This window comes from Saccharopolyspora endophytica, assembly GCF_018070075.1.
GTDB classification, from domain to species: domain Bacteria; phylum Actinomycetota; class Actinomycetes; order Mycobacteriales; family Pseudonocardiaceae; genus Saccharopolyspora; species Saccharopolyspora endophytica.
The window spans coordinates 57,418-170,421 of sequence record NZ_JAGPXE010000014.1 but is presented as its reverse complement, the minus strand read 5'-3'; the positions used below and the strand labels follow the sequence as shown (position 1 = coordinate 170,421).

Annotated in this window: 104 protein-coding genes, 1 pseudogene and 2 riboswitches (2 of these 107 cut by a window edge); of the genes and pseudogenes, 62 read left to right on the top strand and 43 right to left on the bottom strand. The window is 70.6% G+C overall.

Annotation, left to right across the window (positions count from 1 at the left end; genetic code table 11):
• Together KBO27_RS27540 and KBO27_RS27535 are read right to left on the bottom strand one after the other, a co-directional pair.
• Nucleotides 1–447, bottom strand: partial view of a MerR family transcriptional regulator gene (locus KBO27_RS27540; protein ID WP_210972754.1) — the 5' portion only. Its footprint begins 393 nt before the window's first position; the window shows 447 of its 840 coding nt (coding positions 1–447); its start codon is at nucleotides 445–447; its stop codon lies off the left edge, out of view.
• A 39-nt stretch (nucleotides 448–486) separates the two neighbouring features.
• Complete coding sequence (locus tag KBO27_RS27535; RefSeq protein WP_132627050.1) at nucleotides 487–927, bottom strand: Rrf2 family transcriptional regulator; 441 nt, start codon at nucleotides 925–927, stop codon at nucleotides 487–489.
• Nucleotides 928–1,086: 159 nt separating this feature from the next.
• Between KBO27_RS27535 and KBO27_RS27530 the strand changes: the two genes are divergently transcribed.
• Nucleotides 1,087–2,205 carry an NADH:flavin oxidoreductase gene (locus KBO27_RS27530; protein ID WP_307870652.1) on the top strand — a complete coding sequence of 373 codons (1,119 nt, stop codon included), beginning with the start codon at nucleotides 1,087–1,089 and terminating at the stop codon, nucleotides 2,203–2,205.
• Between the two features lie 55 nt (nucleotides 2,206–2,260).
• Here the strand turns inward: KBO27_RS27530 and KBO27_RS27525 are convergent, their stop codons facing one another.
• Nucleotides 2,261–3,454: a lytic transglycosylase domain-containing protein gene (locus KBO27_RS27525; RefSeq protein WP_372448887.1), complete on the bottom strand. Its 1,194-nt coding sequence runs from the start codon at nucleotides 3,452–3,454 to the stop codon at nucleotides 2,261–2,263.
• Between the two features lie 172 nt (nucleotides 3,455–3,626).
• Between KBO27_RS27525 and KBO27_RS27520 the strand changes: the two genes are divergently transcribed.
• On the top strand, nucleotides 3,627–4,400 hold the full coding sequence (locus KBO27_RS27520) for an enoyl-CoA hydratase-related protein (RefSeq protein WP_210972752.1): 774 nt from the start codon (nucleotides 3,627–3,629) through the stop codon (nucleotides 4,398–4,400).
• A 30-nt stretch (nucleotides 4,401–4,430) separates the two neighbouring features.
• Here the strand turns inward: KBO27_RS27520 and KBO27_RS27515 are convergent, their stop codons facing one another.
• The 5 genes from KBO27_RS27515 to KBO27_RS27495 all read right to left on the bottom strand — a co-directional run bounded on the left by KBO27_RS27515 (nucleotide 4,431) and on the right by KBO27_RS27495 (nucleotide 13,368).
• The gene (locus KBO27_RS27515; protein ID WP_210972751.1) at nucleotides 4,431–5,918 is read right to left on the bottom strand and encodes an amidase; all 1,488 of its coding nucleotides are present in this window, start codon (nucleotides 5,916–5,918) and stop codon (nucleotides 4,431–4,433) included.
• A 128-nt stretch (nucleotides 5,919–6,046) separates the two neighbouring features.
• Nucleotides 6,047–8,827, bottom strand: coding sequence for an ATP-binding protein (locus KBO27_RS27510; protein ID WP_246538200.1), 2,781 nt, complete (start codon nucleotides 8,825–8,827; stop codon nucleotides 6,047–6,049).
• Between the two features lie 94 nt (nucleotides 8,828–8,921).
• Nucleotides 8,922–10,727 carry an NAD(P)/FAD-dependent oxidoreductase gene (locus tag KBO27_RS27505; protein WP_210972749.1) on the bottom strand — a complete coding sequence of 602 codons (1,806 nt, stop codon included), beginning with the start codon at nucleotides 10,725–10,727 and terminating at the stop codon, nucleotides 8,922–8,924.
• Nucleotides 10,728–10,842: 115 nt separating this feature from the next.
• Nucleotides 10,843–12,117, bottom strand: a complete 1,275-nt coding sequence (locus KBO27_RS27500; protein ID WP_307870651.1) for a helix-turn-helix domain-containing protein — start codon at nucleotides 12,115–12,117, stop codon at nucleotides 10,843–10,845.
• Nucleotides 12,118–12,162: 45 nt separating this feature from the next.
• A complete protein-coding gene (locus KBO27_RS27495) occupies nucleotides 12,163–13,368 on the bottom strand; it encodes an FAD-dependent oxidoreductase (RefSeq protein WP_210972748.1) in 1,206 nt (401 codons plus the stop codon).
• A 345-nt stretch (nucleotides 13,369–13,713) separates the two neighbouring features.
• On the opposite strand from KBO27_RS27495, the gene KBO27_RS27490 reads away from it, so the two are divergent.
• The 3 genes from KBO27_RS27490 (at nucleotide 13,714) to KBO27_RS27480 (ending at nucleotide 15,836) form a co-directional block, all read left to right on the top strand.
• On the top strand, nucleotides 13,714–14,187 hold the full coding sequence (locus KBO27_RS27490) for a nucleoside deaminase (protein WP_210972747.1): 474 nt from the start codon (nucleotides 13,714–13,716) through the stop codon (nucleotides 14,185–14,187).
• Nucleotides 14,188–14,299: 112 nt separating this feature from the next.
• Nucleotides 14,300–15,094 (top strand): ion transporter, encoded by a 795-nt coding sequence (locus KBO27_RS27485; RefSeq protein WP_210972746.1) that lies wholly within the window; start codon nucleotides 14,300–14,302, stop codon nucleotides 15,092–15,094.
• 52 nt (nucleotides 15,095–15,146) lie between these two features.
• Nucleotides 15,147–15,836, top strand: a complete 690-nt coding sequence (locus tag KBO27_RS27480; protein WP_307870650.1) for an HAD family hydrolase — start codon at nucleotides 15,147–15,149, stop codon at nucleotides 15,834–15,836.
• A 64-nt stretch (nucleotides 15,837–15,900) separates the two neighbouring features.
• On the opposite strand, the gene KBO27_RS27475 is transcribed toward KBO27_RS27480, so the two are convergent.
• From KBO27_RS27475 to KBO27_RS27465, 3 genes are all read right to left on the bottom strand, one after another.
• Nucleotides 15,901–16,311 carry a thioesterase, FlK family gene (locus KBO27_RS27475; protein WP_210972744.1) on the bottom strand — a complete coding sequence of 137 codons (411 nt, stop codon included), beginning with the start codon at nucleotides 16,309–16,311 and terminating at the stop codon, nucleotides 15,901–15,903.
• On the bottom strand, nucleotides 16,308–16,544 hold the full coding sequence (locus tag KBO27_RS27470; protein ID WP_210972743.1) for a hypothetical protein: 237 nt from the start codon (nucleotides 16,542–16,544) through the stop codon (nucleotides 16,308–16,310). Before KBO27_RS27470 ends, KBO27_RS27475 begins: the two co-directional genes overlap by 4 nt.
• 206 nt (nucleotides 16,545–16,750) lie before the next feature.
• Nucleotides 16,751–17,599, bottom strand: coding sequence for an alpha/beta fold hydrolase (locus tag KBO27_RS27465; protein ID WP_210972742.1), 849 nt, complete (start codon nucleotides 17,597–17,599; stop codon nucleotides 16,751–16,753).
• 126 nt (nucleotides 17,600–17,725) lie between these two features.
• Here KBO27_RS27465 and KBO27_RS27460 point away from each other — a divergent pair, with 126 nt between their 5' ends.
• Complete coding sequence (locus KBO27_RS27460) at nucleotides 17,726–18,634, top strand: helix-turn-helix domain-containing protein (RefSeq protein ID WP_210972741.1); 909 nt, start codon at nucleotides 17,726–17,728, stop codon at nucleotides 18,632–18,634.
• A 17-nt stretch (nucleotides 18,635–18,651) separates the two neighbouring features.
• Here the strand turns inward: KBO27_RS27460 and lexA are convergent, their stop codons facing one another.
• Nucleotides 18,652–19,311, bottom strand: a complete 660-nt coding sequence (gene lexA / locus KBO27_RS27455) for a transcriptional repressor LexA (RefSeq protein ID WP_210972740.1) — start codon at nucleotides 19,309–19,311, stop codon at nucleotides 18,652–18,654.
• Nucleotides 19,312–19,430: 119 nt separating this feature from the next.
• Here lexA and KBO27_RS27450 point away from each other — a divergent pair, with 119 nt between their 5' ends.
• On the top strand, nucleotides 19,431–20,165 hold the full coding sequence (locus KBO27_RS27450) for a glucose 1-dehydrogenase (RefSeq protein ID WP_210972739.1): 735 nt from the start codon (nucleotides 19,431–19,433) through the stop codon (nucleotides 20,163–20,165).
• Between the two features lie 192 nt (nucleotides 20,166–20,357).
• On the opposite strand, the gene KBO27_RS27445 is transcribed toward KBO27_RS27450, so the two are convergent.
• On the bottom strand, nucleotides 20,358–21,461 hold the full coding sequence (locus tag KBO27_RS27445; protein WP_210972738.1) for an ROK family transcriptional regulator: 1,104 nt from the start codon (nucleotides 21,459–21,461) through the stop codon (nucleotides 20,358–20,360).
• Nucleotides 21,462–21,560: 99 nt separating this feature from the next.
• On the opposite strand from KBO27_RS27445, the gene KBO27_RS27440 reads away from it, so the two are divergent.
• Nucleotides 21,561–22,850, top strand: a complete 1,290-nt coding sequence (locus KBO27_RS27440) for a DUF1479 domain-containing protein (RefSeq protein ID WP_210972737.1) — start codon at nucleotides 21,561–21,563, stop codon at nucleotides 22,848–22,850.
• Here the strand turns inward: KBO27_RS27440 and KBO27_RS27435 are convergent, their stop codons facing one another.
• Nucleotides 22,851–23,789 (bottom strand): hypothetical protein, encoded by a 939-nt coding sequence (locus tag KBO27_RS27435; RefSeq protein WP_210972736.1) that lies wholly within the window; start codon nucleotides 23,787–23,789, stop codon nucleotides 22,851–22,853.
• A gap of 252 nt (nucleotides 23,790–24,041) precedes the next feature.
• Here KBO27_RS27435 and kdgD point away from each other — a divergent pair, with 252 nt between their 5' ends.
• The 5 genes from kdgD to KBO27_RS27410 all read left to right on the top strand — a co-directional run bounded on the left by kdgD (nucleotide 24,042) and on the right by KBO27_RS27410 (nucleotide 29,579).
• Nucleotides 24,042–24,968, top strand: a complete 927-nt coding sequence (gene kdgD / locus KBO27_RS27430; RefSeq protein ID WP_210972798.1) for a 5-dehydro-4-deoxyglucarate dehydratase — start codon at nucleotides 24,042–24,044, stop codon at nucleotides 24,966–24,968.
• Nucleotides 24,965–26,545: an aldehyde dehydrogenase (NADP(+)) gene (locus KBO27_RS27425; protein WP_210972735.1), complete on the top strand. Its 1,581-nt coding sequence runs from the start codon at nucleotides 24,965–24,967 to the stop codon at nucleotides 26,543–26,545. The genes kdgD and KBO27_RS27425 overlap by 4 nt, the downstream gene beginning before the upstream one ends.
• A 17-nt stretch (nucleotides 26,546–26,562) precedes the next feature.
• Nucleotides 26,563–27,417, top strand: coding sequence for an enolase C-terminal domain-like protein (locus KBO27_RS34435; protein ID WP_281420884.1), 855 nt, complete (start codon nucleotides 26,563–26,565; stop codon nucleotides 27,415–27,417).
• Nucleotides 27,369–27,887 (top strand): enolase C-terminal domain-like protein, encoded by a 519-nt coding sequence (locus tag KBO27_RS34430; protein WP_281420883.1) that lies wholly within the window; start codon nucleotides 27,369–27,371, stop codon nucleotides 27,885–27,887. The genes KBO27_RS34435 and KBO27_RS34430 overlap by 49 nt, the downstream gene beginning before the upstream one ends.
• 243 nt (nucleotides 27,888–28,130) lie before the next feature.
• Nucleotides 28,131–29,579 carry a GntP family permease gene (locus tag KBO27_RS27410; protein ID WP_246538140.1) on the top strand — a complete coding sequence of 483 codons (1,449 nt, stop codon included), beginning with the start codon at nucleotides 28,131–28,133 and terminating at the stop codon, nucleotides 29,577–29,579.
• A gap of 143 nt (nucleotides 29,580–29,722) precedes the next feature.
• On the opposite strand, the gene mftD is transcribed toward KBO27_RS27410, so the two are convergent.
• Nucleotides 29,723–30,895: a pre-mycofactocin synthase MftD gene (mftD, locus tag KBO27_RS27405; RefSeq protein ID WP_210972734.1), complete on the bottom strand. Its 1,173-nt coding sequence runs from the start codon at nucleotides 30,893–30,895 to the stop codon at nucleotides 29,723–29,725.
• A gap of 307 nt (nucleotides 30,896–31,202) precedes the next feature.
• Here mftD and mdo point away from each other — a divergent pair, with 307 nt between their 5' ends.
• The 4 genes from mdo to mftM all read left to right on the top strand — a co-directional run bounded on the left by mdo (nucleotide 31,203) and on the right by mftM (nucleotide 36,196).
• The gene (mdo, locus tag KBO27_RS27400) at nucleotides 31,203–32,495 is read left to right on the top strand and encodes an NDMA-dependent methanol dehydrogenase (RefSeq protein WP_210972733.1); all 1,293 of its coding nucleotides are present in this window, start codon (nucleotides 31,203–31,205) and stop codon (nucleotides 32,493–32,495) included.
• Between the two features lie 95 nt (nucleotides 32,496–32,590).
• On the top strand, nucleotides 32,591–33,766 hold the full coding sequence (locus tag KBO27_RS27395; RefSeq protein WP_307870649.1) for an AAA family ATPase: 1,176 nt from the start codon (nucleotides 32,591–32,593) through the stop codon (nucleotides 33,764–33,766).
• Nucleotides 33,767–33,776: 10 nt separating this feature from the next.
• Nucleotides 33,777–35,294, top strand: coding sequence for a VWA domain-containing protein (locus KBO27_RS27390; protein ID WP_210972732.1), 1,518 nt, complete (start codon nucleotides 33,777–33,779; stop codon nucleotides 35,292–35,294).
• On the top strand, nucleotides 35,291–36,196 hold the full coding sequence (mftM, locus tag KBO27_RS27385; RefSeq protein WP_307870648.1) for a mycofactocin oligosaccharide methyltransferase MftM: 906 nt from the start codon (nucleotides 35,291–35,293) through the stop codon (nucleotides 36,194–36,196). The genes KBO27_RS27390 and mftM overlap by 4 nt, the downstream gene beginning before the upstream one ends.
• A gap of 141 nt (nucleotides 36,197–36,337) precedes the next feature.
• Here mftM and KBO27_RS27380 read toward each other — a convergent pair whose 3' ends face one another.
• The 5 genes from KBO27_RS27380 to adh all read right to left on the bottom strand — a co-directional run bounded on the left by KBO27_RS27380 (nucleotide 36,338) and on the right by adh (nucleotide 41,737).
• Complete coding sequence (locus KBO27_RS27380) at nucleotides 36,338–37,006, bottom strand: MadR family response regulator transcription factor (protein ID WP_210972731.1); 669 nt, start codon at nucleotides 37,004–37,006, stop codon at nucleotides 36,338–36,340.
• Nucleotides 37,003–38,373: a MadS family sensor histidine kinase gene (locus KBO27_RS27375; RefSeq protein ID WP_307870647.1), complete on the bottom strand. Its 1,371-nt coding sequence runs from the start codon at nucleotides 38,371–38,373 to the stop codon at nucleotides 37,003–37,005. The genes KBO27_RS27380 and KBO27_RS27375 overlap by 4 nt, the downstream gene beginning before the upstream one ends.
• The gene (locus KBO27_RS27370; protein ID WP_210972730.1) at nucleotides 38,370–39,608 is read right to left on the bottom strand and encodes an iron-containing alcohol dehydrogenase; all 1,239 of its coding nucleotides are present in this window, start codon (nucleotides 39,606–39,608) and stop codon (nucleotides 38,370–38,372) included. Before KBO27_RS27370 ends, KBO27_RS27375 begins: the two co-directional genes overlap by 4 nt.
• 231 nt (nucleotides 39,609–39,839) lie before the next feature.
• The gene (locus tag KBO27_RS27365) at nucleotides 39,840–40,214 is read right to left on the bottom strand and encodes a DUF779 domain-containing protein (protein ID WP_210972729.1); all 375 of its coding nucleotides are present in this window, start codon (nucleotides 40,212–40,214) and stop codon (nucleotides 39,840–39,842) included.
• On the bottom strand, nucleotides 40,214–41,737 hold the full coding sequence (gene adh / locus KBO27_RS27360; protein ID WP_210972728.1) for an aldehyde dehydrogenase: 1,524 nt from the start codon (nucleotides 41,735–41,737) through the stop codon (nucleotides 40,214–40,216). Before adh ends, KBO27_RS27365 begins: the two co-directional genes overlap by 1 nt.
• A gap of 200 nt (nucleotides 41,738–41,937) precedes the next feature.
• On the opposite strand from adh, the gene KBO27_RS27355 reads away from it, so the two are divergent.
• A complete protein-coding gene (locus KBO27_RS27355) occupies nucleotides 41,938–43,437 on the top strand; it encodes a helix-turn-helix domain-containing protein (protein ID WP_372448886.1) in 1,500 nt (499 codons plus the stop codon).
• Here KBO27_RS27355 and KBO27_RS27350 read toward each other — a convergent pair whose 3' ends face one another.
• Nucleotides 43,438–43,971, bottom strand: coding sequence for a TetR/AcrR family transcriptional regulator (locus KBO27_RS27350; protein WP_307870646.1), 534 nt, complete (start codon nucleotides 43,969–43,971; stop codon nucleotides 43,438–43,440). It abuts the gene before it with no gap.
• A 134-nt stretch (nucleotides 43,972–44,105) separates the two neighbouring features.
• Here KBO27_RS27350 and KBO27_RS27345 point away from each other — a divergent pair, with 134 nt between their 5' ends.
• Nucleotides 44,106–45,677 (top strand): GMC oxidoreductase, encoded by a 1,572-nt coding sequence (locus KBO27_RS27345; RefSeq protein WP_210972727.1) that lies wholly within the window; start codon nucleotides 44,106–44,108, stop codon nucleotides 45,675–45,677.
• A gap of 41 nt (nucleotides 45,678–45,718) precedes the next feature.
• On the opposite strand, the gene KBO27_RS27340 is transcribed toward KBO27_RS27345, so the two are convergent.
• Together KBO27_RS27340 and KBO27_RS27335 are read right to left on the bottom strand one after the other, a co-directional pair.
• Nucleotides 45,719–46,756 (bottom strand): NADH:ubiquinone reductase (Na(+)-transporting) subunit F, encoded by a 1,038-nt coding sequence (locus tag KBO27_RS27340; RefSeq protein WP_246538139.1) that lies wholly within the window; start codon nucleotides 46,754–46,756, stop codon nucleotides 45,719–45,721.
• Entirely contained in the window at nucleotides 46,756–47,976 is a 1,221-nt protein-coding gene (locus tag KBO27_RS27335) for a cytochrome P450 (protein WP_210972726.1), read from the bottom strand. The genes KBO27_RS27340 and KBO27_RS27335 overlap by 1 nt, the downstream gene beginning before the upstream one ends.
• Before the next feature lie 246 nt (nucleotides 47,977–48,222).
• Between KBO27_RS27335 and KBO27_RS27330 the strand changes: the two genes are divergently transcribed.
• The 9 genes from KBO27_RS27330 to KBO27_RS27290 all read left to right on the top strand — a co-directional run bounded on the left by KBO27_RS27330 (nucleotide 48,223) and on the right by KBO27_RS27290 (nucleotide 55,577).
• Nucleotides 48,223–49,176 (top strand): AraC family transcriptional regulator, encoded by a 954-nt coding sequence (locus KBO27_RS27330; protein WP_307870645.1) that lies wholly within the window; start codon nucleotides 48,223–48,225, stop codon nucleotides 49,174–49,176.
• Between the two features lie 215 nt (nucleotides 49,177–49,391).
• Nucleotides 49,392–50,015 (top strand): GntR family transcriptional regulator, encoded by a 624-nt coding sequence (locus KBO27_RS27325; RefSeq protein WP_246538138.1) that lies wholly within the window; start codon nucleotides 49,392–49,394, stop codon nucleotides 50,013–50,015.
• Between the two features lie 115 nt (nucleotides 50,016–50,130).
• Complete coding sequence (locus KBO27_RS27320) at nucleotides 50,131–51,471, top strand: MFS transporter (RefSeq protein WP_210972725.1); 1,341 nt, start codon at nucleotides 50,131–50,133, stop codon at nucleotides 51,469–51,471.
• Complete coding sequence (locus KBO27_RS27315; protein ID WP_210972724.1) at nucleotides 51,464–52,291, top strand: transketolase; 828 nt, start codon at nucleotides 51,464–51,466, stop codon at nucleotides 52,289–52,291. The genes KBO27_RS27320 and KBO27_RS27315 overlap by 8 nt, the downstream gene beginning before the upstream one ends.
• Nucleotides 52,288–53,277, top strand: a complete 990-nt coding sequence (locus KBO27_RS27310; protein ID WP_210972723.1) for a transketolase family protein — start codon at nucleotides 52,288–52,290, stop codon at nucleotides 53,275–53,277. Before KBO27_RS27315 ends, KBO27_RS27310 begins: the two co-directional genes overlap by 4 nt.
• Before the next feature lie 17 nt (nucleotides 53,278–53,294).
• Entirely contained in the window at nucleotides 53,295–54,053 is a 759-nt protein-coding gene (locus tag KBO27_RS27305; RefSeq protein WP_210972722.1) for an SDR family NAD(P)-dependent oxidoreductase, read from the top strand.
• A gap of 56 nt (nucleotides 54,054–54,109) precedes the next feature.
• Entirely contained in the window at nucleotides 54,110–54,487 is a 378-nt protein-coding gene (locus KBO27_RS27300; protein WP_210972721.1) for a hypothetical protein, read from the top strand.
• Between the two features lie 149 nt (nucleotides 54,488–54,636).
• The gene (locus KBO27_RS27295) at nucleotides 54,637–55,071 is read left to right on the top strand and encodes a VOC family protein (protein ID WP_210972720.1); all 435 of its coding nucleotides are present in this window, start codon (nucleotides 54,637–54,639) and stop codon (nucleotides 55,069–55,071) included.
• Nucleotides 55,068–55,577, top strand: coding sequence for an AAA family ATPase (locus KBO27_RS27290; protein ID WP_210972719.1), 510 nt, complete (start codon nucleotides 55,068–55,070; stop codon nucleotides 55,575–55,577). The genes KBO27_RS27295 and KBO27_RS27290 overlap by 4 nt, the downstream gene beginning before the upstream one ends.
• A 19-nt stretch (nucleotides 55,578–55,596) precedes the next feature.
• On the opposite strand, the gene KBO27_RS27285 is transcribed toward KBO27_RS27290, so the two are convergent.
• Nucleotides 55,597–56,487, bottom strand: a complete 891-nt coding sequence (locus tag KBO27_RS27285) for a sigma-70 family RNA polymerase sigma factor (RefSeq protein ID WP_210972718.1) — start codon at nucleotides 56,485–56,487, stop codon at nucleotides 55,597–55,599.
• A gap of 78 nt (nucleotides 56,488–56,565) precedes the next feature.
• On the opposite strand from KBO27_RS27285, the gene KBO27_RS27280 reads away from it, so the two are divergent.
• The 4 genes from KBO27_RS27280 (at nucleotide 56,566) to KBO27_RS27265 (ending at nucleotide 62,400) form a co-directional block, all read left to right on the top strand.
• Nucleotides 56,566–56,952 carry a VOC family protein gene (locus tag KBO27_RS27280; RefSeq protein WP_210972717.1) on the top strand — a complete coding sequence of 129 codons (387 nt, stop codon included), beginning with the start codon at nucleotides 56,566–56,568 and terminating at the stop codon, nucleotides 56,950–56,952.
• A 149-nt stretch (nucleotides 56,953–57,101) separates the two neighbouring features.
• Nucleotides 57,102–58,517, top strand: a complete 1,416-nt coding sequence (rox, locus tag KBO27_RS27275) for a rifampin monooxygenase (protein ID WP_210972716.1) — start codon at nucleotides 57,102–57,104, stop codon at nucleotides 58,515–58,517.
• Nucleotides 58,518–58,577: 60 nt separating this feature from the next.
• Nucleotides 58,578–58,799, top strand: a riboswitch (cobalamin riboswitch).
• Between the two features lie 47 nt (nucleotides 58,800–58,846).
• On the top strand, nucleotides 58,847–61,321 hold the full coding sequence (locus KBO27_RS27270; protein WP_210972715.1) for a ribonucleoside-diphosphate reductase subunit alpha: 2,475 nt from the start codon (nucleotides 58,847–58,849) through the stop codon (nucleotides 61,319–61,321).
• A 20-nt stretch (nucleotides 61,322–61,341) separates the two neighbouring features.
• Nucleotides 61,342–62,400: a ribonucleotide-diphosphate reductase subunit beta gene (locus tag KBO27_RS27265; protein WP_210972714.1), complete on the top strand. Its 1,059-nt coding sequence runs from the start codon at nucleotides 61,342–61,344 to the stop codon at nucleotides 62,398–62,400.
• Between the two features lie 118 nt (nucleotides 62,401–62,518).
• On the opposite strand, the gene metE is transcribed toward KBO27_RS27265, so the two are convergent.
• The 4 genes from metE to KBO27_RS27245 form a co-directional block, all read right to left on the bottom strand.
• The gene (metE, locus tag KBO27_RS27260; RefSeq protein ID WP_210972713.1) at nucleotides 62,519–64,789 is read right to left on the bottom strand and encodes a 5-methyltetrahydropteroyltriglutamate--homocysteine S-methyltransferase; all 2,271 of its coding nucleotides are present in this window, start codon (nucleotides 64,787–64,789) and stop codon (nucleotides 62,519–62,521) included.
• Nucleotides 64,790–64,919: 130 nt separating this feature from the next.
• A riboswitch (cobalamin riboswitch) is annotated at nucleotides 64,920–65,147 on the bottom strand.
• Nucleotides 65,148–65,252: 105 nt separating this feature from the next.
• The gene (locus tag KBO27_RS27255) at nucleotides 65,253–66,020 is read right to left on the bottom strand and encodes a VOC family protein (RefSeq protein ID WP_210972712.1); all 768 of its coding nucleotides are present in this window, start codon (nucleotides 66,018–66,020) and stop codon (nucleotides 65,253–65,255) included.
• A gap of 103 nt (nucleotides 66,021–66,123) precedes the next feature.
• Nucleotides 66,124–67,128 (bottom strand): helix-turn-helix domain-containing protein, encoded by a 1,005-nt coding sequence (locus KBO27_RS27250; protein ID WP_210972711.1) that lies wholly within the window; start codon nucleotides 67,126–67,128, stop codon nucleotides 66,124–66,126.
• Between the two features lie 19 nt (nucleotides 67,129–67,147).
• On the bottom strand, nucleotides 67,148–68,161 hold the full coding sequence (locus KBO27_RS27245; protein WP_210972710.1) for a helix-turn-helix domain-containing protein: 1,014 nt from the start codon (nucleotides 68,159–68,161) through the stop codon (nucleotides 67,148–67,150).
• A gap of 363 nt (nucleotides 68,162–68,524) precedes the next feature.
• Here KBO27_RS27245 and KBO27_RS27240 point away from each other — a divergent pair, with 363 nt between their 5' ends.
• The 7 genes from KBO27_RS27240 to KBO27_RS27210 all read left to right on the top strand — a co-directional run bounded on the left by KBO27_RS27240 (nucleotide 68,525) and on the right by KBO27_RS27210 (nucleotide 75,261).
• Nucleotides 68,525–68,782 (top strand): hypothetical protein, encoded by a 258-nt coding sequence (locus tag KBO27_RS27240; RefSeq protein ID WP_210972709.1) that lies wholly within the window; start codon nucleotides 68,525–68,527, stop codon nucleotides 68,780–68,782.
• Nucleotides 68,783–68,965: 183 nt separating this feature from the next.
• A complete protein-coding gene (locus tag KBO27_RS27235) occupies nucleotides 68,966–70,789 on the top strand; it encodes an AMP-dependent synthetase/ligase (protein WP_281420882.1) in 1,824 nt (607 codons plus the stop codon).
• A 122-nt stretch (nucleotides 70,790–70,911) separates the two neighbouring features.
• Entirely contained in the window at nucleotides 70,912–71,103 is a 192-nt protein-coding gene (locus KBO27_RS27230) for a hypothetical protein (protein WP_210972708.1), read from the top strand.
• 97 nt (nucleotides 71,104–71,200) lie between these two features.
• Complete coding sequence (locus KBO27_RS27225; RefSeq protein ID WP_210972707.1) at nucleotides 71,201–71,917, top strand: GntR family transcriptional regulator; 717 nt, start codon at nucleotides 71,201–71,203, stop codon at nucleotides 71,915–71,917.
• On the top strand, nucleotides 71,914–72,912 hold the full coding sequence (locus tag KBO27_RS27220) for an ADP-ribosylglycohydrolase family protein (RefSeq protein ID WP_210972706.1): 999 nt from the start codon (nucleotides 71,914–71,916) through the stop codon (nucleotides 72,910–72,912). Before KBO27_RS27225 ends, KBO27_RS27220 begins: the two co-directional genes overlap by 4 nt.
• A 10-nt stretch (nucleotides 72,913–72,922) precedes the next feature.
• Nucleotides 72,923–74,347 carry a purine-cytosine permease family protein gene (locus KBO27_RS27215; protein ID WP_210972705.1) on the top strand — a complete coding sequence of 475 codons (1,425 nt, stop codon included), beginning with the start codon at nucleotides 72,923–72,925 and terminating at the stop codon, nucleotides 74,345–74,347.
• Complete coding sequence (locus KBO27_RS27210; RefSeq protein WP_210972704.1) at nucleotides 74,344–75,261, top strand: PfkB family carbohydrate kinase; 918 nt, start codon at nucleotides 74,344–74,346, stop codon at nucleotides 75,259–75,261. The genes KBO27_RS27215 and KBO27_RS27210 overlap by 4 nt, the downstream gene beginning before the upstream one ends.
• Nucleotides 75,262–75,475: 214 nt before the next feature.
• Here KBO27_RS27210 and KBO27_RS27205 read toward each other — a convergent pair whose 3' ends face one another.
• On the bottom strand, nucleotides 75,476–76,267 hold the full coding sequence (locus KBO27_RS27205; RefSeq protein ID WP_307870644.1) for an SAM-dependent methyltransferase: 792 nt from the start codon (nucleotides 76,265–76,267) through the stop codon (nucleotides 75,476–75,478).
• 144 nt (nucleotides 76,268–76,411) lie between these two features.
• On the opposite strand from KBO27_RS27205, the gene KBO27_RS27200 reads away from it, so the two are divergent.
• Together KBO27_RS27200 and KBO27_RS27195 are read left to right on the top strand one after the other, a co-directional pair.
• Nucleotides 76,412–76,912, top strand: a complete 501-nt coding sequence (locus KBO27_RS27200; RefSeq protein ID WP_210972702.1) for a GNAT family N-acetyltransferase — start codon at nucleotides 76,412–76,414, stop codon at nucleotides 76,910–76,912.
• A gap of 69 nt (nucleotides 76,913–76,981) precedes the next feature.
• Entirely contained in the window at nucleotides 76,982–77,956 is a 975-nt protein-coding gene (locus tag KBO27_RS27195; RefSeq protein ID WP_307870643.1) for a M14 family zinc carboxypeptidase, read from the top strand.
• A gap of 141 nt (nucleotides 77,957–78,097) precedes the next feature.
• On the opposite strand, the gene KBO27_RS27190 is transcribed toward KBO27_RS27195, so the two are convergent.
• Together KBO27_RS27190 and KBO27_RS27185 are read right to left on the bottom strand one after the other, a co-directional pair.
• On the bottom strand, nucleotides 78,098–79,063 hold the full coding sequence (locus tag KBO27_RS27190) for an alpha/beta hydrolase (RefSeq protein WP_210972700.1): 966 nt from the start codon (nucleotides 79,061–79,063) through the stop codon (nucleotides 78,098–78,100).
• An 80-nt stretch (nucleotides 79,064–79,143) separates the two neighbouring features.
• Nucleotides 79,144–80,601, bottom strand: coding sequence for an MFS transporter (locus tag KBO27_RS27185; RefSeq protein WP_210972699.1), 1,458 nt, complete (start codon nucleotides 80,599–80,601; stop codon nucleotides 79,144–79,146).
• Between the two features lie 126 nt (nucleotides 80,602–80,727).
• Between KBO27_RS27185 and KBO27_RS27180 the strand changes: the two genes are divergently transcribed.
• Together KBO27_RS27180 and KBO27_RS27175 are read left to right on the top strand one after the other, a co-directional pair.
• Nucleotides 80,728–81,951 (top strand): cytochrome P450, encoded by a 1,224-nt coding sequence (locus tag KBO27_RS27180; protein WP_210972698.1) that lies wholly within the window; start codon nucleotides 80,728–80,730, stop codon nucleotides 81,949–81,951.
• A 36-nt stretch (nucleotides 81,952–81,987) separates the two neighbouring features.
• A complete protein-coding gene (locus KBO27_RS27175; protein ID WP_210972697.1) occupies nucleotides 81,988–82,182 on the top strand; it encodes a ferredoxin in 195 nt (64 codons plus the stop codon).
• A gap of 43 nt (nucleotides 82,183–82,225) precedes the next feature.
• Here the strand turns inward: KBO27_RS27175 and KBO27_RS27170 are convergent, their stop codons facing one another.
• From KBO27_RS27170 to KBO27_RS27155, 4 genes are all read right to left on the bottom strand, one after another.
• Nucleotides 82,226–83,356 (bottom strand): 5-methyltetrahydropteroyltriglutamate--homocysteine S-methyltransferase, encoded by a 1,131-nt coding sequence (locus tag KBO27_RS27170; RefSeq protein WP_210972696.1) that lies wholly within the window; start codon nucleotides 83,354–83,356, stop codon nucleotides 82,226–82,228.
• A gap of 176 nt (nucleotides 83,357–83,532) precedes the next feature.
• Nucleotides 83,533–85,107 carry a flavin-containing monooxygenase gene (locus tag KBO27_RS27165; protein WP_210972695.1) on the bottom strand — a complete coding sequence of 525 codons (1,575 nt, stop codon included), beginning with the start codon at nucleotides 85,105–85,107 and terminating at the stop codon, nucleotides 83,533–83,535.
• A gap of 54 nt (nucleotides 85,108–85,161) precedes the next feature.
• The gene (locus KBO27_RS27160; protein ID WP_210972694.1) at nucleotides 85,162–85,599 is read right to left on the bottom strand and encodes a MaoC family dehydratase; all 438 of its coding nucleotides are present in this window, start codon (nucleotides 85,597–85,599) and stop codon (nucleotides 85,162–85,164) included.
• A gap of 62 nt (nucleotides 85,600–85,661) precedes the next feature.
• Nucleotides 85,662–86,840, bottom strand: coding sequence for an MFS transporter (locus KBO27_RS27155; protein ID WP_210972693.1), 1,179 nt, complete (start codon nucleotides 86,838–86,840; stop codon nucleotides 85,662–85,664).
• A gap of 63 nt (nucleotides 86,841–86,903) precedes the next feature.
• Between KBO27_RS27155 and KBO27_RS27150 the strand changes: the two genes are divergently transcribed.
• Nucleotides 86,904–87,707 (top strand): maleylpyruvate isomerase family mycothiol-dependent enzyme, encoded by an 804-nt coding sequence (locus KBO27_RS27150; protein ID WP_307870641.1) that lies wholly within the window; start codon nucleotides 86,904–86,906, stop codon nucleotides 87,705–87,707.
• Here the strand turns inward: KBO27_RS27150 and KBO27_RS27145 are convergent.
• Nucleotides 87,704–88,018, bottom strand: a complete 315-nt coding sequence (locus KBO27_RS27145) for an L-rhamnose mutarotase (protein ID WP_210972788.1) — start codon at nucleotides 88,016–88,018, stop codon at nucleotides 87,704–87,706. The two genes, KBO27_RS27150 and KBO27_RS27145, sit on opposite strands and share 4 nt — an antisense overlap.
• Nucleotides 88,018–89,301, bottom strand: coding sequence for an MFS transporter (locus tag KBO27_RS27140; protein ID WP_210972691.1), 1,284 nt, complete (start codon nucleotides 89,299–89,301; stop codon nucleotides 88,018–88,020). Before KBO27_RS27140 ends, KBO27_RS27145 begins: the two co-directional genes overlap by 1 nt.
• A gap of 235 nt (nucleotides 89,302–89,536) precedes the next feature.
• Here KBO27_RS27140 and rhaI point away from each other — a divergent pair, with 235 nt between their 5' ends.
• Genes rhaI through KBO27_RS27125 form a run of 3 tightly spaced genes read left to right on the top strand, consistent with a single transcriptional unit; the run spans nucleotide 89,537 to nucleotide 94,253 of the window.
• Nucleotides 89,537–90,703 (top strand): L-rhamnose isomerase, encoded by a 1,167-nt coding sequence (rhaI, locus tag KBO27_RS27135; protein ID WP_210972690.1) that lies wholly within the window; start codon nucleotides 89,537–89,539, stop codon nucleotides 90,701–90,703.
• Between the two features lie 37 nt (nucleotides 90,704–90,740).
• Nucleotides 90,741–92,783 carry a bifunctional aldolase/short-chain dehydrogenase gene (locus tag KBO27_RS27130; protein WP_210972689.1) on the top strand — a complete coding sequence of 681 codons (2,043 nt, stop codon included), beginning with the start codon at nucleotides 90,741–90,743 and terminating at the stop codon, nucleotides 92,781–92,783.
• A 12-nt stretch (nucleotides 92,784–92,795) separates the two neighbouring features.
• Nucleotides 92,796–94,253 (top strand): rhamnulokinase, encoded by a 1,458-nt coding sequence (locus KBO27_RS27125; protein ID WP_210972688.1) that lies wholly within the window; start codon nucleotides 92,796–92,798, stop codon nucleotides 94,251–94,253.
• A 254-nt stretch (nucleotides 94,254–94,507) separates the two neighbouring features.
• Here the strand turns inward: KBO27_RS27125 and KBO27_RS27120 are convergent, their stop codons facing one another.
• Nucleotides 94,508–95,293, bottom strand: a complete 786-nt coding sequence (locus tag KBO27_RS27120; RefSeq protein ID WP_307870640.1) for a class I SAM-dependent methyltransferase — start codon at nucleotides 95,291–95,293, stop codon at nucleotides 94,508–94,510.
• Between the two features lie 49 nt (nucleotides 95,294–95,342).
• Here KBO27_RS27120 and KBO27_RS27115 point away from each other — a divergent pair, with 49 nt between their 5' ends.
• The 5 genes from KBO27_RS27115 (at nucleotide 95,343) to KBO27_RS27095 (ending at nucleotide 99,412) form a co-directional block, all read left to right on the top strand.
• Nucleotides 95,343–95,771 carry a protein-tyrosine phosphatase family protein gene (locus KBO27_RS27115; RefSeq protein ID WP_210972686.1) on the top strand — a complete coding sequence of 143 codons (429 nt, stop codon included), beginning with the start codon at nucleotides 95,343–95,345 and terminating at the stop codon, nucleotides 95,769–95,771.
• Nucleotides 95,772–95,885: 114 nt separating this feature from the next.
• A complete protein-coding gene (locus tag KBO27_RS27110; protein ID WP_210972685.1) occupies nucleotides 95,886–96,176 on the top strand; it encodes a DUF3303 family protein in 291 nt (96 codons plus the stop codon).
• Between the two features lie 115 nt (nucleotides 96,177–96,291).
• Nucleotides 96,292–97,851, top strand: coding sequence for an alkaline phosphatase D family protein (locus tag KBO27_RS27105; RefSeq protein ID WP_210972684.1), 1,560 nt, complete (start codon nucleotides 96,292–96,294; stop codon nucleotides 97,849–97,851).
• Between the two features lie 191 nt (nucleotides 97,852–98,042).
• Nucleotides 98,043–98,531 carry a SixA phosphatase family protein gene (locus KBO27_RS27100; protein ID WP_210972683.1) on the top strand — a complete coding sequence of 163 codons (489 nt, stop codon included), beginning with the start codon at nucleotides 98,043–98,045 and terminating at the stop codon, nucleotides 98,529–98,531.
• A gap of 77 nt (nucleotides 98,532–98,608) precedes the next feature.
• Nucleotides 98,609–99,412: an acyl-CoA thioesterase domain-containing protein gene (locus KBO27_RS27095; RefSeq protein ID WP_210972682.1), complete on the top strand. Its 804-nt coding sequence runs from the start codon at nucleotides 98,609–98,611 to the stop codon at nucleotides 99,410–99,412.
• A 66-nt stretch (nucleotides 99,413–99,478) separates the two neighbouring features.
• On the opposite strand, the gene KBO27_RS27090 is transcribed toward KBO27_RS27095, so the two are convergent.
• A complete protein-coding gene (locus KBO27_RS27090; RefSeq protein ID WP_210972681.1) occupies nucleotides 99,479–99,691 on the bottom strand; it encodes a DUF397 domain-containing protein in 213 nt (70 codons plus the stop codon).
• A gap of 23 nt (nucleotides 99,692–99,714) precedes the next feature.
• The gene (locus KBO27_RS27085) at nucleotides 99,715–100,578 is read right to left on the bottom strand and encodes a helix-turn-helix domain-containing protein (protein ID WP_210972680.1); all 864 of its coding nucleotides are present in this window, start codon (nucleotides 100,576–100,578) and stop codon (nucleotides 99,715–99,717) included.
• 208 nt (nucleotides 100,579–100,786) lie between these two features.
• On the opposite strand from KBO27_RS27085, the gene KBO27_RS27080 reads away from it, so the two are divergent.
• Together KBO27_RS27080 and KBO27_RS27075 are read left to right on the top strand one after the other, a co-directional pair.
• Nucleotides 100,787–101,014, top strand: coding sequence for a hypothetical protein (locus tag KBO27_RS27080; protein ID WP_210972679.1), 228 nt, complete (start codon nucleotides 100,787–100,789; stop codon nucleotides 101,012–101,014).
• 85 nt (nucleotides 101,015–101,099) lie between these two features.
• Nucleotides 101,100–101,687: a cysteine hydrolase family protein gene (locus tag KBO27_RS27075; RefSeq protein ID WP_307870639.1), complete on the top strand. Its 588-nt coding sequence runs from the start codon at nucleotides 101,100–101,102 to the stop codon at nucleotides 101,685–101,687.
• A 28-nt stretch (nucleotides 101,688–101,715) separates the two neighbouring features.
• On the opposite strand, the gene KBO27_RS33990 is transcribed toward KBO27_RS27075, so the two are convergent.
• The gene (locus KBO27_RS33990; RefSeq protein ID WP_246538137.1) at nucleotides 101,716–101,949 is read right to left on the bottom strand and encodes a hypothetical protein; all 234 of its coding nucleotides are present in this window, start codon (nucleotides 101,947–101,949) and stop codon (nucleotides 101,716–101,718) included.
• 77 nt (nucleotides 101,950–102,026) lie between these two features.
• Here KBO27_RS33990 and KBO27_RS33985 point away from each other — a divergent pair, with 77 nt between their 5' ends.
• The 4 genes from KBO27_RS33985 to KBO27_RS27055 all read left to right on the top strand — a co-directional run bounded on the left by KBO27_RS33985 (nucleotide 102,027) and on the right by KBO27_RS27055 (nucleotide 107,067).
• Entirely contained in the window at nucleotides 102,027–102,614 is a 588-nt protein-coding gene (locus KBO27_RS33985; protein WP_246538136.1) for a GlxA family transcriptional regulator, read from the top strand.
• A 116-nt stretch (nucleotides 102,615–102,730) separates the two neighbouring features.
• Nucleotides 102,731–103,453, top strand: a complete 723-nt coding sequence (locus KBO27_RS27065) for an acetoacetate decarboxylase family protein (protein WP_307870638.1) — start codon at nucleotides 102,731–102,733, stop codon at nucleotides 103,451–103,453.
• A gap of 50 nt (nucleotides 103,454–103,503) precedes the next feature.
• Nucleotides 103,504–105,111, top strand: coding sequence for a GMC family oxidoreductase (locus tag KBO27_RS27060; RefSeq protein WP_210972677.1), 1,608 nt, complete (start codon nucleotides 103,504–103,506; stop codon nucleotides 105,109–105,111).
• A 423-nt stretch (nucleotides 105,112–105,534) separates the two neighbouring features.
• A complete protein-coding gene (locus KBO27_RS27055; protein WP_132675646.1) occupies nucleotides 105,535–107,067 on the top strand; it encodes a UxaA family hydrolase in 1,533 nt (510 codons plus the stop codon).
• 147 nt (nucleotides 107,068–107,214) lie between these two features.
• On the opposite strand, the gene KBO27_RS27050 is transcribed toward KBO27_RS27055, so the two are convergent.
• The gene (locus KBO27_RS27050; protein ID WP_210972676.1) at nucleotides 107,215–108,540 is read right to left on the bottom strand and encodes an MFS transporter; all 1,326 of its coding nucleotides are present in this window, start codon (nucleotides 108,538–108,540) and stop codon (nucleotides 107,215–107,217) included.
• Between the two features lie 253 nt (nucleotides 108,541–108,793).
• Here KBO27_RS27050 and KBO27_RS27045 point away from each other — a divergent pair, with 253 nt between their 5' ends.
• A complete protein-coding gene (locus tag KBO27_RS27045; RefSeq protein WP_210972675.1) occupies nucleotides 108,794–110,896 on the top strand; it encodes an acetate--CoA ligase family protein in 2,103 nt (700 codons plus the stop codon).
• Between the two features lie 43 nt (nucleotides 110,897–110,939).
• Here the strand turns inward: KBO27_RS27045 and KBO27_RS27040 are convergent, their stop codons facing one another.
• Nucleotides 110,940–111,500: a TetR/AcrR family transcriptional regulator gene (locus tag KBO27_RS27040; RefSeq protein WP_210972674.1), complete on the bottom strand. Its 561-nt coding sequence runs from the start codon at nucleotides 111,498–111,500 to the stop codon at nucleotides 110,940–110,942.
• A 12-nt stretch (nucleotides 111,501–111,512) separates the two neighbouring features.
• On the opposite strand from KBO27_RS27040, the pseudogene KBO27_RS27035 reads away from it, so the two are divergent.
• The 3 genes and pseudogenes from KBO27_RS27035 to solA form a co-directional block, all read left to right on the top strand.
• Nucleotides 111,513–111,748 (top strand): annotated as a pseudogene (locus tag KBO27_RS27035) (SDR family oxidoreductase); the annotation flags it as partial.
• A 154-nt stretch (nucleotides 111,749–111,902) separates the two neighbouring features.
• Nucleotides 111,903–112,625, top strand: coding sequence for a GntR family transcriptional regulator (locus KBO27_RS27030; RefSeq protein WP_210972673.1), 723 nt, complete (start codon nucleotides 111,903–111,905; stop codon nucleotides 112,623–112,625).
• A 74-nt stretch (nucleotides 112,626–112,699) separates the two neighbouring features.
• On the top strand, nucleotides 112,700–113,004 hold the 5' portion of the coding sequence (solA, locus tag KBO27_RS27025) for an N-methyl-L-tryptophan oxidase (protein ID WP_210972672.1). Its footprint extends 823 nt past the window's final position; the window shows 305 of its 1,128 coding nt (coding positions 1–305); the start codon lies at nucleotides 112,700–112,702; its stop codon lies beyond the right edge, outside the window.

Below are 113,004 nucleotides of genomic sequence, written 5' to 3'. Positions count from 1 at the left end.
GAGCAGCAGCATGTCCCGCTGCTGGTCACCGGGAACACCGGCGTGGCGCCGCAGGCGCGCGATCTGCTCGCTCTCGTCGCCGATCTCGCCGATCAACGCCGGAGCGCCGCCGGCGGCGCGCACCAGGCGCAGCGACTCGCGCTGCCGGGCGATGCGCTGCTCCTGCTCGGCCAGGTCGCGCTCGACGCCGTCGAGCAGGTCGGCGAGCTCGGTGGTCCCGTCGGCGACGCCCTCGATCTGCGCCAGGCTCAGACCGAGGTCGACGAGCTTGCGGACCAGCAGCAGGCGGGCGATCGCCGAGGTCCGGTAGAGCCGCCGGCCGGCGGAGTCCCGCTCGGCCTCGCCCAGCAGACCGATCTGGTGGTAGTGCCGCACGGTGCGGGGTGAGACGTCGGCGAGCTCGGCGACCTGGCCGATCGTCAGCGGCGTGTGCTCCAGCGGGTTCATGGCGACCAGACAACCAGTTGACGTCGCGTCAACCGCAAGTCATCGATGCGCCGGTTCCAGCGCGCGGATCTCGCGAACGCTGTCGGCGAGGGTGCGGTCACCCAAGGAGGCCAGCACGGCCCGTTCGGCTTCGGCGGTGAGGTTGGCGAAGAACTCGCCGGTGCGCGCGGCGACCATGCACACGTGCTCGCCGTCGGGTGAGCGCGCCCACAGCGGCTTGTCGCCGACGGCGCAGCGGTAGATGTCGGCGAGCGTGATCTCCTCGGCCGGCCTGCCCAGCCTGGCACCGCCGCCGCGACCCTTGGTGCAGATCACGAGCCCTTCGGCGTGCAGCGGGACGAGCAGCTTGCGCACGAGGCTGGGGTTGGTGCTCAGCTCCTCGGCGAACTGCGTGGAGCTGCGGACCTCCGAGCCCTCCTCGGCCGCGATGGCCAGCCGCATCATCACCTGAAGCGCGCGGCAGAACCGGATGTCGAGCATCTCCTCACCTCCGTCCCCGAGTCGCACCGAAGTCTAGCAACGCCCCCATAATAGCGACTGTCACAGTTGCAGTTTCCTGAATCGAATATGTAAGTTTGTCTTGCACACTTGAAGCTCCGGGACTCCACGCCTGGAACGCATCGACAGGAGATCACCGCTGTGAGCAGTCGCGCTTCGCAGGCACTGGCCCGCCCGTTCACCCTCGGTTCGGCCGAGCTGCCCAACCGCATCGTGATGGCGCCGATGACGCGGCAGAAGTCCCCGGGCGGCATCCCCGGCGAGGACGTCGCCGCGTACTACGCGCGCCGCGCCGCCGCGGGCACCGGCCTGATCATCACCGAGGGCACCTACGTCGACCACGCCTCGGCGGGCTTCAGCGGTGACATCCCCCGCTTCCACGGCGAGGAGCAGCTGGCGGGCTGGTCGCGCGTGGTCAAGGCCGTGCACGCCGAGGGCGGCAAGATCATGCCGCAGCTGTGGCACGTGGGCATCCAGCGCCCGGCCGGCGCCGGCCCGTTCCCGGAGGCCCCGGTCGTCGGCCCGTCGGGCGTCGGCCTGGACGGTGAGCCGGGCGCCGGTTCCCCGCTGACGCTGTCGGACATCGACGACCTGATCAACGCCTTCGCGGAGGCCGCGTGGGCCGCCGAGCGCATCGGCTTCGACGGCATCGAACTGCACGGCGCGCACGGCTACCTCATCGACCAGTTCCTGTGGGAGCGCACCAACCGGCGCACCGACGCCTTCGGCGGAGACCCGGTCGAGCGCACCAGGTTCGCGGTCGACATCGTCAAGGCGATCCGGGAGCGCGTCGCCCCCGACTTCCCCGTCGTGCTGCGCTTCTCGCAGTGGAAGGCCGACAACTACGACGCCAAGCTCGCCGAGAACCCCGACGAGCTCTCGGCGATCCTCACGCCGCTGGCCGACGCCGGTGTCGACGCCTTCCACGCCTCCGGCCGCCGCTACTGGGAGCCGGAGTTCCCGGAGTCGGGCTCGGAGCTCAACGTCGCGGGCTGGGCGAAGAAGGTCACCGGCAAGCCCGTCATCACCGTCGGGTCGGTCGGTCTGGACGCGATCTTCGACGCCGCTTCGCTCGCGGGCAAGGGCGCCGGCGTGGAGAGCATCGAGCGGCTGCTGGAGCGCTTCGAGCGCGACGAGTTCGACATGGTCGCGATCGGCCGCGCGCTGCTGGCCGACCCGCTGTGGGGCCAGAAGGTCCTGGAGGACCGCCAGCACGAGCTCGTCCCGTTCACCAAGGACGCCCTGGTGAACCTGTACTGATCCCGGCGAGACCGGAAGGGGCGCAGCGCGGGTCCGCGTGCTGCGCCCCTTCTCGCTATCCCGCGGGTTCCGTCGTCGTGGTCGCCGCCGCCGGTGAGGTCGTGGGCGCGGGCTCCGGCGGTGGCGTGCTGCTGGACGGCGGAGGTTCGCTCGGCGGGGGCGGCTCGCTCGGCGGCGGAGGTTCGCTCGGCGGCGGAGGTGGCGGCGGCGGCTGGGTCGGCGTCGGCTCGGGCGCGGGTGCCGGTGGAGGCGGCGGCGGAGGTGCGGGAGCCGGGGCAGGGGCGGGCGCCGGTGCCGGTGCCGGTGCCGGTCCTGGAGCAGGGGCCGGAGCCGGTGGCGCACCCGCGGGAGCGGCGCCGGGCGGCGCCATCGCGACCACCGCGCCGGACGGTGGACTTCCCGCCATGGACGGCGTCGGATCCGGTGCTCCGGGCGGTAGGCCCGGCGTGGGGACGACGCCTCGGGCGTAGCGGTCCGCCCAGGCCAGGACCGTGCGGACGTAGGTCTCCGACGGGTTGTAGCGGAAGAGAGCGGCGGCCAGCTGCGCGCGATCGCGCAGGTTCCCGCCACCCGCGCACAGGTAACGGCCCGAGGTCGCGGCGGCGTCGAAGACGTTGTGCGGATCGGCTCCGCGGTGCGCGTAGGAGCGCCAGGTCGACGGGATGAACTGCATCGGACCGACCGCGCGGTCCCACACCACGTCGCCGTCGAGCCCGCCACCGTCGGTGTCGCGGATCGCGGCGATGCCCGGACCACCGTTCAGCCGCGGTCCCAGGATCGGCGAGTGCGTGCGCCCCGAGGCGTCGATCTGCCCGGATCTCGCGTGGTTGGACTCGACGCGCCCGATGCCCGCCAGCACCGACCAGTGCAGGCCGCACCCCGGATCCGACTTCGCCAGCGAATCCTGCGCCCGCTGGTACGCGGCGAGCACGACACCGGGAATCCCGAGCGTCCCGGACGGGATTCGCCCCAACCGGCCGGTTCCGCGTTCGATCCCACCCCGCCGCAGGTCCTCGTGGAACCGCGGGCTCAGGACCGGGTCGTGGGGCACGCGTCCGCTGACGCCCGTCCTGCTGCCGCCCGGCGGCGTCGGAGCCCGGCCGGCCGAGTGCGGCCGCTGCTCCCCCATCTCCAACGCGGAATCCCCGCGCACGGCCAGGACCGGCAGCAACGCCACCAGGAGTCCCGTGGTCACCGCGGTGAACCGCTCGCCACGGCTGAACTCGTCCGGCAACGCCAATGCCCGCACCTCCCCATCGAACCGCCGCTGGAAACTCGTCGGATTCGAGCGGTTCTCAGCGGCGGTACCGGCATTGTTCAAAGGCGGAGCGACCGCCTGTACCGCCGTTCGGCGTAAGTGGTTCGACCAATTGGAAGCGCGAATTCCGGTTGTCGATCTCCGCTCGCGGTACCGTCGGATCATGGGTGACTACGCGCACATCCTGACCCGGCGGGACGAAGCGACCATCACGATCACGATGAACCGGCCCCAGCGCCGCAACTCCCTGTCGCAGGAGCACCTCGTCGAGCTGCTCGCGGCGTTCCGCGAAGCCGGCGAGTCCGACGCGACGGGGATCGTGCTGGCGGGCGAGGGCCCGGTGTTCTCGGCCGGCCACGACTTCGGCGACGTCGCCGCGCGCGACCTCACCGGCGTGCGCGAGCTGCTCCAGCTGTGCACCGAGCTGATGGACACCGTCCAATCGGTGCCGCAGGTCGTGCTGGCCAAGGTGCACGGCCTGGCGACCGCCGCCGGGTGCCAGCTGGTCGGCGCCTGCGACCTGGCGGTGGCCGCCGACTCGGCGGGGTTCGCGCTGCCCGGCGGCAAGGGAGGCTGGTTCTGCCACACTCCCGCGGTGCCGGTGGCCCGCAACATCGGCCGCAAGCGGCTGATGGAGATGGCGCTCACCGGCGACGTCATCGACGCCGCGACAGCGCTGGACTGGGGCCTGATCAACCGGGTGGCCGCCGACGACGTCCTGGACGACGCCGTCGCCGACCTGCTCGCCCGCGCGACGCGCGGCAGCCGCACCAGCAAAGCCCTCGGCAAGCAGACCCTCTACGCCCAGCTCGACCGCCCGGAGCAGGACGCCTACGCGATCGCCCTGGAGGTCATGGCCGCGGCCTCCCAACTCCCCGCCGCCCGCGAGGGGATGGCCGCATTCCTGGAGAAGCGCCACCCCGACTGGCCGGACTGAGCGAGCCGCCGCGGAATCGCTCGACACTCCCTACACGGCTTCGAGCAGCGGTGTCTCCAGGGACCACGGGGCCGCTACCTCCAGCTGGCGGGCCAGGCGCAGCAGCAGTCCTTCGCTCTGGAGCGGGCCGACGAACTGCACGCCCATCGGCAGGCCCGCGTCGGTGCGGTGCAGCGGCAGGCTGATCGCCGGGCGCCCGGTGATGTTGGCGAGCTGGGTGTAGGGAACCCAGGCCAGGTTCTTCTCGACGAGCTGGTCCACCATGCCCAGCAACCGCAGCACGCGGGTGGTCCGGGTGCGCACCAGCAGCCTGGAGACGGTCTGCAGCGCGGGCGGGGTCGCCAGCGATCCGACCTCGATCGGCGGTTCGCCCAGGGTGGGCGTCATCAGCAGGTCGTAGCGGCTGTGGAACCCGGCGAGCGCGGCGATGTGCTCGCGCCGCCGCTCCTGTGCCTGCGAGAGCGCGACGGCGCCGGTCATCCGGCCGAGCGCGGCCATCATCAGCGTGTCGGGCTCGAAAGCGTCATCGCCGCAGCCCGTTTCGCGCTTGATGCGGTCGACCTCGTCCGCCTGGTGGACGAACCACACGAGCAGGAAGTCCTTGCCGAGCTGGCGGTCGTCGTGCGGCGGGTCGACCTCCTCGACCTCGTGCCCGAGCTTGGTGAGCAGTTCCGCCGAACGCTCCACGGCCCGCACCGCTTCCGGGTGCGGTCGCTCGCGCAGCGCGCACCGGGTGGTGTAGCCGATGCGCAACGTGCCGGGCTCCTCGTCGAGCTGCTGGGACAGCGGGCGGTCGGGCAGCGCGGTGGCGAACGGGCTCATCGCTTCCGGGCCGATCAGCGCGTCGAGCATCGCGGCGGTGTCGCGCACGGTGCGGGAGAGGACTCCGCTGGTGGCCAGGCCGTTGAGCGGTTCGCTCTCCACCGGCCCCGCGGGGACCAAACCGCGGCCGGCCTTGAGCCCGACCAGTCCGTTGCAGGCCGCCGGGATGCGGATGGATCCGCCGCCGTCGCTGGCCGCCGCCACCGGCACGATCCCCGCCGCGACGGCCGCGCCCGCACCGCCGGAGGAGCCGCCCGGGGTGCGCCGGAGGTCCCACGGGTTGCGGGTCGGGCCGAACAGGACCGGTTCGGTGACTCCCTTGGAGCCGAACTCGGGCGTGTTGGTCTTGCCGAAGACGACGAGCCCGGCGTCCAGCCAGCGCTGCACGACGGTGTCGGTGACGGCCGACGTGCGATCGGCGAACGCGCGGCACCCGTCGGAGCTCGGCGCCCCGGCGAGGTGGTGCCCCAGGTCCTTGAGCAGGAACGGGACCCCGGCGAACGGACCGGAGAGCTCGCCGGCGACGCGCTGGTCGGCGTGCTCGTCGAGCCACGCGACGATGGCGTTGATGGCGGGGTTGACCGCCTTCGCCCTGCTGCGGGCGGCCTCCAGCAGTTCGCCCGCGGTCACCTGCCCCGATGCGACCAGTTCGGCCAGTCCCAGACCGTCGTGCCGCAGGTACTCCTCGACGTCCACCCGTTCTCCTGTTCACCACCGCGCAGCGCGCGCCGCACCGAAAACCGGACCCAGCATCTCCGCCCGGCTCGCCGAGATCAACGGGCCGACCCTTTCCCGCAGGTCGCAGCCGCGTCACGGGAGCGCGGTCAGGCCCGGTGCCCGGTCGCCTCCACCGCGACCTCGACCCTGGAACGCACGCCGAGCTTGGCCAGCACGTGCGAGACGTGCACCTCGATGGTGCGCCGCGAGGCGAACAGCTGCGCCGCGATCTCCGGGTTCGACATCCCGTCGCCCACCAGCAGCGCGACCTGCCGTTCGGTCTTGGTCAGCGCTTCCCATCCCGTGGTGGCGCGAAGCCGCTTGGCGCGCGGCGACCGGATGCCGTGCGGGCGCATCCTGGCCGCGGCGCGTTCGAGGTCCCAGTTCGCGCCGAGGTGGGTGAAGATCTCCGCCGCCTGCGCGTAGGCCTTGCGGGCGGCGGGGATCTCACCCCGTTCGGCGAGGACGGCGGCCAGGTCCTCCAGCGCCCGCGCGCGCTTGGGCGGCTGGTGGGTCTTGTCGTAGTGCTCGATGGCGGCGCGCAGCGTGATCGGGTCGCGTTCGAGCAGGCCCCGGCAGTGCTGCGCGGCGGCGAGGATGTTGGGCGCGGCGCCCACCGTCGCGCCCTGCACGCAGGCGTTGGTGGCGCGGGTGGCGGTCTCCTCGTCACCGGTCTGCAGCGCGAGCCGGACCAGGATCGGCAGCCACACGTAGTTGCTGCCGAAGCGCTCGCTGGTGTCCAGCGCCTCGGCGAGGATGGCCGTCGCGCGCTGGAGTTCGCCCTCGATCTCGGCCCGCAGCACACCGGCCACCATGAGGAACCCGGCGTTCTCCTGGGAGTCCGGCGTCGCTTCCCCGGCCACCGCGAGCTGCTGCTCGAAGACCTCGCGCTCGCCGCGGTACCCGGCCAGCATCGCCCACAACCCGTGCAACCAGCGGAGCTGGTGCGAGCTCATCTCGGCGGTGAGCTCGCCGGCCGCCTGCAGCTCGGCCGCGGCGTCGTCCCAGCGGCCGACGGTGAAGTAGTGGTTGGCCGCCGACAGCCGCACCACCGCCAGCCGCGACGGGGTGGCGCTGCGCTCGGCGATGGCCAGCATCTCGTGCAGCGCGAACCCGGCCTCCTCGGCGTGCCCGAGGGCGAACAGCAGCATCATCCGGTTGCTGAGCACCTGCAGCAGCAGGTCGGCGTTCTCCAGCGCGTCGCCGAGCGCCGAACCGGCCTGCTGGTAGCACACGAGCGCTTCGGCGAGGTCGTTGTTGCGGGCTCGCGCGGTTCCTCGGACGTGCAGCGCGAGTCCCAGCGCGTAGTCGTCGTCGGCTTCGTGGGCCTCGGCCAGCGCTCGGTCCACGGTGCGCTCGGCGTCGGTGAAGTTCCCGCTCATCAACTTCGCCTGCGCGAGCTTGGCGCGCATCCGGGCCAGCCAGCGGAGTTCGAACCCGGCGGTGGCGTCGGCTTCGGCGATGACGGCCGCGGCCTCGTCGGCCATCCGGCGCGCGGTCAGCGACCACACCAGGTACCAGGTCAGCTCGGCCGCACAGGAGGGGTCGGTGACCTCGTCGAGGGCGCGCGCGCTGAAATCGTGGGCCTGCTCGGAGCGTTCGAGCTGCACCAGCGCGAGGGCGCGGGCGGCCAGCAGGACGTCGCGGTGCTGCTCGTTCGCGGGCAGCGGGACGAGCGCGGCTTCGAGCAGGTCGGCCGCGCAGGCGGGAGCGCGGTGGGCCAGCGCGCGCCCGTTGCGCACCAGCCAGTCCAAGCCCCAGTCGTCGACTTCGGCGTCGCCGAGGGAGATCGAGGACAGCAGCTGCTCGCCGACCCGTTCCACCGAGGCACCGGAGTCCTGCAGGACGCGGGCGGCCTGGTTGTGCAGGGCCAGCCGCAGCGCCGTCGGGGTGGTCTCGTAGAGGGCCCGGCGGACCAGCGGGTGCTGGAAGCTCAGCTGCAGCCCGGATTCCACCAGCACGCCGGTGTCCAGCGCCTGCTCCACGTAGCCGACCAGTCCCGACACCGGGCGTTCGGAGACGGTGGACAGCTCGGTCACGGAGAAGGTCGAGCCCAGCAACGCGGCAATGCGCAGCAGGCCGATGGTCTGGCTGTCGAAGAAGCCGAGCCGCTCGACGACCGTCTCGGCGAGCGGGCGCGGCACCCCGGCCTCGCCGAGGGCGAGCTCGGCCCTGCCGTCGGTGACCACCAGGTTGCGCTCGCGGGTCAGGGCGGCGACGACGTCGCCGACGTAGCGCGGGTTCCCGGCCGCTCCGGCCAGCGCCTGGCGCAGTTCGGGTCCGATCCTGGAGGAGTCGGTGAGCTTCGCGGCCATGCTCGCCACGGCCGCGTCGTCCAGCGGTGGCAGCGCGATCCGGCGGACCCCGGCGCGCAGTTCGGTGTGGCTGCGCGTGGGGCGCGCGGCAGCGACCAGCAGCAGCGGCAGCTGTTCTGCGAGTCGAGCGAACCGCTGCCACACCAGCAGGCTCGCCTCGTCGGCCCACTGGACGTCGTCGACGACCAGCACCATCGGGGCGTTCGCGCACCACCGGGCGACGTGCCCGGCGAGTTCGTCGGCGACCGACGGCACCGGCACGTCGGCCGCGCCGGAGAACCGCTCGTGCAGCGCCCGCAGTTCCGGTTCCTCCGACTTGGGTCCGACGCCCAGGCAGTCCAGCACGAGCCGCAGCGGGAACCGCTGGGTGAGCCGGTCGGCGGTGGCGTTGCGGACGGCGCAGCCCTGGAGCGCGGCTTCGACGACGACCTGGTTCAGCAGCGCGGTCTTGCCGATGCCGGGTTCGCCCTCGATCCACAGCGCGCCGCCGGTGCCGTCGACCACCGACGCCACCGCTCGCCGCAGCTCGCCGAGCTCCGCTTCACGGCCGAAGACCACCGGTTCCGCCGTCATCACGCCGCGAGCCTAGCGCCTGATGCCCCCGATCGAGCACCGAAGTGATCTAGGTCGGGGCAGGATGGGGGTTGGCCCCACCCCGCCCCCGGGATCAGGAGGTGTGGTGGACCTCCTGCAGGCCGTAGACCGGAGTGGGGATCCCCTCCGCCCTCGCCTTGAGCTGCAGCGCGAGGTAGAGGGAGTAGTGGCGGGACTGGTGCAGGTTGCCGCCGTGGAACCAGAGCCCCTGCTGCTGGGTGGGTTTCCACATGTTGCGCTCCTCGCCCTCCCACGGGCCGGGGTCCTTGGTGGTGTTCGAGCCCAGGCCCCACACCTTGCCGACCTTGTCGGCGACCTCCTGCCCGACGATGTCGGCGGCCAGGCCGTTCATCGACCGGAAACCCGTTGCGTAGACGACGAGAGCGGCTTCCAGCCGGGTTCCGTCGGCGAGAACCACCTCGTTCTCGGTGAGTTCGGCGACGTCGCCGTTCGCGAGCTTGATGCTGCCGTCGGCGATGAGCTCGCACGCACCCACGTCGATGTAGTAGCCCGAGCCCCGGCGGAGGTACTTCATGAACAGCCCCGACTCGTCGTCACCGAAGTCGAGCTGGAAACCGGCCGCGGCCAGGCGCTCGTAGAACTCGGCGTCCTGCTCGCGGATCACGTCGAACGCCGGTTTCTGGAACTGGTGCAGGATCCGGTACGGGATGGACGCGAAGATCAGGTCGGCGGTGCGGGTGTCGATGCCCGACGCGACGGCCTCCTCCGAGTACAGCGGGGCGAGGCTGTGCTCCATCAGCGAGTCAGACCGCACCACGTGCGTGGAGGAGCGCTGCACCATGGTGACGTCGGCACCGGCCTCCCACAGCGCGGCGCAGATGTCGTGCGAGGAGTTGTTCGACCCGATGACCACCGCCTTCTTGCCCTGGTAGGCGTCCGGCCCGGGGTGCTGGGAGGAGTGGTGCTGGTCGCCGCGGAACCGGTCCTGGCCTGGGAAGACCGGAACGTTGGGCTTGCCGGACACGCCCAGCGCCATCACCAGCTGGCGCGGTCGCAGCGTGACCTGCTCCCCGGCGCGGTCGACGACGAGCTCCCACCTGCCCTCGTCCTCGTCGTACTTGCCGCTGAGCGCCGTCGTGGAGCCCCAGTAGTTGAGCTCCATGACCTTGGTGTACATCTCCAGCCAGTCGCCGATCTTGTCCTTCGGCGAGAAGACCGGCCAGTTGTCCGGGAAGTCGATGTAGGGCAGGTGATCGTACCAGACGGGGTCGTGCAGGGCGAGCGACTTGTACCGCCTGCGCCAGGAGTCCCCCGGCTTCTCGTTGCGCTCGACGATGATCGTCGGCACGCCGAGCTGGCGCAGCCGCGCGCCGAGCGCGATGCCGCCCTGACCGCCGCCGACGATGACGACCTCCGGCTGGCGGGTGTGACCGAGTTCGGCGAGCTCGGTCTCGCGCTGCTCGCGCCAGGTCACCCGGTCCGGGTTGGCGCCGTGCTCGGCACCCCTCGGCCTGCGGTGGTTCTTCGGCTCCTCGTGCCCCTTGAGCTCGTCGAGGGTGGTCAGCAGGGTCCACGCCTCGTCGCCGGCGAGGCGCAGGTGGCCGGTGCCGCGTCCCACGGCGGTCTCGAAGGAGAACCAGGCCTCGGTGACGCCGTCGGCCTCGGTCGGCTCCCCCAGGACGGTGAACCCGCTCGGGGCCGCGTGCTCCAGCGTCGCCCGCAGCATGGCGGCGATGTCCTCGCGCCCTTCGGACGTCTTGAAGTTCCAGGTGAGCGCGACCAGGTCGCGCCAGTAGCTGTCCTCGCCGAACATCGACGCGACCCGGTCGGCGTCCCGGGCGGCGATGGCCTCGGAGAACTCGGAGATCCAGTGCTCGACCCGGGTCCGGGTCGCGTTGTGCTCCACGGTCTGGCTCACGGAAATACCTCCCGCGCGGGCGTCGTTGCCCTCAGTGGTGGCGATCACATGACACAGTCATGGAGCCACACCGAACTCCGCCGCGCACGGGTTGCAGGGGGCTGCAACCGGCTGGTCAGCCGCCGCGCACCGCCGGGGCGATCGAGTGCGGCAGCAGCGAGCCCGGGTCGTCCGGCCGCAGCACCTCGACCTCGACGTTCTCGCTGAACCGGTAGGGCCGCCTGGCCAGCAGGCCGCCGAGGTTGCGGCGCAGCCGGGACATCTCGGCCCGGACCGTGACCGTGCGCAGCTCGTCGCCGAACACGTCGGCGGCCAGCTGCGCGGCCGTGCGCCCGTCCGGGTGCGCGGCCAGCAGGAACAGCAGTTCCGCGTGCCTGGGGGTCAGCGGGTGGCTCCACCCGCCCGAAGCGGAGGTGACCTCGACGCGGGCCTGCGAGCAGCGAAGGTCCACGCGCACCCGCGTGCGCTCGTCGAGCGCGGAGGCCGGGTCGTCGTCGATCAGCCGCACCAGCCAGCCGCCCGGCACGGGTTCCACGGCGCAGTCGCCGAGCGCGGGCAGCCACGCTCGGCCTGCGCCGCACTCGGCCGGCAGCGCGACGTGGTGGACCGGCGCGATGCCGGTGGACGCGGCGACCCACCCGTGCGCATCGGTCACCACCGCAGGTCCGGTGACCCGCGACAGGAGGGGAACGGCGCTGCCGCGCAGCGCTTCGAGCGCTTCGAGGTGGGCGGTGCGCAGCTGGGACTCGGCCAGCTGGGCCACGGTCTCGACGAGCGCGAGGGTGGTGGGGCTGACGGTGGAGGCGGGCCCGGAGAGGTCGACCGCGCCGAGCAGCCTGCCGGTCCGGGGATCGTGCACGGGTGCGCTCGCGCAGGTCCAGGCGTGGTGGGTGCGCACGTAGTGCTCCGCGGAGTACACCTGGATCGGCAGGCCGGTGACCAGCGCGGTTCCGATGGCGTTGGTGCCGACGACGTCCTCGCCCCAGCTCATGCCCTCGACGAACCCGAGCGCGTCGGCGTTGCGGCGCACGGCGGTGCTCCCGTCGCGCCACAGCAGGTGGCCGTCCGCGTCGGTGATCACCATGATGTTGGCCGTCTGCTCGGCGACACCGGCGAGCTTGCCGCGCAGCAGCGGCAGCACCTCCGACATCCCGGACTCGCGCCTGCGCTCGACGAGCTCGTCGGCCCCCAGCAACCGGCCGGTGCGGCCGCGTTCGGGGTCGATTCCTCGTGAGCGCACGCGCGTCCAGGACGCGCCGATCACCGGGCGGGGTCGCGCGGGCGGGACCTCACCGGCGACCGTCGCGTCGTGCACGCGAGCGAGCAGCCGCGCGTGGCGGTGCGGGTCCTCCCCGACCGGCAGCGCTGCCCCGAAGCTCTCCTGACGCACCGCCACAGTGTGTCCCACATCTCATGCCAGGCCAAGGACCAGCGACTACGCGGTGCTCTCCGGCCAGTCGATGTGGTGGTCGTAGGCCCAGCCCCCGCCCATCGGGGGCGTGCGCTGCCACGTGAAGTAGCGCTTGGTCCTGGTGCGCAGGTTGCGCCAGCGGCGGGCCAGCGGCCGGTGGTGAGCGCGGCTGGTTCCCATCCGGCCGGCGGCGACGACGGCCTCCACCCGGTCCCGGCGCATCCGCTCGAACGCGGCGAACGCGGCCGCCGGGGTGGTGTGGTCGCGCAGGCAGCGGGCCAGTTGGACGCCGTCCTCCAGCGCCATCGCCGCGCCCTGCTCGGACGCCGGCGGGGCGACGTGCAGGGCGTCGCCGATGATGATCGCCCGGTCGGTGTGCCAGCGCGGCACGCTCGGCAGGGCGTGGTCGTCGAAGGACAGGACGCGTTCGGAGTTGCCGATGACGGTCGGCGCGATCGTGCCGTCGCCGGCGAACAGCTCGCTCATCTCGACGCGCAGCCCGTCGGGGCCCTGCGGCTCGTCGCGGCCGCGGGGAGCCGGGGCGCGCAGGCTGGTGAACCAGAAGCAGCCGCCGGAGAGCGAATCGCGGGTGGCGGCGAAGAAGGCCTTCGCGCCCACGTAGGAGCGCATCACCTCGGGCGGCGGCGGTTCGCAGCCCGGTTCGGAGGCGTAGCCGTAGATGGTGCGGGTGCCCAGCCGTTCGGGTTCCGGGCCGTCGGGGTTGATCCTCCCGCGCACCAACGAGTTCGCGCCGTCGGCGCCGACGAGGACGTCGCCGTCGACCCGGCTGCCGTCGGCGAGCGACAGGGCCGCCGTCGCGCCGACCTCGGCGTCCACGACGCGGCTGCCGTGGCGGAACACCGCACCGCGCTCGACGGCCTGCTCCCGCAGGACCGACGCCAGCACCGGCCAGTGCATCACCCGGGGCAGACCGCGCTGCGAGCTCGGGTCGGCGCCCAGCGCGTACCCCATCCGGCTGCCGTCGGGGTTGATCCGCTCGGTGCGCACGAGCGGGAACGACCGCGCGATCACCGGCTGGTGGGCGTTCAGAGCACGCAGCGCGTCCATCCCATTGGGGTTGAGCCGGACGACGGCGCCCTCACCGTGGTCGGCCGGTCGCGCCTCCACGACGGTCACGGCGATCCCCGCGGTCCGCAGAGCCAGCGCCAGCGCCGTCCCGGCGATCCCTCCCCCGCTGATGACGACGTGCTCCACCACATCCCCCAACACCCGAAAACCGGCCGGCACCGGCACCTCACTCCCCGAACGATCCTATCCCCGCCACCACCGGGAAAACCCCCAAACCGCGAACCCACAACCCCCCCGACACCCAGAACTCCCCGAAATGCCCGATCCCTCCCCACTCCCCCTCAACCGATCCCACCCCCGCCCGGGTGAACTCTCGGATCTCAGTGGAATTCGGGATTCGGATTTCCACTGAAACCGGGTCCCCGATGTCCACTGAAATCGTGGACGCCTCGGGAGAAGGCGCTCGGCGGAGACGCGGCCCCGTCGAACGGCGGTGTCCCACCGGGATCCCGGCGAGCTCGAGCGCCTCCGCGATAGCGTCGTCGCATGGCCATCAGCGAAGTTGACCGGGATTTCCTGCGGCGGGCCGTCGTGCTCGCCGAGCGCGCGTTGGAGTCCGGCGACGAACCGTTCGGCTCCGTGCTCGTCTCGCCCGAGGGCGACGTGCTGTTCGAGGACCACAACCACGTCGCGAGCGGGGACGGCACGCAGCACCCGGAGTTCGCGATCGCCCGGTGGGCGGCCGAGAACCTCACCGCCGAGGTGCGTCCGCGGTGCACCGTCTACACCTCGGGTGAGCACTGCCCGATGTGCTCGGCGGCGCACGCCTGGGTCGGCCTGGGCCGCATCGTCTACGCGTCATCGACCCAACAGCTGGGCCGGTGGGCCGTCGAGCTGGGGCTGCCCGTCTCCCCCGTCGCGGCGCTGCCGATCGAGGCGATCGTGCCCGAAGCCGAGGTCGACGGACCCGACCCCGAGCTGGCCCCCGCGGTGCGCCGGCTCCACGAGCGGCGTCTGTGACCCGCCGCCGCGCTGTGCGGTGCGCGACAGTCGGTCGCGCCTCCGCGGATTCCGGGGTCGAGCCGGTTAGCTTGATCGGCGATCATCTGGAGCACGACGTCGGGGGACGACAGTGACCACACGGGAACGCTTACGAGCGCTGGTCGACGCGCCGCGATTCCAGCAGTTCATCATCGGCGTCATCCTGGTCAACGCGGTGACGCTGGGCTGCGAGACCTCCCCGGCGCTGGTCGCCGAGCACGGAGAGCTGCTGCACGCGGTGGACCGGATCGCGCTGGCGATCTTCGCCGTCGAACTCGCCGCACGCCTCTACGCCCACGGGCCCAAGTTCTTCCGCGATCCGTGGAACTGCTTCGACGCGGTCATCGTCGGCATCGCGCTGCTGCCCACCTCGGGTTCGTTCGGGGTGCTGCGGGCGTTGCGGATCCTGCGAGCGCTGCGGCTGATCTCCGCCATCCCCAGCATGCGCCGGGTGGTCGGTGCGCTGCTCGGAGCGCTCCCGGGCATGGCCTCGATCGCCGCTCTGCTGGGGCTGATCCTCTACGTCGGCTCGGTCATCGCGACCAAGCTGTTCAGCACCGTCGCGCCCGAGTACTTCGGTGACCTGGGCGCCTCGCTGTTCACGCTGTTCCAGGTCATGACGGGTGAGGCGTGGTCGGAGGTGGCCCGCTCGGTGATGGAGGCCGAGCCGCTGGCCTGGATCTTCTTCATCTCCTACATCGCCGTCACGACGTTCACCGTGCTCAACCTGTTCATCGCGGTGACCGTCTCGGCGATGGAATCGCAGGTCGCGCGCGAGCACGAGATCGCCGAGGAGAACCAGACCGCGATCCTGCTCGCCGAGATCCAGCAGCTGCGCGAGGAGGTCCGCGGCATGCATGCCGTCGGCCGGCGCCAGGAGGGCTGAGACAGGAAGTGGCGCCGCCACTTCACCACCGAACTCGACGAGGAGCCACGACGTGGACGAGCGCTTGGTGCTGTGGGACGTCGACCACACGCTGATCGACTCCCTGGGCTTGGGCGGAGCGGCCTACCAGCGGATCTTCCCGCAGGTCACCGGACAGCCGGTGCGTCAGCCCGCGCTGATGGACGGCCGCACGGACCTCGGCACCATCGACCACATGCTGCGCTCGCACGACATCGAACCGACCCGTGAGCTGGTGGCGGCGATGACCACCGCTCTGGCCGGCGTTTTCGACGAGGTGCGGGTGGAACTGGCCGACAACGGCCGGGTTCTGCCCGGAGCGCGGGAGGCCCTGGTGGCGTTCGACGCCGATCCGCTGGTGCACCAGAGCGTGCTGACCGGCAACACCGCCGAGGTGGCGCGGATCAAGCTGGGTGCGTTCGGCCTCCTCGACCACGTCGACCTCGACATCGGCGCGTTCGGCGACGACCACCTGCGGCGAGGCGGGCTGGTGCCCATCGCCCGGGAGCGCGCCGCGGACAAGCTCGGGATCGACTTCGCCCCGGCGCGGACCGTGCTCATCGGCGACACGCTCAACGACGTGCGCGCGGCCCAGGAGTCCGGCGCGCACCTCGTCGCGGTCGCCACCGGTTCCTACAGCGCCGACGAACTGCGGTCCGCCGGCGCCGAGGTCGTCTTCGACACCCTGCCCACGCCGGAGGAACTCCGCTCGGCGCTGGGCTGAGATCCCGGTCCTGGGCGGCCTGCCCCCGTCGGCGACGAGCAGGCCGCGTCCTCCAGGACTCCGCTCATCGGCCCATCCGCCGGTAGAAGCGCTCGCGGTCGACGGTGGCCACCTGGTGGTGCAGCACGCCCGCCTGCTGGCCGGTGTCGACGTTGAAGGCGCGGGCGGTCCAGGTCTGGCGGCCGACGTCGGGCGCGGGGCCGCGCTCGACCTCGATGCGCACCACCTGCCCGGGCAGCGTCGGCGCGGTGTGCTCGTACACGCCGCCGCAGCCGAGCATCGCGAACTCGTCCGGCACGTCCGGGGCCAGCAGCTCCCAGGTCGCGTCCTCCAGCATCGCGATCATCGTGCCGGTGGCGAGCACCGGTTCGCCGCGCCTGGCCAGCAGCGTCCCGGGCAGGATTCGCGGGACGGTGTGCGCGGCGGTGATCGTGCGGGTGCAGGCGTGCACCTGGACGGTCTGGGTGTTGGTCACGTCTGGTCCCCTCCCAGCAGCGACGGTGCCGTGGTGATCACCACGCCGCCGGTGCGGATGGGGTCCTCCAGCAGGCCGGGTTCGCACGGGTGGCGCCAGAACACCGCGCAGTCCGGGCAGAACCAGCGCAGCAGCGGCGGTTCCAGCCAGCGGACCTCCTCGGTGCACAGTGGACAGTTCAGCGCCAGGCTTTCCGGCGCCGGCCCGTATCGATTCAGCTCGACCGCGGTCATCCCGCTCCTCCCGTTGATGAAGACGAAGCGGATCTTCCGCTGTCCGCTTCGTCCGGGGTATCGGTCGCACCAAGATCGAAACTGAAGAGGCCCGATCGGCGCCGTGCACCGATCGGGCGTCATCTCAGGCTTCGCCGTGAGGAACGATCCACAAAGGATCACCCGGTCGTGCAGCAACCAAAATGACCCGGTAACAATCTGTTCCGTTACTCCACTGTGGACTTCGTCACAAGGAACGCCGACACGCGCTCCGCTTGACCGACCACGGAGTGCCCGACGCCGGGCAGCACCCGCACCGTCGCGCGGGGCGCGTTGCGGAGCCTGCGGCGCGTTTCGGCGGTGTCGAACATGGCGTCGCGCTCCCCCGCGATCGCCAGCACCGGCATCGGCAGGCCGGCCAGCTGGGCATCGGTGAACACCGGGAGCCGTTCGGTCCGAGGTCGGAACGCGCGGTAGATCTCGGCGAGGTAGTCCAGGAACGGCGCGTCGTCCAGCCCCGCGACCTTCGCCGCCGACCGGCGCCGACCCCACGGGCCCAGCAGCCGCAGCAGGATCACCGGGAGCAGCCAGCCGTAGGTCTGCCTGCCGATTCCCGTCGGGCACAGCAAGACCAGCCGGTTCACCCGCCTCGGCCGCCGCACGGCGTGATCGAGCGCGACCCAGGAGCCCAGCGAGGCACCGACCACCGCCGCGTCCTCCAGGCCGAGCGCCTCGAAGACCTCGTCGAGCCAGCGGGCGTGCGCGTCGGAGTCGAGCGGCGGGCGCACGTGAGCGCTCAGGCCGGGCTCGCCGGGAAGGTCGAGCGCGAGCACGCGGAAATGCCTGGACCACTCCGGGAACTCCGCGCGCCACATCGCGGTGTTGGTCCCGGAGCCGTGCAGCAGCACCAGCGGCGGCGCGTCCGGAGGGCCACCCTCCAGCACGAACGTCGCACCGAGCGAGGTGCCGACGGTTCGCCGCCTCGCGGGCACCGGCCAGTCGTCGAGCAGCTTGCGGTAGGAGCGCTCGATCGCCAGCCTCCCCCGCTCGGACTTGTAGATCTTCGCCTCGCTCATCGCCCACCCCATTCTTCCCCATCCTGACTCATGATAGGTACATTTAGGTAATCTCTCATCGATTTTCGAGGGAACCTGGAAAATGGGCTTGAGTCTCCAGCCGGTGGAAGGTCGAAGGTGAATCCCGTGAGCGAGAACCCCGAGCTGTTCACCATCGGTGAGCTGGCGCAACGCACCGGGCTGGCGGTGCGCACCATCCGCTACTGGTCCGACAGCGACGTCGTCGCGCCCAGCGGGCGCTCGGCCGGCGGCTACCGGCTCTACGACGCCGAAGCCGTCGCGCGCCTGGACCTGGTCCGCACGTTGCGGGAACTGGGCCTGGACCTGCCGTCGGTGCGGAGGGTGCTGACCAGCCAGGTGACGGTCCAGGACGTGGCCGAGGCGCACCTGGCCGCGCTCGACGCGGAACTGCGCACGTTGCAGGCCAGGCGGTCGGTGCTGCGGTGGATCGCTCGACGTGGAACCACTACCGAGGAGATGAGGACCATGCACGAGGTGGCGAAGATGTCGGCCGACGACCGGCAGCGCATCATCGACGACTTCGTCCAGAGCACCTTCGACGGCATCGACGACGACGCTCCGGGCGCGAACATCGCCCAGGGCATGCGCTCGATGCCCGCCGCACTACCGGCGGATCCGTCGACCGAGCAGGTGGACGCCTGGATCGAGCTCGCCGAGCTGGTCAGCGACGAGGACTTCCGGCGTCGCTGCCGCGAGATGGCGGTGACCGGCTCGCAGGGCATCGATCAGCCCGGCGGCTACTCGCCGGAGAAGACGATGGAGCACGGCGCCGCGGCGCTGCGCGACGGGATCGCCCCGGAATCCGCACGGGGCAAGGAGGTCTTGGACCGCATCGTCGACCCGGGTCTGAGCTCGGAGGACCGGCTCGCGCTGGCCGACACGGTCGAGACCTTCACCGACCGCCGGGTGGAGCGCTACTGGCAACTGCTGGGCGTGCTCAACGGCTGGCCGGCCTTCGACCCGCACGTCCCCAACTTCGAGTGGCTCATCGAAGCCCTGAGGGCCCACGCCTGACGGGAAAGGCCTGACGATCAGACGTTGCGCAGGACGGAGACGACGGTTCCGAGGATGACGGCGTCGTCGCCGTCGATGACCTCGTAGGCGGGGTTGCGCGGTTCGAGGTAGACGTGGCCGTTGCGGCGGCGGAACACCTTGACCGTGGCCTCGTCGTCGAGCATCGCGGCGACGATCTGCCCGGAGTGCGCCTCGGGCTGCTGGCGCACGACGACGATGTCGCCGTCGCAGATCGCGGCGTCGACCATCGAGTCACCGCGCACCCGCAGTCCGAAGACGTTGCCGCGCCCGGTGAGTTCGCGCGGCAACGTCAGCACGTCGTCGACGTGCTCCTCCGCGGAAATGGGCGCACCGGCGGCGATGTCACCGACGACCGGGACCGGAACGGACTGCTCGTCGGTGGGCCGGGACTGCCGGTCCTGCAGGAAGATCCGCACGTCGATGGGCCGCGAGAGGGTTTCGCTGCGCCGCAGGAAGCCCTTCTCCTCCAGGCTCGCCAGGTGGCGCGACACCGAGGAGGCCGAGCGCAGCCCGACCGCTTCACCGATCTGCCGAGTGCTCGGCGCGTAGCCGTGCTTGACCACCCACTCCCGGATCGTGGCCAGGATGCGCTGCTGGCGCTCCGGCAGGATCGAGGTGTCCAGGTGCTCTAGGTCGAGATCGTCGAATGCGGTCATCCGGAGCATCGTAATCGTCCCGTCGGCGGGATGATCTACCTGGTCACCGCCACCCCGGCCGCCGCCGACCCAAGCACAATATTGAAACATGTTCTACCGCTCGGGTAACGTCGTCGGGCATGGGACGCGTGGACGGCACAGCAGCCATCATCTCCGGTGGCGCCCGGGGCATGGGCGCCGCGCACGCTCGGGCCCTGGTCGCCGAGGGAGGGAAGGTCGTCATCGGCGACATCCTCGACGACGAGGGCGAGGCGCTGGCCGCCGAGCTCGGCGACGCGGCGCGCTACGTCCACCTGGACGTGACCGAGCCGGACGACTGGAAGCAGGCCGTCGACGTCGCCGTCGGCGAATTCGGCCTGCTCAACGTGCTGGTCAACAACGCGGGCATCGTCAACGGCAGCACCCTCGAGAACTTCGACCTGGCCCGCTGGCAGCAGATCCTCGACGTCAACCTCACCGGCACGTTCCTGGGCATCCAGGCCGTGGTGGAACCGATGAAGGCGGCCGGTGGCGGGTCGATCATGAACATCTCATCGGTCGAGGGACTGCGCGGAAGCGCTTGGGCGCACGGCTACGTCGCCACCAAGTGGGGTGTGCGGGGACTGGCGAAGTCGGCGGCGCTGGAGCTGGCGCCGCACAAGATCCGGGTGAACTCCCTCCACCCCGGCATGGTCCGGACCCCGATGACCGAGAACCTGCCCGAGGACGTGGTGAGGACACCGCTGGGCCGGGCCGCGGACCCGGAGGAGGTGGCGACCTTCGTGGTGTTCCTGGCCAGCGAGGAGTCGTCGTTCGCCACGGGTTCGGAGTTCGTCGTCGACGGCGGCCTGGTCGCCGGCGTGCCGCACAAGTGAGTTCGAGCCACCGGGTCGTCGTTCCCCACGCCATGCCGAGCACGCCCGCGAGCGCCAGCCACCCCACGTTCCCGGCGCCGACGTGAGCCACCCGAATCCCCGCAGCAACGCCGAACACCACCCGCCCGAACCAAATTCCTGAAACCTGTTCCAGCACCTCGGGCAGCGCTCGCGAGGGGATCGGGGGTCGCCCTACTGCTCGCTGGCGTGGTGGATGATCTGGGTGCGAAGGGCGTCGGTCGCGTGCGTTCGGGCTCCGGTGAGTTCCGGGTCGTCGAGCGTCGCGGCGGCGAGGGTGACCTCGCGGGGTGCGGGCGACGCTCGGGTGAGGGCGTCGAGCACTTCCGGGTCTCGGCCCCACGTGCCGCCGAGGACGACCAGTTGCGGGTCGGCGAAGGCGATCATCGCCAGGAGCACTCCGCGGATGGCGTCGGTCAGGTGCGGGAGGACGTCGCCGTAGCTCGCTCGGAGGGCGTCGACGTCGATGGCGGTCGTGTCGGGTTGGCGGAGGTCGGTCTCGCGGAAGAACTCGGTGAAGTGGACGGCCGAGCCGTCCGGACCGGTCGTGATCACGTGGGCGATCTCGCCGGTCAGCCCGCTGCCGCCGCGGCGGACCTCGCCGTCGGCGACCACCGCCGCACCGAGCCCCTCGCCGAGGTGCAGGTAGACGAAGTCGTCGACGCCGGAGGCGCAGCCGCCGTCCCGCTCGGCGCGGGCCGACCAGTTCACGTCGTTGTCGACCAGGACGTCGCCTGGGACGAAGGGGGCCAGCACGGCGACCGGGTCGAGGTCACCGACGAGGAACGGCTCGTCGGGCAGTTGCACCAGCCGACCGGTCCGGCGATCGACCGGGTCCGCGGCGCTGATCACCGCGCAGCGCAGCGGCATTCGATCGGCGAGCTCCCCGGCGACCTCGCGCAGCGCGGCCACCGCCTCCTCCTGCCCCGCCGCGCGCCCCAGCTCGGCCCGAGCACCGGCGACGACGGCGCCGAAGGCGTCGACGGCCTCGGCCCGCACTCCGCGCGGGGTGATCTCGGCGACCAGGGCAGCGCCCGTCTCGGGCACCAGCGAGTAGTAGGAGCCCGCCCTGCCCCTGCCGGTGGTCCGCTCCCCCGTGTCGACGAGCACGCCGGCCTCGGTGAGCCTGCGGACGCTGTCGGAGATCGTGGGTTTCGAGATGCCGGTCAGCGCGGCGATCTCGGTGCGGGTCAGCCGCTCGCCCTCCATGATCGCGCGCAGCACGTGCTCGTCGGTCAGGGAGCGCAGCAGCTCCAGCGAGGGCTTGGCGGTCGGCACCGAACCAGTTTAGTCAGGAGTGTTGCCTAAATGTGCGACTCCGATTACCTTCGGCCCACCACTTCGTTAGTAAGGGGTCCTGACCAAAGGAGTTCAGGGATGACCACCATAGCCAGGGCACTGCCGTCGTTGCCGCACTGGGAAACCCCGCCCGCGGACCTCTCCGGCGCGATCCGGGAGATCAAAGCCGCGCTGCGCGCCCGCATCGAGGCGTCCGGGCGCAGCGTCGAAGAGGTCTTCGCCGTCGTCGAGGACCAGGTCCGCTCGCGGGTGGCCGAGATCCGGGACCTGCGGGAGCGCGGCGAAGCGGTCTGGCCGGTGATCGACTACGCCGACATCGCCGCGGGCACCGTGCCGCCCGAGCAGGTCGAGGCGGTGCGCAGGCGCGGTTGCGCGGTGGTGCGCGGGCACTTCGAGCGCGCGCAGGCGCTGCTCTGGGACGAGAGCATCGTCCACTACGTCGAGCGCAACGCGTTCTTCGAGAACTACCGGGGCCCGGGCGACGACTTCTTCGGCAGCGTCGGCTCCACACCGGAGATCTACCCGATCTACTGGTCGCAGGCCCAGATGCGGGCGCGGCAGAGCGACCGGACGGCTCGGGTGCAGTCGTTCCTGAACTCCTTCTGGAAGCACGAGTCGCACGGCGTGCGCTGGTTCGACCCGGACCGCGACGCGCTGTACCCGGACCGGATCCGGCGCCGCCCGGAGGGCGCCGACTCGGCGGGCCTGGGAACCCACAGCGACCCGGGCACGCTGGACCTGTGGATGACCGCGTCCTACCAGCGGGCCTTCCGGCACCTCTTCGACGGCAGCGTCGAGCGGTACGACCCGTGGGACGCCGCGCACCGCACCTCGGCCAGCCAGTACCCGGGATCGACGATGTGCTCGGCGTTCCGCACCTTCCAGGGCTGGACGGCGCTGTCGGACATGGCCCACGACCAGGGCGTGCTGCACACCGTGCCGATCCCGGAGGCCATGGCCTACCTCATGCTGCGCCCGCTGCTGCCCGACGCCCCCGACCACGACATGTGCGGGGTGACCACCAACCAGGTCTTCCCCGCCGACTCCAAGTGGCACTCGGACCTCCTCGACGGCCTGGTCGGGATTCCCGACGTCGAGGCGGGCGACTCGGTGTGGTGGCACTGCGACATGATCCACAGCGTCGCGCCGGTCGCCGACCAGCGCGGGTGGGGCAACGTCATGTACATCCCCGCAGCGCCGTGGTGCCCGCGCAACGAGGAGTACGCCGCGAGCGTCCGCCAGGCGTTCCTGACCGGCTCCAGCCCCACCGACTTCCCCGCCGAGCACTACGAACGCGACTGGGAGGGCCGCTTCACCTACGACCAGCTCAACGAGACCGGCCGTCGGGGAATGGGTTTCACGGGCTGATCACCGCTGACGAGCCGTTCGGGCTTCGGGCAACGGGTTCCGGACGAGCTGGTGCAGCGTGATCGCGACCGCCGCGGCGAGGGCCGCGACGCCCAGGAGCGGCAGGGCCCGCGCGATCAGCGGGGCCGCACCGAGCGGGTCGATGCCCGCGAGGGTTTCGGCGACCACGATCGCCGCGAAGGCGCCGTAACCGGCCGCTGCCAACCGAACCACGGTGAGCCGGAAGGATTCTGAGCTGCAGGTGAAGCGCAGCAGCCAGGCGATCGCGGGCAGGACGAGGACGCCGTGCATGGTGGCGGCGTGGCCCGGCTTGAGCACGGCGGTGAACGCGAACGCCGGGGCCACGTCGCCCTGCGTGCGGGTCAGCACCTGGCCGCCCGCCAGCATCAGCACGCCGATCGCCATGGCCAGCAGCAGCGCCAGGAACCCGACCCGCAGGGCCAGGAGCGTCCCCGGGTCGACCTCGGCGTGACGGCGCAGCGCGAGCACGGTCGAGGTCACGACCACCGCCACGATCACCACCGCGCCCGAAGCCGCTGCGACGGCCGCGAGCTGGTCCAGCCCGGTCGCCCCGTCCGGCGGGATGAAGTGCGAGGGAACCCTCCGCCACGCCTGCGCGGTGATGCCGGCGACCTCGACCGCGCCGGCGGTCGCAAACGCGGCGAGCAGCCGGGCCCGCGTGCGCTGAGCCATCGGCAGGAACGACAGGACCCAGGTCAGCGTCGCCACGGTCAGCCCGAACGAGAGACCGAAGGTCGTCGGCTTGCGCCACGACACCGGCCCGCTCCACGTCCCTCCCGTCGCGAGGAGCACCCCCAGGTGGAAGATCCCGCTCGTCACGAGCACCGCGGCGACCAGGTAGCAGGCCCGTTCCACCCGCGTCCCACCCCGGTACGCCTCGGCCAGGTCCTCGCCGATCATCGCCACCACAGCTCGCATGTCCGCTCCCCCGTCGCTTCCGACTCGTCGAGCGTGCGCCCCTCGGCGGTCCGGGTCGTCCGCCGGCGTGCGACACCGCACCTGCGCGTCCCGACGTAGCTCCGCGACATCAGGTCTCTTCTCCGGCCGCGACGGGGCCACCGCCAGCTTCGATGCCGTGCCGGTATCGGTGGATGCTCAATCGGATTTGGACGCGCATCGATGACCGGCTCTAACGTCAGCTCCGACCGAGCACCGGACCTGGAGGAAACGATGTCCCGCTTCTCGCCCGCCGAAGCCGCCGAACGGCTCGCCAGCGGGCTTCTCTCGTTCCCGGTGACGCACTTCCGCGATGACCTGAGCTTCGACGAGGCCGCGTACCGGGACAACATCGGCTGGCTCTCCGGCTTCGGCGCGACCGGGCTGTTCGCCGCGGGCGGGACGGGCGAGTTCTTCTCGCTGACCCCCGCGGAGGTCGAGTCCGTGGTGACGGCCGCCGTGCAGGAGGTGCCCGCCGACATCCCGGTGATCGCCCCCGCCGGCTACGGCACCGCCACCGCAGTCGAACTGGCGCGCGCCGCCGAGCGCGCGGGAGCCGACGGCCTGCTCCTGCTCCCGCCGTACCTCACCGAGGCACCGCAGGAGGGCCTGGTCGAGCACGTCCGCGCGGTGTGCGCGGCCACCGACCTGGGCGTGATCATCTACAGCCGTGCCAACGCCGTCTACTCCGACACGACGGTCGCGCGGCTGGCCGAGGAGTGCCCGAACCTCATCGGGTTCAAGGACGGTGTCGGCGACATCGAGAAGATGACCCGCATCTACTCGCGCGTCGGGGACCGGCTCACCTACGTCGGCGGGCTGCCGACCGCCGAGACGTTCGCACTGCCCTACCTGGAGATGGGCGTGACGACCTACTCCTCGGCGATGTACAACTTCGTGCCCGAGTTCGCGGTGCGCTTCTACGACGCCGTCCGCGAGCGCGACCGGGTCGCGGTCTACCGGTACCTCAACGAGTTCGTGCTGCCCTACTGCGACATCCGCAACCGCAGCGCCGGCTACGCCGTCAGCATCGTCAAGGCGGGCATGCGCGCCATCGGCCGTCCGGCGGGCCCGGTCCGCGCCCCGCTGGTCGACCTCGACGAGACCGAGCTGGCGATGCTGACCGAGCTGATCGACCGCGTTCCGGAGGCGCGAGCATGACCGAACCGACCGGACAGATGATCATCGCCGGCACCCCGGTGTCCGGTTCCGGCGAGAAGATCCGCGCGATCGACCCGAGCACGGGGTCCGAGCTGGAACCACCGTTCGGCCACGGCGACGCCATCGGCGTCGACAGCGCCTGCACCGCAGCGGCGGAGGCGTTCGGCCCCTACCGGCGGTTGCCGATCGCCGAGCGAGCGCGGTTCCTGGAACGCATCGCCGACAACATCGAGCAGGTGGGCGACGCGCTGGTCGAGCGCGCGCACGCCGAGTCGGGACTGCCGGTGGCGCGGCTGACCGGCGAGCGCGGTCGCACGACCGGGCAGCTGCGGATGTTCGCAACGCTGCTGCGCACCGGCGACCACGACATCCCGCGCATCGACCCGGCCCTGCCCGAGCGCACGCCCCCGCGCCCGGACATCCGGCAGCGCCAGGTCCCGCTGGGGCCGGTGGCGGTGTTCGGCGCGAGCAACTTCCCGCTGGCCTTCTCGGTGGCGGGCGGCGACACGGCCTCGGCGCTGGCGGCCGGGTGCCCGGTGGTGGTCAAGGGCCACGACGCCCATCCGGGGACCTCCGAGCTGGTGGGCCGGGCGATCGCAGACGCCGTCGCCGAGCTCGGACTTCCCGCCGGGACCTTCTCGCTGCTGTTCGGCGAGGGGCCCGATCTGGGCACACGGCTGGTGACCGATCCGCGCGTTCAGGCGGTCGGCTTCACCGGTTCGCGCACCGGGGGTCTGGCGCTGGTGGCCGCCGCGCGGTCGCGGCCGCAGCCGATCCCGGTCTACGCGGAGATGAGCAGCAGCAACCCGGTGTTCCTGCTGCCGGGCGCGCTCGCCGAGCGCGGCGCGCAGATCGCCACCGGGTTCGTGGGGTCGTTGACGCTGGGCGCGGGGCAGTTCTGCACCAACCCGGGCATCGTGGTGGCCGTCGACGGGCCGGAGCTGCGCTCCTTCCTCGACACCGCCGCCGACGCGGTCGCCGAGCGCGAAGCGGGCACCATGCTCACCCCGGGCATCGCCCGCGCCTACGCCGAGGGCGTGGCCCGGCTCGCCGAGCACCCCGCGGTGGAGGTGCTGGCGCAGGGGCCGGAGACGGATCTCCCGGTGGCGTGCCGCCCGGCGCTGGTGGTCACCGACGCCGAGGCGTTCATCGGTGACGAGTCGTTGCAGCAGGAGGTCTTCGGGTCCTGCTCGGTCGTCGTGCGCTGCCGCGACGTCGCGCAGCTCCGCGAGGTCGCCGAGTCGCTGGAGGGCCAGCTGACCGTCACCGTGCACGCGGCCGACGCCGACCACGCCGAGGCGGCCGAGCTGCTGGACGTGCTGGAGCTCAAGGCGGGCCGGATCCTGTTCGACGGCTGGCCGACCGGCGTCGAGGTCGGTCACGCCATGGTCCACGGTGGACCACATCCGTCCACTTCGGACTCACGCACGACGTCGGTGGGCACGCTGGCCATCGAGCGCTTCCAGCGACCGGTGGCCTACCAGGACGTTCCCGCCGCGCTGCTGCCCAGCTCGCTGGCCGACGGCAACCCGGACGGGCTGCTGCGCAGGATCGACGGCCGACCCGGCAGGCACTGACCACACGGAGAGCGAACATGACACCCGTGATCTCCCAGATGCGCGTGATCCCGGTCGCCGGGCACGACAGCATGCTGCTCAACCTCAGCGGTGCGCACGCGCCGTTCTTCACCCGGAACCTGCTGGTGCTCACCGATTCCGACGGCCGCACCGGAGTCGGCGAGGTGCCCGGTGGTGAGCCGATCCGCTCGACGCTGGAGGACTCGGCGGAGCTGGTCGTCGGGCGGCCGGTGGCACGACTCCGCTCGGTGCTGCGCGAAGTGCACGCCCGCTTCGCCGACCGCGACGCGGGCGGACGCGGCGCGCAGACCTTCGACCTGCGCGTCACCGTGCACGCGGTGACCGCGATCGAGTCGGCGATGCTGGACCTGCTCGGCAAGCACCTCGGCGTGCCGGTGGCCGAACTGCTCGGTGACGGGCAGCAGCGGGCCGAAGTCCCCGTGCTGGGCTACCTGTTCTTCGTCGGCGACCGCACCAGGACCGACCTGCCGTACCTCACCGGCGAGGACGGCACCGACGACTGGACGCGGCTGCGGCACGAGGAGGCCCTGACCCCGGAATCGATCGTGCGGCTGGCCGAGGCCGCGCGCGAGCGCTACGGGTTCCGCGACTTCAAGCTCAAGGGCGGCGTGCTGCCCGCCAGGCAGGAGGCCGAGGCGGTCACCGCGCTCGCCGAACGGTTCGGCGACGCGCGAATCACGGTGGACCCCAACGGGGGCTGGCTGCTGTCCGAGGCCATCGAGGTCGGCCGCGGACTGCGCGACGTGCTCGCCTACGCCGAGGACCCGTGCGGCGCGGAGGGCGGCTACTCCGCCGGGAGACCATGGCCGAGTTCCGCCGCGCCACCGGGCTTCCCACCGCCACCAACATGATCGCCACCGACTGGCGGCAGCTGGGCCACGCGGTGCGCGCGAACGCAGTGGACATCCCGCTGGCCGATCCGCACTTCTGGACCATGAGCGGCTCGGTGCGCGTGGCGCAGTTCTGCCACGACTGGGGTCTGACGTGGGGTTCGCACTCCAACAACCACTTCGACGTCTCACTGGCGATGTTCACCCACGTCGCGGCGGCGGCACCGGGTGAGATCACCGCGATCGACACGCACTGGATCTGGCAGGACGGCCAGCGGCTGACCCGCGAGCCGCTGCGCATCTCCGAAGGCCTGCTGCCGGTTCCCACCTCACCTGGGCTCGGCGTCGAACTCGACGAAGACCGGGTTCAGGCCGCCCACGAGCTCTACCTCGAGCACGGCCTCGGCTCCCGGGACGACGCCGCGGCCATGCAGCACCTCATCCCGGGCTGGACCTTCGACCCCAAACGCCCCGCCCTCGACCGGACCTGACCCACCCACCCCCCAGGCGATCGAAACCCAACCCCGAAAACCGCAGTTCTCAGTCCCCCGATTACGGCAGTTCTCCGGCCCCGGATTACGGCCGTTTTCGGGGACCCGATTACGGCGGTTTTCCGGGACCTGTTTACGGCAGTTTTCCGGGACCCGATTACGGCGGTTTTCCGGGAGCTGAGTGGGGCGGCGTTCCGTCTCTCGGTCGCCTGGTGGAGTGCACCCTGACGGAGGAAGGCAACGATGCCTGCCAGATCGATGGACTTACCCAGCGCGATCACCCTGGCCGCCGAGGAGGCGCCGGAGACCGCGTGGACGCTGCCGCCCTGGGCGCTGCTGCTGCTCGTGGCCGGCGGGATCGCGCTGCTCCTGCTGCTGGTGATCAAGGCCAAGCTGCACGCGTTCGTCGCCCTGCTGGTGGTCAGCGTGGCGGTGGCGGCGGTCGCCGGCATCAGCCCCACCGAGATCCCCGGCCTGCTCGAGGACGGGATGGGCGAAACCCTCGGCGAGATCGCGATCATCGTGGCGCTGGGCGCGATGCTCGGCCGGTTGATCCAGGAATCCGGGGCCTCGGAGGTGCTGTCCGGTCGGCTGCTGGCGGCGTTCGGCGAGCGCAGGGCTCCGCTGGCGGTCGGGTTGACCGCGCTGATCTTCGGCATCCCGGTGTTCTTCGACGTCGGGTTCATCATCCTGCTGCCGCTGATCTACTCGGTGGCGCAGCGCTCCGGCCGTTCGGTGATCAGCATCGCGCTGCCCGCCGTCGGTGGACTGGCCATCATGCACGCCGTGCTGCCGCCGCACCCCGGTCCGGTGGCCGCGGCCGGATTGCTGGGCGCGAACCTCGGCTGGGTCACAATCATGGGCCTGATCTGCGGACTTCCGGCGTGGTTCATCGGCGCCTACCTCTTCGGCACGCGCGTCGGTGACAAGCTCGGCACGCCCGTTCCCACGCAGCTGCTGGGCGAGGCGCGCGAGCAGGCCGGGACTTCCGGCGGCGGCGTGACGACGCAGGCTCCGCCGTCGCTGCGGGTGACGGTCGGGGTGATCCTGCTGCCGGTCGTGCTGATCATGTTCAACACCTTCGCCGAGGTCGTGCTCCCGGAGGGTGTGGTCCGCGAGGTGCTGACCTTCATCGGCGCACCGGTGATCGCGCTGACCGTCGCCACACTGCTGTCGTTCTGGGTGCTGGGGCTGCGCGGCGGGTTCTCGATGGAGCGCATCGAGAAGGCCGCGTCGGCGTCGCTGGGACCGGTGGCGCTGGTCCTGCTCGTCACCGGCGCGGGCGGGGTGTTCGGCGCGGTCCTGGAGGCCACCGGTGCCGGTCAGGCGCTCGCCGACCTGCTGGCCGGGACGTCGTTGCCGGTGGTGGTGCTGGCGTTCCTGATCGCCACCGCGCTGCGCGTGGCGCTGGGCTCCAAGACGGTCGCGATCGTGACGACCGCGCCGATCGTGGCTCCCCTCATCCACGAGCTCGGGCTCTCCCAACCGGAGATCGCCCTGGTCGTGGTCGCGGTCGCCGCGGGCGGCACCGTGCTCTCGCACGTCAACGACTCGGGCTTCTGGCTGTTCAACCGCTACATGAACATCGACATCCGCACGACCCTCAAGAGCTGGACCCTCATGGAGACCTTCATGGGCGGCACGGCCTTCCTCATCGCGGCAGCCCTCAGCGCCGCCCTCTCCCTCACCTGACCCCCCACCCCGACCAACGCCGGTGCCCGCCCTCAGGAGGACGGGGCACCGGCGTCACCGTCTCTCCCCTCGACGTGGTCCCGCCCCGAACACCCGAAATCCGGAACCCCACCCCGGGGAGGTGACGTGGTGTGCCGTGCGTGTCAGTGCTCGGAGACGGGGTGACGGGTGAAATCTCTTGGGATGATGAGGTCTTCGAGGGTGAGTTCGTCGATCGAGGGGCGAGCGAGGGCCAGCAGCGAGGAGTCGATGCCGGACCGGAGGATGTCGAAGACGTTGCGGACTCCGGCTTGGCCCTCCGCCGCGAGGCCCCACAGGTAGGCGCGGCCGATGAGGACGGCCCGGGCGCCCAGCGCGAGCGCCTTGACAACATCGCTGCCGCGCCGGATCCCACCGTCCAGCAGGACTTCCACGTCCTCGCCGACGGCGTCGGCGATCGCCGGGAGGAGCCGGATGGTGCCCGGCGTGGAATCCAGGTTGTTGCCGCCGTGGTTGGACACCGAGATCGCCGTGGCACCGATGTCGCGGGCGCGTCGGGCGTCGTCGGGGTGCGTGATGCCCTTGATCATGAACGGCCCGCCCCAGCGCTCCCGCAACCAGGCGATGTCCTCCCAGGTCGGAGGCGGGGTGAACATCCACTCGCCGTAGGCGCCGAAGAACGTCGGCGCCGGCTCGCCGCGCGGCACCATGTTCGGCGTGGTCAGGTCCGGCAGCCCGTGCCGCAGGAACCCGCGCAGCCACCGGGGCCGCAGCAGTCCCTGCGGGGCGAAGCTCAGCTTCGTGCGCAGGTCCAGCTTCTCCGGGATCGGCGGGCTCCCCCAGTCGCGCCCGGTGGCGAAGCACCAGTCGAGCGTGACGATGAGGCCCTTCGCGCCGGCCGCCCGGGCGCGCTCGGCGCGGGCCAGCACCTTCTCCCGGTCGCCCACCCAGTAGACCTGGAACAGCGTCTTCGGGTTGGCCGCGGCCACGTCCTCGACGGTACGGCTGGCGAACGAGGACAAGCCGATCGCCGTGCCCACCTCGGCCGCCGCCCGCGCGACCGCGACCTCGCCCTCCGGGTGCACGGCCTGCACGCCTGTCGGTGACACCAGGACCGGCAGCGACAGATCCTGCCCCATCACGGTCGTGGACATGTCCCGCTCGGCCGGCAGGTCCGCCACGCGCGGCGCGAAGCCGAGCTCGCCGAAGGCCCTGATGTTGTCGTTGAGCGTGGCGCCGCGCTCGCTGCCCGCCACCAGCGCCAGGTACACCGACCTGGGCAGTCGTCTGCGGGCGCGCCGGTGCGCCTCCGCCACTGTTTCGAACCACTCCGCCATGCCGCACCACGCTAGGCCCAGACGCCACCGCGAGCACCGTGCGACCGGGCTCACCCCCACCCGTCCGATCGAACAGGTCGGGCGGGGGTACCTGTCCGATCGGACGGGTACCGCCCTCCCCGTTCGTCCGGAACCGGGTTCTCGGACGAGGGGTCTTGGTTCGCACCCGTTCTCCCCGCGTGATCTGGGGCACTAGCTTCCGGGACGTGGCCGGGTTCGACGCCGACGTCCCCCGGAACCGGCCGGGCTCCCCCCTTCGCCCGGCCGGAGAGCAACGTGCAACGACGCGCGTGGAAAGGACAGCGACATGCAGGTCGACGAACTGCTCAAGCCGTTCCCGATCAAGGAGTTCCACCCGTTCCCCCGCGCCCTGCTGGGTCCCGGTTCGCACGAGATGATCGGCCCGGAAGCGCTGAAGCTGGGCTTCAAGAAGACGCTGGTGATGACCTCCGGCCTGCGCGGGACCGACATCGTGCACAAGATCGTCGAGTCGATGCGCTACCACGGTCTGGAGGTGGTGGTCTACGACCAGGTCGAGTCCAATCCCAAGGACTACAACGTGATGGACTCCGTCGCGATGTACCAGGAGAACCACTGCGACTCGTTCGTGTCGATCGGTGGCGGCTCCTCGCACGACGCCTGCAAGGGCGCGCGCATCTCGGTGGCCCACGACGGCCGCAACGTCAACGAGTTCGAGGGCTTCAACAAGTCCGAGAACCCGAAGAACCCGCCGCACATCGCGGTTTCCACCACGGCGGGCACGGGTTCGGAGACGTCCTGGGCCTACGTCATCACCGACACCACCACCGATCCCGGCAACCCGCACAAGTACGTCGCCTTCGACGACAACTCGGTGACCACGCTGGCCGTCGACGACCCGGTGCTCTACTACGACTGCCCGGTCGACTACACCGCGCAGTGCGGTTTCGACGTGCTCGCGCACGCCTCCGAGCCGTACGTGTCGCGGCTGAACTTCCAGCCGTCGCTGGGAAACGCGCTGCACGCCATCAAGCTGACCGCCGAGAACCTGCGCCAGGCCGTGTGGAACGGCCAGGACCTGCCCGGCCGCGAGGGCATGATGTACGCGCAGTACATCGCCGCGCAGGCGTTCAACTCAGGCGGTCTGGGCATCATCCACTCGATCTCGCACGCCGTGAGCGCCTTCTACGACACCCACCACGGGCTCAACAACGCCGTCGCGCTGCCGCGCGTGTGGGCGTTCAACATGCCGGTGGCCTACAAGCGCTTCGCCGACATCGCCGAGGCGATGGGCATCGACACCCACGGCATGACCGACCCGCAGGCGGCCGATGCCGCGCTCAACGCCGCGATCCGGCTGCTGCGCGACGTGGGCATCCCGGAGCGGTTCGTCGACGTCAACGCCGACAGCTACTCGAAGAACCGGCTGGGCCAGGGCCCGACGAGGTTCTACGAGCAGGCCAAGGAGATCAAGGGCGACTCCGGCGACGTCGACCGCATCACCCATCACGTCCTCGGCGACGCCTGCACCCCGGGCAACGCCAAGGAGTGCACCTTCGACACCGTGCGCCCGGTGGTCGAGCACTGCATGACCGGGGATCTGGACGACCTGCTGACCTGATCCCTCCCCCGGACCGGCCGTGGTGTCGCGCCCTCCGACCGCGCGGCACCACGGCCTTCCCACCACCGCACCGCTCGAACTCCGGAGGTATCGCAGTGCTCGACGACATCGCGGATCAGCCCGGCGACAAGCCCTTCGAGTCGGTGGAGGAGGTGATCAACCGGTTCGGCGAGCACGGCTACATCGCCGACCGCAGGCTGGCCACCACCGTCTACCTCCAGTCCAGGTTGGACAAGCCGCTGCTGCTGGAAGGCCCTGCGGGCGTGGGCAAGACCGAGCTCGCCAAGACGCTGGCCGAGGCCACCGGCCGGAAGCTGCTGCGGTTGCAGTGCTACGAGGGCCAGGACGAGAGCAAGGCGCTCTACGAGTGGGACTACGGCAAGCAGCTGCTCTACACGCAGATGCTGCGGGACAAGATCGGCGAGATCATCGCCGACGCACCGGACCTGTCCACCGCGATCGACCGGATCGGCGAGCAGGACAGCCTATTCTTCTCCGACCGGTTCCTGGCCGCGCGGCCGCTGCTGGAGGCCATCCGCGGTGATGAGCCGGCGGTACTGCTGGTCGACGAGGTGGACCGGGCGGACGAGGCCCTGGAAGCGGTGCTGCTGGAATGCCTGGCGGAGTTCCAGGTGTCGGTTCCCGAGGTCGGCACCTACACCGCGACGACGCCGCCGTACGTGGTGCTGACCTCCAACAACACGCGCGACCTGTCGGCGGCGCTGAAACGCCGCTGCCTGCACCTGTTCCTGGACTACCCGGATCACGACCGCGAGCTGGAGATCGTCCGCTCCAAGAACACCGGACTGCCCGAGAACCTGGCCGAGCAGCTGGTTTCGGTGGTGCGGCAGCTGCGCGCGCTGAAGCTGCGCAAGGCCCCGTCGATCTCCGAGACCATCGACTGGGCTCGCACCCTGGCCGTCCTCGGCGCCGACGAACTCGGCTCGGACGTGCTCGCGGAGACGGTGAACGTGGTCGTGAAGTACGAGCGCGACCTGCACCAGGCGCTCGACGTCATCGGGCACATGGCCGACCCGAACCGCGACATCCCGCACCAGCTGCCGGCCCACGGGCACGGGCATGGGCACGGACACGGGCATGACCACGACCACGACGAGGTCGACGGCCGGGAGGTGCGCGCGGCCAAGGACGCACCCGGGCGGCACGACGACTCCTACTACGGTGCACCGGGTTCCAACGATTCCGGCCGGCGGTCGACGGGCGGTCAGGGACATCGCTCGTTCTCGTCGGCGACCCGGCGCAAGTCGTGAGGAGCGGGCCGTGGAATCAGCTCTGCACCGGTTCGTCCGCCTGCTGCGCCTGTTCGGCCTTCGCATCTCGGTGTCCGAGGCCACCGACGCGATGCGCTGCGCCGCCCAGCCCGGGATGCTCGACGACCGCGACGCGCTGCGCGACGCCCTGAAGGTCGCGATGATCAAGGACCGGCGCGACGAGGAGATCTTCGACGAGGTCTTCGACACGTTCTTCGCGTTGCGGCCGGTCGTTCCCGGCGACCACGAGCACGAGCACACCCACGAGCACGACGACCTCTCCGACACCGGCGAGCTCCAGTCGTTCACGGTCTCCGAGGAGCCGGGCGACACGCCGCAGGAGGGCCACACCCACGCCAAACCCGCCGATATCCGGGACTACTTCGACCCCGAGGACCTGGCCCAGCAGTACAACCTGCACCAGGAGAGCAACAAGATCGACCTGGCGTCGATGACCGACGAGGTGGTGTTCTCCAGCGACAACAGCAGCGCGGGCGGCAGCTCGGTGCCGTCGGTGCAGCTGGAGACCGAGCACCTGCACAACGCGGGCACGCCCGGGTCGCTGGCCGAGCACACCGGTCACCGCATCGACACCCGGCTGAGCATCGCCGAGGAGCAGACGCTGCTGGACTGGCTCGCCGACGACGAGGAACCCGACTCGACGCCGCGCGGGCAGCTCACCGGGGTGCTGGAGAACCTGCCCGAACTGCTCAAGCAGCACCTGGCCAAGCTCGCCGAGATGGAGCGCACGGCCAAGGAGTCGCGTGAGGTCACCACCGGCCGGCTCGACCGCGTCGACGAGGGCGAGCGGCAGCAGCTGGAGGAATCCCTGCGCCGGATCGTGCACAGCCTGCGCGGCGCGCCGACCAGCAAGCGCCGCAACACCCCGCGCGGCAGGGTGCACCCGGCTCGCACGATGCGGCGCAACATGCGCTACGACGGCGTCCCGTTCCGGCCGGTCACGGTGACCCGGGCGGAGGACAAGCCGCGGTTGATCGTGCTGGCCGACGTGTCGCTGTCGGTGCGTTCCACCGCGCGCTTCACGCTGCACCTGGTGCACGGGTTGCAATCGCTGTTCACGCAGGTCCGCACGTTCGCGTTCGTCGACGACCCGGTGGAGATCTCGGAGCTGTTCACCGACCACCCGTTGGAGCGCGCGCTGGGGCTGGTCTTCGACGGTCTGCCGCAGGGCGGGGTTCTCGACGTGGACGGGAACTCCGACTACGGCGCCACTTTCGCGACGTTCCTCGACGAGTTCGGCAACAGCCTCAACCGGCGGACCACGGTGCTGATCCTCGGTGACGGGCGCGGCAACGGCAACGACCCGAACGTCGACGCGCTGACCGAGATCGCGCGCCGGTCGCGGGAAACCATCTGGCTCACACCGGAACCGCGCTACTCGTGGCGGTTGGGGCGCTGCGACCTGCCGGACTACGCCGACCACTGCGACCGGGTGCAGGTGGTGCGCGACCTGTCGGGTCTGGCGAAGGCCGCCGAGTCCATCGCGACGGAGGTGACCGGGCGGTGAGCGCCGGGGAGCGCTCGGCGCTGCACCACATCGATCCGCTCGCCCCGCACGGCCACGACCCGCTGGTCACCGTCTCCCGTCACGACTCGCCGTGCGACGCGCGCGGGCAGGTGACCCGCACGGGCCATTTCTGCCTGCACCGGCGCGATCACCGGATGGAGATCAGCCACTGGTTGCAGCCCGATCAGCTGGACAACAACCTCGCGGGCGTCCTCGCCGACGAGCTGTTCGCGCCCGGCTGGCTCAGCGGGGTGGAGGTCTTCGAGCGGGTGTTCACCGAGGTGGTGCAGTCGGTGATCGACGATCCGCTGCGGGCGTGGACGACGTTCTACGACAACACCCTCGCGCGCGTACGGGAGTGCTGGTCGACTCCGGCGGGTTGCGCGCCGCACTCCTCCATCGCCGACTTCGCCCCGCTGTACCAGCGGGTCCTGCGGCTCGTCCCGCCCGGGCGGGTGCTGGACCTGGGCTCGTGCTTCGGGTTCCTGCCGCTGCTGTTCGACGAGCGGGGCGAGCACTCGGTCATCGCCTCCGACCTGGCACCGGGCAGCATGCGCCTGCTGGAGACGGTCGCAGCGACCCGAGGGCATCGGATGCACACGCTGGTCTGCGATGCCACCCAGGTCCCGCTGCCCGACGGCACAGTGGACACGGTGACGGCCATGCACCTGCTCGAACACCTGGAACCCGGCCGAGGGGATGCGGTGATCGCCGAAGCCCTCCGCCTCGCCCGCCACCGGGTGGTCATCGCCGTCCCCTACGAGGACGAGCCCACCGCGGCCTTCGGCCACGTCCGAACCTTCACCCGGGCTGATCTCCACCACCTCGGCGCCGGCACGGGACACCCCTACGAAGTGACCGACCACCACGGAGGCTGGCTCGAAATCCGCACGGACGCCTGACCCCCATTCGAATTTCGCGCGAAATTCGAGCCCCACGAACGCTCCTCGAATTTCGCGCGAATTTCGAATCCCACCCCGCGGTCGGGCGTGTCTGCGCTGGTCAGGTGGGGGTTCTTGTGGATTCGGGGTTGGGGGGATTCGTCAGATGAGGTGGAGCTTGCTGGCTTCGTAGACGGCTTCGGCACGGCTGGTGGCGGTGAGCTTGCGCATGATGTTGCGGACGTGGAACTTGACCGTGGTCTCGGAGATGAACAGCTTCGCCCCGATGTCGCGGTTGCTGAGCCCGTGGGCGAGTTCGCGCAGCACGATGAGCTCGCGCTCGGTCAGTCGCGGATCGCTGGACGGCGAGTGCATCGATTCGACCATGGCCGCGGCCGAGCGGGAGTCGAAGGAGCTCTCCCGCCGGGCCACCGCGCGGATGGAGCGGACGAGCTCGGTGGTGTCGACGTCCTTGACGACGTAGCCCCGCGCACCGCGGTGGATGGCCTCGACGACCAGCCCGCCGTCGAGGAAGGTCGTCAGCACCAGCACCCCGAGTCCCGGGTGCAGCTCGGTGAGCTGCCCGCACAGGTGCAGTCCCTCGGTGTTGTCGCCGGTGGAGAGCTTGAGGTCCAGCAGCACGACATGCGGGCGGGCGGCGGCGACCACGTCGACGGCCTCGGCGGCGGTGGCGGCCTCGCCGACCACGTGCAGGTCCTGTTCGCGTTCGAGCACCGAGCGCAGGCCGTGCCGGACGATCGCGTGGTCGTCGACGAGCACGATCCGCACCTGCCCGCGCGGGGTGCGCTGGTCGGGAACCGGCGGGGTCACGACATCACCTCCCGGGTCGAGGACAGCGGCACCCGCAGCTGCAACGCCACGCCGCCCATCCGCGAGCGGCGGATGCCCAGCGTCCCGCCGAGCTCCTGCGCGCGGGCGGCCATGTTGGCCAGGCCGCGGTGCCGGCCCGCCAGATCGGTCGCCGAGGACAGCTTCAGCGAGCGCCGCAGCTGCGCGGGATCGCCCGTGCCGTCGTCGGAGATCGTCAGCCGCAGCTGCTGCTGCTGGTAGACGAGCTGCACGACGGCGCGCGTGGCTCCGGCGTGCGAGACGACGTTGAACAGCGCCTCGCCGGTGAGCCGCAGGATCGAGCTCTCGTCCTCCGGTCGCAGCGGAGCGGGGCTGCCCGCCACCCGCACCTCCACCTTCAGCTCGCTGGACAGGTGCACGGTGGACAGCTGCTTGAGCAGGACCGGCAGCGAGCCCGGGGGTTCTTCGGCGCCGTGGTGCAGCGCGTAGATCGCCGCGCGCAGGCGTTCCACGGCCTGCTGGGTGAGCCCCTTGGCAGGGGCGAGCTTCTCGGCGATCTCCTGGGCTTGCGGGCCCATCTCGGCGAGTTCGGAACGGCACACCTCGACGGTCATGCCGGCGCTGAGGACGTACTGGGTGACGGTGTCGTGCAGCTCGCGGGCGATGCGGTGGCGCTCGTCGTCGAGGGCCTGGCGCTGCATCGCCTCCACCAGGCGCCGCTGGGTCTCCTGCAGTTCGGCGTTGCGGGCGGCGAGATCCCTGGCCTGCTGGGCCGCGGCCTCGGAGAGTTGCTCGGTGCGCCCGCGCAGCTGGGCGGCGGCGTGGAACAGGAACGAGTTGTGCACGGCGACGGCGGCCTGGTTCGCCAGCACCCGCATGATCGCCAGGTCGGTGTCGGCGACCTGCACGTCGCCCGGCCAGCCGACGATGCCGCCGACGGGCTCGTCGTCCAGGGTCATCGGCGCCCGCACCCAGCCGGGGCCGCCGGGTGCGAGTTCGATCTCCCACGGCCGGGTCCGGATCACGTCGAGCTGCTCGCGCGCTTCCGGCGGCAGGCGGTCCTCGTCGTCGACGAGCTCGCCGTGGTGCAGCAGCAGGAACCGGGGCCGGGCCGCGCGCAGGGCTCCGTCGGCGATGCCCAGCAGCAGCCGGTCGGCCTGCAGGTGCTCGGCGGCGGCGCGGACCACGGCCTCGACCAGCGTGCGGGGGCCTTCGACGGTGCGCACCAGCGCGCGGGAGATGCGGTCGAGCGCCTGCACGGCGCATTCGAGGCGTTCGGCGGAGCGCACGTACTCCGGGTAGAACGAGCGCTTGCCGGAGCGCAGCCCGGTCAGGACGCCGAGGTCGTCGCCGAAGTCGCCGCCCGTGGTCCCTGCATCACCGCTCACAGCGCCGCCCGGAACAGTCCCGCGATGTCGGTCGCCCTCGCTTCGCGCGGATTCGTCGTCAGGCAGGCGTCCTTGAGCGTGTTGCGGGTCAGCACCGGCACGTCCACATCGGACACACCGAGCGAGCGCAGCGTCTGCGGGACGCCGACGACGTCGGCCAGCTCCCGCACCCTGTCGGCGAGGGTGAAGGCCACTTCGACCGGGGGAACTCCCGCCGTGTCGATCCCGATCGCCGCGGCCAGCGGCACGTAGCGCGAGGGGTCGGTCTCGGCGTTGAAGCGGATCACGTGCGGCAGCAGCACCCCGTTGATGACCCCGTGCGGGGCGTCGAGCAGCCCGCCGACCTGGTGGCTCATGGCGTGGGTGGCGCCGAGGATGGCGTTGGTGAAGGCCATCCCGGCTTCCAGGGCTCCCTGCGCCATGGCCACGCGCGGCTCGGCCTCGGTGGGGCGGAACAGGGTGCGGGCGAGGTTGCCGGTGATGAGCTTCGCGGCGTGCAGCGAGTGCTGCTCGGTGAGGGTGTTGTGCGCGCGGGAGACGTAGGACTCGATGGCGTGGGTGAGCGCGTCCAGGCCGGTGGCGGCGTTGAGCCAGTCCGGCATGCTGGTCAGCAGCCGCGGGTCGATCACCGAGATCTCGGGGACGAGCGCGCGGCTGAGGATGGTGATCTTGGTGGCGTTCGCGGTGTCGGTGATGATCGCGAACTGCGAGACGTCGGCGCCGGTCCCCGACGTCGACGGTGCCATGACCAGCGGCGGGATCGGGTTCACCACCTGGTCCACGCCTTCGTAGTCCAGGATCCGGCCGCCGTTGCCGGACAGGATCGCCACGCCCTTGGCCGCGTCGATCACCGAACCGCCGCCGACGCCGATGATCACGTCGGCCCCGGACTCGGCGTAGCGCTGGTGGGCGGCCTCGACCTCGTGGTCCTTGGGGTTGGGCGTGACGGCGTCCCACACGACCGCCTTCAACCCGACCGCGTCGAGGTGCCCGGCGGCTTCGGCGGCCCACCGGGCTTCGGTGAGCCCGCCATCGGTGACCAGGAACGGGCGGCGCGCGCCCAGCCGCCGCGCGCAGTGCCCGAGCTCGGCCAGCGCGCCGGGACCGAACACGACCTCCGGGACGTGGAACTTCGCCAGCCCGGGCGAGTCGCCGCTCAGCGGCGCGATCTGGGGTCCGGCCAGCTCGGCGACCTCGGGTTCGGTCGAGCTGGGCACCCGGCTTCGCACTGTCATCAGGCATCCTCCAGGCACCGGAGCGGGGGTGTGCGCGGCGCGGACCTCGACGACCACCGATCGGGCCGACGGGCCGAACCCCGACCCATCCTAGTCCGAAACGTGACCTGAACCACACCGCGAACCGCGGTCGGCCCGGATTTCCGCTGACCGTGGCGGGAGCGGGTGCGAGCGGGACCCACCCGGGTGGGGCGGGCCCCGTCATCGCCCCCCTTCGAACGACGCCGCCGATCAGGCGAGGCCGAACGCCTCCAGCTCGTCGTCGGTGAGCAGCCGGGAGCGGATCAGGAACCGGACCCCCTCGGGGGCCTCCAGCGAGAACCCGCTGCCCCGGCCGCGCACGACGCCGATGGTCAGGTGCGTGTGCTTCCAGTACTCGTGCTGCGCCGCCGACATCCACACCGGGATCGCTTCCCCGTCCACCTCCAGGTCTCCGAGGTGCACGTCCGAACCGCCGGTGCGGAACTCCCCCGCCGGGTAGCACATCGGGGCGCTGCCGTCGCAGCACCCGCCGGACTGGTGGAACATCAGCGGACCGTGGTCGGCCCGGAGGCGGCGCAGCAACTGCGCCGCCTCCGGTGTCACGGCGACCCTGGCGGGCTCCATCAGAAGAAGCCCAGCTTGTCCGGCGAGTAGCTGACCAGCAGGTTCTTGGTCTGCTGGTAGTGCTCCAGCATCATCTTGTGGTTCTCGCGGCCGATGCCCGACTGCTTGTAGCCGCCAAAGGCCGCGTGCGCCGGGTAGGCGTGGTAGTTGTTCACCCACACCCGGCCGGCCTGGATCTCCCGACCCGCGCGGTAGGCGGTGTTGGTGTCGCGCGACCACACCCCGGCACCCAGGCCGTAGAGGGTGTCGTTGGCGGTCTTGATCGCGTCGGCGTAGTCGTCGAAGCGGGCGACCGAGACGACGGGCCCGAAGATCTCCTCCTGGAAGATCCGCATCTTGTTGTGGCCCTCGAACACCGTCGGCTGCACGTAGTAGCCGCCGGAGAGCTCACCGCCGAGGTCGGCCCGCTCACCACCGGTGAGGACCTTGGCGCCCTCCTGCTTGCCGATGTCGAAGTACGACAGGATCTTCTCCAGCTGGTCGTTGCTGGCCTGCGCGCCGATCATGGTCTCGGTGTCCAGCGGGTTGCCCTGCTTGACCGCCTTGGTGCGCTCCACGGCCTCGCCGAGGAACTTCTCGTAGATGCCGCTCTGGATCAGCGCCCGCGACGGGCAGGTGCACACCTCGCCCTGGTTGAGCGCGAACATCGTGAACCCTTCGAGCGCCTTGTCGTAGAAGGCGTCGTTGGCCGCGGCCACGTCGTCGAAGAAGATGTTCGGGCTCTTGCCGCCCAGCTCCAGGGTCACCGGGATGATGTTCTCGCTGGCGTACTGCATGATCAGCCGCCCGGTGGTGGTCTCACCGGTGAAGGCGATCTTGCCGATCCGGTTGCTGGAGGCCAGCGGCTTGCCCGCCTCCACGCCGAAGCCGTTGACCACGTTGAGCACGCCCGCGGGCAGCAGGTCGCCGATGATGTCGACCAGCACGTGGATCGAGGCCGGGGTCTGCTCGGCCGGCTTGAGCACCACGGCGTTGCCCGCGGCCAGCGCGGGAGCCAGCTTCCAGACGGCCATCAGGATCGGGAAGTTCCACGGGATGATCTGGCCGACCACGCCCAGCGGTTCGTGGAAGTGGTAGGCCACCGTGTCGTCGTCGACCTCGCCGAGGCTGCCCTCCTGCGCGCGGATCGCTCCGGCGAAGTAGCGGAAGTGGTCGATGGCCAGCGGGATGTCGGCGGCCAGGGTCTCGCGGACCGGCTTGCCGTTCTCCCAGCTCTCGGCGACGGCCAGCCGCTCCAGGTTCGCCTCCATGCGGTCGGCGATCCGGTTGAGCACGGTGGCCCGCTCGGCGACCGAGGTGCGACCCCAGGCCGGGGCCGCGCCGTGCGCGGCGTCCAGCGCGCGCTCGACGTCGTCGGCGGTGCCCCGAGCGATCTCGGTGAAGTCCGCACCGGTCACCGGCGTCGGGTTCGCGAAGTACCCGCCCTTGGCCGGGGCCACGTACTCACCGCCGATGTAGTGGTCGTAGCGGGATTCGTAGGCCACGACGCTGCCCTGCGTACCCGGCGCTGCGTACTTGGTCATGCGTTGCCTCCTGCACGAGAACTTCCGTTGTCGCGCGGAATCGTGTCGCGCCTCACGTTGCAACGAGGTTGCAACGACCGGGTGCCTGACCGAACGGACGGTTTTGGTCCTGGTGGCGGGTGGCGCTCTTGTCCCCGGCGTCGGCGCGTGGTCATCATGACCACTCACGCGTCGACGCCGACGTCGGGACTGGAGGCAGGGTGCGCACCGAGGAGGATCCCACCACCGCGACGATGCTGGCCGACCCGCTGGAGTACGCATCGCTGCTGGGGCGCGTGTGGGACGCGGTGCTGCGCGGCGACCGCGCGCCCCGCTCACCGCGGACGCTGGTCTCGGAGTCCTGGCAGCGTTCGCTGGCCGCCGAGATCGACCCCGACTCCTGCGAGGCACCGGTGGTCTGCGAGCGCGACGAGGTCCGCGACATGCGCACCGAACATCCCCTAGCCGCAGCGATTCCCGTGCTGCGGCAGACCGTGCTCGACGTCGCCGACGAGGCGATGCACGTGATGATCGTGACCGACCGGGACGGGCTGATCCTCTGGCGCGAGGGCAACTCCGAGGTCCAGCACCGCGCCGACCGGGTGCGGCTGAGCGAGGGAACCCGGTGGGCCGAGGAGGCCATCGGCACCAACGCGATGGGAACCACCCTGGCGGTGGGAAAACCGGTGCAGATCTACTCCGCCGAGCACCTGGTGCGCACCTACCACGACTGGACCTGCGCGGCGAGCCCCATCCACGACCCCGACACCGGTGACGTGCTGGGATCGGTGGACATCAGCGGGCCGCTGCGCACCGTGCACCCGGCGATGGTGTCGCTGGTCAGCGCCGCCGCGCAGCTGGCCGAGAGCCACCTGCGCGCGCGGATGGCCGCGCGCGACGAGCAGCTCCGGGCCCGCAACATGCCGCACCTGCGAGCGCTGCGGGGCGAGGCGGGCGCGCTGCTGACCCGCACCGGGCGGGTGCTGGCGGTGGAACCGGGCGCGTCGTTGCTGCCCGAGCGCGTCGACGTCACCGACGGCCGGGTCACGCTCGCCGACGGCCGCGAAGCGGTGCTGGAGCGGCTCGCCGAGGGATACCTGCTGCGGCTGCCCGGTTCGTCGGCGGCGCGAACCCGTCCGCGTCCCGTGCTGTCGTTGTCGTTCCTGAACTCCGCAGGCCCGCGCGCGGTGCTCGACGGGCGCGAGGTCCCGCTGTCGTTGCGGCACGCGGAGATCCTGACGCTGCTGGCGATGCGTCCGGCCGGCCTGACCGCCGACCGGCTGGCGTTCCAGCTCTACGGCGAGCGCGGCAACCCGGTGACCGCTCGCGCGGAGATCCACCGGCTGCGCACGCACCTGGGCGAGCACGTCATCGCCACCAAGCCCTACCGCTTGCAGGCGGCGGTCGACGCGGACTTCCTCACCGTGCGCCGCGCGCTGCACGACGGCGACATCCGCACCGCCTCGGAGACCTACCGGGGACCGCTGCTGGAGGCCAGCGAGGCGCCCGCGATCCGCGACGAGCGGGAGGAGCTGTTCGCCTCGCTGCGCAACGCCGTCCTCGACCGCGGGGACGTGGCGGCGCTGTGGGCGCTGTTCCGCGACCACCCGACCGACGACCTGGAGATCCTGGGCCAGCTCGCGCACCGACTCCCCCACCACGACTCCCGCCGACCACTGGTCACCGCCCGAATGCAGCAGGTCCTCGCCGGCGAGCCCTGATCAGGCCCGCAGACCACCGAGCATGACCTCCACGACCCGCTGGACCGACTCCACGCCTCCTGGGGCCGGCAGGTGCGAGGACAGCGCGCCTTCGACCATCTCGCAGATCAGGGCCAGGTCGTCCGGGCCGACGTCGCTGCGGATGACACCGGCCTCCTGCGCCTCGCGCAGCCCCGGGGCCAGGATCGCGACCAGCTGACCGGCGTACCGGCGCTGATCGGCGGGCGGGAGCTCGCGGAACAGCCGCACCAGCGGGCGCCGCGAGATCTGCTCCTCGAACAGCTCCTCCAGCACCTCGATGAAGTCGCACTCGGCGACGAGCTCGCGCAGGAGGTGCAGCTTGCTCTCGGCCACCGCGATCCCGAGCGCGTAGCGGTCGGAGAAGTGCCGGTAGACGGTGGCGCGGCCCAGTCCGGAGCGGCGGGCGATCTCCGACAGCGGCACCAGGTCGACGTCCTCGGCGAAGGCCTCATCGGCGGTGCGCAGGATGGCCTCGCGGTTGCGGCGCGCGTCGGTACGGCGAGAGCTCAGCACCGCTCACCTCCGACAGACCGCACGGGGACCTAACTTACTAGCCAGTAGTGAGATCGTCGACCAGTTCAATGTCTCGTTTCGGCTCCATAAGCTCCCGGCTCAGTCGACGACGACGCCTGCCGTGGAGGTACCGCATGCCCGAACTCAGCCGCCGCACCCTGCTCGCCGGAACCGCCGCGGCGACAGGCCTGTCCCTGCTGGGCCCGTACGCGAACGCCGCCGGCCGCGTGCCCCTCACCCGCGAGGAGCACCGGGTGGTCGTCATCGGATCCGGGTTCGGCGGTGGCGTGACGGCGCTGCGGTTCGCCCAGGCCGGGGTCCCGGTGCTCGTGCTGGAACGGGGCAAGCGCTGGCCGACCGGCCCGAACGCCGACACCTTCCCCACTCTGGCCGCACCGGACAAGCGGTTCTTCTGGCTGGGTTCGGGACCGTCGCTGTTCGGGATCTCCCCGCCGCCGTTCGAGCGCTACACCGGTCTGCTGGAGCGCGTGACCGGCAACGGCATGGACATCATGTGCGCGGCCGGGGTCGGCGGCGGATCCCTGCTCTACCAGGGCATGACGCTGCAGCCGACCGAAGAGGTCTTCAACGCCAACATGCCCGAGCGGCTCGACTACGCCCGGATGGACCGCGTCCACTACCGGCGGGTCGCCGAGATGCTGGGGATCGCCACCGCCCCGGACGAGCTGATCAACAGCGAGACCTACGCCGCCTCGCGGATCTTCGCCCGCAACGTCGAGCGGGCCGGCTTCTCGGTGGAGAAGATCCCGATGCCGATCGACTGGGACTACGCGCTGCGCGAGCTCCGCGGCGAGATGAAACCCTCCTACACCAACGGTGATTGCGCGTTCGGCGTCAACAACGGCGGCAAGCACTCCGTCGACGTCACCTACATCGCCCAGGCCGAGGCCACCGGCAAGGTCACCGTCGCCGAGCAGCACAACGTCACCGACGTCGCCAAGACCCGCGACGGCCGCTGGCAGGTCCACGTCGACCGCATCGCCACCGACGGCACCGTGCTGGAGCAGAAGATCATCACCACCGGTGCGCTGGTGATGGCGGCGGGCACGGCCGGCACCACCCGGTTGCTGATGCGCGCCGCCGCCAAGGACCAGATCCCGGACATGCCCGACGGTCTCGGCTCCAACTGGGGTTCCAACGGCGACCGCATCTACACCTGGACCAACTTCACCGACGACTTCGGCGCGCCGCAGGGCGGCCCCGTGGTCTACGGCAGCAAGGAGTGGGACGACCCGACGCTGGCCAACACGGTCATCCAGGCGTCGCTGCCGCCGATGCCGGACCTGCGCACCACGATGCTGGTCGGCTACGGCGTCAGCTCCGGACGAGGCCGCTTCGTCTACGACTCGGCCAAGGACGACGCCGTGCTGGACTGGCCGTCGCAGGCGGATTCGGTGCTGGCCGAGCGCATCGACGAGCGCGTCGCCGCGGTCGCGGGCAACGGCTCGGTCCGGCTCGACACCACCTCGCTGGTGCCCAACACCTGGCACCCGCTGGGCGGCGCGTCGATGAACGTGGTCTGCGACCTCGCCGGCCGGGTGCACGGCCACCGCGGGCTCTACGTCCTCGACGGCGCCCTCATGCCGGGCAACACCGCAGCCTGCAACCCCTCGATGACCATCGCGGCCGTGGCCGAACGCGCCACCGACGAACTCCTCACCCAAGACGCCGGCGTCGTCTTCTAGCGATCTCGCCCCGCGCCACCGAGGTGGCGCGGGGCGAGCTCTCACCTCGGGGCGTGCGAGGCGTCGAGGAACTCCTCCCGGTGGATCTTGCGAGGAGCCATCCGCCGTCGCTTGAGCGCCTTGACCCCCGCCTCGACCATCCCCGGCGGACCGCACAGGTAGGCGCTGAGTCCCCGGCAGGACCGGAAGTCCGCCAGCACCACGTCGGTCACGAGCCCGGTCGCACCCTCCCAGTCCTCTTCGGACAGACACGGCCGGTACCCGAAGTTCGGGTGCTCGCGCGCCAGGTCCTCGAAGAACTCGACGTCGTAGAGGTCCTGCCTGCTCCGGCCGCCGTGGTAGAGGTGCAGTTCCGGGGCTAGGTCGTGCGCGAGCGCGTGCCGCACGATCGACTTCAGCGGCGCCAGCCCGGTGCCCCCGGCGATGAGGATCGCCGGTTCCTCCTGCGCCACGGGCATTCCGAAGTCCCCGAGCGGCCCCTTGAGCTCGACGCGCTCCCCCACCGCCAGGCCTGCGAACATCCAGCCGTCGGTGGCGATCCCGCCGGGAGTGCGCCGGACGTGGAACTCCAGGCGCGAGGTCTCCGACGGCGGGTTGGCCATCGAGTACTGCCGCGCCACCTCGGTTCCCGGCACGCGGATCTCGGCGTACTGCCCGGGGTTGAAGGCCATCGGTTCGTCGAGCTCGACGACCAGCCGCCGGACGTCCCGGGCGATGTCGTCGAGCACCACCGCGGTCCCGGTGTGGTCGCGCAGCGGGTGGCGCGGCACCCCGTCGTCGGGGTCGACCTGCTCGACGGGCTCCAGCACCAGCCCGGACATCGGTGTGGCCTGGCAACCCAGGGCGATCCCGGACTCCCGTTCGGCCGGGGTGAGCGTGTACTCCGAGGATTCGCGGTGGTCGACCTCGCCGGAGAGCACCTTCACCTTGCAGCTGCCGCAGGTCCCCTGCGTGCAGGAGTGCGGCAACCAGATGTCATCGCGCAGGCAGGACTCCAGGATCGACTGCCCCGCAGGGCATGTCGTCGACCGGCCCAGCGGATCGATGCGGACCTCGTGGGCCATCTCGGGCGCGGCCATCACACCTCCCACACGGCGTGCAGCTCGATCGGGCCGCGGAAGCCCCAGCCCCAGAAGTCCACCTCGTGATCGGTGTCGGGCTCCAGGTTCGGGATGGCCTCGAACAGCTCCTCCAGCGCGATGCGCACGACCTCGGTCGCGAAGTACGTTCCCGCGCAGGCGTGCTTGCCCGCGCCGAAGGCCAGGTTCGGCACCGGCGTGCGGTCCAGGTCGAACACCGCGGGCGAGGCGTAGTCGTTCTCGTCGTGGTTGGCCGAACCGTAGGACATCATCACCACCGAACCGGAGGGCAGCTCGATGCCGTCGATGGTCATGTCCCGGTGGTTGCGCCGCGCCACCGCCGACCAGATCGGCGAGGTCCAGCGCACGCCCTCGGTGATCGCCCTGCGCACCAGCGACGGATCGTCGATGACGCGTTCCAGCTGGCCGGGGCGGGTGAACAGGCCCGCGATGGTGGAGGCCATGGCGTGCCCCGGTTCCTGCATCGCACCGAGCAGGAACACGAAGAGGTTCGGGTAGATGATCTCGCGGTCGCGGACCTGGCCGGGTGGCATGCCGTCGTGCAGCCAGTGCGACAGCGCGCTGTCGTCGGGCTCGACGGTCCAGGCGTCCAGCAGCGGGTCCACCACCGCGCGGATCTCGGCCTTGGCCTCGTCACCGGGCGTGAAGCCGTCCGGGTTGGCCCAGTCGCCGTTCTCGTCGACACCGGCGTTGGTGAACGACACGCTGAGCTTGCGGAACCACTCGCGCAGCTTGTCCGAGCTCACCGACCGCAGGCCCATCAGGTCGCCGAGGCTGCGCACGCTGACCGGCTCGCAGAACTGCGACACCAGGTCCGCCTCGCCGTCGTTCTCGAACGCCTCCAGGTAGCGGCGGGCGATCGGCCGGGCCAGGCCGTCGACGTAGCGGTCCACCTCGCTGGGCTGCAGCCCCGGGTCGACCATGGCGCGCAGGTCGTCGTGCTCGGCGCCGTTGGCGTCCAGCACCGCCGGGTCGCCGAAGGTGCGCCGGCCGGCCGGGGCGATGACGCCCTCGAAGTCGCTGTCGTCGGTGCCCGCGATCCGCTTGCACATCTCCTTGGTGGAAGCCACCCAGCAGCCCAGCGCCGGGACGTAGGCCAGCGGAGCTTCGGCGCGAAGCCGCTCGTAGAACGGGTACGGGTCGCGCTCCAGCTGCTCCATCGTCACGTCCGCGATCCAGCTCGGCGTGGTCATCGTCATCGCAATTCCTCCTGCGCGCTCGCAGTTCGGGAGATCGGTTCCTTCCGCAGCGGGTCCGGGATCGCCGTCCGGGCGGTGTCAGCAGGAAAAACACCACGGATCGGCGGGAGCGGTCGAGCCGCTGGGCGCGGTGCCGGGACGGATTGCGCGACGAAATCGGGATTCACCCGCTCCGAGCGCTTAACCATCGCGTTCCCGGGCGGTTTAATCCCTGGCAAGCCGGCTCAAGGACGAGGGGGCGAGAGGGTGACCGGAACGTCGGAGGAGGCCGTCCACCGGGCGGCGACGCGCGACTGGAGCGAGGCGATCCGCGCCGTCACCGGCGCCTACTTCCCGCACGAGCTGCGCCCGCTGTCGACCACCGACCGGCTCGACCTGGCGATGCACACCGTGGACCTGGGCCCGGTGACCGTCGGCCGGATCGGTTGGGGCGTGGACGTGGCGATCGAGTGCGCCTATCCCGACGCCTACGAGGTCAACATGCCGCTGGCCGGTCGCCTGGAGTCCCGGCACGGCCGCGACCAGGTGATTTCCGGCGAGGGCACCGGGACGATCTTCCCGCCCAACCGCGCCACCCCGATCACCCGCTGGTCGTCGGAGTGCACCGTCGTCGGGGTCAAGTTCGACCGCGCCTGCCTGGAACGCGAGGCCGACCGAGTGCTGGCCTCTCCGCTGCGCGGCGGACTGGACCTGCCCGCGCAGATCGACCGGCGCAGCGCGGCCACCCGCGGCTGGCTGCACTTCGTCCGCAACCTCACGGCGGATCTGGGCGAGACCAACGCGATGCTGTGCGACGACGTCCTCAAGCGGCAGCTGTCGAGCACGATCATGACGGGATTCCTCCTGGCCATGCACCCCGACCGGCGCAGCTGTGCACCCGCCCGGCCGCGCATCGTCAACCGCGTCCTGGACCGGCTGCGCGAGGACCCCGCGCACGCGTGGACGGCCGCCGAGATGGCCGAGATCGCCGGTGTCAGCGTCCGCCGCCTGCAGGAGGGGTTCCAGGAGTACGTGGGCGCGACGCCGTCGGCGTGCCTGCGCGACATCCGGCTCGCCCGAGCCCACGAGGACCTGATGGCGGCGAGCACGTCCACGGTCGCCGAGGTGGCGGCGCGCTGGAACTTCACCAACACCGGGCGCTTCGCCGCCGCCTACCGCGACAAGTACGGCTGCACCCCGTCCACCACGCTGCAGGGCTAGCCCCTTCGAATTTCGCGCGAAATTCGAGCGCCAGGTATCGCACTCCAATTTCGCGCGAAATTGGAATTCTCGCCCTCCTGGGTGAGAGCTCGGCGGGGGGCGTACGCGCGTCGCGCGGGGGATCTGAGCGTCAGACCCGACTGCTCGCCGGTTGACTGTCGACATCGGGCTATCATTCGGGCGTGGTGGACGAGGGTTTGCGCAGTTTGGATCGCTTGACTCTGCGGGAGCGCGCGCTGGTGGCGCTGCGCGAGGCGATTCTGACCGGGCGGTACGGGCCGGGTGATCACCTCGGCGAGGTCGAGATCGCCTCGCAGCTGTCGATCAGCCGCGGCACGGTCCGCGAGGCGCTGCGCCATCTCCAGCAGGAAGGCCTGGTCACGCCCGGGGTGCGCGGCATGCTGCGGGTGCGCAGCCTGTCGGCGAACGAGATCGACGAGCTGTTCCGGGTCCGCTGCGCGCTGGAGGGTCAGGCGGTCGCCGAGATCGTCGAGTCCGACCGGCTGGCGCAGGTGGTCGGCGAGCTGCACTCGGCGCTGGACAAGCTCGAAGCGGCCACCGGCGACCTCAGCGAGCAGCTGGAAGCCGACCTCGCCTTCCACGCCCAGCTGTGCGAGCTGTCGGGCAACTCGATCCTGCTCGACACCTGGCGGCACCTGGAGGGCCCGATCCGGGTGGTCGTGATGAGCGCGTCCACCGAGAACCGGCGCTTCCCGATGTCCGCCGACCACCACCGGCCGATAGTCGAGGCCGTTGAACGCGGCGACGCCGACACCGCCGTGCGCGTGCTCCGCGAGCACATGCAGGCCGCCGTCACGCTGCTCAACAGCAAGGGCTGAGCCCGAGCGCGGGACGGACGATCCGTCCTTGACAGGCCCCCGACCGGACTTATGATGACTGTCAACATTGAATGTTGACACTCAACATTCAGCCACCCGGTCAAGGAGGATCGCGATGGCAAGCTCCCCATCCCGGGCGTCGGTGCACGGCAGCCCGGAGAAGTTCAGAGTCGCCGTCGGCTGCGGGGTCGGCGCGACCATCGAGACCTACGACTTCATCGGATTCGGAACGGCCGCCGCCCTCTACTTCGGCGACGCGTTCTTCCCCGGCTCCGACCCGCTGTCGGCCTCGCTGATGTCCTTCGCGACCCTCGGCGTCGGCTTCGCCGCGCGCCCGCTGGGCGGCATCATCGCAGGTCACCTGGGCGACCGGATCGGCCGCAAGCCGGTGCTGGTGTCCTCGCTGCTGCTGATGGGCATCGCCACCGTGCTCATCGGCTGCCTGCCCACCTACCAGCAGGTCGGCATCTGGGCGCCGGTGCTGCTGGTGGCCGTCCGCATCGTGCAGGGCCTCGCCTTCGGCGCGGAGTGGGGCGGCGCCATCCTGATGACCTTCGAGCACGCGCCCTGGCGCAAACGAGGTCTCTACACCGGCATCACCCAGGCCGGGTTCCCCGTCGGCCTGCTGCTGGCGAACCTGGCGTTCCTGCTCAGCGCGGGACTCGGCGGCACGCTGACGTGGCGGGTGCCGTTCCTGCTCTCGGCGGTGCTGATCGTCGTGGGCATCCTGATCCGCCTCAAGATCGACGAGTCGCCGGAGTTCGAGGAGCTCAAGGACTCCGGCGAGGTCGCGCGCAACCCGATCCTGGAGGTGCTGCGCGACGACTGGCGCAACGTGCTGCGCACGTTCTGCCTGCGCGTGGTCGAGACCGCGGGCTACGCGGTGTCGGTGACGTTCATGCTGTCCTACTTGGAGCTCGACACCTCGCCCACCTCGGGGTCTTTGAGCCTGCTGGCGCTGACCACCGCCGCGGGGATCGGCATCGTGGCCACCACGCTGTGGGGGCACTTCTCGGACGTCTTCGGCAGGCGCCCGATCTACCTGCTGGGATGCGTGGCCGCCGTGGCGTGGGGCGTGCCGATGTTCTTGATGGCCAACACCGGCTCCGCGGTGCTGATCGTGATCGCCTTCGTGATCAGCTACGCGATCTGCCAGAACTCGCTGGCAGGCGTCCAGGGCGCCTGGTTCTCGGAGCTGTTCGAGACCAAGACCCGCACCGCCGGGGCATCGCTGGCCTACCAGATCTCCGCGGTCGTCTCGGGTTTCACGCCGATGATCGCCACCGCCCTGTACGCGCAGGCCGGCTGGCTCGGACCGGCGCTGCTGTTCAGCGGTTACGGCGTGCTGGGCCTGGTCGCGGCGGTGCTCACCCGCGAGACGTGGGGCCCTGTCCAGAAGGCGGAGGTCGCGGCCGTCGAGCGCGCCGCCACCGGCAAGGAGGAAGCAGTTGTCTGATCGAACGCGCAGGATCGCGGAGTCGGCGCGCCGCATCCGCAAGAACGCCCTGGACATGGGCGAACTCCAGGGCCAGGGCTACATCGCCCAGGCGCTCGGGGTCGCCGACGTGCTGGCGGTGATGTACTCCGACCAGCTGCGGTTCCAGCCCGACGATCCGGAGTGGGAGGACCGCGACCGGTTCCTGCTGTCCATCGGCCACTACGCGATCGCGCTGTACGCGGCGCTGGCCGAGGCCGGGGTGATCGACACCGACGAGCTGCAGACCTACGCCGCCGACGACTCGCGGCTGCCGATGTCGGCCATGGCCAGCTACACGCCCGGCGTGGAGATCTCCGGTGGCTCGCTCGGGCACGGGCTCGGCGTGGCCGTCGGGATGTCGATCGGCTTGCGCCACAAGGGGAATCCGGCTCGGGTCTACAACCTGCTCTCGGACGGCGAGCTGGACGAGGGTTCCACCTGGGAGGCGGCGCTGGCCGCCTCGCACCACGGGTTGGACAACCTGATCGTCCTCGTCGACGTCAACGCGCTGCAGGCCGACGGCCCGACGGTCGACGTGCTGCGCACCGAGCCGATCCAGGCCAAGTGGGAGTCCTTCGGCTGGAACGCCGTCCGCGTCGACGGCAACGACATCGACGCCCTGGTCGCAGCGCTGGACGAGCTGCGCGAGCACCGGGGTTCGCCGTCGGTGCTGATCTGCGACACCCGGGTCGGCCGAGGCGTCCCGTTCTTGGAAACCAGGGAGAAGGCGCACTTCATGCGGGTCGAACCGCACGAGTGGCAACTGGCACGCGACCACCTGCAGGAGGCCGGCGCATGACGACCGCGACCAAGAAGGCCACCACGTCGGCGATGATCGCCTCGTTCGCCGACGAGGGCCAGAAGACCACCAAGGCCCCGTTCGGGCACGCGCTCGCCGGACTCGCCGAGCAGCGCCAGGACGTCGTGGGGCTCTCAGCGGATCTCGCCAAGTACACCGACATGCACGTCTTCCGCGACGCCCACCCGGAGCGGTTCTTCCAGATGGGCATGGCCGAGCAGTCGCTGCTGGCGGCGGCCGCGGGAATGGCCGAGGTCGGACTGACTCCCTTCGCCTCGACCTACTCGGTGTTCGCGACCCGGCGCGCCTACGACTTCCTGTGCCTGGACATCGCCGAGCCGGGGCTCAACGTCAACGTCATCGGCGGACTTCCGGGGCTGACCACCGGTTACGGACCGAGCCACCAGGCCACCGAGGACGTCGCGATCCTGCGCGGCGTCCCGGGGCTGACCATCGTGGACCCGTGCGACTCGGTGGACATCGAGCAGGCGGTGCCGCAGCTGGCCGATTCCCCCGGCCCCACCTACCTGCGGCTGCTGCGCGGCGCGGTGCCGACGGTGCTCGACGAGTACGACTACCGCTTCCAGCTGGGAAAGGCCGCTGAGCTGCGCACCGGGCGGGACGTGCTGATGATCTCCAGCGGGCTGATGACGATGCGCGCACTGTCGGCCGCCGCCGAGCTCGCCACTGATCACGTCGACGTGGCCGTGCTGCACGTGCCGACCATCAAACCCCTCGACCGGCAGGCGATCCTGGCCGCCGTCGGACGGGACCGGCTGGTGGTGACGTTGGAGAACCACACGGTCGTCGGGGGTCTGGCCGAGTCCGTGGCGTCCTGCCTGGCCTTCGCCGGGGTGGGCGAGCGCATCGTGCCGATCGGCCTGCCCGACGAGTTCCTGGCCGCGGGCGCGCTGCCCACGCTGCACGACCGCTACGGGCTCTCGGTGCCGCAGATCCGCGAGCGCGTGCTCACCGAGCTCGGCTGACCCACCAAGGAGATCGCATGACCGACAACCGCACAGCCATCGTCACCGGAGCCGGTTCGCGCCGCGGCATCGGGCAGGGCATCGCGCACGCGCTGGCCGGGCAGGGCTGGAACATCGCCGTCCTCGACCTCGACGAGGCCAGCGCGAAGGACACCGCCAACGCCGTCGCCGAGGCGCACGGCGTGGCCGCGGTCAGCGCGGGCTGCGACGTGACCGACAAGGTTGCCGTGGACGCCGCCGTGTCCGTCGTCGAGTCGGAACTGCCGGAGATCGGCGCGCTGGTCAACAACGCCGGAATCACCTCCCCCGTCCCGTTCCTGGAGGTCTCCGACGAGGAGTGGGACCACGTCTTCGAGGTCAACGTCCGGGGCAGCTACCTGATGACCAAGCGGGTCGTCGGTGGCATGGCCGAGCGGGGCTTCGGACGCGTCGTGAACCTCTCGTCGGTGTCGGCGGAGCGCGGCGGCGGGGTCTTCGGCGGTGTCGCCTACTCGGCGGCCAAGGCCGGGCTGCTCGGGTTCTCCCGCGCGCTGGCCCGCGAACTGGGCCCGTCGGGTGTCACGGTGAACTCGGTGGCCCCGGGCCTGATCGACACCGACATCACGGCGGGCAAGCTCGACCCGGAGCGCAAGGCCGCGATGATCGCCGACATCCCGACTCGCCGCGCCGGTCGGGTTTCCGACGTCGCCGACGTCGTCGCGTTCCTGTGCCGACCGGAATCGGGCTACCTCACCGGTGTCACCTACGACATCAACGGCGGCTCGCACATCCACTGACCGGCCGGTGGGGTCCGCGCGTCGGCGCGGGCCCCACCGCTGGCATACTCCCGCCGGTGCGCAGGACGTTCTCGATCGTCGCCGTGTCGGCCGCGCTGCTGGCCGCGATCCTCCTCGTGGGTCCGTCGATCACGCTGCGCACTCAGGTGCTGCACCGCGAGACCTCCGGGGACGCCGGCGTGACCTACGAGCACTCGGGCGCGCGGTGGTCCAGCGACCTCTACCTGATGAAGATCCGCACGGTCACCGACACCCGCTACGAACTCCGCCTGGGCCCCGACGCCGCGTCCTACTACTACCCCGTCGCACTCGCCTTCGGCTCCGAACCCCCGGCCCTCCGCGAGGTCACCTGGCTCCCCGACGCCGTCGAGATCACCGCCACCACCGGAGAAACCCTCCGCGTCCCAGCAGACAACTTCCGCAGCGCCCGGTAACTCACCCGTCCCACCCGGTTCTCCTTGCCAGGCGAGGACTTCGAAGAAGGCCCGAGACGCGGCTCGACGCGGCACCGCCCTGACTCCGCTGCGACGCGGACTCGGCCGAGCGCAGCTGAGATGTCGGACATCGCCGGTACGGTCCCGGCATGGACATCGGTTTCGACCTGACGCTCGACTGCGCCAACGCCGCGGTCCTGGCCGCGTTCTACAAGACCGCGCTGGGCTACGTCGACGAACCACCGCCCGCACCGTTCGCGACCCGAGCGGAGTGGCTCGCCAGCTTCGGCGAACCCGAGGGCTCCGACGATGACGGCGCATGGCTCCGGTCGCCCGACGGCACCGGTCCGCGTCTGTCGATCCTGAAGGTGCCCGAACCCAAGACGGCGAAGAACCGCCTGCACCTCGACATCCGGGTCCCCGGGCACGGCACCGACGACGAGAGGTGGGCGAGGGTCCGGGCCGAAGCCGACCGCCTGCTAGCTGCGGGGGCCACCGTCTTGGACACAGCGGAAGGACACCACGTGGTCATGGCGGATCCGGAGGGCAACGAGTTCTGCGTGGGCCCCGGTCCGCGCCCATGAGAACCGGTGACCACGGCACTCGGCTGATCGTTCTTCGCGGGCCTTCCGGTGCTGGGAAGTCCTCTGCGGCGCGGGAATTGCGTCGGCGAGCAGGGCGCGGCGTGGCCTTGGTGGAGCAGGACTACCTGCGCCGGATCCTGCTGCGCGAGCGCGATCGGCCTGGTGGGGCGAACATCGAGTTGATCTCGAACACCGTGCGGTTCGCGCTGGATCGCGGATTCCACGTGATCCTCGAAGGAATCCTGTCGGCCGCCCGCTACGGGGCGATGCTGCGTTCCCTCCGCGACGACCACGCGGGCCGGAGCTCCTTCTACTACTTCGACATCAGCTGGTCGGAGACCTTGCGGCGGCACGCGACGCGACCGCAATCCGCGGAGTTCGGGGCCGCGGAGATGAGCGAGTGGTTCGACCAGGCGGGTCGGCTCGACCTGATCGACGAACGCACTGTCTCCGAGACGCTCACCCTGGATGAGATCGTGGGGCGAATTCAGCGAGAGGCGTTCTAGCGGTTGCAGGTTCGGTTGGTCATTCGCCGAACCGGACGACTCCTGCTGTCAGTCGCTTCACCCGGTCGGTGTCGCGGATGCCGTCGATCTCCGCGATGCGGCCGTCCACCACGGTGAACGCCATGACCGACACCGGGCGGCCGGACCGGGCGGTGACCACGCCGGGCAGGCCGTTGACGAGCACCGGGTGAATTTCCGCGCCGCGACTCGCCCGGGACTGCCGGGCGATCGTCTCCGCCCCTCGGTACACCGCGGGCGGCCTCTCACCGCCGTAGTCGGCGCGGAAGATGACGTCCGGGGCGAGCAACCGCACCAGCGCGTTGAAGTCGCCGGCGTTCGCGGCGGTGAAGAACGCGTCCACGATCGCGCGCTGCCTGCCGATGTCCTGGTCGGGAGTCGGTGGCGCGGCGCCGCGGACGCGTCGCCGCGCGCGACTCGCGAGCTGCCGGGCCGCCACCGGGGTGCGGTCCACCAGTCGCGCGACCTCCTCGAAGGGCAGGTCGAACATGTCGTGCAGCACGAAGGCCAACCGCTCGGCCGGGCTGAGCGACTCCAGCACCACGAGCAGCGCGAGGCTGACCGAGTCGGCGATCAGCGCCCGCTGCTCCGGGTCCTCGCCCTCGACCGCGGAGACCACGGGATCCGGCAGCGGGGTGGCGTCGGTGTCGACGAGCTCCTCGCGGCGGCGCCGGCGCGACCGCAGCAGGTGCAGCGCTTCGCGAGCGACGACCGTGGTCAGCCAGCCACCGAGGTTGGCGATCTCGTCGGGCTCGGCTCGGCTGAGGCGCAGCCAGGCGTTCTGCACCGCGTCCTCGGCGTCGGTCACGGATCCGAGCATCCGGTAGGCCACCGCGCGCAGCTGCCCTCGCTGCTGCTCGAACCGCTGAGCGAGCCGATCGTCTTCCGCCACCTGTCACACCGTCCCTCCGGCCGGGCTCATCACTGTGAACCCACCGATCCGCAGGATGTGACCACGAAGGAGGAGACCATGGCCGACAACGCCAGTGGTTTCGTCAGCGTCAGGTACATGGTCGATGACGTCGACAAGGCCGTCGACTTCTACGCGCGCCATCTCGGCTTCACCGTCCGCAACGACTTCGCGCCGGCGTTCGCCGACGTCACGAGGGGTGACCTCCGATTGCTGCTGAGCGGTCCGACCAGCTCGGCGGGCCGGGCGATGCCGGACGGCGCGGTCCCCGGGCCCGGCGGCTGGAACCGCATCCACCTCATCGTCGACGACCTCGCCGCCGAGGTGGATCGGCTGCGCGCCGAAGGTGTTGATTTCCGCAATGACGTCATCAGCGGTCCGGGCGGTCAGCAGGTCCTGCTGCGCGATCCGTCGGGCAACGTGGTGGAGCTGTTCCAAGCCCGGTGACGCAGTGGCGCTGTTTCCCCGCCGTACTCAACGTATAGCGCACCCGGGGGCTTGCGGCAAGCCCCCGGGCATGCCGCAGAATCTCCGACCTGAAGCCGTGAGCTGCGAAGATGATGACTTCGCGGCACGGTGTGACCGGGGGTTGAAAGATGATCGACGTTGTTGTCGCCGGTGCCGGTCCGACCGGTCTGATGCTGGCGGCGGAGCTGCGGCTGCACGGGGTGGGCGTGGTCGTGGTGGACAAGGCCGCAGAACCCACGGACTTCGTGCGCGCGTTGGGTCTGCACGTGCGCAGCATCGAGGTCCTGGACCAGCGGGACATGCTGGAGCGGTTCCTGGCCGAAGGGACGAAGTACCCGCTCGGAGGGTTCTTCGCCGCCATCTCCAAGCCCGCGCCCGAGCGGCTGGACACCGCGCACGGCTACGTGCTGGGCATCCCGCAGACCACGACCGAGCGGCTGCTGGCCGAGCGAGCCGCGGAGCTGGGAGTTGACGTCCGACGCGGCTGCGAGCTGGTCGGGCTCGATCAGGACGAGGACGGGGTGACCGCCGAGCTCGCAGACGGCTCGCGGCTGCGGGCGCGCTACCTCGTCGGGTGCGACGGCGGTCGCAGCACCGTGCGCAAGCTGTGCTGCATCGGGTTCCCCGGCGAACCGTCCAGAGTGGACACGCTGCTCGGCGAGGTGAAGGTGACCGCGTCGCCGGAGACGATGGCCGCGGTGACCGACGAGGTCCGCAAGACCCAGAAGCGGTTCGGCGTCGGCCCTCTCGACGGCGAGTGGTCCCGGGTCGTGGTGCCCGCGGACGGTGTGGCCGAGGACCGCTCGACACCGCCGAGCCTCGACGAGCTCACCGGCCGGCTGGAGGCGATCGCGGGCACCGACTTCGGCGCGCACTCCCCTCGCCGCCTCGCGCGCATCGGCGACGCGACCCGGCAGGCCGAGCGCTACCGCTCGGGCCGCGTGCTGCTCGCGGGCGATGCCGCGCACATCCACCCGCCGGTCGGCGGCCAGGGGCTCAACCTCGGTCTCCAGGACGCGTTCAACCTCGGCTGGAAGCTCGCCGCGGAGATCGCAGGGTGGGCACCGGGCGATCTGCTCGACAGCTACCAGGACGAACGGCACCCGGTGGCCGCCGCCGTCCTGGACAACACGCGCGCGCAGATGCAGCTGATGTCCACTGAGCCGGGCGCGCGGGCGGTGCGGCGGTTGGTGTCGGAGCTGATGGACTTCGACGAGGTCAACCGGCACCTGACCGAGAAGATCATCGCGCTGGACGTGCGCTACGACTTCGGCGGGGAGCACGACCTGATCGGCAGGCGCATGCGCGACCTCGAGCTCGGGCCGGGTCGCCTCTACGAGCTGATGCGAGCCGGGCGCGGACTGCTGCTCGACCGGACCGGCGAGCTCTCGGTCGAGGGCTGGGCCGACCGGGTCGATCACGTCGGCGTCGGCGACGAGCTCGACGCGCCCGCCGTCCTGCTGCGCCCGGACGGTCACGTGGCATGGGTCGGACACGATCAGCAGGACCTCCTCCCCCACCTGTCGACGTGGTTCGGGAAGTGACTCATTTCTCCCGCCGACACGCCCATGTTGGTGTCGGTGGACGAGTCAGACCCAAGATGTAGAGTGTCGCTCGCTGGTGGTTCACCGGGCCCGCGCGGGTCCGGTGTGGCAACAGGGAACCCGGTGCGAATCCGGGACTGCCCCGCAGCGGTGAACGGGAACGACCGCCGTCATCACGCACTGGACGCCACGCGTCCGGGAAGCGACGGCCAGTAGGACCGGTCTTGCAGACGAGACCGGACGCCCGTGAGTCCGAAGACCTGCCATCGGCGCGCGCACGCCCGTGCGCGCCGTCCGGGACCTCGCGGGAGGGTCCACGCGGACATGCGATGGTCTTCGCTTCCGTCGCGTCCTCGCGTGCTGCCGCCGGTTCCGGGCATGCCTTCCGAGCTCGCGAGGAGAGAGTCCCGGTGACCGACACCGCACTGTCCGAACCCATTCCGCTCACCGGCGGCCGCGTGTCCACTGTGGTCGAGCAGTCCTGCGCGGGACTCGCCGACGTGGACCCGTCGGCGGTGCTCACCGAGGTCGAGCGCAACGTCTACCCCGGCATCGGCGACGCCGAACTCGGCGAGGCGCTGATCATGTCGGCGCGCACGCTGGTGGAGTCCGAGCCGAACTACTCCCTGGTCACCGCCCGACTGCTGCTGGACAAGCTGCGCGGCGAAGCGCTGAGCTACCTGGCCGGTGCGCCGCAGCAGACCGACCAGGAGCAGATGCGCGACCGCTACGCCTCCTACTTCACCGACTACGTGCGGAGGGGCATCGAGCTGGGGCGGCTCGACCCGGAGCTGGCCCGCTTCGACCTGTCCCGGCTGGGCGCGGCGCTGGAGGCCGAGCGCGATCTCGCCTTCGACTTCCTGGGGCTGCAGACCCTCTACGACCGGTACTTCCTGCACCACGACGGCGTCCGCTTCGAGCTGCCGCAGGCGTTCTTCATGCGGGTGGCGATGGGCCTGGCGCTGCGCGAGGACGACCGCGAGGCGCGTGCCATCGAGTTCTACCGGCTGCTGTCGTCGTTCGACTTCATGTGCTCGACGCCGACGCTGTTCAACTCCGGCACGACCCGCCCGCAGCTGTCCTCGTGCTTCCTGACCACTGTGGACGACGACCTCCAGTCGATCTTCAGCTCCTACCGCAACAACGCGCTGCTGGCCAAGTACTCCGGCGGGCTGGGCAACGACTGGACCCCGGTGCGCGGCATCGGCGCCCACATCCACGGCACCAACGGCGAGTCGCAGGGCGTGGTGCCGTTCCTGAAGATCGCCAACGACACGGCGGTGGCGGTCAACCAGGGAGGCAAGCGCAAGGGCGCGGTGTGCGCGTACCTGGAGACCTGGCACATCGATGTCGAGGAGTTCCTGGACCTGCGCAAGAACACCGGCGACGACCGGCGGCGCACCCACGACATGAACACCGCGAACTGGGTGCCCGACGAGTTCCTGCGCCGCGTCGAGGCCGACGAGTCCTGGACGCTGTTCTCCCCGGATGAGACACCCGACCTGCACGACCTCTACGGTGCGGCCTTCGCCGAGCGGTACCGCGACTACGAGGCGGCGGCCGACCGCGGCGAGATCCGCGTGTCCCGGCGGGTTCGGGCCGTCGAGCTGTGGCGGCGGATGCTGACCATGCTGTTCGAGACCGGGCACCCGTGGATCACCTTCAAGGACCCGTGCAACCTGCGCTCGCCGCAGCAGCACACCGGCGTGGTGCACTCGTCGAACCTGTGCACCGAGATCACCCTGAACACCGCCGCCGACGAGGTCGCGGTGTGCAACCTCGGGTCGGTGAACCTCGCCCGGCACGTCACCGCCGACGGCCTGGACCGCGACCGGCTCGCCGCGACCGTGCGCACGGCCGTGCGGATGCTCGACAACGTCATCGACATCAACTTCTACACGATCCCCGAGGCCGAGCGCTCCAACAGCCGGCACCGCCCGGTGGGGCTGGGGCTGATGGGCTTCTCCGACGCGCTGCTGAAGCTGCGGATCCCGATGTCGTCGGATGACGCCGTGGAGTTCGCCGACCGCAGCATGGAGGAGATCAGCTACCACGCCATCGACTCCTCCAGCCGGCTCGCCGAGGAGCGCGGGCGCTACGCCTCGTTCGAGGGCTCGCTGTGGAGCCGGGGAATCCTGCCGATCGACTCCCAGGAGTTCGTGCGGGAAGCGCGCGGGAGCGCGGACCTGGACCGGAGCTCGACGCTGGACTGGTCGTCGCTGCGGGAGCGCGTGCGCGGCAGCGGCATGCGCAACTCCAACGTGATGGCCATCGCGCCGACGGCGACCATCGCCAACATCTGCGGCGTCGGTCAGTCCATCGAACCGCTGTACCGCAACTTGTTCGTCAAGTCGAACATGTCCGGCGACTTCACCGTCGTCAACCCGCACCTGGTGGCCGATCTCAAGCGCGCCGGTCTGTGGGACGAGGCGATGGTGGCGGACCTGAAGTTCTACGACGGGTCGCTCGGACCGATCGACCGCGTCCCGGACGAGCTGAAAGCCCTCTACGCCACGGCGTTCGAGATCGAGCCGCGCTGGCTGGTCGAGGCCGCCGCCCGCAGGCAGAAGTGGATCGACCAGGCGCAGTCGCTGAACCTGTACCTGGCCACGCCCAGCGGCCGCAAGCTCGACGAGCTCTACCGGCTGGCCTGGCGCAAGGGGCTCAAGACGACCTACTACCTGCGCTCGTCCAGCGCGACCCACGTGGAGAAGTCCACGCTGCGCGGCACCGACGGCAAGCTCAACGCCGTTCCCGCCGCCGCCTGCTCGGTCGAGGACCCCGATTGCGAGGCCTGCCAGTGATCCCCCAGGAGAAGGAGCTCATGAGCACCACCACCGGACTCGGCACCATCGACCGCGACGGCGGGCGGGTCGACGTCTCCGAGAAGGCGATGATCAACTCCCGGGCGGACGTCAACCAGCTGCTGCCGCTGAAGTACGGCTGGGCCTGGGACAAGTACCTCGCGGGCTGCAACAACCACTGGATGCCCACCGAGGTGTCGATGCAGGCCGACATCGCGCTGTGGAAGTCCCGCGACGGGCTCACCGAGGACGAGCGCACCATGCTCAAGCGCAACCTCGGGTTCTTCGCGACCGCGGAATCCTTGGTGGCCAACAACATCGTGCTCGCGGTCTACCGGCACCTCACCAACCCGGAATGCCGGCAGTACCTGCTGCGGCAGGCGTTCGAGGAGGCCGTGCACACCCACACGTTCCAGTACATCTGCGAGAGCCTCGGGCTCGACGAGGGCGAGCTGTTCAACGCCTACCGGGAGATCCCGTCGATCGCCGACAAGGACGCGTGGGCGCTGCGCTACACCCAGAACCTGGAGAACCCGGAGTTCGCGACCGGCACGCCGGAAGCCGATCAGGCGTTCCTGCGCGACCTCATCGCGTTCTACGTGATCTTCGAGGGCATGTGGTTCTACACCGGGTTCGCGCAGATCCTGTCGCTCGGCAGGCGGAACAAGATGGTCGGGATCGCCGAGCAGTACCAGTACATCCTGCGCGACGAGTCGATCCACCTGAACTTCGGCATCGACTGCATCAATCAGATCAAGCTGGAGAACCCGCACCTGTGGACCGCTGAGTTCCAGCAGGAGGCGCGCACGATGCTCCGCGAGGCGTGCGAGCTGGAGAACGCCTACGGCCGGGACACCATGCCCCGCGGGATGCTCGGGCTGAACTCCGAGGTGTGCGAGCAGTACATGCGGTTCATCACCAACCGCCGCTGCGCACAGCTCGGCCTGGAGCCGGTCTTCCCCGAGACCGACAACCCGTTCCCGTGGATGTCGGAGACCATGGACCTGAAGAAGGAGAAGAACTTCTTCGAGACCCGGGTGACGGAGTACCAGTCGGGCGCGGCGCTCACCTGGGACTGACGCACCCGGGGCCCGTTCTGGTCCGAACCGACCGGACTTCGATCGCGGACGGTTCGGACCAGAACGGCCCGGTGCCATCATCACCAGCACGAGCCGCTGGTGGTGGGGAGCCGCTGGATCAGGGGCGGGTGCGGTGGGCTGCGCCGGTCATGTTGCGCAGGGCCGGTTCGACCTGCGGGTAGTCGCGGGTCTTGAGACCGCAGTCCGGGTTGACCCACAGCCGGTCGGCCGGGACGGCCTTGAGAGCGGCCCGCAGCAGCTCCCCCATCTCCTCCTCGGCGGGCACCCGGGGTGAGTGGATGTCGTAGACGCCCGGACCCACGCCCCGGTCGAAACCGACCTCGTTGAGGTCGGCGAGGACCTCCATGCGGGAGCGGGCCGCCTCGATGCTGGTGACATCGGCGTCGAGGGCCACGATCGCGTCGATGACGTCGCCGAACTCCGAGTAGCACAGGTGGGTGTGGATCTGGGTCGCCTCGGCGATCCCGGAGGTGGCCAGGCGGAACGACTCCACCGCCCACTCCAGGTAGGCCGGCCGCTGCTCGGCGCGCAGCGGCAGCAGCTCGCGCAGCGCGGGCTCGTCGACCTGCACCACGCGGATCCCGGCGGCCTCCAGGTCGCGGACCTCGTCGCGGATGGCGAGCGCGACCTGGCGGGCGGTGTCGGCCTGCGGCTGGTCGTCGCGGACGAACGACCACGCCAGCATCGTGACCGGACCCGTCAGCATCCCCTTGACCGGCTTCTCGGTGAGCCGCTGCGCGTGCTCGGCCCACTCGACGGTCATCGGTTCCGGTCGCCGCACGTCGCCGAACAGGATCGGTGGCCGCACGCACCGGGAGCCGTAGGACTGCACCCACCCGTTGTCGGTGGCGGCGAAACCGTCGAGCTGCTCGGCGAAGTACTGCACCATGTCGTTGCGCTCGGGTTCGCCGTGCACCAGCACGTCCAGACCGATGTCCTCCTGCAGCGCGATGACCCGCTCGACCTCGTCGCGCATCCGCTGCCGGTAGGTGGCGGCGTCGATGCGCCCGGCGCGCAGCGCGGCCCGCGCCTTGCGGACGTCGGTGGTCTGCGGGAACGAGCCGATCGTGGTGGTCGGCAGCGGTGGCAGGCGGAGCGACTTCTGCTGCGCTTCCCGCCGCTTCGCGTAGTCGGTGCGACGGGAGTCCTGCGGTCGCAGCGAGTCGAGCCGCGCGCGAACGCGGTTGTCGCGCACCCGTTCCGCGCGCACCCGGTCGGCCACCGCCGCTCGCGCTTCGATGAGCTCGGTCTCCACGACGTCGCGGCCCTCGCGCAGCGCCCGGCCGAGGGTGACGACCTCGCGGACCTTCTGCGCGGCGAACGACAGCCACGGCTTGACCTGCGGATCGAGGGTGGTCTCGGCGTCGACGTCGTAGGGCACGTGCAGCAGCGAGCACGACGTGCCGATACCCACCTCCGCGGCCGAGCCGAGCAACGTCGCGGCCGTGGTCATGCACCGGTCGAGATCGGCGCGCCAGATGTTGCGGCCGTCGATCACTCCCGCGACCAGGGCCTTGTCGCGCAACCCGGGTGTGGCCGCGACTCGGTCCTGAGTGGACGGATCGGTGACCAGGTCCAGCGCGAGGCCCTCGATCGGCGCGGCGCCGAGCACGCCGAGCGCGTCACCGGGATCGCCGAAGTAGCAGGCGGTGAGGATCGCGGGGCGTTCGGCGAGGTCGCCGAGGCGCCGGTAGGTGTTGCGCAGCGCGTCGAGCTCCTGCGGGGCGCGGTCGGCGGCCAGCGCGGGCTCGTCGAGCTGCACCCACCGGGCACCGGCCCGGTGGAGTTCGCCGAGCAGCTGCTCGTAGGCGTCGGTGAGCTCGGCGAGCTTGTCCAGCGGGTCGAAGTCCTCTTCGGACGGTTTGGACAGCAGCAGGAACGTCAGCGGCCCCACCAGCACCGGCCGGGTCTCCACCCCGAGCTCGCGCGCCTGGAGGAACTGCTCGACGGCGGTGCGGTCGCTGAGCGAGAAGCGCGTGTCCGGGCCGATTTCGGGGACCAGGTAGTGGTAGTTGGTGTCGAACCACTTCGTCATCTCCAGCGGCGGCACGGCCTCGGTGCCGCGCGCCATGGCGAAGTAGGTGTCCAGCGCGCCGAGCCCCAGCTCGGCGTAGCGGCGCGGGACGGCGCCGAAGGTGACGGCGGTGTCCAGGACGTGGTCGTAGTAGGAGAACGTGTTGCCCGGCACCGAGTCGAGGCCGGCTTCGGCCAGACCTCGCCAGGTGTCCTCCCGCAGCCGGCGCGCGACCTCCCGCAGGTCCGCCTCGCCGCTGCGGCCCGCCCAGTAGGACTCCAGGGCGCGCTTGAGCTCCCGGTTCGGTCCGATCCGGGGATGTCCGAGTACGGTGGATCCGATCTTGCTGGTCAACGCTCTCTCCTCGCGAGCTCGACGTGGTCGGTCGAGGACTTCGCGACAGGCGTGCGCCGACCAGCGGACGCACGTCGCCCGCTGATCGTCCGCCAGGTCCTCCCGCGAGACCTCGGACCAGCGCGCACCGTCGGTGCGCGCGCGGGTGGCAGGTCTTCGGACTCGCGGGCACCCGGTCTCGTCTGCAAGACCGGACCTACTGGCCGTCGCTTCCCGGACCTGTGACGTCCAGTGCTCATGACGGCGGTCGTTCCCGCTCACCGCTGCGGGGCAGTCCCGGATTCGCACCGGGTTCCCTCTTGCCTCGTCCGATCGCGCTCACCGCTCGACCGGACGAACCACCAGCACCCTCAGGCTAACCACCCGCGGGCGCGAGACAACCCCGCGCGGCGTCCGGCGGGGTCGGCGTCACGGCTCTGAGCTCCTGTTCGACACCCGGAGGAGATCCCGATCACGCAGGCGGTCAGCCGGTCTTGGCGGCACCGATGGTGAAGGGCGTGCCGAACGGGTCCTTGATCTCGGCGATGCGGCCGTAGGCCATGTCGTAGGGCGGCTGGACCACGCCACCCGCGTCGGCGGCGCGTCGCGCGGTGGCATCGGCGTCGGTGACCATGAACAGCGTGCCCCAGGACGAAGCGGTGGCCGACGGGTCGCCGAGGATGCCGCCGATCTCGTGGCCGTCGGGGCGGCGCAGGAACGTGAAGTCGCCTTCGCCGAGGTGCCCTTCGCTGTCCGTGCTCAAGCCGAAGACCTTCGAGTAGAACTCGCGCGCCGGCCCCGGGTCCGGGGTGACGAGATCGTTGCGCAGCAACGTGTTCGGCTCGTTGACGAGGCGGGTGCCGATGTGGCGGTTGCCGTGCCAGAGCCCGAACTGCCCGCCGACCGGGTCCTTGAGGATCGCCATCCGCCCCTTGTCCATCACGTCCATGGGCGGGGTGATCACCTGGCCGTCGGCGGCCTCCGCCTTGGACACGGTGCCGGCGACGTCATCGGTGGCGAAGTAGACGTTCCACCAGAACTCGGTCGCACCCGGGTCGTGGCTGGGCATGAGCGCGGCGACTTCCCTACCCCGGAGCATGCACATCGTGTAGCGGCCCATCTCCTCGGGCCCCACGTCGAACTCCCATCCGAACACGGCGCCGTAGAACTGCATCGCACGATCGAGGTCCGGGATCCCCAGGTCGATCCACGCGGGCGTCCCGTTCGGCTGCACCGCATCGACTTCCGCCATGACTCCTCCTCAGCTTCCGGGAACTGCCACGACGGTAACCAGCAGCCCCGACAAATCGCCCACCGAGCGCGGGAGCGTCACCCCTGGTGACGCGGAGGAGCTCTCAGGACTTGATCGGGGACCACGCCCGCAGCCACGTGTCGGGGTTGCTCAGGTCCGGGGTGGCCGTCGCGTTGCGCACGACCGGAACGCGCATCAGCATCCCGAAGTTGTCCGGGTCGGCGATCCGGTGCTTGAGGCGCTCGTGGTTGCGCTCGCGCAGCTCGGGGTCGGTCAGGCAGCGGACCGCGCCGAACCCGCCGCGGGTGAACACACCGCTGCACAAGGTCAGGCTGCGCCGCACGTTGTAGGGGTTGGGGAAGCGCGCCAGCATGCCCACGTCCTCGATGAGCCGGTCGTCGTGCAGCGTCGGCCGGTACTGCCGGGACTCCTCGGCGACCTCGAAGACCTCTCCGTGCCCGAGGTCGTCGACCTCGACCTGGCGCACCGGCAGGCCGAAGCGCACCTGACGCCGCATCGGGTTCATCGCCGGGCTGCCCAGCAGCACCAGGTGCGCCTGCAGGTCGTGGGGGTCGATGCGGCGGGCGATGTCGAAGCGCACGTCCGACGCGGGGTTCAGCGCCCGGACGTGCCCGTAGAGCTCGATCAACGAGTCGCCGTCGGCGTAGGAGGACATCCCGATGTAGTTGCGCCGCTCGGGCGAGGCCAGCGGCGAGAGATTCCGGGCGGGAACGCGGCCGGTGAGGATGCGCACCGGACCGCCGTCGGGGAACCTCCAGAATTCCGAGAACCCCTGCGCCGAGCCGGAATCCTCCGGGTGGGACCGGAGCGCGTCCAGCTCCTCTTTGAGCTTCGCGCGGGCCCGGCGCTCCTGCTCGGTGAGCGAGGCCGTCGACGGGAGTTTCCCGTTCCTCGAAGGGTTCTCGGCCGCGAAGAAGGTCGCGTAGTCGCCGAGACGCGGCGGTGGCGGCACCTTCACGCCGCCTTCCCACTGCGAGACGCTGGAGACCGCCACGCCGAGCACCCGCGCCAGCTTCCCCTGGGTCAGGCCGTGCCCCTGGCGCAGTTCCCGCAGCCGTGCGCCGAGACCGGACCGCTGTGCACTCACCACCGCTGCCTCCTCGCGATCAGGTCTTCGGTCGCCACTCGTAGAGCCGGTTCGCCGGGTTCTGCAGGTCGGGCGTGCCGGTCACGTGCCGCATCACCGGAACCCGCATCAGCACCCCGAAGCGGTCGAGGTCCTCGACGTTGCCGCGGAGGTAGGCGAGGTTGCGGTCCCTGGCCTGCGGATCCGTCAGGCAGCGCACCGCGCCGAACCCTCCCCTGGTGAACACCCCGCTGCAGAACGTGAGCGTGCGGCGGATGTTGTTCGGGTTCGGGATCCGCGCGAGCATGCCGACGTCCTCGACCAGCTGATCACCGCGGAAGCCGGGTTTGAGCCTGCGCTCGCCGTCGATCTCGAACACCGACCCGTCGGGGACGTCCTCGTCGAGGACCTGCCGGACCGGCCACTCGGCGGTCAGCCACTCCACCCACGGGTTGGCCGCGCCGCTGCCCAGGAACACCAGGTGGGCGCGCAGGTCGTCGTCACCGAGGTTCTCGAGCCGGATCTCCACCTCGGAGCGCGGGTTGGCCGCGCGCACCGTCCCGAACAGCTCCACCGCGGCGTCGAGGTCGGCGCAGCGGGCCAGCGACAGGAAGTTCGGCTCGCTGGGGGTGCCCAGCGGGGACCAGTGCTTCTCGCTGAGCCCGCCGGTGACGATGAGGACCGGCCCGCCGTCGGGGAAGTGCCAGAAGTCCTGCCTCGCTTCGGCTTCCGCGGGGTCGCGCGTCTCGTCCAGCGCCGTCCGCAGGCGGTCGAGCTCCTGCTTGAGCCGCAGGCGCTCTTCGCGCTGCTCACCGGTGAGCTGGTTCTCCGGCGGGACCCCGCCGGTGGTGGCGCCGGCGGCGAAGAACGTCGCGTAATCGGCCAATCGGGTGAGCGGCGGGAGCTTCGCCCCGCTCTCCCAGGAGGAGATGCTCGACACCGCAACTCCGAGGCACCGGCCCAGCCGAAGTTGCGTCATACCGCGGGATTCGCGCAGCTCGCGCAGTCGCGAGCCGAGCCGTCCGGTTCCGCCCTGGTTACCGGGACGGGCCATCGCGCCGTCTCCTTCACTCCGTTCGGATAATTTCACCAAACTTCACTGAACCGCTGAAGACCAGCAGATACTGACACCTCGGGTGCGTAACGGCAAGTTGTTGCCCCACAAAGACATTGACGGTTTGTTGAGGTAATCGCATACTGACGGCGTCGCGTTTCACTCGGCGGAGAAGAACTTCAACGAAGAAGTGAAATTTCACCGCGGAGCGGGCGCTCGGCGTCTCGGATCCATCGGAGGCGCGGCCGGCGGATCGCCGGCCGGACATGCGAACGCCCCCGGAAATCGTTTGGCCACGACCGGGGGCGCTGCGCGCACTCACGATCACCCTCACAACGGGAAACACCCGTGAAGGGAGCTCGCATGTTCACGATACTCCCGGAGGTGCTGGCGGCAAACGACCCACCGGTCGTCACCCCTGACACCGTTTCCTCCGTCCTGCAAGGAATGCTGTTCGGCATCCTGGTCGCGCTGTTCGCGGCGGCGGTGGTGCTGGCCCGGGCGATGTCCGGCCTGGCGACCATCGCCCGGTCGGTGCTCGGCCCGCCCGCGGCCGTGGTCACCGTGCTGTCGGTGCTCGCCCTCGTCCTCCTAGCCGGGAACGCCGGGGCCGTTCCATGATCCACCGACCCGATCCGCACCTGGCGGGCCCGCCGAACCCTCGGGTCCGCCTCCGGTGCGATCGGAGCACCGACCTGCGAGTTCGTCCCGGAAGGCAACTCGTCGGTAACAGATCGGAACGACCCCTCCCGATTTGTCCGAACCTCATTGCGCGGGTGCGTGACCTCGATTACGTTCCGGCCCATGCCTGCCGCGATCTCCTCAGAATTCCGCTCGGTCCCCGACATGCTGCGCGATCGCGTCCAGCGGTCGGGCGACAGCGAGGCGTTCCGCTACCCCGAAGACGGGCAGTGGCGCTCGCTGACCTGGTCGCAGACCTGGGAAAGGGCGCGGGCGATCGCGCTGGGGCTGCACGCGATCGGCCTGGGGTCGCAGCAGCGGTGCGGGATCCTGGCCGGCACGCGGATGGACTGGATCCTCGCCGACATGGGCGTGATGTGCGCCGGTGGCGCCACCACGACGATCTACCCCACCACCACAGCCGAGGGCTGCGCCTACATCATCTCCGACTCCGGTTCGACGATCGTCTTCGCCGAGGACGACGAGCAGATCGCCAAGCTGCGCGAGCAGCGGGAGAACCTGCCCGAGCTGACCCGCGTCATCACCTTCGACGGCACCGCCGACGGCGACTGGGTGCTGAGCCTGGCCGACCTGGAGGCCCAGGGCCGCGCCAAGCACGAGGCCGAGCCGGAGCTGTTCGACCAGCTCGTCGAGGCGGTCGGCATCGACGACCTGGCGACGCTCATCTACACCTCCGGCACCACCGGCAACCCCAAGGGCGTGCGGCTCGCCCAGTCGAACTGGGTCTACGTGGCCGAGGCGATGCACGCCACCGGCGAGATGACCGCCGAGGACGTGCAGTACCTGTGGCTGCCGCTGTCGCACGTGTTCGGCAAGGTCCTGCAGGTCGGCCAGATCCGCACCGGCTACCTGACCGCGGTGGACGGCCGGATCGACAAGATCGTGGACAACCTCGGCGAGGTGCGGCCGACGTTCGTGGCCGGTGCGCCGCGGATCTTCGAGAAGATCTACAACAAGGTCGTCGTGCAGGCCAAGGAGGGCGGCGAGCTCAAGTACAAGATCTTCCGCTGGGCCTGCGCCGTGGGCCTGGAGATCTCCCGGCTCCAGCAGGACGGGCAAGAGCCGGGCCTGGGGTTGAAGGTCCAGCACGCCGTCGCCGACAAGCTCGTCTTCTCCAAGCTGCGCGAGAAGTTCGGCGGCAGGCTGCGGTTCTTCATCTCCGGCAGCGCCGCGCTGGCTCCGGACATCGCTCGCTTCTTCCACGCCGCGGGTGTGCTGATCGCCGAGGGCTACGGGCTGACCGAGACCACCGCGGCCAGTTTCGTCAACCGCACCAACGACTTCCGCATCGGCACGGTGGGCCAGCCGCTGCCCGGCACCGAGGTCCGCATCGCCGAGGACGGCGAGGTGCTGCTGCGCGGCGGCGGTGTGATGCGCGGTTACCACAACATGCCGGAGGCGACCGCCGAGGTGCTCACGGCCGAGGGCTGGTTCCACACCGGTGACATCGGCGAGCTCGACGAGCAGGGCCGGCTGCGCATCACCGACCGCAAGAAGGACCTGATCAAGACCTCCGGCGGCAAGTACGTGGCTCCGCAGTCGGTGGAGGGCAAGTTCAAGGCGCTGTGCCCCTACGTCAGCAACGTGGTGGTCTTCGGCGACAAGCGGCCCTACTGCGCCGCGCTGGTGACCCTCGACGAGGAGTCGATCGTCGAGTGGGCGCAGGCCAACGACCTGGGCGGGCTGTCCTACGCGGAGCTGGCCGCGCACCCCAAGGCGCACGAGATGGTGGCGGCCGCGGTCGAGGACCTCAACGCGACGCTGAACCGGCACGAGACGATCAAGAAGTTCACGATCCTGCCTCGCGAGCTGACCATCGAGCACAACGAGGTCACCCCGAGCCTGAAGATCAAGCGGAAGGCCGTGGCGGACAACCACGTCGAGGCGATCGAGGAGCTGTACCCGAACACGGTAGAGACGCTGTAGGGACTCGCTCGAACGGGCCACGCCGATGAGGCCAGATCCTCCGGCGTGGCCCTTTCGCATGTCGGTGGGCGGTCGCATCATCTGCAGATGTGTCGAGGCTTGGCCGCTTGTGGAAGGGCGCGGTGCGCACGTGGGAGGTGTGCCGGGAGGCCGAGGAGCGCAGGCAGTTGATGTGCCGCCCGTGGGAGGAGCAGATCCTGCACTGGTCGCGGCAGGAGGACGGCTGGGTGCTGCACGGCGAGTACCTGCCGCCCGACACGCGCTGGCGCTACGGCTCCACCAAGGGGGGCTGGTGCCCCCGGGCCGATGGATGATCCGGGAACTCGCGCAACGGGCTTCCCGAAACGCGACCACTACTCCGTCAGCGTGGCATATGTTGTGCCTACCAGTCAGTAGCCTTACTGTACAGGAATGAACAGGACTGGACAGGTTCCCTTCGGGAAACGTGACCGGTTGATCGCCGAGCTCACCGAGCAGATCCGCTCGGGGCGACTCGCGCGCGGTGAGCAGTTGCCGGGCGAGAACCAGATCGCGGAGAAGTACCAGGTCAGCCGCGGCACAGTGCGCAGCGCCCTGTCAGAGTTGCAGCGCCAGGAGCTCATCGCCACCCGCAGCGGCGTCGGTTCCTTCGTCACCTTCGACGGGGTCACCCTCGACCAGACGGTCGGCTGGGCCACCGCGCTCGCCGACTCCGGGTTCGACATCAGCACCGAGCTGCTGGGCATCGAGCTCACCACCGACGCCGAGCTCACCGAGCGCTTCGGACTCGACGAGTTCATCGCCATACGCCGCCTGCGCCGGGATCGGGCCGTCGGACCGGTGTCGGTGGAGACCTCCCTGATCCCGGCGGTCGGAGAACTGCGCGAGCTGCCCGAGAAGGGGCTGCTCGACGGTTCCATAACAGCCACCCTGCTCTCGGCCGGGCTCGTCGCCGGCTCCGGCGACCAGCGCATCGGCACCCACGCGCTGTCCGCCCGGATGGCCGCGCTGCTCGAACGCCCCGAGGGCGAGCTGTTCCTGCAGGCGGTGCGCACCAGCGTCACCGCCGACGGGCAGCTCGTCGAGCAGGTCACCAGCCTGCTCGACCCCAACCGGTTCCAGTTCCACCTGACGTTTGGCCGCCCATGAGCACACGCGACCGCGCGCTCGGCGCTTTCTACGGACTGGCGATCGGCGATGCCCTGGGCATGCCGACGCAATCGATGTCCCGCGAGGACATCGTCACCCACTACGGATTCATCCGATCGCTGCGCGACGCCGTCGCCGAGCAGCCGATCTCGCCGAACCTGCCCGCGGGCACCATCACCGACGACACCGAGCAGGCCGTGCTGGTCGCCGACCTGCTCATCGGCGGTTCCGGCACGATCGACCCGATGGTCTTCGGGAAGGCGCTGCTGGACTGGGAAGCCGGGATGGTCGCGCGCGGACTGGCGGACCTCCTGGGCCCGTCCACCAAGCGCGCGCTGAAGCTGCTCGAATCCGGCACCGATCCGGAGGAGGCCGGTCGTGGCGGCACCACCAACGGCGCGGCCATGCGCATCACCCCGGTCGCCATCGCCACTCCCCCGGAACTCGGCGCACTGGTGGAGGCGGTCGCGGCGGCCAGCAAGCTCACGCACAACACCAACGTCGGCATCGCGGGCGCTTCCGCCGTGGCCGCCGCCGTGTCGGCGGGCATCGACGGCGCCGACCTGTCCACCGCGCTCGACCAGGGCGAGCACGCAGCCGCTCTCGGCGCCCGCAAGGGCTGGTGGTGCGCGGGTGGCGACATCGCCTGCCGAATCCGGTGGGCTCGTCGCTGGGTTCGGGGCATGGACCGAACCACTCTGTCCTACGCTGTTTCCAAGGTCATCGGAACGTCCGTCGCCGTCCAGGAGTCGATGGTCGCCGCCTTCGCCCTCGCCGAAGCGCTGGGGGACACGCCGGTCGAGGCGCTGACCACGGCCGCGGGTCTCGGCGGTGACACCGACACGATCGCCGCCGTGCTCGGCGCGATCCTCGGTGCGCAGCACGGGCTTTCCGGTTTCCCCCCGGACCTGCTCACCAAGGTGCGCGAGGTCAACGCGCTCGACCTGGAACCGGCCGTGGACGGCCTGCTCGAACTGAGGAAATCCAGCAGCTGAAGGAGATCGCATGGTCCGCGAGGCCACGACCGAGAACGCGGAGAGCGCCCTGGAGACCCGTGGGATCGAGCCGGTTCCGGAGGAGGAGCGCACCGGCCATCCGATGCAGCTGTTCTGGGTCTGGTTCGCCGCCAACATCTCGATCCTGGGCTTACCCCTGGGCGCGACGCTCGTCGCCGAAGGTCTGTCCTTCTGGCAGGCGGCGATCGTCGCGGTGATCGGTTCGGTCGGCTCGTTCGCGATCGTCGGCGTGGTCTCGATCGCCGGACGACGCGGCGGCGCACCGGGTTTGACGCTCTCCCGCGCGGTCTTCGGCGTGCACGGCAACGCCGGTCCGACCGTGGTGTCGCTGATCTCCCGCCTGGGCTGGGAGACCGTCAACACCACCACGGCGGCGTTCGCGCTGCTGTCGCTGTGCGCGATCCTGTTCGGCACCGCCGGTGAGGCCAAGGCGACACCGCTGCTGACGATCATCTGCATCGCGATCTTCGAGCTGCTGACGATGGTGGTCTCCGGCCTCGGCCACAAGGTCCTGGTGGCCGTGCAGCGCTGGGCCACGTGGGTTTTCGGCGCGCTGAACATCGTGGTCGCGATCAGCCTGGTCGCGACCATCGACTGGCACGCGGTCGGCGCGGCCTCCCCCGCCCCGATCGGCGTGGTGATCGCGGGCATCGGCACGATCGCCGCCGGTACCGGCATCGGCTGGGCGAACGCCTCGGCGGACATGTCGCGGTACCAGTCCCCCGCCGTCAAGGCCGGTTCGCTGGTCGCCTCGGCCGCCGTGGGCGCGGGCATCCCGCTGATCCTGCTGATCTCGCTGGGATCGCTGCTCTCGGCGGGTGATCCGGCGCTGGCCGAGGCCGGCGACCCGGTGGCGGCGATCCGCGCGATGCTGCCCGCGTGGATGGCCGTTCCGTACCTGATCGCCGCGGTCGGCGGACTGCTGCTGTCCAACCACCTGTCGGTGTACTCGGCGGGGCTGTCGACGCTGACCATGGGCATCAACATCAAGCGGGTCTACGCGGTCGCCGTGGACGTGGTCGTGACCTTCCTCGGCTCGATCTACTTCATGCTCGTCGCCGACAGCTTCTACGACCCGTTCGTCACCTTCATCAGCCTGCTGGCCATCCCGATCACCGCGTGGCTCGGCGTGTTCCTGACCGACATGCTGCACCGCACGACCTACGACCCGGCCGGGCTGATGGACATGCGCAGCACCAGCTCCTACTGGTACCGGGGCGGGGTCGAGCCGCGCGCGTTCTTCGCGTGGGCGCTGGCCATCGTGGTCGGATACCTGTTCAGCAGCAACGACTTCTTCACCGGCCTGCTCGCCGAGACCTGGCTGGGCGAGAATGGGCTGGGCTGGGTGATCACCTTCGTGATCTCCGCGGGCGTCTACGCGCTGCTGGGCGGCAGCCGCAAGGCCGCGGCATGACCGGGCGCCTGGTGCACACCGGCCAGGTGGTGCTGGACCTGGTGATGCGGGTGCCGTCGCTGCCGCCGACGGGCGGTGACGTGCTCGCCGAGAGCACCGAACTGCTGCCCGGTGGCGGGTTCAACGTGATGGCCGCCGCCGCTCGATCGGGCGCCGAGGTGGTCTACGCGGGCGCGCACGGCACCGGGCGCTTCGCCGACCAGGCGCGAGAAGCGCTGCGCGCCGAGGGGATCGAGGCCGCGCAGCCGCAGCAGCCCGACTCGGACAACGGGATCTGCGTCGCTCTGGTGGAGTCCGGTGGCGAGCGCACGTTCGTCACCGGCGTCGGCGCGGAGGGACGGCTGCTGCCGGAGCAGCTGGCGAAGGTGCGCACCGAGGCGGCCGACGTCGTCTACCTCAGCGGCTACAGCCTGCTGCACCCCTCCAACCGGGAGGCGCTGCTGGCCTGGCTGCCGGGGGTTCGTTCGCGGGTGCTGCTCGACCCGTGCCCGCTGGTCGCCGACATCCCCGTCGACGTGCTCGACGCGGTGCTGCCGAGGGTGGACGTGCTCAGCTGCAACGCCGAGGAGGCCCGCGTCCTCGCGGGCGCGACCGACTCCGAGGTCGCAGCCGGGAAGTTGGCAGGTCGGCTGGGCGGTTCGGCCGCGGTCGTCCTGCGCGACGGCCCGTCGGGCTGCCTGCTCACCGTCGGCGGTGCCACGCAACGCATCCCGGGCTTCCCGGTCACCCCGGTGGACACCAACGGAGCCGGGGACACCCACTGCGGTGTCCTCGCCGCGATGCTCCTCGAAGGCGCGGACCTGCCCACGGCCGCACTCCGCGCCAACGCGGCAGCCGCCCTGTCGGTCCAGCACCGAGGCCCGGCCACCTCACCCCAGCGCGAAGACCTGAACACCTTCCTCACCCACACCTGACCCCGAGCACGACCGCGGGAACCGTGAGCAACACGCCCACCGCCACGACTTCGGACACCGCCCCGGCGCCGTTCAGCGCGAGGTACCGGGCGTTGCCGAGCAAATCCGGGCACGTGCGCCGCGGCGGCGTGAAACCGCCTCCAACAGCGGAGGTGCGGAGGCCGGTGGATTTCCGGCGGGGAACGCCTCGAACGAGGCGGTGCGATGCTAGCAGTCAGCGCACGAGGCCCACGCCGGCCCAGCAGCCCGCGCGGTGCGGTTCCCAGCCGTGGGGGTCGGCCGGGTCGGGGCGCCACTGCGGGGTCCACACGACTCCGGGTGGCACCAGCTCGGTGCCGTCGAAGAGCGCTCGCACCTCGTCCCGGGTGCGGAAGGTGACCTGGGTGGCGGCGTTCTCGGCGAAGAACCGCTCGACGCGGGCGGCCTCCTCCTCGCGCTCGTCGGCGGTGAGCGTGGAGATCACCACGGCGCTCCCCGGGGCGAGCACGTCGCGGTAGCGGTGCATCCCGGCCTGCTCCTGCGGGGTGATGTAGTGCAGGACGGCCACCGTCAGCAGCGCCACCGGGCGCGAGAAGTCCAGCAGGCGGACGGTTTCCGCCGCTCCCAGCACGGCGTCGGGATCGCGGACGTCGGCGTGGACGATGCCTTCGCCGTCGTCGCTCTCCAGCAGGTGGCGGGTGTGCGCGACGGCGACCGGCTCGACGTCGACGTAGAGCACCCGCGCCCGGGGATCGCGGGACTGCGCGATCTCGTGCACGTCGCCCACGATCGGGATTCCCGAGCCCAGGTCCAGGAACTGGTCGATCCCTCGGTCCAGGCAGAACCGCACGGCGCGCTGCAGGAACGCCCGATTGGCGCGGGCGATGAACGGCCCCGTCGGCGCCACCGCGCGCTGGATCTCCTCCCACGCGGCGCGATCGGCCGCGAAGTTGTGCTCACCGCCGAGGTCGTAGTCGTAGATCCGCGCCGCGTTCGGCGTCGCGCAATCCACATCGGGAACATCCACCGCCCACGCCCCGCAACGCTCCTGCGACACCATCACCCGAAGTGACAACGCTCCCCCGGCCAGGCACACCACGTCGCCCCGGATCTCCGCTGAAATCCGGTACCAGGGTGCGGGAGCTGCGAAGCTGGTGCGGGAGGTGCTGTGATGATCCGGTTGGCCGAGGAAGACGATCTTCCGATGCTGCGCGAGGTGGAGCGGGCGGCGGGCAGGCCGTTCGCCGACGTCGCGATGGACCTGGTGGCCTCCGACGAACCTCCGTCCCCGGCGGTGCTGCGGGAGTTCCAGGAGGCCGGGCGGGCGTGGGTCGCGGTCGTCGAGGACGTTCCGGTGGCGTACCTGATCGCCGAGGTCGTCGACGGGTGCGCGCACGTCGAGCAGGTCTCCGTGCACCCGGATCATGCCGGTCGGCGAATCGGTTTCAGGCTCATCGAGACCCTCGCGGACTGGGCGCGGGATCGTGGCCTGCCGGCGCTGACGCTGACCACCTTCACCGAGGTCGCCTGGAACGGGCCCTACTACCTGCGCTGCGGGTTCCGGTACCTCGCCGACGACGAGCTCACCCCGGGGCTGCGGGAGATCCGCGCCGCCGAGGCGGTCGCCGGGCTGGACGCGTGGCCGAGGGCCTGCATGCGACGCGACCTGTAGGGATCTTGCGGCTGCCGGTCCGGGCTTGCAGACTTCGTCGTCATGTCGAATTCCATACGTTGTGCCCTGTTGTCGGCGTTGATCGCCGTGGTGACGGCGCTCGGGCTCGTCGCTCCGGCGGGCGCGGCGCGCGAGATCGCCCCGCGGCCGAGCACCGAGGAACTGGCCCGGCAGCTGCTCGACCTGCAGGTCCGCAGCCGCGGTGAGGTCCGGGTGACCCCGATCGGCGCCAGCAACCAGCAGCGGCCGGTGTGGAGCGCGCGGGTCGGGCACGGCCCGCAGCGCATCCTCTACGTCACCCAGCAGCACGGTGACGAGCCGCTGGGAACCCCTGCGGCCCTGGAATTCCTGCGCGAGGTCGGCATCGGCAACGATCAGCACCAGCGCTGGCTGCGCGAGCAGGTGACCGTCGACGTGGTGGTGCGCGCCAACCCCGACGGTCACGAGCACAACTGGCGCTACAACTACGACCCGGACGCCGATCCGGAGTTCGGCGAAGCGGGCAAGGGCTACGACATCAACCGCTACCACGACCCCGCGGTGGCACCGGAGGACAACCCGGCGACCGAAGCGGGTCTGATCCGACGGCACCACGCCGACTTCCAGCCGCACATCTCGGTCGACTACCACATGCAGGGCCGCTACGTCGGCGGCGACGGACGTGAGATCACCGCGTCGTTGATGTGGCCGACGACTCCGGGCGTCGCGGAAGAACCGCTGAACCTGGCCAAGCAGGTCTCGGTGGTCGCGCGGTCCGCGATGGACGCCGGTGGCGCCAACGTCTCCCAGTACCCGGGCGGCGACTACCAGGGCATCGCCCGCAACGCCTACGGCCTGCTGGGCAGCGGCAGCGTGCTCATCGAGCTCAGCGACATGGGTCCGGAGCACGAGCAGTTCCAGATCACCTCGGCGCTGGACTCCATGCACGCCATCGCCGAGGCCACGGCCGACGGCTCGGTCGCCTCGGTCGACCCCGCCGAGGCCGAGGCCATCCCGCCCCGCGGCGAGCCCATCCCGGCAGCCACCACCCGCGCCGGCGACTGACCGGAGGGGGCCGTTCGAATTTCGCGCGAAATTCGACATCCGAAGTTCCAGGTCGAATTTCGCGCGAAATTCGAATCCGCTCGTTCAGCCTGATCGAGGTCCTGCGTGTCCGGTCAGTTCGGACTCAGAACCCGCGACCGCTCAGGTGTTGACGATGCGCCGAAGCCACGCCGTCCGTGTTTCGGCGGCCGACTTGCTCAGCTGGGCTCCGGGGAACATCCGGAACCCGTGGAAACCACCGGGCCAGACGTGCAGTTCGGCGACTCCGCCGGCCTGCCAGATGCGGGTGGCGAAGGCGACGTCCTCATCGCGGAAGGTCTCGGCGGAGCCGACGTCGATGAACGTCGGCGGCAGCCCGGACAAGTCCTCGGCGCGCGCGGGAGCCGCGTAGGGCGAGACGTCGCCGCCGCCGCGGGAATCGCCGAGCAGCGCGGTCCAGCCGACCTCGTTGGCCTGCTGGTCCCAGATGCCCAGCCCGCGCATCTGGTGCGCCGACGGGGTGTCGTTGCGGTCGTCGAGCATCGGGGCCTGCAGCAGCAGCCCGATGGTCTTCGGCCCGTCGAGGTCCCGGCTCATCAGCGCCACTCCGGCGGCCAGCCCGCCGCCCGCGCTGCCGCCGGTCATGACGATCCGCTCGGTGTCGAAGCCGTGATCCGCGCCGTGCTCGGCGATCCAGCTCAGCCCGGCGTAGCAGTCCTGAACCGGTGCGGGGTGCGGGTTCTCCGGCGCCACCCGGTAGTCCACCGACACGATCGCGCACCCCAGCTCGCGGCCCCACTCGGTGGCCATGACGTCGAGCGCCTGCCGGTGATCGCCCATGATCATGCCGCCGCCGTGGATCGAGTAGACGACCGGCAGCGGACCGGTCGCCTCGGACGGCCGCACGATCACCAGCGGCACCTCGGGAGCGCCCTGCGGCCCGGGAACCGCGCGGTGCTCGACGGTGAACCCGTCGGCCTGGAGCTGCTCGTCGGTGGTGAACTGCCGCGACATCTCCCGCAGCTTCGGAACGTCCTCCAGCGTGAAGCCCATCCCGGTGCTGGGCATGGACTTCAGGAAGACCTCCAGCTCGGGGTCGAAGGGGACCGGCGGCGCAGCCTCACTCATCACGCATTCCTCACGCAGCTCTCGACGCGGCCGGTCGCACCGCGCTCCTCGAACGATTCAACCACCGCCCGCAACCGATTTCAGCGCGCCGCACGCGCGGTGACCAGAACGGCCTCGACGGGCCGCTCCTTGCCGGGCAGGAACGCCGCGATGCTCAGCGCCGCCAGGGCGGCGAGGCAGCCGATGCCCATGATCACCTGGAAGCCCGCCTGCGACGGCACGGTGATCGGCCCGAAGCCGGTGGTCATCTGCGCGAGCACGGCCCCGGCCACCGCGCTGGACACCGAGGTCCCGATGGAGCGCATCAGCGTGTTGAGGCTGTTGGCCGCAGCGGTCTCCGACACCGGAACGGCACCCATGATCAGCGCGGGCATCGCACCGTAGGCCAGGCCGATCCCGGCGCCGATGACGCTCGAGACGACGATCAGCTGCCACAGCTGCGACATGAACACCACGCCGAGCCCGTACCCTGCGGCGACGACCACGGCACCGATCATCAACGTCACCTTCGGCCCGCGTGCCTTCGAGGTGCGGGCCGAGACCGGCGACATCGCCATCATCACCAGACCGGAGGGCGCCATCACGATGCCGACGGCGAGCATGGTCTGCCCGAGGCCGTAGCCGGTTCCGGTGGGCAGCTGCAGGACCTGCGGGAGCACCAGGGACATCGCGAACATGGCGAAGCCGAAGACCGCCGAGGCGATGTTGGTCAGCAGCACCTGGCGGCGGGTGATGGTGCGCAGGTCCACCAGCGGCGCGGCCACGCGCAGCTCCCACCAGCCCCACACGCCGAACACCACGACGCCCGCAGCGGCGAGCCCGAGCGTGGTCGCGCTCCCCCAGCCCCAGCTCGCGCCCTTGGACACCACCAGCAGCAGGCAGATCAGCCCGGCCGAGAGCCCGAGCGCGCCGAGCGGGTCGAAGCGCCCGCCGGAGCGCACCGGCGACTCGGGCACGAAGGTCACCACGAGCGCGGTGGCCAACGCTCCGAGCGCGGCCGAGGTCCAGAACAGCACGTGCCAGTCGGTGCGCTCGGCGAGGAACGCGGCAGCGGGCAGGCCCAGCGCACCGCCGACGCCGAGCGAGGCGCTCATCAGCGAGGTCGCCGAGCCGAGCCGCTCGGCGGGGAGCTCGTCGCGCATGATGCTGATGCCCAGCGCGATCACGCCGGAGGACAGGCCCTGCATGACGCGGCCGATCACGATCATCGGCAGCGAGCTGCTCACGCCGCAGAGGGCCGAACCGAGGATGAGCATCGCCAGGCTGATCAGCAGCATCCGCCGCTTGCCGTGCATGTCCCCGAGGCGCCCGACGACCGGGGTGGCCACGGCGCCGGCGAGCAGCGTCGCGGTGACCGCCCAGGCGGTGTCGGCCGCGGAAGCGTGCAGCAGGCCCGGGAGCATCGGCACCAGCGGGATCACCGTGGTCTGGGTCATCGCGACCGAGATGCCGGCGAAGGCCAGCACCAGGACCACGAGGTTCGATCGATCTTCCCCTGGAGCAGCGGATTTCTCCGCTTTGCCGGGAATTGCTCGCATGCTCGGGGAACCTCTCGTTCGAACTGTCCGGTGTCGTCCCGGATAGCCTAATTCAGTCAGTTGACTTAATCCAGTCGGTCCCACTAGTTTCGGGTCAGCACGACCACGATCACGAGGAAGGTCGGCATGACCAACACGCTGCACCCGGCCGACGAGGCGGAGATCCCCGAATACCCCATGACCCGCGCGTCGGGGTGCCCCTTCGACCCGCCGCCGCGGCTCAAGGCCCTGCAGGAAGAGGCACCGATCCACCGGGTGCGGCTCGCCGACGGCACCACGCCGTGGCTGGTGACCCGCTACGCCGACCAGCGCGCGGTGCTCGCCGACCCGCGCATCAGCTCCGACGCCGACCGGCCCGGCTACCCGCGCGGCGTGCCCGCGCCGCCCGGCGGCTCGAAGATCAGCTTCATCCTGATGGACGACCCGGAGCACGCGCGGCAGCGCCGGATGGTGACCGCGCCGTTCACCGTCAAGCGCATCGAAGCGATGCGACCCGCGGTGCAGAAGATCGTCGACGACCAGATCGACGCGCTGCTCGCCGGACCGAAACCGGTGGACCTCGTCGAGGCGTTCGCGCTGCCGGTGCCGTCGCTGGTGATCTGCGCACTGCTCGGCGTCCCCTACTCCGACCACGACTTCTTCCAGGACAACAGCAAGGTCATCATCCGCAGGGACGCCACGCCCGAGCAGCGCGCCGAGGCGATGGGCGACCTCACCGGTTACCTGGACGACCTCGTCGGCCGCAAGCTCGACAACCCCGGCGACGACCTGCTCTCCGGCCTGTGCGAGCGGGTGAAGGCCGGTGAGCTGGAGCGCGCGGACGTCGCGCAGATGGGCGTGCTGCTGCTCATCGCCGGGCACGAGACGACCGCCAACATGATCGCCCTGGGCACCCTCGCGCTGCTGGAGCACCCCGAGCAGCTGGCACTGGTGCGCGAGACCGAGGACCCCAAGGTCGTGGCCGGCGCGGTCGAGGAACTGCTGCGCTACCTGCACATCACGCACAACGGGCGCCGCCGGGTCGCGCTGGAGGACATCGAGGTCGGCGGGCAGCTGATCCGCGCGGGCGAGGGCGTCATCATGCCCAACGACATCGGCAACCGGGACCCGGAGGTCTTCGACGACCCCGACCGCCTCGACCTCACCCGCGACGCCCGCAGGCACGTCGCCTTCGGCTTCGGCGTCCACCAATGCCTCGGCCAGCCGCTGGCCAGGATGGAGCTGCAGGTCGTCTACAGCACGCTGTACAAGCGGATCCCGACGCTGCGGGCCGCTGTCGAGCTCGACGAGATCCCGTTCAAGCACAACGGCGCCGTCTACGGCGTCTACGAGCTCCCCGTCACCTGGTAAACCCGAACACCCCACCACGAAACGGAAATCCCGCTCATGAAGGTCACCATCGACCAGGACAAGTGTGTCGCCTCGGGCCAGTGCGTCATGGCCGCCGAGGACGTCTTCGACCAGCGCGACGAGGACGGCATCGCGGTCCTGCTCACCGACTCCCCCAGCGCCGAACTCGCCGACGACGTCCACCACGCGGCCGCGGTCTGCCCGGCCCTGGCCATCACCGTCGAGGACTGAAGGAGGTCCGCGGCGATCGTCGGCGCGATCGCCGCGGAACTCGTCAGCCCCAGACCTCGGCGGCCGTCTCGACGATGAGCCGGAGCTTGGCGATCTGGTCCTCGTAGGTCAGGGCGTTGCCCTCCACCGTGGACGAGAAACCGCACTGCGGGGACAGGCAGAGCTGGTCGAGGTCGATGTGCTTGGTGGCCTCCTCGATCCGGCGCTTGAGGTCGTCCTTGCTCTCCAGCTCGCCGCGCTTGGTCGTCACCAGACCCAGCACGACGCGCTTGTGCTTGGGGACGTAGCGCAGCGGCTCGAAACCGCCCGAGCGGTGGTCGTCGAACTCCAGGAAGAACCCGTCGACGTCGAGTTCGCCGAACAGCGCCTCGGCGACGAAGTCGTACCCGCCCTCGGCCACCCACGACGAGCGGTAGTTCCCCCGGCACAGGTGGGTCGTGATGGCCATGCCCGCCGGGCGGTCGGCCAGCGCGGCGTTGATCTGCTCGATGTAGCGCAGGTGCTGGCGCTCGGCGTCCTCGCCGCGCTCGGCGATGACCGCGCGCTGCTTCTCGTCGTTGAGGTAGGCCAGGCTGGTGTCGTCGAGCTGGAGGTAGGTGCAGCCCGCGTCGGCCAGCGCGCGGACCTCGGCGGCGTAGGCGGCGGACAGGTCGCCCCAGAACTCCTCGACGTCCGGGTAGATCGCCGGGTCCAGGGCCGTCTTGCCGCCGCGGTAGTGCACCATGCTCGGCGACGGGATGGTCAGCTTCGGCGTGACGCCCTCGGCGACCGAGGCCAGGTGCTGGAAGGCGTCGAGGAAGATCGGTTCGGACAGGCCGACCTTGCCGGCGATCTGCAGCGCGGCCGGCTGCCACTCCACCACGCCGTCGGCGTTCTGGAAGCGCACGGTCGTGGTCGCGTCGCCCTGGCGGATCCCGTCGAGCTGCAGGATGAAGTCCTGGTGCCAGTAGGCGCGGCGGAACTCGCCGTCGGTGGCCGACTTCAGGCCCACGTCGCGCTGCGCCTTCACGACCTCGCGGATCGCCTCGTCCTCGACACCGCGCAGCTCGGCGGCATCGATGCGACCGTCGGCGTGGTCCTGCCTGGCCTGGTGCAGCCGCTGCGGGCGCAGCAGGCTGCCGACGTGGTCGGCGCGGAACGGGCGTTTGGCGTTGGACTTTTCCGGTCCCGTCACGGTGATCCCACTCTCGATCGACTCGCCCGGCTCAGCCGGTGCGCTTGTCCGCACGAGAATCCAAACATCCGCGGCACTCCCCGATCGTCGGTGCGATGACCCACCACCGCCTCGGCGGATGTCCCGGCACCACCACGACGAATGTCCCGAACCCGAGCGAACGCGATGCGGGAGGGTCAGGAGCGGTGGAAGCCCGCGTAGTCGTGGGTGGCCGCGTCGTCGCAGAGGGCGGCGTAGTGGGCGAGACCGCCGGCGTAGGGCATGAAGACCCGGGGTTTGCCCGGGACGTTCGCGCCGAGGTACCAGGAGCTCTTCGCCTGCGGGAGCAGCGTCCGGTCCGCCGCCGCCTGGACCTCCTCGCCCCAAGCCCGCTCGGCCTCCTCGGTGGCCTCGATGCGCTCGAACCCGTTGTCGCGCAGGTCTTTCAGGCAGCGCGCGATCCAGTCGACGTGCTGCTCGATCGAGGTCGGCATGTTGGTCAGCACCGACGGGCTGCCCGGACCGGTGATGATGAACAGGTTCGGGAACCCCGCCACCTGCAGGCCCAGGTAGCTCTGCGGACCGTCCCGCCACTTCTCCGCGAGGGTGCCGTTCGCGCCGCGGACGTCGATGCCGAGCATCGGTCCCGTCATCGCGTCGAAGCCGGTGGCGAACACCAGCGCGTCCAGTTGGTGCTCGGCCGCGCTGGTGCGCACCCCGCCCTCGGTGACCTCGACGATCGGCGTCTCGCGGACGTCGACGAGGGTGACGTCGTCGCGGTTGTAGGTCTCGAAGTACCCGGTGTCGATGGGCGGGCGCTTGGCGGCGAACGGGTGGTCGTGCGGCAGCAGCCGCTCGGCGACCTCCGGATCGCGCACGGTCTCCCGGATCTTCTCCCGGATGAACTCCGCAGCGGTGTCGTTGGCGTCCTGGCTGCTCAGAAGGTCGTTGAAGGCCGCGCGGAAGCGCAGGCCGCCCCGCTGCCAGGCGGCCTCGTAGACCTCCCGCCGCTGCTCCGGCGAGGTGTCCACGGCGTTGTGCGGCGAGATGCGGAACGGGTGGCCGTTGCCGGTTTGCCGTTGCAGCGCGCGGATCTCGGCGTACTCCGCGCGCACCGCGGCCTGGAACTCCTCGTCCAGCGGCGCGTTTCGGGCCGGGACGCTGAAGTTCGGGGTCCGCTGGAACACCGTCAGGTGCGCGGCCTGCTCGGCGAGGACCGGGATCGCCTGGATGCCGGTCGACCCGGTGCCGATGACGCCGACCCGCTTGCCGGTGAAGTCCACGTCCTCGTGCGGCCACCGACCCGTGTGGTACCACTCGCCGGCGAAGGAATCCAGGCCCTCCAGTTCCGGCACGTTCGCCGACGACAGGCACCCGACGGCACCGATCAGGAACCGCGCCCGGAGCTCCTCACCCCGCTCGGTGCGCACCGTCCAGCCCTCGTCGAAGGACGCCGCGGTGACGCGGGTGCCGAACCGGATGTCGCGGCGCAGGTCGAAGCGGTCGGCGACGTGGTTGAGGTAGGCCAGGATCTCCGGCTGGCGCGGGTACCGCTCGCTCCAGCGCCACTCCTGCTGCAGGTCCTCGTCGAAGGAGAAGCTGTAGTAGTAGCTCTCGGAGTCGCAGCGGGCGCCCGGGTAGCGGTTCCAGTACCAGGTCCCGCCCACCCCGTCGCCTGCTTCGAGGACCGCGGCGGACATGCCGAGCCCGCGCAGCCGGTGGAGCATGTAGAGCCCGGAGAACCCGGCACCGATGACGATCGCGTCCAGCATGCGGCCTCCTCATCTACCTGCTGCGCAGGGCTTTTCGGCGAGCCGTTCACCACGCTAACCGTTCGAACCGGGCATGGCCATGGTGAAGCAGACCGCCGTTCCCTCCAGCACCGTCGTGCCGTCGTCGCGGCTGACGGTGGTGGTCAGCTTCGTGATGGGCTTGTCGTCGCGGACCTCGTCGACCTGCACGCGGCCGGTGATGGTGTCGCCCGGCCGGACCGGTGCGGTGAAGTTCCAGTTCACGTTGAGGAACACCGTTCCCGGTCCGGGCAGCTTCTCGGCCACCACGGCGTTGAGCACCGCGCTGGTCACCCCGCCCTGCACCACGATCTCGCCGAACTGCGAGGACTCGGCCGCGTCGACGTCGTAGTGCAGCGGGTTGCGGTCGCCGCTGATCTGGGTGAACAGCCGGATGTCGGTCGGTCCGATGGTGCGGGACAGCTCGGCGGTCTCGCCGACCTGGGGTTTGCCGTGGGGCCACACGTCGCTCATCAACGCCTCCTCCGTCTGCCGGGTTTCCCCCGTGAGTACCAGCGCGAGCGGCGCGTTTCCACTCACCGCGCCCGCCGGGTCCCGAGCCTTCCCATCGCGATCGCGCCGACGAACGGTCCGGGCGCCAGCAGCAGGAACGCGAACCGCCAGCCCACGGCGTCGGCCAGCAGCGGGACCAGCTGGATGCTGACCACGGTCAGGGCGAAGCCGATCGCGGTCTGCGCGGTGAGCGCGGTGCCCACGAACCGCGGGTCGGCGGCCTCGCTCAGCGACGTGGAGAACACGCCCGAGTCGGCGATCACCGCCGCGCCCCACACCACGCAGAACACCACCAGCACGGCGGGTCCGGCGTCGAAGGCCAGCGGAGAGAGGACGCAGCACGCACCGCTGATCACCAGCGCGGCCACCGCCGCCGGGGAACGTCCGTAGCGGTCGGCACCCCACCCGCCGAGCAGGCATCCGAGGGCACCGGCGATGCCGATGGTGATGAACACCGTGATCCCCGTCGAGGCCGGCAGCTCCCGGCCGGCCTCGCTGGCCAGCAGGAACGTCGGGATCCACGTCCACAGCGCGTAGAGCTCCCACATGTGCCCGAAGTAGCCGAGGTTGGCCAGCCGGGGACCGCGCTCGGCGAACATCGTCAGCGCGTAGCGCGGGTTGTGCACCGCCGCCGAGGCGGCGAGGTGCGGTCCGGGCCGCACGACGGTCACCGCCACCAGCGCCCCGAGCAGCCCGGTGCCGGCGGCGGCGACCAGCACCGCGCGCCACGGCAGCGATCCGAGACCGCCGATGAGGTGCGGCAGCGCCGAGCCGATGGTCAGCGCCGCGATCAGCAGTCCCATCGCCAGACCGCGTCCCCGGCTCGGCGCCCAGGAAGCCATCAGTTTCATGCCGACCGGGTACACCCCGGCCAGACACATGCCGGTCAGGAAGCGCAGCGGGATCGCGGCGGCCATGCCGTCGACCAGGCCCGCGAGCAGCAACGTCCACCCGGCGGCGAGCGCGGCGCTGGTGGCCAGCAGCAGGTGCGGGCGGATCCGGTCGGCGAGGTTCAGCAGCGACGATCCGACGGCGCCCACGACGAACCCGAGCTGCACCGATCCGGTCAGCCACACCGCCGCTGCCGCGCTGATCCCCCACTCCTGGCGGAGCGTGGGGACCACGGCGGACACGGAGAACCACACGGCCAGCCCGAAGACCTGGACCACGGCGATCGCGCCGCGCTGCACACCCGAACGCATGCCCCGCAGTCTGCCTCACCGAACGCGGTTGACCCGACGGGCGCGGGGTGCTTGTGTCGGAGCGTGCTGGACAAGGAACGGATCGTGGAAGCGCTCGCCGCCGAGTGGGACGCGCTGGACCGGCTGCTGACCGGGCTCGACGACGCGCAGTGGGAGCAGGACACGACGCTGCCGGGCTGGCGCGTGCGCGACGTCGCCGCGCACCTCATCGGCACCGAGCTGATGCTCAGCGGTGAGCCGACCCCGGACGCGGGCGGGGACGTCGAGTCCTTGCCGCACGTGCACAACGACATCGGCGCGCGCAACGAGCGCTACGTGGCGCACTTCCGGTCGCAGTCCCACGAGGCCGTGCTGGCGAAGTTCCGGGAGGTCACCTCCGCGCGGCTGGCATCGCTGCGGGCGATGTCGGACGAGGAGTTCCACGCACCGGCGATGACCCCGGCGGGTCAGCAGACCTACGCGCGGTTCATGCGGATCCGGGTGTTCGACTGCTGGATGCACGAGCAGGACGTCCGGGACGCCGTCGGCCTGCCCGGTGGCGAGCAGGGTGAGTGCGCGGACCTGTCGGTCGACGAGATCACCACGGCCTTGGGCTTCGTCGTCGGCAAGCGCGGTGGCGCACCGGACGGATCCAGCGTCACCTTCGACCTCGGCTCCCGCGCGCTGCACGTCGCGGTGGACGGCCGGGCGAAGGTGGTCGAGTCGCTGCCCGGGGAGGCCTCGGTCCGCATCACGCTGCCGCTGGGCGTGTTCACCCGGCTCTGCGGCGGCCGCGTCGATCCCGAGAAGGCCTTGCCCTCGGTCGCTTTCGACGGTGACGAGGCCCTCGGCGAGCAGCTCGTCACCCACCTCGCCTTCACCATCTAGTCGAGGTGGAAGACCTCCTCGATGGGCCGCATCGCCTCGTCGGGCGCGACGGTCCCGTCGAAGAGGTCGCCCATCTGCGCCTGCCAGCGGGTGTTGACCTCCTTCTCCGCCATGGCCGCGCGGGACGCCTCGAAGTCCTCGCACTCCAGGTAGCCGATGAGGGTTCCGTCGGGACGCAGGAACAGCGAGTAGTTGCGCCAGCCGGTGTCGTGCAGCGCCTGGCGCATCTCCGGCCACACCGCGCGGTGTCGCTGCCGGTACTCCTCGACCCGGTCGGGTTTGACGTGCAGGACGAAGCAGATCCGCTGCATCACCTGGCCCACCCCTGCTCCTGCTCGATCTCCTCCAGCGTCAGGCCTTCGGTCTTCGGCCCCCAGATGACGCCGATGACACCGCTGATCACGATGAACGCGGTCAGGATGTAGGCCAGCGTCTGGAACCCGGTGGCGGTGATGATCGGGACGAAGAAGCTCCAGAAGCCGAGACCGATGCGCACCACGGCGAACATCAGCCCCTGCGCGGTGCTGCGCAGCTTGGTCGGGAACAGCTCGCCGGACCAGATCTGGAAGAAGTGCTGGGCGCCGAAACCACCGCCGATGCCGATGGCCACGATGTACCCGAGCGCGGTGCCGAAGTTCAGCGGCAGCACGGCCAGCAGCAGCATGCCGCCCGCCTGGATCACGGTGGACAGCGCCAGCATCAACCGCCTGTTGAACCGGTCGTTGAACGGCATGAACACCAGCACGGTGAACACCGCGACCAGCAGGAAGTACAGGCACTGGAGCCCGACGCTGGCGGCGTCGCTCTGGCTGCCGAACGCCTTGAGCAGGTACGGGGTGTAGAAGCCGTTGGTGCCGGCGAAGAGGTTCCAGATGCCGTACATGCCGATGAGCATCAGCGACAGCCGCAGGCCCTTGCCGGTGAGCAGCGGGCGCAGCGCGGCGCCCCACTTCACCGGGCCGGTGTCGGTGGTTTCCTGCTCCCAGCGGGCGGATTCGCCGATGCCGTGGCGCATCCACCAGGTGATCAGCGCGGCGACGAACAGGCTCGCGAACAACAGCCGCATGCCGAGCATCCCGAGCGGTTGCAGCGCGAGCCCCAGCGCGAGGGTCACGATCGGTCCCAACGACCACATGACTTGGGACAGGCCGCCGAGCTTGCCGCGCTTGCGGGCCGGGGAGAACTCGGTGATCAGGCTCCACGAGGCCGGGATGTCCGCGCCGACGGCGAGGCCGACCAGGATGTAGCCGACGAACAACATCCAGGTGTCGACGGCGAAGATCAGCCACAGCGTGCCGAACATGTACAGCAGCAGGTCGTAGGCGTAGATCTTCTTGCGCCCGTACCGGTCGCAGATGTAGCCGCCGACGAGCGCGCCCACGCCCGCCGAGATGGCGTTGGAGCTCAGCGCGCCGAGCAGGCCGACGGTGCTGTCGGTGAGCCCGTACGCCTGGACCCACACGCTGAGCGCGACGGAGCCGGCGACGATGGAGCCCGCATCGATGTAGCTGGCCATCGCCGCTACGAACGACCATTTCCAGTGCTGTCCTGACGAGGCGTGCTCGCTCTGCCGGACGCCTGCGGATGAAGTCATCGTTGTCCTTCATGCAGCTCATCGACGTCGTCCGCACCCGGGTCGCAGACGGCGCTTGAAACGTTTTATGTGGCGAGCACACTAGAGAGCGGCCCCACGCCCGTCAAGCGTCCGAATGGACGAGGGCTGTTCTCTCAAAACCTCTTCGGGGAATTGACTCCCGCCATACCCGCGACCTACCGTGAACGACGGGATTTAAACGTTTCAAGCACTGGCGACGCGCACTGGAGCGACGATGGCCGACCGCAAGACCGTCAAGGCGGCGCTGACCGCGCAGCGGATCGAAACCCCCTCCTGGGCCTACGGGAACTCCGGGACGCGGTTCAAGACCTTCCTGCAGGAGGGCGTTCCGCGCGACCCGTTCGAGAAGCTCGACGACGCCGCCCAAGTGCACGCCTTCACCGGCATCGCCCCCAGCGTCGCGCTGCACATCCCCTGGGATCGGGTCGACGACTACGCCGCGCTCGGCGCGCACGCCGAATCCCTGGGGTTGTCCCTGGGCGCGATCAACCCGAACACCTTCCAGGAGGACGAGTACAGGCTCGGCAGCATCTGCAACCCCGACCCGGCGGTCCGCCGCAAGGCGCAGGCCCACCTGCTGGAGTGCGTCGACATCATGGACGCCACGGGGTCCGACGCGCTGAGCCTGTGGTTCGCCGACGGCCTCAACTACCCCGGCCAGGACTCCCTCGTCGAGCGCCAGCAGCGCCTGTCGGAGGCGCTGCGCGCGGCTTACGACAGGTTGGGCGAGGACCAGCGGATGCTGCTGGAGTACAAGTTCTTCGAGCCCGCGTTCTACGCCACCGACGTCCCGGACTGGGGCACCTCCTACGCCCACTGCCTGGACCTGGGCGAGCGCGCGCAGGTGCTCGTCGACACCGGGCACCACGCGCCGGGCACCAACATCGAGTTCATCGTGGCGTTCCTGCTCGGGCGCGGGCGGCTGGGCGGGTTCCACTTCAACAGCCGCTTCTACGCCGACGACGACCTGATGGTCGGTGCCGCGGACCCGTTCCAGCTGTTCCGGATCATGCACGAGATCGTGCGCGCCGGTGCCCTGGAGGAATCGGCGAACGTCGCGTTCATGCTCGACCAGTGCCACAACCTGGAGCCGAAGATCCCGGCGCTGATCCGCTCGGTGCTCAACGTCCAGGAGGCCACCGCGAAAGCCCTGCTGGTGGACGGCGACGCCCTGGCCGGCGCGCAGCGCGAGGGCGACGTCCTCGGCGCCAACGCGGTGCTGATGGACGCCTACAACACCGACGTCCGCCCGCTGCTGGCCGAAGTCCGCGAGGGCATGGGCATCGACCCCGACCCCATCGCCGCCTACCACCGCTCCGGCTACGCGGAGAAGATCATCGCCGGTCGCAAGGACGGCACCCCCGCGGGCTGGGGCGCCTGAGGATTTTCCCGTTCCGCTGAGCACGGAGAGGTTTGACATGAGCTCGACGCATCCCGAAGTGGCTGCGCTGCTTGCGCGTTCGCACGAACTGGGCGCGGACCCCCGCAACACCAACTACGCCGGGGGCAACGCCTCGGCCAAGGGCGAGGCCACGGACCCGGTGACCGGTGGGTCGGTTCCGCTGATGTGGGTCAAGGGTTCCGGTGGCGATCTGGGGACGCTGACCGAGGCGGGGTTGGCGGTGCTGCGGCTGGACCGGCTGCGGGCGCTGGTCGACGTCTACCCGGGCGTGGACCGCGAGGACGAGATGGTGGGTGCCTTCGACCACTGCCTGCACGGCAAGGGCGGCGCGGCACCGTCGATCGACACCGCCATGCACGGGCTGGTCGAGGCCGCCCACATCGACCACCTGCACCCCGACGCCGGCATCGCGCTGGCCACCGCCGCCGACGGTGAGGCGCTGACCGCGGAGTGCTTCGGCGACCAGGTCGCGTGGGTTCCGTGGCGGCGTCCCGGTTTTCAGCTCGGCCTGGACATCGCCGCGATCAAAGAGGCGAACCCCAGCGCCATCGGCGTGGTGCTGGGCGGGCACGGGATCACCGCGTGGGGCGCGACCAGCGAGGAGTGCGCGCGCAACTCGCTGCACATCATCCGCACCGCGGAGAAGTTCATCGCCGAGCGCGGCAGGCCCGAGCCGTTCGGGCCGGTGATCGAGGGCTTCGAGCCGCTGCCGGAGGAGCAGCGCAGGCGGCGCGCGGCCGAGCTTGCTCCGGTGATCCGCGGCCTGGCCTCCACCGACCGCCCGCAGGTCGGGCACTTCGACGACGCACCTGAGGTGCTGGAATTCCTGGCGCGCGAGAACCACCCGCGCCTGGCGGCCCTGGGCACCTCGTGCCCGGACCACTTCCTGCGCACCAAGGTCCGTCCGCTGGTGCTCGACCTGGGTCCCGACGCCGACCTCGACGAGGTGGTGGCCCGGCTCAAGGAGCTCCACGAGCGCTACCGGGAGGACTACCGCGCCTACTACGACCGGTTCGCCGAACCCGACTCGCCCGCGATGCGCGGTGCGGACCCGGCGATCGTGCTGGTGCCGGGGATCGGCATGTTCTCCTTCGGCAAGGACGCGCAGACCGCGCGCGTGGCCGCCGAGTTCTACCGCAACGCGATCAACGTGATGCGCGGCGCGGAGTCGATCTCCACCTACCAGCCGATCGACGAGGCGGAGAAGTTCCGCATCGAGTACTGGGCGCTGGAGGAGGCCAAGCTCGCCCGGATGCCCGGGCCCAAGCCGCTGGCGACCCGCGTCGCGCTGGTCACCGGGGCGAGCTCGGGGATCGGGAAGGCGACCGCGCAACGGCTCTCGGCCGAGGGCGCGTGCGTGGTGCTGGCCGATCTCGACCTCGACAACGCCCAGGCGCTGGCCGACGAGCTCGGCGGACCGGACAAGGCCGTCGCGGTGCGCGTCGACGTCACCGACGAGGAGCAGATCGCCGAGGCCTTCCGGGCCGCGGCGCTGGCCTTCGGCGGCGTGGACCTGGTGGTCAACAACGCGGGACTGTCGATCTCGAAGCCGCTGCTGGAGACGACGGTCGCCGACTGGGACCTGCAGCACGACGTGATGGCGCGCGGCTCGTTCCTGGCCTCGCGGGAGGCGGCGCGGGTGATGGTCGCCCAGGGCATGGGCGGCGACATCGTCTACATCGCCAGCAAGAACTCGGTGTTCGCGGGCCCGAACAACGTCGCCTACGGCGCGACGAAGGCCGATCAGGCGCACCAGGTGCGGCTGCTGGCCGCGGAGCTGGGCGAGCACGGGATCCGCGTCAACGGCGTCAACCCCGACGGCGTGGTGCGCGGTTCGGGCATCTTCGCCGGTGGTTGGGGCGCGCAGCGGGCGAAGGTCTACGGCGTGGAGGAGGACGAGCTCGGCGCGTTCTACGCCCAGCGCACCATCCTCAAGCGCGAGGTGCTGCCGGAGCACGTGGCGGCGGCGGTGTTCGCGCTGGTGGGCGGGGATCTCACGCACACCACGGGACTGCACGTGCCGGTCGACGCGGGTGTCGCCGCGGCGTTCCTGCGCTGAGGGAGTGCGCGGATGACGACGGAGTCGCCGACGTTCGCCGCGGTGGACCTGGGCGCGTCCAGCGGGCGGGTCGTCCTCGGACGGCTCACCGCCGGGCGGCTGGAGACCGCGGAGGTGCACCGGTTCGCGAACGGCCCGGTGCCGCTGCCGGACGGGTTGCACTGGGACGCGGTCGGGCTGTTCCGCGAGGTGCTCATCGGGCTGCGCGAGGCTGGTCGCCCGGTGTCGGTCGGGGTGGATTCCTGGGCGGTCGATTACGGCCTGCTGGATTCCTCGGGCTCGCTGCTGGGCGAGCCGTTCCACTACCGGGACTCGCGGACGGATGCGGTCGCGGAGTCCTTCGTGGACTCGTTCGGAGCTCCGGAGTTGTTCGCCCGCAACGGCTTGCAGTTCCTGCCGTTCAACACGATCTTCCAGCTGGCCGCGTCGAAGGGCGCGGCGCTGGAGGCGGCGGAGGTGCTGCTGCTGATCCCGGACCTGATCGGGTACTGGCTGACCGGCCAGGTGGGGGCCGAGCTGACCAACGCCTCCACCACCGGTCTGCTGGACGCGCGGACGCACGAGTGGTCACCGGAGCTGGCGCGGGCCGCGGGCATCGACCCGTCGCTGCTGCCCCCGCTGCGCAGACCGGGCGACGTCGTGGGCGAGCTGCTGCCGCCGGTGGCCGAGGAGACCGGTCTGACCGGCACTTCGGTGGTGGCGGTCGGTTCGCACGACACCGCCTCGGCGGTGGTCGGGGTTCCCGCCCGGTCCCCGAACTTCGCCTACGTGTGCACCGGCACCTGGTCGCTGACCGGCCTGGAACTGCCCGCCCCGGTGCTCACCGAGCAGGCCCGCCGCGCGAACTTCACCAACGAGCTCGGCATCGACGGCACGGTCCGCTTCCTGCGCAACATCATGGGCCTGTGGCTGCTCCAGGAGAGCCTCCGAACCTGGGGCCTGACCTCGCACGACCTGCCCGGTCTGCTGGCCGAGGCGGCGCGGGCGGAACCGCTGACCGCGGTCGTCGACGCCGAGGACACCCGGTTCCTGGCGCCCGGCGACATGCCGGCCCGCATCGCCGATGCCTGCCGCGAGACCGATCAGCCGGTTCCGCGGACGCGGGGCGCTCTGGTCCGTTGCGTCCTCGAAAGCCTCGCCCTGGCCCACCGCCGCGCCATCCGCGAGGCCGCCGCGCTCTCCGGCCGGGACGTCGACGTCGTCCACCTCGTCGGCGGCGGCGCCCGCAACGAACTGCTCTGCCAGCTCACGGCCGACGCCCTGGGCATCCCCGTCGTGGCGGGCCCGGTCGAAGCCACGGCCACCGGAAACCTCCTCACCCAGGCCAAAGCGGCCGGCCACGTCGCCGACCTGACCGAGCTCCGCCGGATCATCGCCACCTCGCACCGCCTCGACCACTACACGCCGCGAGGAAGCACGGGTCCCTGGGACGAAGCCGAAATCCGACTCCCCAGCAGACCAACCCCGTGAGACCACCCCGATCCCCGCCACCCTCCCGGGTGAAGAAATTCGAATTTCGCGCGAAATTCGAAGCCTCGCCGTGCGACTCGAATTTCGCGCGAAATTCGAATCGGGCGCCGGGCCAGGGGCTCTCCGGGAGTGTCCTGGCGTGGGTGAGTTCGAGGTTTCGCGTGGGGTGGTCTGGTTCCCATCGCGTCTGATCAGGGGTTCGTCCCTCGACGGCCTGGCGGGCAACGGGGATGTCGCGGAGTGGAGGCGCGGTTTCAGCGGTCCGCGCGGCCGACGAGGTGGAAGAGCCGGCTGAGCTGCCGGTAGGGGTCGCGCCGACCTGCTTCGAGCTCGACCTCGGCCGCGGCCTGCAGCTGGTCGGCGTCGTCCGGGTCGAGCGCGGCTCCGCCGAGGTCGAGCCAGTCGACGAACAGCCACACGCCGTACCACTGGACGGGCCGGACTCCGCGCGCGTCGATGAGATCGCTGATCTCCTCGACGGTGTCGGCGCGGGTCGGCAGCCCGAGCACACCGGTCTCGCGGGTGGTGTCGAACGAGGCGAGCGCGTCGGCCCACCGCCCTTCCAGGGCGGGGCGCACTGCCATCGCCCCGGCGTTGCCGGTCATGATCGACACCAGACCGCCGGGAACGACGCACCGGCAGAGCTGGTCGACCACCGGTTCGGGATCGTCGAGGTAGCCGATCACGCCGTGGCACAACACGGCGTCGAAGCGCTCTCCGCCGACCGCCTGCGAGGCGTGCGCCCCGTCGCCCTCGACGAAGGTGACCCGCTGCCGAACGTCCTCGGGGAGCCGCTGCCGCGCCTTGTCCAGCATGCCCGCCGAGGAGTCCATCAGGACGACCTCGTAACCCGCCCTGGCCAGCGGGAACGACTGGTGCCCCGCACCGGCTCCGACGTCGAGGACCCTCGCCGGTGGCGGCGGCAGGTGCTCCCCCAGCTGCCGGTGGATCACGTAGGTGCGCACGCGCCCCTTGACCGAGGCGTACGCCCCGTCGGCGAACTCGTCGGCCAGCCCGGCCCAGGTGTCATCGACCGCCACGTCCCGAAGTGTCCCGCATCCACCGGCGGAGGTTGGTAGAACTCCTCGCATGGCCGCTTGGGACGCCGACGCACCTGGGGTGCTGGCACTGCCGTCGGGACGCCTGGTCCGGGGACGCGGGTTGCGCAGACCCCTCCCCGACGGCCCGCGCCCGGAGTTCGCGCTGCACCTGCTGGGCCGCCGCCCCACCTCGGTCGAGTGGGATTCCCGCTGGGTGCGGTGGCCGGACTTCCGGCTCCCCACCGACCGCGCCGACGCCGCCGACGCCCTCCGCGAGGCGTGGGGCCGAGCACCCGGCGAACGCGTCGAACTCGCCTGCGGCGGAGGCCGCGGCCGCACCGGCACGGCGCTGGCCTGCCTCGCCATCCTCGACGGCGTCCCGCCCGGCGAAGCCGTGGCCTTCGTCCGCGCCCACTACCACCCCCGCGCGGTCGAAACTCCCTGGCAGCGGCGTTACGTCCGCGGTTTCCGCGCCTGACGCCAGGACTTTCGGCCGGTCCCCGGGCTCCCGGACGCGGCTGACACTGGTGTGGTCGACGGGGTGCCCACCCGGCACTCCGCGATGCGATGGCAGGGGGCGGAGACCATGCGAATGCTCATCAGGATCAGGCCGGGCCTGCAGGCGGCCAACACCGCAGTGGCCGACGGCTCGATGAAGGTGGCGATGGAACGGGCTCACGAACAGCTCAAGCCCGAGGCTTCCTACTTCCTGCCGCAGGACGGCCAGCGCACGGCGCTGTTCATCTGCGACATCGCCGACGAGTCCCAGCTCGTGTCGATGCTCGACCCGTTCTTCTCCAACCTGGAGGCGAAGATCGACGTCTTTCCCGTGATGAACTTCGACGACCTCCGCGCGGGATTGGACCAGCTCTCCCAGGGCTGAGCCCACCTCTGCCCAGGTCAAGAGTCCGTCCTGAATCCGCCTGGGGTTCGCCGGGACGTCATCTGTGCTCCATAGCGTCAGTCCGGTTTACCCGAACTGACCGAACAGGTGGAGCATGACCTCGAACTCCTTCCGCCCCAACCGCCGCCAGGTGCTGCTGGCCGGTTCGGCCGCGATCGGCGTTGCGGCGCTAGGCACCTCCGGGCTGGCCGGTGCCGCCGGTGCCGGTACCGGCCGGATCCGCGAGCCGTTCCAGCTGGGCGTCGCCTCCGGTGACCCGCTGCCGGACGGCGTGGTGCTGTGGACCCGATTAGCCCCCGAGCCGCTGACCGAGGACGGTTTCGGCGGCATGCCCGACCAGGTCGTGCCGGTGCAGTGGCAGGTCGCGACCGACGAGCGGTTCACCGACGTCGTCGCCGAAGGCACCGAGCAGGCCGAGCGCGCCTCGGCGCACTCCGTGCACGCCGAGGTCTCGGGCCTGCGGCCGGGCGCCGAGTACTTCTACCGCTTCCGCGCGGGCAGCGAGCTCAGCCCGGTCGGCCGCACCAAGACCGCCCCGGCGCCGGGCGCGAACCTCGACACGTTCTCCTTCGCCTTCGCCAGCTGCCAGAACTACGTCGCCGGGCAGTACACCGCCTACCAGCACATGGCCGACGAGGACCTGGACCTGGTGGCCTTCCTCGGCGACTACATCTACGAGGGCGGCGACGCGGGCTCGATCGGGCGTCCGCACGTGCCCGCGCACGAGATCATGGACCTCGCCGACTACCGGACCAGGCTCGGCCAGTACAAGGCGGACCCGTTCCTGCAGGCAGCGCACGCCGCGTTCCCGTGGGCCGTGGTCTTCGACGACCACGAGGTGGAGAACAACTGGGCGGGCGACCTCTCCCAGCCCGACACCGAGCCCGACCAGGACCCGGCGGTGTTCCGCCAACGCCGCGCGCAGGCGTTCCAGGCCTACTACGAGCACATGCCGCTGCGGCGCGCGCAGCGGCCGTCCGGACCGGACATCCGCATCCACCGCCGTTTGACCTTCGGCGACCTGGTCGACGTGCACCTGCTGGACACCCGCCAGTACCGCGACGACCAGGAGGTGCCGCCGGAGCAGGTCGCCGACCCGGAGCGCACCCTCCTCGGCGCCGAGCAGCGGAAGTGGTTGCTGGACAACCTCTCCGGCCAGACCGCGCGCTGGAACGTGCTGGCGCAGCAGGTGTTCTTCAGCCAGCGGGACTTCGCCGCAGGCGATGCGGACTCGTTCAGCAACGACGCGTGGGACAACTACCCGGCCGAGCGCAACCTGCTCCGCGACCGCATGACCGGCGTCTCGAACCCGGTGGTCATCACCGGTGACGTGCACGCCAACTACGCCGCCGACATCAAGGCCGACTTCGAGGACCCGGCTTCGGCGACGGTCGGCGTGGAGCTGGTGGGCACCTCGATCACCTCGGGCGGCAACGGCTCCGACCAGAACCCGAGCGATGCGGTGCAGCTGCAGGAGAACCCGCACATCAAGTTCATCAACCGCAAGCGCGGCTACGTCCGCAACACCATCACCCACGACTCCTGGACCGCCGACTACCGCGTCGTCGACCAGGTCACCGCCCCCGGCGGTTCCCTGTCCGACCGCGCCACCTTCACCATCCAGGCAGGCAAGCCGGGCCTGATCCAGGGCTGAGGGGCGCAGCCGTGGAGGGTCGGGGCCTCCCGACCCTCCACAGTGGAACGATCCCGCCCCGGGCCCAACGCGCGGCCAACACCGGATGAAGACCTGCTACCAGCGGACATCGCGGGCCTTCCGCAGCGCGGGTGCCGGTGGGCGTTGGGTACTGTTGGAGCCGATTCAACGGCGAGCTCGTAGGACGTGACATGACGAACGCGCGGCGGAAGCTGATCTTGGTCCGGCACGCGAAGTCCGCGCACCCGGACGGTGTGGAGGACTTCGAGCGGCCGCTGGCCGAGCGCGGCCGACGCGACGCTCCCGCGGTCGGTCGTTGGCTTCGGGACAACGCCTACGCGATCGAGGCCGTGCGCTGCTCACCGGCCCTGCGCACCCGCGAGACCTGGGAACTCGCCGGGGCGCACATCCCGGCCGGACCGCAGGTCAGCTTCGACGAGCGCATCTACGACGCCACCGCGCACCAGCTGCTCGCGATCGTGCGGGAGATGCCGGTGAAAGCGATGACGACCGCGATCATCGGCCACAACCCGGGCCTGGAAGACCTGGTCCACCTGCTCACCGGCGAGTCCGTCGAGCTCAAGACCTCGGCGGTGGCCCTGCTCAGCAGCGAGCGCGCCTGGGCCGACGCCGACGAGTCCTGGACCTGCGCGTCCACCTTCGCCAAGCCTCGCGGCTGACCGCCACCACCCTGCCCAGCGCCACGGTGTCCAGGCGCACATCGGACGTCCTGGGTCCGGCGTTCTAGACTCCGCCCATGGTCGACATCACCGGTGAGCCGTTCTTCCGCCCCGACGGGAACCTGCTGGTCCCGGGCCCGCACGCGAGCAGCCCGTGGTCGCCGCAGATGATGCACGGCCGGCTGTTCGGCGGCCTGCTGGCGCGGTCGCTGGAGCTGGAGCACGGCGCGGAGGACTTCCAGTTCGCCAGGTTGACGGTCGACCTGTTCCGCAGCGCCCAGCTCGAACCGGTCCGCGTCGAGACGCAGCGGGTTCGCGACGGACGCCGCATCCGGGTCGCCGACGCCACGATCTACTCCGGTGAGAAGGCGGTCGCCCGAGGCAGCGCCGTCCTGCTCCGCCGAGGTGAGCAGCCCCAGGGCGAGGTTCCCACCACCCCGCCGTGGTCGATGCCCACACCCGCCGAACTCGGCCCGCCCCCGGCCTCCGCCGGCCAGTGGGAGCCGCCGTTCGACATCTGGATGCTCGACGAGTCCGGCGCCCCGACCGACTGGTCCAACGCGGGCGCCCGCCGGGCCTGGCTCCGCGACACCCACGACCTGGTCGAGGGCGAGACCATGTCCCCGTTCGTCCGCACGGCCACCGCCGCGGACTACGCCAGCCCGCTGGCCAACATGCCCAAGGGCGGCGCGCTGGGCTTCATCAACGCCGACTACACGCTCACCCTCAGCCGCATGCCGTCCTCACCCGAGATCGGCATGGAGGCCACCGGTCACCTCAGCCAGGACGGCGTGGCCACGGCGTCCACGACGTTCCAGGACGCCGAAGGCCCGTTCGGCTACTGCAACGTCACGGCGGTGGCGACCCCGCCCATGGCCTGACCTCGGTGTTCAGGGCTGAGCGCTCCCGCTTCGAGCGGCCGGGAGCGCTCACCCCTGGGCCGGTGATCAGCGCTGGTTCAACTCGCCCGACTTGATCTTGCGCGAGAAGGCCGCCCACTCGTCGCTTCCGACGGCCAGGATCGGGCTCCGCTCCCCTAACTTGCTGTCGCGGACCAGACGACCACCCGCAACAGCCGCGGTCTCAACGCATTGCGCCTTCCCGGAGCTGTAACTGCTCTTGGTCCACCGAACCTCGTTCTCCGGAACGTGGTTTGCCATCGAAATCGCCCCTCTCGAATGCACTAACCCATCTGTTCAGCCGCCTCGACGAGGAAATCACGCGATTCCACCGGTCCGAGAGCGGCAGCCTGCAACCGGTCCCACAAGACGGCGTGACTCGACACGGATTCATGGGCGTCGAGGTACTGCGCGTCATCGTGGGACTCGACGTACACGAAGTCCAGAGTCGAGCCGAACCCGGGAGCGGGGATGTCGAGCAGGGTGAAGCGGTAGGCGATGTGCCCGGCGTTGCTCCGGGCGTTGAAGGGCAGGACCTGGATCTGGACGTTGCGCAGCCGTGTCATCTCGATGAGGTGGTGCAGCTGTTCGCGCATCACCTCGGGCCCGCCGACCTGACGGCGCACGCACGATTCCGAGAGGACGAACGACATCCGGGGCGGATCTTGCCTGGTGAGCAGTTCCTGCCGTTCACATCGAGCCAGGACGATGGTCTCGATGTCATCTTCCGGATCGAGCATGTGGCCGTCCTCGAACAGCGACCGGATGTAGTTCTCCGTCTGGAGGAGGCCGGGGATGACTTCGACCTCGACCGATTTGAGGGCTGCGGCGTCTCGTTCGAGGTCGACGAACAGGCGGAACCAGTCCGGGTAGACGGCGCGGTAGCCGGCCCACCGCCCTCGTTGGTTCTGGCCGCGCGCGAGGTCGAGCAGGACTTCGGCGTGGTCGGTTTCGGCACCGTAGAGCTCGCTGAGCAGCTTCACGTCACCGGCCTGGATGCTGCTCTGCGCCAGCTCGATGCGGCTGATCTTGCTGGTCCGGCAGCCCAGGTGGCGTGCGGCCTTGTCGGGGTCGATCCCGGCCTGCTCCCGCAATCGCTTGAGCTCGTTGGACAGCAGCAGTCGCCGAACGGTCGGGGTCGTGGCCATCGAGAGGTGCCTCCGTGGTGCGAACGGGTCGTGATCAGTATCGATCGCCGGGCGCCCCGAGAAGATCCCCCTTTCGAGCGAAACAACATTAGGAGTCCTACATTCACCGCCCCGCCTGCCGATGTTCCTGGCAGCTCGGTCGGCGGTGCCCTCCTCCCCGACTCGGCGCCGCCGACCGAGCCCTCATCTCACGAGAAGGGACAGCGCGGTGTCTTCCGAAGCACGAACCCAGCGCCACTACTGGCTGCCGATCCCCAACCCCGATGGCAGCGGAGGCACCCGCCACGCCTTCCGCGGCCACCGCTGGCTGGGAACCCCGACCGAAACGGCCGTCTGCGACCGGGAAACACCCATGGCCCAACCGTCCGAAATGGACTGGGTCTGCTTCCCGACCTGCCGCACCTGCAACGAGACGCTCAAGGGCGAACAACCGTGAGAGCCGGTTCGGGATGACCGGATCGTGCGGTCGAGTGGCGGGATCGTGCCTTCTGCCGAGACGAGTTCCGGCGGAGGATCGTGGCGTGAACAGAGCGCTTCTCGTCATCGACGTCCAGGAGTCCTTCCAGCGGTTGCCGTTGTGGCGGACCATGTCCCATCCCGATATCGCCGAGTCGGTTTCGCGGCTCGTCGACCACGCCCGAGCCGAAGGGGACCTCGTGGTGTGGATGCTGCACAGCGAGCCCGGTTCGGGCGGGGTGTTCGACCCGGTCAACGGGCACCTGCGGCTGCTGGGCGGACTCACACCCGACGAAGGTGAGCCGACCGTGGTCAAGACCTCGCACAACGCCTTCACCAGCACGAATCTGGACCAGACGCTCACGCGGCGAGGTGTCCGGGAGCTCGCCGTGTGCGGCATCCGGACCGAGCAGTGCTGCGAGACGACCGCGCGGGTCGGCTCCGACCTGGGCTACGACGTCTCGTTCGTCATCGACGCGACGTCGACCAACCCGGTCGCGCACCGGGACGCTCCCGCCGACCGCGGCGTAGAGGATCTGCTGGCCGATCCGCGGACTCTGCGCACCGAGGAGATCATCGCGCGCACCGAGTACGCGCTGGCCGGCCGGTTCGCCTCGATCCGGACGGTCGCTGAGGTGACCGGAGTACGCTGACCGGATCGTGAGCCGTGTCGTCTTCCTGCTACTGCCGAGACTGCACCTGCTGGACCTCGCGGGCCCGGCGCAGGTGTTCTCGACCGCTGCCGAACTCGGGCGCGACTACGAGCTCAGCTACGTCTCCCAGCACGACGAGGTGATCAGCGCGCAGGGCCTCCCCCTGCGCGCTGACACCGCATGGCCCGAGCTCACCGCCGACGACCTCGTGTTGGTCCCCGGCTCGCGCGTGCCCGAACCACCGCGCTGGCCCCGGCTGCACTCGGCGACCGCGCAGAAGCTGCGCTCCCACCACGCGGCGGGCGGCACGATCGCCAGGTCTGCTCGGGCGCGGACATCTTGGGCCAGGCGAAACTCCTCGACGGCCGCCGGTGCACCACCCACCACGACCTGCAGGACGAGCTCGCGCGCCGCTACCCGGCGACCTCGGTGGTGCGCGACGTGCTGTTCGTGTCCGACCGGCGGGTCGTGACCTCGGCCGGCATCGCCAGCGGCATCGACCTCGCGCTCCACCTGCTGGCGGACGAGCACGGTCCCGGCGAGGCGGCGCGGGTGGCCCGGGCGATGGTCGTCTACGCGCGCCGCAACGGCGACGAGCAGCAGGCCAGCGCGATGCTGCGGCACCGCGCGCACCTCGACGACGCCGTGCACCGGGTCCAGGACATCATCGACGCCCGCTTCACCGACCCCCTGCCGCTGAGCGAACTCGCCGCCACCGTCGGCGTCAGCGAACGCACCCTCACCCGCTCGTTCACCCAGGCCACCGGACTGACACCGCTGCGCTACCAGCAGATCCTGCGCTTGGAGCGGGCCGATCACCTGCTCGGCCGGGGTGCCACCGCCGAGTCCGCCGCGCGGGCCGTCGGGCTCGCCGACGCGCGCATGCTGCGCCGCATCCGCACCCGCGAGGCCACCGCGCGGAGTTGAGCCGCGCGATCGGACCCTTGACTTGTGGACATACACATAACCATTATCTGTATGACTGTCGCTTGGTGATGGTGGTCCGAAGACGTACCCGCACACGAGGAAAGGGCAGGTCAGCGGTGCACGAGAAGCCTCTCACGAACTCCGTGCACGTGGTGCAGGGCGAACGGGTGCACATGCCCGTCGACGTGCGCGCGGCCACCGGCATCACCGCGCAGTTCCTGGTCCCCGCCGGGCCCGCGCGCGACACCCTCGCCGCCGCCGGACTCGAACCGGTCACCCCGATCCCGGGACGGGTTCCCGCGACCTTGGGGTTCATCCACTACCTCGACTGCGACCTGGGCGAGTACCACGAGTTCCTGGTGGCGCTGATGTGCAGGCAGCCCGGCGTGCGCGGATCGACCGGCGTCTTCATCCACTGGCTGCCGGTCGACCAGACCTTCACCTGCGAGGCGGGGCAGAACATCTGGGGATTCCCCAAGGAGATCTCCACCATCGACGTCAGCACCCGCGGCAAGCGCACCCGCTGCGAGGTGCGGCTGGAGAACCGTCCCGTCGTCGCGCTGGAGTTCGGGCGCGGCGTACCCGCTCCCTCCGCGATGGGCGCGATGACCCTCGACGCCTACACCCACCGCGACGGCGTCCTGCGGCGAACCCCGTGGACGATGCGCGCCGGCGGCACCCGGATGCGCCCCGCCGGCGCGCGGGTGGAACTCGGCGATCACCCGATCAGCGACGACCTGCGGCGGCTCGGATTTCCGCGAAAGTCCCTGTTCACCAACCACATAGGCGAGCTGACGATGCGGTTCGCCGACGCAACAACCATTTCCAGCCGTTCGTGACCACGCGAACCGGAGCAGTCAACGGCGACCACTGGAGAAGTTGGACGAAAATGAGCGATGCCGATTACATCGTCGTGGGCGCGGGCAGCGCCGGATCCGTCGTGGCCGGCAGGCTGGCCGAGCGCGGGGCGAACGTGCTCCTGCTGGAGGCCGGGCGCAAGGACGACCTCCCCACCGTCACCGTGCCCGGCATGATCTCCGTGCTGCACGTCGTGCCGCAGCTGAAGAAGCAGGTGACCTGGAAGCAGTACTCGACCCCGCAGAAGCACGCCCACGAACGCGAGATCCCGATGACCCGGGGCAAGGTCCTGGGCGGGTCGAGCTCGGTCAACGGCATGCTGTTCGTGCGCGGCAACAAGGACAACTACGACTCGTGGGCCGCCGAGGGCTGCGAGGGCTGGAGCTACCAGGACGTCTTACCCGCCTTCAAGCGCCTGGAGAACTGGGAGGAGGGCGCCAGCGACGTGCGCGGCGCGGGCGGCCCCATCGAGGTCACGCGGCAGAAGGACATCACACCGGCCGGAGAGCAGTTCATGGCCGCAGCGCAGGAAACCCTCGGCGTGCCGCGGATCGACGACTACAACGGCGAGTCCCAGGAAGGCGTGAGCGTCTTCCAGCAGAGCGCGAGCAAGGGCCGCCGCTACAGCTCCTCGCGCGGCTACCTGACCAACCGCGAGCTGCCGTCGCTGCGCGTGCGCACCCACGTGCACGTCGCACGCGTCATCATCGAGAACGGCCGCGCCACCGGCGTGGAGATCATCGACACCAAGAGCGGCCGGAAGGAGACGCTGCGCGCCTCCAGCGGCGTCGTGGTCTCGGCAGGCGTGGTCGGATCGCCGCAGCTCCTGATGCTCTCCGGTGTCGGCCCGGCCGGTCACCTCAAGGAGAAGGGCATCGAGGTCAAGGCCGACCTGCCGGTGGGCCAGAACCTGCACGACCACCTGTTCGTGCCCATGACGTTCGTGACCAAGAAGGCCCTGCACCGCTCCACCGCGACCTACATGGCCTCCGGGATGCTCAAGGAAGCCCTGGGCAAGCGCGGTGAGTCCTGGCTCGGCAGAACGCTCTTCGAGACCGTCGGTTTCGTCAAGACCTCACGCGCCAAGGGCGACGTGCCGGACATGCAGATCCACACGATCCCGTGGAGCTACCCGACGCCCAACCAGGACGAGGACAAGCTCTACCGGACCGACACTCGTCCTGCGATCACGATCTTCCCGACGCTGATCTACCCGCAGAGCCGCGGCGAGGTCCGGCTGTCCTCGACCGATCCGACGGCCTCGCCGGTGATCGACCCCGGTTATCTCAGCGAACCGGCCGACACCGAGTTCCTCATCGAGGCGATGGGCATGATCCGGGAGATCATGGCGAACAAGACCATCGCCGCGGACGTCACCGAGGAGCTCAGCCCCGGCCCGAAGTACTTCGACGAGACCGCGCTGCGGCGCGAGCTGCCGACCCGGATCCACTCCGTCTACCACCCGGTCGGCACCTGCCGCATGGGCGTGGACGAGCGCGCGGTCGTCGACCCCCAACTGCGCGTCCGAGGCGTCGACGGCCTCTGGGTGGCCGACGCCTCGATCATGCCCAGCATCACCGGAGGCAACACCAACGCCCCCTCGTACATGATCGGCGAAATGTGCGCCTCCCTCATCTGACCCGACCCACCCCACAACCCAGCAGAACCCCAAGACACCCCGCACGACCACGGCGCCACCTCCCACACCCACCCCGACTCCGCAGTTGACCCGAATACGGCCGTAATCCGTCACCCGATTACGGCGGTATTCCGGGTACGACCCCGATTACGGCAGTAATCCGGAACCTGATTACTGCGGTATTCCGGGTGGCACCCGGATTGCGGCGGTGTTCAGGACACGGAATACCGCCGTAATCGGGGTGCCACCTCGGGGCCCGACGGGCCGACTCGGGTGGCGGACTGCGGCCGGCGCTGTCGTCGGCTTGTTCGGGGCGTGAGAATCGGGTCATCGCGGTGCGCGGTGACACCGGGCGTTCGCACGTTTAGCACCCGGTTCACCACGACGAAGTGACTTCACATTTCTGAAGCGAGGGTGATCGGGTTGTCGTCGCCGACCTTGGACCAGTTGGGTTTCCGCCTGCACGAGGAGGACTCCGTCCTCATCGCCCGGCAGGACATCGAGCCCGGCACCTACTCCGGACTCGAGATCACGAACGCGGTGCCGCGCGGGCACAAGGTCGCCACCGCCGACATCGCCGAGGGGGCGGAGGTGCGCAAGTACGGGCAGATCATCGGGTTCGCCTCCCGCGACATCGCCGCCGGTGAGCACGTCCACACCCACAACGTCGCCTACCAGGAGTTCCAGCGCGAACACGCCTTCGGCGCCGACGTCACCACCACCGACTACGTGCCCGAGGACCAGCGCGCCACGTTCCAGGGCTTCGTGCGGCCCGACGGCCGGGTCGGCACCCGCAACTACCTCGCGGTGCTGACCTCGGTGAACTGCTCGGCCACGGCGGCGAAGATGATCGCCCGCCGCGTCGAGGCCTCAGGCATCCTCGACGACTACCCCAACGTCGACGGCATCTGCCCGCTCACCCACACCCTCGGCTGCGGGCACAGCGGACGCGGCAACGAGGGCTTCGAGGTGCTGCGCCGGGCGCTGCAGGGCTACGCCGGTCACCCCAACATCGCCGGACTCCTGGTGCTGGGGCTGGGCTGCGAGGTCAACCAGGTCAGGGCGCTGACCGAGGACCTGAAGCTGCCCGACGACATGCCCGTGCACGCGATGACCATCCAGGAGTTCGGCGGCACCAAGAAGACCGTCGCCGAGGGCGTTCGGCGCATCGAGGAGATGCTGCCGATCGCCAACTCCCACCAGCGGCAGACCGTCGGCGCCGACAAGCTGGTGCTGGCGATGGAGTGCGGCGGCTCGGACGCCTACTCCGGCATCACCGCCAACCCTGCGCTCGGCGCGGCGGCGGACCTGCTGATCCGCCACGGCGGCACGGCGGTCTTCGGCGAGACCACCGAGATCTACGGTGCCGAGCACCTGCTCACCCGCCGCGCGGTCAGCCGCGAGGTCGGCGAGAAGCTGGTGGACCGGATCGACTGGTGGGAGAAGCACGTCCAGGTCGACGGCAGCTCGATCAACAACAACCCCTCCCCCGGCAACAAGGCGGGCGGGCTCACCACGATCCTGGAGAAGTCGCTCGGCGCGGCCGCCAAGGGCGGCACCACCAACCTCGTCGACGTCTTGCAGTACGCGGAGCCGATCACCGACCGCGGGCTGATGTTCATGGACACCCCCGGCTACGACCCGGTCAACGCCACCGGGCTGATCGCGGGCGGCGCGCAGCTGCTGTGCTTCACCACCGGGCGCGGTTCGGCGTTCGGCTGCAAGCCGGCGCCGAGCATCAAGCTGGCCACCAACACGCCGCTGTACGAGCGGATGACCGACGACATGGACATCAACTGCGGCGTCATCGCCGACGGCGAGATGACCGTGGCGCAGATGGGCGAGCAGATCTTCCAGCACATCCTGCGCGTCGCCTCGGGCGAGGAGACCAAGAGCGAGGAACTCGGCTACGGCGAAGAGGAATTCGTCCCCTGGCACCTCTCCACCGTGCTCTGAGAAAGCGGCTCCGCCTCGTCTCAAGCGGCGGAGCCGCTTTCTCCTTGCCCCACCTGAGCAATCGGCTCCGCCGGGGGTTCTGAGCGGCTTCGTGGCGCGCGGAGTCCACGAAGCCGCTCAGGTTCCCCTACCGCAGTCGATGCGTGCTCAGGCCGCTACGGCCTCGCGGCGCGGGATCTCCAGGTCCCAGCGGTGGCGGTGCAGCAGCACCGGCACCTGCTCACCGCGCTGCGCGGCGGCGAAGACCTCGGCGCGGGCACGGCGCCACCAGACCCAGGTGCGCGAGGCGCCGAAGATCAGCAGCGCGACCAGGGCCAGCATCGCCACCCGGTACTCCGAGCCGCCGGGCATCGACTCGAACATGTCGAGCACCAGACCCACGGTCAGCACGCCCAGCGCCGTGGCCGAGTGCCCGCCGGCGTTGGCCACACCGGTGGCGGTGCCGACCTGGCGCAGCGAGTTGTAGTCGCGCACCAGGGCGAAGGCCACCGAGGACACCGGACCGCCGATGGCGAAGATCAGGAACGTCACCGCGATCACCGCCAGCGGCGGGCGACCCTGCGGCCAGGTCAGCAGCGCGCACCACGACAGCGCGTTGAGGCTGAGATAGCCCATGACCAGCCACATCCGGCACTCCGGGCGCTGACCGATGAGCGCTCCGACCAGCGGGCCGCCCACGACCTGGCCGATGATCAGCAGGCTCAGCAGCACGCTCGCCGTGGAGGCCGCCACGCCGAGCCCGTCGACCAGGTACGGGAAACCCCACAGCAGGGTCAGCGCACCGGAGACGAACATGGTGCAGAAGTGCGTCCAGAACGCCAGCCGCGTTCCCGGCACCGACCACGCGTCCCGCACCTGAGCCAGCACCGCTCCCCCGCTCTTGGGAGCCGAAGCCTTCGGCGTGGTGTCCCGCACGACCGAGACCGTCACCGCCGCGTAGGCCATCGTCAGCGCACCCACCAGCAGGAACGTCCCGGTCCAGCCGATCGTGCGCAGCGCCGCGGCCAACGGGAACGTGGCCGCGACACCTCCCAGCGCCCCCAGCGCGCTGGAGATGGTGGCCACCAGCGCGTAGCGCCGCGCCGAGAAGTGCGCCGCCACCAGGCGCAGAATGCTCACCCACATCAACGCATCGCCCAGGCCCAGCACACCGCGCGCGGCCAGCCCCATCGCGTACGTGTCGGCCAGCGCGAACAGCGCCTGGCCGGTCCCCAGCAACAACACCGCCGTGGTGATCACCCGGCGTGCGCCGAAGCGATCCACCAGCAAACCGGTGGGAATCTGCATGCCGGCGTAGATGCCGACCTGCAGCACCGTGAACGCGCTGAGCGCGGCCGGTCCGACGTCGAACCGATCGAGCGCCTGCGTCCCGGCAACCCCCAGGCTGCCCCTGTGAAATACCGCGGCGAGGTAGGCGACCACCGCCACGCTCCAGATCCACCATGCCCGACTCTCCGGTCGGTCGGCAGCCACGAATGCCCTCCCGTGTTCTTCATGTCAACAACGTCCTGCGAACGCTTACTCATCCGTTACTTCGTTTCGCGAAGCTCTGGAGTTAGCGATCTCGCGAGTGGACTGCACCACATGCTCCACAGTGGAGGGACGTTGATTCGAGTCTTGGCCCCGGAGCGACGCTCGCCTAGCCTCGAACCCGGTGCCCGCGACGCTGCGGGCGCGACGCATCGAAAACACCGGCGCGCCAACGCGCCAGGTGGGATGGAGCGCGATGGACGGCACCACGGCCCCGCATCCGGCGATCCACCGCATGTTGCACCCGAGGTCGATCGCGGTCCTCGGCGCTTCGAACAACCCGGTCAAGCTCTCCGGCCGCGCGATCGCGCTGATGAAGCGCTTCGGCTACGCGGGCAGGTTGCTGCCGATCAACCCGGTGCGCGCGCGGGTGCAGGGACTCCCCGCTCACCCGCGGCTGGCCGACGTCGACGGCGAGATCGACCTCGCGATGATCATGCTTCCCGCCGACCAGGTCGTCGACGCCGTTCGGGACTGCGCCGATCGGGGGATTCCGGCGGCGATCGTGGGTGCGGCGGGGTTCGCCGAGCTCGACGAGCAGGGAGCGCGACTTCAGCAGCAGCTCGGCGAGGTCGTCGCCGAAACCGGCATCCGGGTGCTCGGGCCGAACTGCCTGGGCATGTTCAGCCTGCGCGACAAGGCGATGCCGACGTTCACCTCGGCGATGGACGGGGACTTCCAGCTGCGCGAGGGGCCGTTGGCTTTCGTGAGCCAGAGCGGTGCGTTCGGCACCTTCATCTTCTCCGCCGCCCAGCACGCCGGGATCGGCATCTCGAACTTCCTCAACACCGGCAACGAAGCCGATCTGTCGGTCGCCGAGCTGCTGGGCGGGCTGGTCGAGCTCGACGAGGTCCGGGTGCTGATGGCCTACCTGGAAGGCGTCCACGACGGCCGCGAACTGCTCACCGTGGCGCGCCGAGCCCACGAGCTGGACAAACCCGTCCTGGCGGTCAAGGTCGGGCGGTCGGACGCCGGCGCCAGGGCCGCGGCGTCGCACACCGCGTCGCTGGCCGGCGAGGACGCGGTCTTCGACGGCGTCGTGCGGCAGTTCGGCGTGGTCCGGGTGGAGGGGATGGAGGACCTGCTCGACGCGGGGATGATCTTCGCCGACGGCCGCCGGGCCAGGGGCAGGCGCCTGACCACGCTGTCGCTGTCCGGCGGCGCCGGCGTGCTGATGGCCGATGCCGCCGCCCGCCACGACCTGGACGTCTCCCCGTGGGAACCCGAGTGGCAGCACCGGATGGCCGAGGTCCTGCCCGCCTTCGGCTCCCCGCGCAACCCGGTGGACCTCACCGCGAACCTGATCAGCGACCCGGCGATGCTGCGGCGCGCCCTGGAGATCGCGGTGGAGCACCCCGGCTCGGACATGATCGCGGTCCTGCTGGGCAATTCCGACCACGTCGCGGACGAGCTCATCGGCGCCGTCGAGCACGCCTACCGCGCCACCGACCGGCCGCTGGTCGTGGTGTGGACCGGCGGCAGCGGACGTCCCCGGGAGTGGCTGCGAGAGCTGGGGATTCCGTGCTTCACGGACCCCGGGCGCGCAGCCGCGGCATTGGGCGCGCTGGCCGGGTACAGCCTGCGCCCGGCCCCGCCGAGCCCGCAGCGGCCGCGCGACATCGACAGCCGCGCGGTGCGCGCGATCCTGTGCGAAGCGCGCGATCACGGACGCAGGCAGCTCGACGAGCACGAGTCCAGCAGGCTCATCGCCGCCTACGGAGTGCCCTGCGCGGGCGCTTTCCCCGCCAAGGACCCGCAGAGCGCGGTCGCCGCCGCGCACGACCTGGGCACGCCCGTGGCGGTGAAGCTCCTGTCCCGCACCATCGGTCACAAGTCCGACATCGGCGGAGTGCGCCTGAACCTGTCCACCGATGCCGAGATCCTGGAAGCGGCCGATGACCTGCTGCGACTGGATCCGGACGCCAGGCTGCTCGTGCAGCGGATGACGACCGGCACGGAGTTGATCGTCGGCATCAAGCGCGACCCCGCGTTCGGCCCGGTCGTGGTGGTCGGGCTCGGCGGCGTCCTCGTCGAAGTCCTCGCCGACAGCCAGGTCGGCGTCGCACCCCTGGACACCGCCTCGGCGAAGCGGCTCCTGGTTTCCCTGCGCGGCAGCAAGGTCCTCGCGGGCGTCCGAGGTCAGGCACCGCGCGATCTAGACGCCGCGGCCGACGCCGTCGCCAGGCTGTCCTGGCTGGCCCACGACCTCGCCGACGACGTCGCCGAACTCGACGTCAACCCACTGCTGATCGACGACAACGGCGCAGTGGCGGTCGACTGCCTCGCAATCCTGACCTAGTCGCGGGGGCGCGCTGCGGGACACCGGCTTCCCGCTTCCTCGATCAACGCGCGCGAAGCCCGTCGACGATGACCGACACCATCGGCTGAGCCCGCGCGTCCCATTCGGCTTCGGACACGCGGGCCAACCCGCCCAGCAGCAGGATGACGTCCGCCGCGCCGACGTCGTCGCGCACCTCGCCGGCGGCCCTCCCCTGCTCGAGCAGCACCTCGAGCGCGTCGTCGAGGCGCTGGTGCTGGTCCGAGTGGAGATCGCGCCACGCCGAGGCCTCGATCGCCGCCATGACACCGCGCTTGACCCGCGCGTACTCGACCAACCGCTGCAGCCAGCAGGTCAGCGCCCGGAGCGGCGGGTGCTCGGCCAGCAGCGGTCCGGCGGCGTCCACGAGCTCGGCCAGCTCGTGCCGGTACACCTCGGCGAGCAAGTGCTCGCGGGTCGGGAAGTGCCGGTACAGCGTGCCCTGCCCCACGCCGGCCGCCTTGGCGACCCGGTGCAGCTTCAGGTCCGCCACCGCACCGTTGGTCCTGCTCAGCTCCGCGCGCGCGGCTTCGACGATCCGGTCGCGGTTGGCGACGGCGTCTGATCGGCGTTCACGACCCACCACGGGACACCTCGACGCCTCGACGTCCTGGTGAGCAACGCCGGAGTCGCCCGGATCGCACCCCTCACCGACCTCGACGTCGACGACTCGCCGCCGCCCTTCCGGTCTTCCGGAGCCAGGGCTTCGGGCACCTCGTCACCACGGTGTCGACCTCGGGGTTGCAGATCGCCCCGACGCAAGCCGTCTACGCGGGCACCAAGAACGCCGTGCGCACGCTGCTGGAAGCGCTGCGCCAGGAGTCCACGGACGGCTTCGGGGATGGGCCCCTGCACGGCTCGCGCCCGCTGACCGTGACCCGGAGGCACCGTGTTGCCTGCGGGTCAACGCGCGTCAACATGGCGTCACATCTTTTGACCGTTCGAATTTTCTATTGACCGGTCAAATGCGCGGAGCTAGATTCCGTCCATGGCAACCCCGGCGTACCTGCGCATCCGCACCGAACTGGAGCAGCGGATCCGCTCGGGTGCGCTGCTGCCCGGCAGCAAACTCCCCACCGAGGCGGAGCTGCGCGAGCAGTACTCGGTCAGCCGTGCCACCGCGCAGCGGGTGCTGACCGAACTGGCCCAAGCCGGGCTGGTGGAACGACACCGTCGGCGCGGCACGTTCGTCGCCGAAGGTGCGCGGCAGGAGAACCTGCTGCGCCTGGTCAACCCCGCGCTGCAGGGCCCGGAGATCCCCGGGCGGCACGCGGTGGACTCCGCTGCGGTCATCCCGGCGCGCGACGCCGACGTGGAGATGCCCGGGGTGGACGACGACGCGCCGGTGACGCAGCTGCGCCGGCTCAAGTTCGACGTCGACGACAACCCGATCGCCGTCGAACTCTCCGCGGTCCCGTTCTCGTTGGCACCACGACTGCTCGACGAGGACCTGGCCCACCTGACCGTGCACGACTACTTCTCCCGCAACGGCGTCCCCGCGGCCAAGTCCCGCGTCTACATCGACCCGGTGCTGCTCGACGACGACACCGCGTCCCGGCTGCACCTCACCCCCGGCCAGGCCGTGATCCGGCTGCGGCGGCTGACCTGGCTCACCGACGGCAAGCTCGCCGAAGCCATGTGGCACATCATCCGGCCCGACCTCGTCGAGTTCTTCATCGAGCACAGCGTCCTGTCCACGCAGGACCGCTGATTCCCCTTCACCCACAACGGTTTCACGACGGAACCGTTCGTTCAGCCTGCCCGGAAAACCTTGGAGGAGCGTTCATGACTCGCGTCGCGGTGATCGGCACCGGCGTCATCGGTGCCATGACGGCCTGGCGGCTCGCGCTGCGCGGAGCCGAGGTGCTGGCCTTCGACGCCTACGGCCCCGGCCACGACCGGGGCGCCTCAGCGGGCGAGTCCCGCATCTTCCGCACCGCCTACAAGGAGGGCGCCAGTTACGTGCCGCTGCTGCAACGCGCCGAAGCGCTGTGGCGCGAGCTGGAACGCGGCGCGGACGCACAACTGCTGACGATGTGCGGCGGGCTGACCATCGGTGCGCACAACAACCCCGACGTCGCCGCCGTGCG

What these genes read in the sequence shown, in the direction of transcription:
- KBO27_RS27535 (WP_132627050.1), bottom strand. Translation starts at nt 927, where the DNA reads ATGCTCGACATCCGGTTCTGCCGCGCGCTTCAGGTGATGATGCGGCTG.
- KBO27_RS27520 (WP_210972752.1), top strand. Translation starts at nt 3,627, where the DNA reads ATGGGTGACTACGCGCACATCCTGACCCGGCGGGACGAAGCGACCATC.
- KBO27_RS27510 (WP_246538200.1), bottom strand. Translation starts at nt 8,827, where the DNA reads ATGACGGCGGAACCGGTGGTCTTCGGCCGTGAAGCGGAGCTCGGCGAG.
- KBO27_RS27490 (WP_210972747.1), top strand. Translation starts at nt 13,714, where the DNA reads ATGGCCATCAGCGAAGTTGACCGGGATTTCCTGCGGCGGGCCGTCGTG.
- KBO27_RS27470 (WP_210972743.1), bottom strand. Translation starts at nt 16,544, where the DNA reads ATGACCGCGGTCGAGCTGAATCGATACGGGCCGGCGCCGGAAAGCCTG.
- KBO27_RS27465 (WP_210972742.1), bottom strand. Translation starts at nt 17,599, where the DNA reads ATGAGCGAGGCGAAGATCTACAAGTCCGAGCGGGGGAGGCTGGCGATC.
- lexA (WP_210972740.1), bottom strand. Translation starts at nt 19,311, where the DNA reads ATGACCGCATTCGACGATCTCGACCTAGAGCACCTGGACACCTCGATC.
- KBO27_RS27450 (WP_210972739.1), top strand. Translation starts at nt 19,431, where the DNA reads ATGGGACGCGTGGACGGCACAGCAGCCATCATCTCCGGTGGCGCCCGG.
- KBO27_RS27440 (WP_210972737.1), top strand. Translation starts at nt 21,561, where the DNA reads ATGACCACCATAGCCAGGGCACTGCCGTCGTTGCCGCACTGGGAAACC.
- KBO27_RS27435 (WP_210972736.1), bottom strand. Translation starts at nt 23,789, where the DNA reads ATGCGAGCTGTGGTGGCGATGATCGGCGAGGACCTGGCCGAGGCGTAC.
- kdgD (WP_210972798.1), top strand. Translation starts at nt 24,042, where the DNA reads ATGTCCCGCTTCTCGCCCGCCGAAGCCGCCGAACGGCTCGCCAGCGGG.
- KBO27_RS27425 (WP_210972735.1), top strand. Translation starts at nt 24,965, where the DNA reads ATGACCGAACCGACCGGACAGATGATCATCGCCGGCACCCCGGTGTCC.
- KBO27_RS34435 (WP_281420884.1), top strand. Translation starts at nt 26,563, where the DNA reads ATGACACCCGTGATCTCCCAGATGCGCGTGATCCCGGTCGCCGGGCAC.
- KBO27_RS34430 (WP_281420883.1), top strand. Translation starts at nt 27,369, where the DNA reads ATGGCCGAGTTCCGCCGCGCCACCGGGCTTCCCACCGCCACCAACATG.
- KBO27_RS27410 (WP_246538140.1), top strand. Translation starts at nt 28,131, where the DNA reads ATGCCTGCCAGATCGATGGACTTACCCAGCGCGATCACCCTGGCCGCC.
- mftD (WP_210972734.1), bottom strand. Translation starts at nt 30,895, where the DNA reads ATGGCGGAGTGGTTCGAAACAGTGGCGGAGGCGCACCGGCGCGCCCGC.
- mdo (WP_210972733.1), top strand. Translation starts at nt 31,203, where the DNA reads ATGCAGGTCGACGAACTGCTCAAGCCGTTCCCGATCAAGGAGTTCCAC.
- KBO27_RS27370 (WP_210972730.1), bottom strand. Translation starts at nt 39,608, where the DNA reads ATGACAGTGCGAAGCCGGGTGCCCAGCTCGACCGAACCCGAGGTCGCC.
- KBO27_RS27365 (WP_210972729.1), bottom strand. Translation starts at nt 40,214, where the DNA reads ATGGAGCCCGCCAGGGTCGCCGTGACACCGGAGGCGGCGCAGTTGCTG.
- adh (WP_210972728.1), bottom strand. Translation starts at nt 41,737, where the DNA reads ATGACCAAGTACGCAGCGCCGGGTACGCAGGGCAGCGTCGTGGCCTAC.
- KBO27_RS27345 (WP_210972727.1), top strand. Translation starts at nt 44,106, where the DNA reads ATGCCCGAACTCAGCCGCCGCACCCTGCTCGCCGGAACCGCCGCGGCG.
- KBO27_RS27340 (WP_246538139.1), bottom strand. Translation starts at nt 46,756, where the DNA reads ATGGCCGCGCCCGAGATGGCCCACGAGGTCCGCATCGATCCGCTGGGC.
- KBO27_RS27335 (WP_210972726.1), bottom strand. Translation starts at nt 47,976, where the DNA reads ATGACGATGACCACGCCGAGCTGGATCGCGGACGTGACGATGGAGCAG.
- KBO27_RS27320 (WP_210972725.1), top strand. Translation starts at nt 50,131, where the DNA reads ATGGCAAGCTCCCCATCCCGGGCGTCGGTGCACGGCAGCCCGGAGAAG.
- KBO27_RS27310 (WP_210972723.1), top strand. Translation starts at nt 52,288, where the DNA reads ATGACGACCGCGACCAAGAAGGCCACCACGTCGGCGATGATCGCCTCG.
- KBO27_RS27305 (WP_210972722.1), top strand. Translation starts at nt 53,295, where the DNA reads ATGACCGACAACCGCACAGCCATCGTCACCGGAGCCGGTTCGCGCCGC.
- KBO27_RS27295 (WP_210972720.1), top strand. Translation starts at nt 54,637, where the DNA reads ATGGACATCGGTTTCGACCTGACGCTCGACTGCGCCAACGCCGCGGTC.
- KBO27_RS27290 (WP_210972719.1), top strand. Translation starts at nt 55,068, where the DNA reads ATGAGAACCGGTGACCACGGCACTCGGCTGATCGTTCTTCGCGGGCCT.
- KBO27_RS27280 (WP_210972717.1), top strand. Translation starts at nt 56,566, where the DNA reads ATGGCCGACAACGCCAGTGGTTTCGTCAGCGTCAGGTACATGGTCGAT.
- rox (WP_210972716.1), top strand. Translation starts at nt 57,102, where the DNA reads ATGATCGACGTTGTTGTCGCCGGTGCCGGTCCGACCGGTCTGATGCTG.
- KBO27_RS27270 (WP_210972715.1), top strand. Translation starts at nt 58,847, where the DNA reads ATGGTCTTCGCTTCCGTCGCGTCCTCGCGTGCTGCCGCCGGTTCCGGG.
- KBO27_RS27265 (WP_210972714.1), top strand. Translation starts at nt 61,342, where the DNA reads ATGAGCACCACCACCGGACTCGGCACCATCGACCGCGACGGCGGGCGG.
- KBO27_RS27255 (WP_210972712.1), bottom strand. Translation starts at nt 66,020, where the DNA reads ATGGCGGAAGTCGATGCGGTGCAGCCGAACGGGACGCCCGCGTGGATC.
- KBO27_RS27245 (WP_210972710.1), bottom strand. Translation starts at nt 68,161, where the DNA reads ATGGCCCGTCCCGGTAACCAGGGCGGAACCGGACGGCTCGGCTCGCGA.
- KBO27_RS27240 (WP_210972709.1), top strand. Translation starts at nt 68,525, where the DNA reads ATGTTCACGATACTCCCGGAGGTGCTGGCGGCAAACGACCCACCGGTC.
- KBO27_RS27235 (WP_281420882.1), top strand. Translation starts at nt 68,966, where the DNA reads ATGCCTGCCGCGATCTCCTCAGAATTCCGCTCGGTCCCCGACATGCTG.
- KBO27_RS27225 (WP_210972707.1), top strand. Translation starts at nt 71,201, where the DNA reads ATGAACAGGACTGGACAGGTTCCCTTCGGGAAACGTGACCGGTTGATC.
- KBO27_RS27220 (WP_210972706.1), top strand. Translation starts at nt 71,914, where the DNA reads ATGAGCACACGCGACCGCGCGCTCGGCGCTTTCTACGGACTGGCGATC.
- KBO27_RS27215 (WP_210972705.1), top strand. Translation starts at nt 72,923, where the DNA reads ATGGTCCGCGAGGCCACGACCGAGAACGCGGAGAGCGCCCTGGAGACC.
- KBO27_RS27210 (WP_210972704.1), top strand. Translation starts at nt 74,344, where the DNA reads ATGACCGGGCGCCTGGTGCACACCGGCCAGGTGGTGCTGGACCTGGTG.
- KBO27_RS27200 (WP_210972702.1), top strand. Translation starts at nt 76,412, where the DNA reads ATGATCCGGTTGGCCGAGGAAGACGATCTTCCGATGCTGCGCGAGGTG.
- KBO27_RS27190 (WP_210972700.1), bottom strand. Translation starts at nt 79,063, where the DNA reads ATGAGTGAGGCTGCGCCGCCGGTCCCCTTCGACCCCGAGCTGGAGGTC.
- KBO27_RS27185 (WP_210972699.1), bottom strand. Translation starts at nt 80,601, where the DNA reads ATGCGAGCAATTCCCGGCAAAGCGGAGAAATCCGCTGCTCCAGGGGAA.
- KBO27_RS27180 (WP_210972698.1), top strand. Translation starts at nt 80,728, where the DNA reads ATGACCAACACGCTGCACCCGGCCGACGAGGCGGAGATCCCCGAATAC.
- KBO27_RS27175 (WP_210972697.1), top strand. Translation starts at nt 81,988, where the DNA reads ATGAAGGTCACCATCGACCAGGACAAGTGTGTCGCCTCGGGCCAGTGC.
- KBO27_RS27165 (WP_210972695.1), bottom strand. Translation starts at nt 85,107, where the DNA reads ATGCTGGACGCGATCGTCATCGGTGCCGGGTTCTCCGGGCTCTACATG.
- KBO27_RS27160 (WP_210972694.1), bottom strand. Translation starts at nt 85,599, where the DNA reads ATGAGCGACGTGTGGCCCCACGGCAAACCCCAGGTCGGCGAGACCGCC.
- KBO27_RS27155 (WP_210972693.1), bottom strand. Translation starts at nt 86,840, where the DNA reads ATGCGTTCGGGTGTGCAGCGCGGCGCGATCGCCGTGGTCCAGGTCTTC.
- KBO27_RS27145 (WP_210972788.1), bottom strand. Translation starts at nt 88,018, where the DNA reads ATGCAGCGGATCTGCTTCGTCCTGCACGTCAAACCCGACCGGGTCGAG.
- KBO27_RS27140 (WP_210972691.1), bottom strand. Translation starts at nt 89,301, where the DNA reads ATGACTTCATCCGCAGGCGTCCGGCAGAGCGAGCACGCCTCGTCAGGA.
- rhaI (WP_210972690.1), top strand. Translation starts at nt 89,537, where the DNA reads ATGGCCGACCGCAAGACCGTCAAGGCGGCGCTGACCGCGCAGCGGATC.
- KBO27_RS27130 (WP_210972689.1), top strand. Translation starts at nt 90,741, where the DNA reads ATGAGCTCGACGCATCCCGAAGTGGCTGCGCTGCTTGCGCGTTCGCAC.
- KBO27_RS27125 (WP_210972688.1), top strand. Translation starts at nt 92,796, where the DNA reads ATGACGACGGAGTCGCCGACGTTCGCCGCGGTGGACCTGGGCGCGTCC.
- KBO27_RS27115 (WP_210972686.1), top strand. Translation starts at nt 95,343, where the DNA reads ATGGCCGCTTGGGACGCCGACGCACCTGGGGTGCTGGCACTGCCGTCG.
- KBO27_RS27110 (WP_210972685.1), top strand. Translation starts at nt 95,886, where the DNA reads ATGCTCATCAGGATCAGGCCGGGCCTGCAGGCGGCCAACACCGCAGTG.
- KBO27_RS27105 (WP_210972684.1), top strand. Translation starts at nt 96,292, where the DNA reads ATGACCTCGAACTCCTTCCGCCCCAACCGCCGCCAGGTGCTGCTGGCC.
- KBO27_RS27100 (WP_210972683.1), top strand. Translation starts at nt 98,043, where the DNA reads ATGACGAACGCGCGGCGGAAGCTGATCTTGGTCCGGCACGCGAAGTCC.
- KBO27_RS27095 (WP_210972682.1), top strand. Translation starts at nt 98,609, where the DNA reads ATGGTCGACATCACCGGTGAGCCGTTCTTCCGCCCCGACGGGAACCTG.
- KBO27_RS27090 (WP_210972681.1), bottom strand. Translation starts at nt 99,691, where the DNA reads ATGGCAAACCACGTTCCGGAGAACGAGGTTCGGTGGACCAAGAGCAGT.
- KBO27_RS27085 (WP_210972680.1), bottom strand. Translation starts at nt 100,578, where the DNA reads ATGGCCACGACCCCGACCGTTCGGCGACTGCTGCTGTCCAACGAGCTC.
- KBO27_RS27060 (WP_210972677.1), top strand. Translation starts at nt 103,504, where the DNA reads ATGAGCGATGCCGATTACATCGTCGTGGGCGCGGGCAGCGCCGGATCC.
- KBO27_RS27045 (WP_210972675.1), top strand. Translation starts at nt 108,794, where the DNA reads ATGGACGGCACCACGGCCCCGCATCCGGCGATCCACCGCATGTTGCAC.
- KBO27_RS27030 (WP_210972673.1), top strand. Translation starts at nt 111,903, where the DNA reads ATGGCAACCCCGGCGTACCTGCGCATCCGCACCGAACTGGAGCAGCGG.